A 115,343-nucleotide genomic window follows, 5' to 3' on the forward strand; every position below is an offset into this window, starting at 1 on the left:
CGGCCGCGGTCGAGGACGTGATCATGGGCTGCGTCACCCAGGTGGGGCCGCAGGCACTCGACCTGGCCCGCACCGCATGGCTTTCTGCCGGACTCCCGGAGAGTACGCCGGGGGTCACCATCGACCGCCAGTGCGGTTCCTCCCAGCAGGCCGTGCACTTTGCGGCGCAAGGGGTCATGTCCGGCACCCAAGACCTGGTGATCGCGGCGGGTGTGGAGAACATGGGCATGGTCCCCATGGGCGCCAACGTGCAGTTCGCCGTGGACAACGGGTTGTCCGTCTACGGGCAGGGCTGGGTCGAACGGTACGGCACCCAGGAGATCTCCCAGTTCCGCGGGGCCCAACTGATGTGTGAAAAGTGGGGGTACACCCGCGAGGACTTGGAGAAGTACGCGCTGGAAAGCCACCGTCGGGCTGCCGCGGCGATCGAAGCGGGCTACTTCGACGCGGAGACTGCCCCGCTGGCCGGGGTCACCCACGACGAGGGGGTGCGCCCCGACACGTCGCTGGAGAAGATGGCCGAGCTCGCACCGCTCCGCGAAGGCTGGGCGTTGACCGCGGCCGTCTCCAGCCAGATTTCGGTGGGGGCGAGCGCCCTGCTCATCGCGTCGGAGCGGGCCGTGGCCGAGCACGGGCTCACCCCCTTGGCGCGGATCGTGCAACTGGCTTTGGCCGGGGACGACCCGGTGTACATGCTCACCGCGCCGATCCCCGCCACTCGGATCGCGCTGCGCAAGGCCGGGCTGGACATCGACGACATCGACGTGGTCGAGATCAACGAGGCGTTCGCCCCGGTCCCCATGGCGTGGATCGACGAAATCGGCGCCGACCCGGCGAAGGTCAACCCCAACGGCGGTGCGATCGCCCTGGGCCACCCGCTGGGGGCCACCGGCGCCGTGCTCATGACCAAGCTCGTCCACGAACTGCGCCGCACGGGCGGCCGCTACGGGCTGCAGACCATGTGCGAGGGCGGGGGACAGGCCAACGTCACCATCATCGAACGGGTGTGACCTGCCAGCCGGGCGGCCCTCGTGTGGGCTGCCCGGCTGGTCAGTCCGCGCTGTGGACGACGCCCTCCGGCAAACCGAGCCATTCCGCCATCTGATCCAGTTCCGCGGAGAGCTCCGCCATGGTGTCCGCGGGCGCGTGGTCTTCCAGCGTGGTACGCCGCACCAGCAGCCTGCCGGAGGCCCGGTCGGCTTTCAGGTCCACCCGGGCGACGAGGCGGTCTCCCAGCAGGAACGGCAGGACATAGTAGCCGTGCACCCGTTTGGCGGCGGGCACGTAGATCTCCAAGCGGTAGTGGAAGTCGAAGAGCGCTTTGATGCGTGCCCGCTCCCAGACGAGGGAGTCGAACGGGCTGAGAAGCGCCCGCGCCGCCACCGAATTCGGGAAACGCGCGTCGCGGTGCAGGTAGGCGGGTTGCCGCCACCCTTCGACCCGGACCGGGATGAGCTCCCCGGAGTCCACCAGGTCACGGACGGCTGCCCGGCCGTGGGCGGCGCTGAGCCGGAAGTAGTCGCGCAGGCACCGCTCGGTGGCTACCCCGTGGGCGCGGGCGGCGATCGCCACGAGTTGGCGCCGGGCATCGTCCGGGTCGGGGTCGGGCGCGGTGTGCACTTCTGCGGGGAGCACCCGGCTGGTCAGGTCGTAGCGGCGTTCGAAGTGCTGGTTGCGCCCGTTCGCGGTGATCTCGCCCCGCCAGAACAGGTATTCCAGCGCGGATTTCACGACCGACCAGTTCCACCCCCACCGCTTTGCGCTGTGCGGGAGGTCGTGCCGGAGCGCGTCCGCGACTTGGCGGGCGGTGACCGGACCGGTCCGGGCGACCTCGTCGAGGACCGCCCGGACCAGTTCCGGGTGTTCTTCCCCGGCGCGCTGCACGATACGCCATGCCCCGGTGATGTCCGCCATTCGCCACCGCAGCAGCCGGTGCGTGTGCAGGGGGATGAGACTGGCCTCGTGCGCCCAGTACTCCACAAGGAAGTGGCCGGGCGTGGTCGCCGCCCGGTCGAGGAGCGCCCGATCGTAGGGGCCGAGACGCGCGTACACCGGCAGGTAGTGGCTGCGGCACAGCACGTTCACGCTGTCGATCTGGATGACGCCGATCCGGTCGACCACCTGACGCAGGTGGTGCGCGGTGACCGTGCCGGAAGGGCGCGGGTCGGCGAATCCTTGCGCAGCCAGTGCTACGTGGCGTGCTTGGGTAAGGGACAGAGTCGCGTCGCGCCGAGGCGAGGGAAGCGCCGCTGATTCGTACATGTGTACAACTTAGCGGCGGGGGGTGACGCTGTTAGAAATCTTCCTCACCGCAGCCCTCCCACAGCATGAAGACGGAGTCGCTGCACGTGGCTTCCGGACTGGACGAGGGGGAGTAGCGGTGCGGCGCTTCAGAGCGGGGGGACCAGTGGTCGGGGCCGGACAGTTCAGCGATCTCCCGTCGGTCGTTGCTGCGGTCGTCGGTCTCCGCGGGGGGTGTGGGAGTGGGTTCCGACGGGCGGGGCAGCGTCACGGGCTGCAGGTCTGCGGCACGCGTCAGGGTCTGCGGGGGAGTGGTGCGCACCACCGGCACGGGGGGTGTGGTGTGCTGGGGTGCAAAGTACGAGGCGACAGCGGCGGGCTGGATCTCAGCGTCGGGTGTGGACTGCGCGATCGAATCCTCAGCGTGGGGCGACAGGAGGCCGGCTGCACCGCCGAGGGAGAGCACGGCGAAGGAGGCCACCAGCCAACGCGCCCGGGTGGCGCGCACGATCCACGGCGGACGCGCGTGTCGGGGTCGGCAGCCCGGCCGGCGGCAGAAGGCTAGGCGCATGAAGAAGAGTCTCCTCCCAAGTGTGACGGTGAAAACCACCCAACAACACAGATTATAACTTTATGCAACTAAACAGTTTCTCTATGTAGTGGAATGGGGGATTGCCCACCCATACCCACACAGAGGGGGTGTCCGTTGCGGACGAGTCCAGATCCCGCCGGGGACCTGGAGCGGGGGTCAATGCGCGGCTTTCCGGAGAAGAGGTCGGGATTATTACCCTCAGTAACGGAGATGGGGAGTGAAACCGCCTCTCCGGCGCTCGCCGCCATGGGCAATCCTGGCATAGGATCGCGGCTTACATCAGCGAAATCTCAAGGTTGACCGGCACTTTCAACGACCCGGGCGTGGTAGGTGGTGATACGCGTCAGTCTGTGGAGTGATCCCCCGAAGGAATACACACCGTAACCGTTGTCCCTTCGCCGGGCCGAGTGTCGAGGGTGACGCTGCCGCCGTGGGCGTCCGCGATCGCCTTCACGATGGGCAGCCCCAGGCCACTGCCCCCGCCGGGATCCCGAGCAGCCCGGTAGAAGCGGTCAAACACCCGGGACGCGTCCTCGGGGGACATCCCCGGGCCCGCGTCGGTCACCGAGAGCACGACCTCATCGCCGTCCGAGTGCAGCCGCACCGTCACCGGGGTGTCCGGCGGAGTGTGTTCGCGCACGTTAGACAGGAGGTTCGCGAGGATTTGCCGGAAGCGGGTCTCGTCGATCCGCCAGAAGAGCCGGTCGGGAACGTCCAGGGTGAACTCCCGCTCCGGTTCCAGCGACGCCGCGTCCCCGGTCATGTCCCGGACGATCTCAGCCACGTCGCGGGTGGCGAGTTCCAGCGATCCGGTGCGGTCCAGCCGGGCCAGCTCCAAAAGCTCCCCCACGAGCTTGGACATGCGGGTCGCTTCCGCTTCGACCCGCCGCATCGCCTCGGGGAGCTCCGCGTCGGGGATCGCCCCCTGCCGGTACAGCTCGGCGTAGCCGAGGATGGTGGTGAGCGGGGTGCGGAGCTCGTGGGACGCATCGGCAGCGAAATCACGGACCCGCCGCTCAGACTCCGCCTTGGCGCGGAACGCGTTCTCCAAACGGGCCAGCATGGTGTTGATCGCCATCCCGAGCCGCCCCACCTCGCTGTACGGGTCGGCGTCGGGCATTCGATCGCCCAGGTCGGACCCGGTGCTGATCTGTCCAGCGGTGGTCGCCATCCGGTCCAGCGGAGCCAGCGCCCGCACAATCAGCCGGCCGCCGATCAGCAGCAGCCCGCCCAGCAGCAGCACCGCGGTGATCAGCTGCACGGTGACCAACTGGCGCGGATAGTCTTCCCGCTCGTCGGTAGGCACCCCGCTGACCATGATCGCGTTGGGGCGCATCCGCACCGTGATCAAGTGCGGGGGAACTCTTTCATCGGGGGTGTCCAGTTCGACGATCTCCTGCGACGAGGCGTAAGAGCGCAGCTCCGTCAAGGAGAGGTGGGCGAGCCGGTTCAACACCACGTCTTCGCGGAGCGTGTCACCGTAGATCTGGTTGACCTCCCCGGTCTCCGGGTTGAGCAGCACCACGAAGTAGGGGGACGGACTGGGGGCGTCGACCCCCACCGGTGGAGTGTCGTTGTCCAACCGGATCATGGCCCGCTCCGTGGTGAAGAGCAGTTGGGCTTCGAGCCGCTCGGTGATGAACGACCGCAGGGTCAGCACGCTGACCAGCGAACTGACCAGCAGCCCCACCCCGGTGACGATGAGAAGGCCAGCGAGCAGCCTGGACCGCAGTGTTCCCGGAGGCGCGAACAGCCCGCCGATGATCATTTGTCGTCTTCTTTAACGCGGAGCGCGTAGCCCACACCGCGCTGGGTGTGGATCAGGTTGGGGCCGAAGGGATCCAGTTTGCGCCGCAGGTAGCTGACGTAGGTCTCCACGATCTGGGATTGGCCCGCGTAGTCCCATCCCCACACGTTTTCCAGCAGCTGGGCCCGGGTCAGCACCCGTCCGGCGTTGTGCATCATGTAGGCCAGCAGCCGGAACTCGGTGGGCGACAGGTCGATCGGCACCCCGCCGCGGCGCACCGTCCACGTCTTCTCGTCCAGCTCCAAGTCGGCGACCCGCAGGACGCCGTCGGACGACTGCGCGGAGTTGGGGTCGCGTTTGACCCGGCGCAGCAGGGCGCGCACGCGGGCGATGAGGGCCTCGACGGAGAACGGCTTGGTGACGTAGTCGTCGCCGCCCAGGGAAAGCCCGGTCACCGTGTCCGAAGGGGTGTCCCGAGCAGTCAGGTAGATCACCGGGACGTCGTCGTCCTCGTCCCGCAGTCGGCGGCACACGTCGAAGCCGCTGATGTCCGGCAGTAGGACGTCCAGCAGAATCAGGTCCGGCCGTTCTGAACGCGCAAGGGCGAGTCCTTCCTCCCCGGAACCGGCGGTGCTGACCTCGAAACCGTGGAAACGGAGGGCCGCCTGGACCAAGTCCCGGATGTTCGGTTCGTCGTCGATTACGAGGACATGGGGTCGCGCCGTGGTCTCTGATTCCGTCATCGATCCACCTAGCGGGAGACTTCGGGGGCTCCTGCCATGGTATTCATGCCGGTCTCAAGGCTGAACCGGGGAACTTTCCGGGCTGCGCTCGCCCAGCGGCCGGCGCGGCCCCGCGTCCGACGCGGTCCCGCCCCCGTCCCCGGAGGCGGGACCCGCCGCGCGCCGGTCATGGTGGAGAGTCCATGGGACATCGACCATCCAACCTCCTCTTCCTGGGATATAGGCGGGTACAGGCTGGGAAAACGCTGAGAACTGGAGATGCGGGCTTTCCTCCCTGACTGAGCGGGTTCGGGGGCGCAGAGCATGAGCGCTAGCCTTGCGGTGTGCGATTGGCGACGTGGAATGTGAACAGCGTTCGGGCGCGTAGTGAGCGGATCGCTGCCTGGCTGCGCAGGAGCGACGTGGACGTGGTCGCTCTCCAGGAAACGAAATGCCGGGACGATCAGTTCCCCACCGCGGTCTTCACCGAGCTCGGCTATGAGGTAGCCCACCACGGGCTGTCCCAGTGGAACGGTGTGGCGATCGCCTCCCGGGTGGGGCTCAGCGACGTGCAGATCGGCTTCCCCGGCCAGCCCGGGTGGGGGGAACCGGAGGAGGCGGAGGCCCGCGCGATCAGCGCCGTCTGCGGGGGAGTGCGGGTGTGGAGCCTGTACGTGCCCAACGGCCGGGAAATCGACCACCCGCACTACACCTACAAACTGCAGTGGCTGGCCCGGCTCCGCGAAGCCGGGGAGGCGTGGCTTTCCGAGGACCCGAAAGCGCAGATCGCGCTGTGCGGGGACTGGAACATCGCCCCCTACGATGAGGACGTGTGGGACATGGCGGAGTTCGAAGGCCGCACCCATGTCACTAAGCCGGAGCGGGACGCTTTCCACGCCGTAGTGGACGCCGGTTTCACCGACGTGGTACGGCCGCATGCGCCCGGCCCCGGGGTCTACACCTACTGGGACTACAAAGGACTGGCGTTCCCGAAGCGCAAAGGGATGCGCATCGACTTCATCCTGGCCTCCCCCGCGCTCGCCGAGCGGGCCACGGACGCGAAGATCGACCGCGAGGAACGCAAAGGCAAAGGCGCGTCCGATCACGCCCCTGTCATCGCTGATTTTCAGCTTGACTGAGCCTTTCCTGGATAGCGTGGGAGTGTGAAGCAAGGAGTGGCACCGCGGATCGCAGTCTTCGGCAGCGTCAACATGGACCTGGTGGCCTACGTGGACACCCCGCCCGCCCGGGGGGAGACCGTCCAGGGACGGCAGTTCAGCCAGGTTCCTGGCGGCAAGGGCGCCAACCAGGCGATCGCCGCAGCACGGGCCGGGGCGGACGTGGTCTTCCTGGGCGCGGTGGGCGACGACGTTTTCGGCCCTCAACTGCGCGCCACCCTGGTCGACAACGGCATCGACGTCTCCGGGCTGCGCACAGTCGGGGGCGCTTCCGGAATCGCCCACATCGTCGTGGACCGGGAGGGGAACAACTCGATCATCGTCATCCCGGGTGCTAACGGCACGGTCACCGGGCTGCGGGAGAACGACACCCTGCTGTTGGACGGCGCCCAGGCGCTGCTGCTGCAGTTGGAGACGCCGCTGTCCGGGGTGATTGCGGCGGCTCGGGCGGGTCGTTCACTCGGGGTGACCACGGTACTGACGCCTGCCCCGGCGCAGCCGCTCCCCCAGGAGCTGTTGGAGTGCGTCGACGTCCTCCTGCCCAACCAGTACGAGGCAGCGACGATCACCGGCGAGGACACCCCGGAGCGGGCACTGGCCGCGCTCTTGGAGACCGTGCCCGAGGTGATCATCACGTTGGGCAGCAGGGGTGCGCTCTACGGGGCCCGGGACCGCGAACCCCTGTGGGTCCCGGTGGTCCAGGTGGAGGCCGTCGACACGACCGGGGCAGGGGACACGTTCTGCGGGGCGTATGCGGTGGCTCGGACCGAGGGCCAGGACCCGGAGTCGGCGCTGCGGTTCGCCGCGAAAGCGGCCGCTTTGTCGGTGCGGATTCCTGGGGCGAGCACGTCGATGCCTACCCGGGCCGAGATCGACGCGTTCTGAGCGGCGCCGGGCACATGCTGCTGTGCCCGACAGCAGACAGCCCTGCCCCGGCAGACCGGGGCAGGGCCGGTGTGCGGTCTCCCGACAAGCGGGTCAGGACAGTGAGACGGTGACCCCGCTGCTGAAGAGGGATCCGTGGAGTTTCACCGAGACGGGCTCCACGCCTTCAGGAAGGTCGAAGACCACCTTCGCGTCGACCTTGTTGCCGGGGTTGATATCGGTGAGGAACGCTTCGGAGTCCTCCAGGTAGATCTCCGCCTCGCCATCGTTGGAGTACTCCTTGCCGTCGGCGTCGTAGAGCTTCACGCTGGATCCGTGGAACATCTCGGCCTGGTCGCCGATGTTCTCGACGGTGACGTGCACGATGACGAACTGGCCCTGGGCGTCGTGGTGCAGGAAGTCGTTGCCGATCCGGGATACGCCGGTCTCGATGTCGGTCACCGTGAAGGCGAACGCCCCGTCCTCGACGGTGTCGCCGATGCCGGCGGTCTTCTCTTCGTCGCTGCTTTCCGCGCTGTCGCCCTTGTCGTCCTTCTTGTCGCCGGAGGAGGCGCTCTGCCCCGAGCTGGAGGAGTCGCTTCCCACGCTGGCGATGACCGCGACACAGCCGACGAAGCCGAAGAGTACGACGAGGCCTAGCCCGATCAGCGTCGCCCACAGGCAGCCGCGGCTCTTCTTCGGCTGAGGCTGGGGAACTGGGGGTACGGGGTGGGTCATGGCAGTGTCCCTTCGCTGGTGGGAGTGGTGGCAGGTCGACGTGGACAGGCACGCGACGCCAGACGGCGCCGAGTTGTTTACGCAGTGATTCCTGCTGGAAACTGAGAAACATGTAAACATGGATTGTGTACGTAGTCAACATACAGATTCTTCTTGGGTGGTGGTGGCTTGTGTACTGACTGCGCGGTAGGGTTCCCCCAGCAAGCCCTCACCACGCAGGAGTCGCGATGCCATCCACCCCAGCCGGGACTGCCACCGTGAACTCGGTCGGAATCGCTCGCCTGGCCGGAGTGGGAAGGGCAGCCGTCAGCAACTGGCGGCGGCGGTACCCGGACTTTCCCGCTCCTGTCGGCGGAACCGAGAACAGCCCGCTCTTCGACCTCGCCGAAGTGAAAGAGTGGCTGCGCAAGACGAACAAGCTTGCCGAGAAAGAAACCCCTGAAGCCGCGGTGGAGGCGGTGTGGAGCCTGCTCGACCCCCTCCGGAGGCACCTGGACGGGGCTGACGCCGTCGCCTTCCTCGGAGCCGCCCTGGCACTCCGGGACCAGGGTTTCGAGCTGGCGGAACTCTCCGACGACGCACTGGGCGCCCACCTCCTGGCCCAGCTCGGACCAGACCCTGATCCGCCGGTGCTGCCCGACCCCGCGGTGTGGCGCCGCCCCCTCCTCGAAGCAGTCACCCGCGTCGGCGTCCTCGGCCCCGCACCGGACGCCCTCGAACACCTCCACCAGCGCTACCTGTCCTCAGCCTCCCGCCAGCTTTTCGCCGACACCCCGAAACTCGGCGCCCTGATCGCGGAACTCGCCGCCCAGCAGACCGGCACCGTGTTCGACCCGTCGTGCGGCAGCGGAACCCTGCTGCACGCGATGGCACGGCATGCCCCCGGTGTCACCCTCTACGGACAGGACATCGACCCTGCGGCTGCCCGCCTCGCCAGAGTCCGCCTGCAACTCGCCGGAGCAGACGCCGACATCCGCGTCGGCGACTCGCTGCGCGCGGACGCGTTCCCCGGTCTCGCCGCCGACACGGTGGTCCTCCACCCCCCGTTCAACCAGACCGACTGGGGGTTCGAAGAGCTCAGCTTCGACTCCCGGTGGCGGTACGGCACTCCTGCCCGCAAAGAGCCCGAACTCGCCTGGGTGCAGCACGCCCTCGCCCACGTGCGGCCCGGCGGTACCGCGATCGTTGTGCTGCCCCCCGCCGTGGCGTCCCGCGGCAGCGGCCGGCGGGTCCGGCGCGAACTGCTCCGGCGTGGCGCGCTGCGCGCGGTCATCGCCCTGCCCACCGGACTCGCCACCCCGATGGGCACGCCACTGACCCTGTGGATCCTCCGCAACCCGGAAGACAGCACCGACCTGCCCGGCAAGGTGCTGCTGTTCGACGCCTCCGATGGGCGCGTCGACGACTCCCCGGAAAGCTCCACCCAGCCCTGGTCGGCCGTGGCCCACGCCATCACCGCCACCTACCGGGAATTCCTCACCGATCCGGATGCGGTGGCGAAGACCCCGGGCCGCCACCGGGCCGTGCCCTTGGCCGACCTGCTGGACGAGGCAGTGGACGTCGCCCCCGGGCGCTACGTGCAGCGGCTGAGCGCCGGCACCGACAACCTGGACGAGACCCGCAGCGACCTCATGCGGCTTTCCGAGGACCTCGTCACTTCCCTGCCTGGGCTGCGTCCCGCCACCGGCACCCTCTACCAGGCGATGGTCACCCTGGGCGAACTGAGCCGCATCGGCGGGTTGGACATCGTGTACCGGCGTTCCGGAGAGGATCCGGGGGACGACGAACCGTCCCTGCCCGCACTCACCGCGGAAGACATCGAACGCGACACCGCACCGTCCGGCAGGGTCCGCTCGGACAACAACACGGTCCAGCTCCAAGCCGGGGACGTGGTCTTGCCGCGGATCGCCCGGCGGCCCGTGGCACGGGTGATCACCGACGAGCAGGCTGCGCTGCACAGCAGCATCTACCTGCTGCGCCCCAATCCCGAAGTGGTCGACCCGTGGTTCCTTGCGGGATTCCTCACCGGTTCAGGAGCCTGCGCGGCGGCCGCATCTACCAGCCGTCCCGGGGTCACCCGCATCGCCGAGCTCCGCAAAGTGGAGGTGCCCCGCCTGCCGATCGCTGAGCAGCGCGCCTACGGGGACGCGTTTCGTCGCCTCCACGAGTTCCGCCGCACCCTGCGTCGCACCACCGAGGTCGGCGACCGCTTGTGGTGGCTGCTCACCGAAGGGCTCGCAGTGGGCACTCTGCGCCCCGAACAGGACTGAACTGAAAGGCCGTGAGTGCTATCGGACGTGCGTGACGCGAAGGAGTCCGGGCGTGGGTGCGCCTGAATCCAACGAACCGCTGTGGCTGCCCGCAGCCGGGGCGGTTCATTGGATTCAGAAGGGAGCGCACCATGCTCGTGGCCGCCCCACCGGGTCCGGAAAGGACGCGTCTGCGGTACTCGGCCTGGTCGCTGCGGCTGGCCGTCCCATGGCTGCTGCATGTGAAGACTGGGGAAAGCCCTTGTGCTTTCGAGGAAGCTAGGAGAGGTTGCTGTTTCGAACGCTCCAGTCCGTGTAACGGATCCAGGTGTCCATACGAGCGGCAGGACGGTAAGAGCTGCTTTCCCCTCGCAGAATTCCTGGACAATATCGCTAGGTCAATAGTCCTGAAGACGGCAGGGGGAGAAATTACTCCGGTGTGGCCCCCGAATCCAAAGTCCGGGGGCCAGAAGTCATCCTTGTTACAGGCGTCCTGCTTTGACGTCTGCGAGGAAAGCAGCCCATGCCTCCGGGGTGAAGTCCAGGTGGCCCAGCTCCCGGTGCTGGGTGTCACGGACTAGCACCGATCCGGGAACCTCAGCAATCTCCAGGCAGTTTCCCCCGGTGTCGCTGCTGTAGCTGGACTTACGCCATTCAGTGTGGTGGTTCATAGGAACTCTCCTCTGATCTTCTCGATCAGTTTCCGTGATGCATCGGGTGGAAGAGCGGCTCCTCGTAGCTCCCCGAAGAGACGCGCATAGTGATGCAGTTCGTCTGTGGTGTCGACCAGCATGCCGGAGATCCGTGTTTCCAGATAGAGGACTTGGCCTCGATCAGGCACCGTGATCACCTGGAATCCCGCCATAAGCTCCGGGTGGAACTCGGTCGACATCGGGACTACATAGATCCTGACATTCGGGAGTTGTGAGATCTCTAGGAGGTGGTCGAGCTGTTGTCCCATGACTGCTCGCCCACCGATTGGGCGGATCAGTGCTGATTCGTCGAGGACGACCACCAGCAGCGGGGGACGAGCTGAGGTCAGGTGGACTGACGGTCCAGACGAGCTCTGACTTTCTGGTCGATCTCCTCGACGCTGGCAGTGGGCTGGGAGAGCTGGATCCGCGTGCGCGCATACTCCTTGGTCTGAAGCAGGCCGGGGATCAAAGCAATCTGGAACTCCCAGATCTCGGAAGCGGCACGCTGCAACTGCACGATGTCCCGGAACCAGTGCGGGAAGGCGCTGTTGGTGTGGTTGATCTCCCACAGCCTTCTGACCTTCCCGCCTGTGTTAAGGACGTGGTCGATTTGTGCTGCGAGATCCGGTTTGCAGTTCCGGATTCCTCGCTCCACAGCGCTGAGCATCGCTTGTGAGATGTTGAGCGCTTGACTGAGCTGGGCTTGAGAAAGTCCTTGCGCCTCCCTGAGAAGTCGGATTTGAGAACCTAACTTCAGCCAGTGGGGGTTGACCCTGTCTGCCATTCCTCCACTCCTCAACACATGTCCACAACATCTAACAACACTGAAAGACAAAAAACACCAGTTCTGTTGAATCAGTGGATGTTCTGGATTTGTTGAGGGAGTGTTAGATGCGACGGTCTAAGGCCCCCTCGAGAAGCTGCATGGATCTGTCAAACAAACGGCCCTGGCCGGCGTCGCGACCGCCGAACCAGGGCCTTAGCCTCCAACCTTCCCAAACCAGGTGGTGACTCATGGACTAGGCTAATTCCTCCTCGCTGCGCAGGATGCAGCGAATGTGCAATATCTGCTTTTCTGTCCCATTAATCCTGATCGCTTTTCTCGAACCGTTCGGTCAGGAGGCGGCCCGGTGACGATTTCCCTCACGTCTTTCCCCGGAATTCCGGACAGTGTGGCGGCCGCCCGCAGATTCGTCACCGGGATGCTCCGCCTCTGCCCCCAGACCAGTGCTCCCGACGAAGTCGTGCACCGGGTAGAGCTGATCGTGTCCGAACTCTGCACCAACGCGATCCGCCACACCCGTTCCGGGGATCCCGGACAGAAGTTCCACGTTCACGTGTGCACGGATGAACGCGGTGTCCACGTCGAAGTGCGCACCCTGCCCCCGCGCCGCCCGCGCTCCGTGCCCCGTGTCGTCCCGCCAGAGGATCCGTTCTCCGAGCATGGCCGAGGCATGTTTCTCGTCGACCAGTGGGCAACGCAGTGGGGAACACTCTCCCCACGGGAAAACGGCGTCTACTTTCTCCTGGCTTGGGAGCCATCCGATTGATCCCGGTCTCTGAGGGAACGACGGGCTGACCTTAACCACCACCCTCTTTCCACCGCCGAGCGGCAGGCCGGAAAACACCGGCCTCCACCGCATCACTCGACAGTGCTGTCGCCCCCTGCCTCGCGAGGAAACCCGCATGACCACAACCATTCGTCACCCCCAGCCTCGAATACGCCCCCCTCGTCCCTGGATCCCCAACGATCCGCCCGAAACCGTGCTGCCAGCGTGGATGTACGCTCGCCGGGAACCGCGCTTCCCCTACCGCATCATCCATCCGGACGACTCTCGGACGGCGAGCACCGCCGATCAGGCAGAACACCTGAACAAGCAGCGGTGCACCAGCCCACGTATCCAGTCCTGCCTAGGACTGCGGACGCTTGTGCTCCTCACGAGCACGGCTCTGCTGGCCAGCACGGTGCTCCACGCCTGCACCCAGCTCACAGCCTTCTGCCCGCTATGAACTTTCCAGGTGGCGGCGCGGCTGAAGTGCCTCACCAAGAGCCCTTCCCCGCCGGATCACCCCGGCAGGCAGGACGGTAGAGACCCCAACCGGACGGATGGGCATTGCGCGAAACGGTCCTGCCATGCTCGCTCCGCCAGAAGGCTTTGACTCCTTCGCGAGCGCAGCGTAAGCCTCACAGCGTCGAAAAGCGGGTACGGAAGGCACAGAACAACCCGAGTGCCGCCTCAGTGCCCTGGCGTGTCATGAACCACGGCACTCGAGGCCCGCCCAACCTGGAGGCTGCCGTGACCGGACAGACCCGGCGAGAGCAGGTGAGCTTCGACTCTGCCGGCGTCGCATGCGCCGGAATCCTCTACCACCCGGCGGAACCCGCCCCCGGCAGGCAGCCGTGCGTGGTGATGGCCCACGGTTTCACCGGAACCATGGACCGCCTCAGCCACTACGCGCAGCGGTTCGCAGACGCAGGCCTCACCGTGCTCACCTTCGACTACCGCAACTTCGGGGCCAGCGGAGGACAACCCCGCCAACTCGTCGACATCGCCGGACAGCAAGCCGACTGGCACGCCGCGATCCGGTTCGCCCGCTCCCGCGACGACATCGACCCCGACCGCATCGCCCTGTGGGGGTCGTCCCTAGGCGGCGGCCACGTGCTTACCGTCGCAGCGGATGACCAGCGGATTGCCGCAGCCGTGGCGCAGATCCCCTGGCTCGGCGACTGGCGCACCACCAGGGACAAACTCCGCTCCCTTGCTGATCCGAGCACCCGCAAGCTGGCGGTGGCTGCGGTGCGGGACGCCTGGCGGGCCTGGCGCGGTCGGGCACCGCTGCTGGTGAAAGTCGTGGGACAGCCGGGGCAGGCTGCGATGTTCACTGACCCGTCTGTGCGGCGGGCTCTCAACGTCAACGACAGCGAAGACACGCTGTGGCGCAACGAGTTCGCTCCGCGCGCAGTGTTCTCCTTTGCCCGTTATGCCCCTGGGTCGGTGGTGGACCGGATCACGGTTCCTGTCCTCGTGTGCGCGGCAGAGCAGGACCAGGAGATTCCCTTCGAGTACGTGCGGAAAGTTGCGGCCCGTAATCCGCGGATCGAGCTGCGCGGCTATCCGGGGCGCCACTGGGAGGTCTACCGGGGCGGGGAGTCGTATGAGCGCGTGGTCGCTGATCAGCTCGTGTTTCTCCGCGGCCACCTGGGATGGTGACCGCGGGATCGGGAAAGACGGTCGGAAACCGACCGGAAATTGACCGGAAACTATTCCACGTCGCCGGGGTCGCTGTCCTGCAACCGGATCTCCAGCACGATGTCCACTTCGTCGCCGATCAGGCGACCGCCCCAGGGCAGCTCGCCGCCGTCGCTGATGCCGAAATCCGACAAGCGCAGCACCGTGCTTCCGCTGAAGAAGTGGCCGTAGCCGTGCTCGGCGCCCAGATAGTGCGGCGCTTCACCAACCCACTGGCAGTCCAAGGAGACCGGTGCCGTCACACCGTGCAGCGACAGCTCCCCGTGCAAGATGAACGCGTTGGCTTTGCGGTCGGTGGGCGTTTCGATCCCGGTGCTGACGAACCGCATCTCGGGGTACCGCTCCACGTCCAGGAAGTCGGCGGAGCGCAGGTGCGTGTCGCGGGCTTTGACCCCCGTGTTGAGGCTTGCGGTGTTGACGGTCACTTCCACCTTGGATTCGCGGGGGTCTTCCGCAACCCACACTCTTCCGCGGGCTCGGTTGAGCGTGCCCTGGACGCGGCCGAACTTCAGATAGTGGGCGACGAAGATCAGATTGGAGTGCAGCGGGTCCAGATACCACGTCCCCGGCTGAGGGCCCACCCGCTGCGCCTTCTCCTCCTGTACGGTCATGGCCTGCTCTCTGGTCACGGGGTGAATAGGGAGACTGATGTGAGTATGCCGGGGGCCACAGGAAGCTGAGAATCGGGTTAGAAAATTCACATAACACACGTGGGCCGCCCCAAAAACCGGGACGGCCCACGGGGAAGCGGAAGACGGCTACATCTGCTCGGGAGCCCGCACTCCGAGCAGGTCCAAGCCCTTGACCAGCGTGTGCAGGGTGACCGCGGTCAACGCCAGCCGCGAGTTGCGCACCTCGTCCCGGTCGGCTTTGAGCACCGGGCAGGCCTCGTAGAACGCGGTGAACGTCTGGGCCAGGTCGAACAGGTAGGTGCACAGCCGGTGCGGTTCCAGAGTGTCGCCCACCTGGACCACGGTGGCCCCGAAGTCCAGCAGTTTGAGCGCGAGAGCACGCTCCGCAGGCTCGGTGACCTGGATTGGACCGGTGACCTGCGCCGGGTCGATGCCGCCCTTGCGGAAGATTGAGCGGATGCGCGCGACCGCGTACTGCAGGTAGGGGCCCGTGTTGCCGTTGAGCGCCAGCATGCGGTCGAAGTCGAACACGTACTCGGTGTCGTGCGCGATCGACAGGTCGGCGTACTTGACCGCACCGATACCGACATCGCGGGCGATCGCGGCGCGGGTCTCCTCGTCCAGGTCGGGACGGGTCTGGGCGACTACCGCGGAGGCGCGCTCCACAGCCTCGTCCAGCAGCGCCATCAGCCGAACCGGGGCGCCGCTGCGCGTACGCAGGATCTTGCCGTCGGAACCGAGCACGTTTCCGATCTGCACGTGGATCGGCTCGGCGTTGCCCAGCCATCCGGCCTGGCGCGCAGTCTCGTACACCATGCGCAGGTGCAGGGACTGCGGGGCGCCGACGACGTAGATGATCCGGTCGGCTTTGAGCTGCTCCACCCGGTACTTGATGGTGGCCAAGTCGGTGGTGGCGTAACCGTATCCGCCGTCGCTCTTCCGGATGATCAGCGGCACCGGTTTGCCTTCACGGCCGGTGAAGCCTTCAAGGAACACGCACAGCGCGCCGTCGCTGACGACCGCCAGGCCCTTCTCGGCCAGTTCGTCGCAGACCGGTCCGAGCATGTCGTTGTAGGTGCTCTCCCCGGCAAGGTGGGCGTCGGTGAGCGTGACGTCGAGCTTGCGGTAGATCCGGTTGAAGTAGATCTTGGACAGCTCGATGAGGTCGCGCCAGAGCCGCAGCGTTTCGGCGTCGCCGCTCTGCAACGCGACCACGCGCCGCCGGGCCCGGTCAGCGAAGTCTTCATCGCTGTCGAACTTGGCGCGCGCGGCCTGGTAGAAGGCGTTGGGGTCGCTCTTGAGCTGGGCGGCTTCAGCGGAGTCCTCGCCGACCTCCAGCAGGTGCTCGATGAGCATGCCGAAGGGGGTGCCCCAGTCGCCGATGTGGTTCTGCCGGATGACGTGGTGGCCGAGGAACTCCAGGATGCGGGCGAGCGCGTCGCCGACCACGGTGGTGCGCAAGTGTCCGACGTGCATCTCCTTGGCCACGTTCGGCGCGGAGTAGTCGATCGGGATGTTCTGGGACTCCTGCACCGGCGTGCCCAGCCGCTCGTCTGTGAGCAGATCGTGGACCTGGTGGGCGATCCAGTCGTCGCGCAGCGTCAGGTTGATGAACCCCGGTCCGCTGATCTCGACTTTGCTGCAGACATCAGAGATGTCCAGGTGCTCCGTGATCGCAGTGGCGACGTCGCGTGGGGAACGTCGCAGCCGCTTGGCCAGGGCCAGCGCGACGTTGGCCTGGAAGTCGGCGAACTGCGAGGGACGGATGACGGGGTCAGTGTCGCGGTACTCGGGGCCGAAAGCGGCACCGAGCGCGGACTGCACCCGCCGAGCGAGAACTGTTTGCGGATCGGCCATGTCCTCAGCTTAGTGAGTGGCGAGACCACTTCGCGGAAAGAGCAGGTCATCACGGGTCACTTCGCTCCGGTACGGGACGGGGCGGGCGAAGGGAGCGCCAGCGGACGAGGACGATCCACCACAGGGCTGCGATGGGGAGCAGGGTCAGCGCATACCACGGCACCCGCCACCACGGGGAGACGGTGGTGGTGGGAGCGGCCGGGATCCGGTCCGGCACGGTCGGGACCGTGGTCAGTGCCCACATGAGGAACGCGTCACCGACCGGGAGCACCCCGCCGAGGTAGCGGCGTTTGCCCCGCCATTCCACGGCCATGCCGGTGGCCTCGGCGAACCCGGTGAGGGCGTCGGCCGTGGCGGTGTCCTGCGCGAGGATGCTTCCAGCGAGAGCAACAGTGCTCGCGGAAGCGGACAGGCCGAAGATCAGCGGACCGGAGTCGACGTCCCCGGGGGAGCGGTTGCCCCGCGGATATTCGCGCACCCCCGGCAGCATCGCGTGCTCGGAGGCGAAGAGCTCCCGGAACACGGTGTAGTCGGCGGCCGCCCACTCTGGGTCGATTTCGAACAGGAACCGCAGCAGCAGTGTCTGGGAAGTGCCGCGCGCCCCTTCGACCGGGTGTCCGGTCACGGGGTCGACCCGGTGCGGGATGAGCCCGGTGGCAGGGTCGAGCCGGGCGCGCACCTCGGTCATCCACAGGCGGAACAGTGCGGCGTAGCGGTCCTCGCCTGCCAGGTGGTCGCGGAGTCGCAGGGCCGCCATGGCGACGACGTTGTCCACCGGCCACGCTTGGCCGGGATAGGAGGTGAGGTAGGGGGTGCCGTGGGCGAGGGAGGCTTCGAACGCTTCGGCGATCTCTTCAGCGGCGGCGTCGAGCGCGGCCATCTCCTCGGGAGCCTGCTCTGGTCCGCCCGCGACAGCCACGATCTGTCCGCGCAGCCAGGCGCTCCAGCCCGCGTGGAATACACCGTAGGCGGGGACTGCAACCGAGGAGAACGGTCCCGTGCCTTCGGGGGAGTAGAGCCGTTTGAGGGACCAGCGGGCCTCCCGTAACGCTCGGTCCTGCAGGTCGGGGTCGCGCTGGGCCACGGACAGCCACGTCAGCCCGTACAGCGCGTGCGTGAAGAAGTACCCCTCGGGGAACAGCTCCTGCATCGCCGTGCCCGCTCCCTCGTGCAGTGCTTCCCGGACGAACTCGAGGCGGGGCAGCGCGTCGGCGACCACGTCGGCGTCGGTGCGCTCCAGCGGGGAGGGGGTGTGGGAGCGGACAGTCGCCAAAGTCACTACCCCGGTGACCATGACGGCTGCCACGGTGAGGAGCACTGCCGCTGTCGTGCCGGCAGGGGAACGGTGGGGAGGTTCGTCGGTCACGTCGGTCACTTGACAAGAATGCCGGTTGCGCAACGGGGAGGGGAACCGCGCGTGGTGGGGGTTACTCTTCGGGGGCGCTGAGCCGGTGCAGCCAGGAAGGGGTGCGGCTCACGCCTGCGATGCCGCGGCGGATCTGGTCGGTGATGCGGCCCACCACCAGGTTGTGGGCGAGCAGGCAGGCGTGGGCGATGCCTTCGGCGCGGCTGGCGCCGTGGGCGATGACCACGGTGCCGTTGAGGCCGAGCAGGACTGCGCCGCCGTAGGTTTCGGAGTCGAACCGGGTCCGCAGTTCTCGGAGCGCACGGCGCTGGAACAGGGTGCCGAACCGGGCCAGCGGGCTGGAGGTGAGTGCCGCGCGGATTTCGTCGAACGCGAAACGGACCGCGCCTTCCACCGATTTCAGGGCAACATTGCCTGTGAAGCCGTCGGTGACGACCACGTCCACGAGGCCGGCGAGCAGGTCGTGGCCTTCGATGTTGCCGCGGAAGTCCAGGCGGTCTTCCGTGGCGTTCGCGGAGAGCAGTTCCGCCGCTCGTCGGGCTAGTTTGTTGCCTTTGCCCGGTTCAGAGCCGATAGTGAGGATGCCTACTCGTGGTTCGGCGATGCCGTGTCCGACCCGTGCGTAGGCTGCTCCTAGATGGGCGAATTGCACCAGCATTTCCGGCTTGGCGTCGGCGTTGGCGCCAGCGTCGAGCAGGATCGTCGGTGTGGGGGTGGTGGGGAGGACAAGGGCAAGCGCGGGACGGAGCACGCCAGGGAGCGTACGCAGGCGGACCGTGGCGGTGGAGACCACTCCGCCGGTAGAACCGGCGGAGACGAGGGCAGCGGCGGTGCCCTGCCGGACCAGTTTGCAGCCCACCGCGACACTGGAGCGAGCCCGCCGCCAGGCGGCGAGCGCCCCCTCGTGCATGGCCAAGGCTTCCTCGGCGTGCACGATGGGTAGTTCCCGGGCTGCTTGTTCCGCTGCGACGAGGGGGGCGAGCTCGGAGGAGCGTCCCACCAGGGCGAGGCGCAGTCCGTGCTCGCGCACAGCGCGTACCGCTCCGGCGACGATCTCGCGAGGCGCGTGGTCCCCGCCCATCGCGTCGACCGCGATCAGGGGCGGGGCGGCCGGAGGCCGCTGGGCGGTGACTGGACTGCTCATGGGGCTCCTCGTGCGGGTGGGGACGCGGTAGCGGACCAGACCGATGCGTCCCTGGCGTCAGGGTATTCCTCCTTGTCGGCAAGTGGGCACTATGGGGGGACCCGGGTGTCAGAGCACCGTCATCCAGTCGGGAAGCTGGGAAATTGCTGTGTTTTCTGGATAATGCCGTATCCGGAATTCTCGCCCCACAAGGGGATGAATAGGGTAGAAAGCCTGCCGGAATCGGACTTCGCATGTGAACGGGGGCGACGCAGCCCCTGTCACCCCCGGACCGCGCCAACAAGGTCAACAACGAGTCCGATGTGCGCACACAGTGCGACCGCAATGTCACTTATGGTTGGCCAACCGTTGACCGAGTGACATGTGATACGAGAGGAGAGACGTGAGCTTGACGCACGACATGGCACCCCAGGCGTCCGCTGGCCGCCGGTTTCGTGCCTACACGTCGAAACACCTCGATGAATTGACCGCCCGTGCGGGATTCGGGGAAGAAGAGCGGCTCGCGATCCGCGCGGTGGCCACGGTTCTGCCGTTCCGGGTCAACTCGTATGTCATCGACGAGCTCATCGACTGGGACGCTGCTCCCGACGACCCCATCTACCGGCTGACTTTCCCGCAGGCGGACATGCTTCCCGAAGCGGATGTGGCGCGCATTGCCGACCTGCTGCGCAAGGACGCGCCCCGCCAGGAGATCAACCGGGTCGCCAGTGAGGTGCGAGCCAGACTCAACCCCCACCCGGCTGGGCAGCTGCAGCTCAACCTACCCAAGATGGACGACGAGCCCATGCCGGGCGTGCAGCACAAGTACCCGGAGACTGTGCTGTTCTTCCCCAAGCAGGGACAGACCTGCCACTCCTACTGCACTTACTGCTTCCGCTGGGCGCAGTTCGTGGGAGAGCCCGACCTGAAGATGGCCTCCGACGAGATCGACCGCCTGGTGGCCTACCTGCGGCAGCACCCCGAGGTCACCGGTGTCCTGCTGACCGGCGGTGACCCGATGATCATGGGCGAGGCGGTGCTGCGCCGCTACATCGAGCCGCTGCTCGAGGTGGAGACGCTGGAGTCGATCCGTATCGGCACCAAGGCGCTGGCCTACTGGCCGCAGCGGTTTGTCACCGACCCGGACGCCGATGACACGCTCCGCCTGTTCGAACAGGTCGTGAACTCCGGCAAGAACCTGGCGTTCATGGCGCACTTCTCGCACCCGCGGGAGCTGGAGCCGGACATCGTGCGGGAGGCGGTGCGGCGGATCCGTGACACCGGCGCGGTCATCCGCACCCAGGCGCCGCTGATCCGCACGATCAACGACTCCTCGGAGACCTGGGCGACCATGTGGCGCACCCAGGTGCGGCTCGGCATGATCCCCTACTACATGTTCGTGGAGCGCGACACCGGGCCGCAGGACTACTTCGCGGTGCCGCTCGCCCAGGCCTACGAGATTTTCCGCAAGGCCTACAACAGCGTGTCGGGTCTGGCGCGGACGGTGCGGGGCCCGTCGATGTCGGCGACCCCGGGCAAGGTGTGCGTGGACGGCATCACCGAGATCAACGGTGAGAAGGTGTTCATGCTCCACTTCATCCAGGCCCGGAACCCCGAGCTGGTCAACCGCCCGTTCTTCGCCAAGTACGACGAGAAGGCGGTGTGGCTGTTCGATTTGAAGCCCGCGCTGGGCGCCACCCGCTTCCCTTACGAGGAGGAAGCGCCCAGCGAGCCTGGTGCGCTAGTCGACACCCCGCACCCCTGACCGCCGCGGTCGCGGTCCCGGCGGGCGGAAGAAGAGCCGGGACCGCGCCGCACCTCCCGGCAGCCGGAGCCCGCGGAGGGGAAGGCTGCGGGCCAGGTCAGCGGCGCCGATCAGCCCGGCGTCGTTGCCGAGAGCGGCCCGCACGATCCGGGCTTCGGGCCGATGGCCGCGGCCGGTGAGCGCGCGGTGGAAGTGGGCGCGCGCCGGAGCGAGCAGCAGTTCGTCGGCTTCGCACACCCCGCCGCCGATGATGAACAGTTCCGGGTCGAACGCCGCGGCGAGGTTTGCTAGTCCGGCGCCGAGCCAGGCGCCGAGGTCTTCCAAGAGTTCGATGCAGGCGCGGTCGCCTTCACGGGCGAGGGCGGTGACCAGCGGCCCAGTGATCTGGGCGGGGTCGCCGCCTGCCGCGTCGAGCAGGCGGGAAGCCATGGGCGAATGCGCCGCGGCGAGTTCCCGGGCCTCCCGGGTCAGCGCGTTGCCGCTGGCGTACTGTTCCCAGCAGCCCCGGTTGCCGCATTCGCAGCGGTGCCCGTCGGGCACGACAACCATGTGGCCGAACTCTCCAGCCAGCCCGTAGCGGCCGCGCCGCAGTGCGCCGTCGATGATGATGGCTCCGCCGATGCCGGTGCCGAGGTTCACCACGACGGCATCGCGGACGCCGCGTCCAGCGCCGAAGCGGGTTTCGGCCCATGCTGCGGCGTTGGCGTCGTTCTCCACGATGACGGGAAGCCCGAGCCGGTCCTGGAGCGCTTCCCGCAACGGTTCATCGCGCCAGGACAGGTGAGGGGCGAAGAGGACAGTGGAGCGCCGTGCGTCGACGAATCCGGCGGCGCCGATGCCGACTGCCTGGATGCGATGGTCGCGGCGTAACTGTTCGACGACGTCGACGATGGTGTCTTCGACGATTTTGGGGCTTTTGCTGCGGTCTGGGGTTTCTGTGCGTATCCGGTCCAGTACGTGTCCGGCGGGGGTGACGACACCTCCCGCGACTTTCGTACCTCCGATGTCGATGCCGATGACGAGTCCGCGTGTGCGGCGTCCAGTTGTTCGCGTGAAGACCACGCGGTGACACTAGTCGACGTGGCGGACCGGTGGGGTTGACCGCTCCGAAACAGTCGGGAGCTGCTGGTGGAACGCGGGGGAAGGTTCCAGGATGAGGTCGTGGCGCCCGGCGATGAGTTCCTGGAACCAGATTTTGGCGCGGATGAACGGGCGGCGCAGTCGCTGGTCGCGGCGGATCGCGGCGGCGAGTTTGGCGGATCCTTCCGGGTAGCGCCACCGCGCCCACGGGGAGCCGGGCACGGCGAGGCGGATCGCGGTGATGATGCTGATCACGGGGATGAAGATCCCGATGATGCCGCTCCAGATCTTGCCTTTGAGCAGGCTCACCGCGGCGCCCGCGAAGTTGATGAGGATGAGCGCGACCATCCCGATCTGGGTGATGGTGGTGTCCACGGTGATCCCCCACAGCCCCCAGCCCACGGGGCGCAGCCCGGTCAGGAGCAGGCCGCTGAGGGCGATGGCGACGAACACCGCGTCGACCGAGGTGCGCCCCTGTTCGGTCCAGTACACGTCCCGCAGATGCAGGATCAGCGCGAACTCGTCGAGGACGAGGGCGGCGCCGAAACCGAACAGGGCAGCGGCGGTCGCCATGGCTGCGCCGTCGCGGTCGGTGATGAGCAGCCCGGCGACCCCGCCGATCAGCATGAACGCTACTCCGAAGACCACGTGGTGGATGTGGAGTCCGAACGGGGTGAGGTTTCCGGGCCACCACCGCACTCGGGCACGGATCATCCGCACACTGCAGCGGATCATCAGGAAACCGGCGACGAATGCGACAAAGAAGCTGAAGAGCGGCAAGCGGCCAGTGGCCACGATGTGGACGGCGAACCACTCGCTCACAGATGCCTCCTTCGCCCGGACGGACGCGCTCGCAACCAGGGGAGAGGGGTGCCGGGACGGCACGGAGTACCCGGGGGTCGATCGGACGGGGAGGCATGCCCGGTCCAACGCCCTGGTGGGTGAATAGGAAAGTGTAGGGGCGACACTTCTGTGCGGACATCCATATTGGTGGTGAAAACCTCCACGATGGGGGTCGGTTCCGTCGCGGACTTCCCGGGCTGGGCGAGTGCAGGATGTCGGAAGTAGCACTGTAGGGGGATGGGAAATTCCCCACCACACCGAACGTCGTTCTAGTTTTTTGGTGGGCTGCTTAATAGAGTGCGCCCCATGGAACTGAACGGAGTTGCCGCCCTCGTATCCGGCGGCGCAAGCGGTCTGGGAGAAGCAACGGTCCGGGAGTTGACGGCGGCTGGAGCGACCGTCGTCATCGCGGACGTCAACACGGAACGCGGTGAGGCCCTGGCAAAGGAAGTCGGCGGTGTCTTCGTCCGCACCGACGTCGCCGACGAGGACCAGGTGCAGGCGGCGGTCCAGGCCGCCGTGGACACCGGGAAACCGCTTCGAGCAGCGGTGTCTTGTGCGGGCATCGCGTGGGCGGCCCGCACGGTGGCCCGGGACGGTACACCGCATGACCTCGCCTCCTTCCGCAAGATCATCGACGTCAACCTGATCGGCACCTTCAACGTGGTGCGGCTAGCCGCAGCAGCGATGGCGAAAACCGAGCCGATCAACGACGACGGTGAGCGCGGCGCGATCGTCAACACCGCCTCCGTGGCCGGGATCGAGGGGCAGATCGGCCAGATCGCCTACTCCTCGTCCAAGGGCGGAATCATCGGGATGACGGTTCCCGCCGCCCGCGACCTGGCCGCGGTCGGGGTGCGCGTCAACACGATCGCCCCCGGCATCCTTGATACGCCGATCTACGGCCAGGGGCCGGAAGCCGAGGAGTTCAAGCAGCGGCTTGCTGCTCCGGTGCCTTTCCCCAAGCGCCTGGGTACCCCGGCGGAGTTCGCCCAGCTGGTCCGGGCACTGCTGGAGATCAGCTACATCAACGCTGAAGTGGTGCGGATCGATGGCGGTCTGCGCATGCAGCCGAAGTAGGGGAAGGAAGCATGGCCGACGAAGTTCTCTACGAAGCGGCAGACGGGGTCGCCGTCATCACCATCAACCGGCCCCAGGCGAAGAACGCGGTGAACCGCGCGGTGGCCGAGCAGATCGCTGCGGCTTTGGACGACCTCGACTCCCGCAAGGACCTCACGGTCGGGATCCTCACCGGGGCAGGCGGCACCTTCTGCGCGGGAATGGACCTCAAAGCCTTCCTCGCCGGGGAGGTCCCGATCATCGAGGGGCGCGGGTTCGGCGGTTTCGCCCAGCGTCCGCCGCGTAAACCGCTGATCGCGGCGGTGGAAGGCTATGCGCTGGCCGGAGGGTTTGAAGCGGTGCTCGCCTGCGACCTCGTGGTCGCCGCCGAAGACGCGAAGTTCGGCATCCCCGAGGTCAAACGGGGCCTGGTGGCCGCCGCGGGCGGGCTGCTGCGCCTGCCGCAGCGCATCCCCCGCAATATCGCCATGGAGTTCGCGCTGACCGGCGACTTCGTGGATGCGCCGCGGGCCGCTGAACTGGGGCTGGTCAACCGGATCACCCCCAGTGGGAAGGCGCTGGACGGGGCTCGGGAGCTCGCCGCGCGGATCGCGGAGAACGCGCCGCTGGCCGTCGCGGTCTCCAAGCAGGTCATCGTCGAGTCCGCAGACTGGTCTGCTGCGGAGCGGTGGCAGCGCCAGGATGAGCTCACCGGCCCGGTCTTCACCAGCCGGGACGCGGCAGAAGGGGCGGCGGCGTTCGCGGAGAAGCGCAAGCCCGTCTGGACCGGAGAGTAGGACCTCTTCGGTTGCTGGTGTGGCCGTGCCACGGCTGACGGCGCTCCGTGCCGTGGCACGGCCACAGTCATGCGGTTACTTCAGCCGGTGCCTGGCTGGACGGCGGCGTCGGGTCATCGCGATGAGCACGGCACCGAGGAACGCTGCAGCCGCAGCGATCACAGTGAACGCCGAGGTCTCGCTGCCCGTCACCGGCAGGGTTCCGCCGCCGGGAGTCGAAGGCGCCGTCGGTGCCACCGACGGTGACGGCGAGTGCGAGTGCGTGGGCGAGTGCGTGGGCGAGTGCGTGGGGTGGTGGGTGGGCTTATGCGTCGGCTTGTGCGAATGGGTCGGATGGTGTGTCGGCTTGTGCGAGTGCGTCGGATGGTGAGTTGGGTGGTGTGTCGGCTTGTGCGAGTGCGTCGGATGGTGAGTTGGGTGGTGTGTCGGCTTGTGCGAGTGGGTCGGGTGGTGAGTTGGGTGGTGCGTCGGATGGTGTGAGTGGGTTGGGTGGTGCGTCGGGTGGTGATGCGTAGGCCGGGGCGGCCGATGGGTAGGCGAATGCGTGGGCAGATGAGTCGGGTGGTGGTGCGTGGGCTTGTGGGAGTGGTGGTGCTGCCCAGAGGTTGAGTTCAAGGCTTCCCCTCCCAGCCGGGTCGCCGCGGGAGGCGGCCATTCCGTCGGCCACGAAGCAGCGAGATCCCGCGGATCTGCGGCATTCGGGGGGAGGGTCACACCAGCAGGAAGGTTGTGGTGTTCCCGCTCGGAGCAGCCTGCCGCCCCGGAGCCGGGAGAGAAGCATTCCCAGACGGAGATGTCCGAAGCATCGTGGACCAGCACCGTCGCCGAATCAGCCTCGGGCTCGGTTACGGAACGGTCAGCAGTGTGCCAGGCCAGGAACGATATCGCGGAGAAAGTCAAGGCAGCCGAGAGTCCGGACGCCGCAATTCCCCTCACCAGAAGACTCAACCTTCCCCCCAGGAGTGAGCGCTGCCGATTCCGCACCCAGGGCTTCGGGTGCGCAACCCAAACAACAATCCGTCGGGGGGAATCCTGAAACTCGCCACGCGGTACGCTTGGTCAACAATTGGCCCTGCCAACCCAGTTTTGACCGGCAGATGATCGTGACAACGATGGCTGATGAACTGAGAGTGGTCTCCTGTTTCCTGTACGTCAGGGCTGGTGGGGTGCTTTCTCCGGCGGTGTGCACCGGGACCGTGAAGCAGTAGACAGGCTGCAACAGCAAGGGACCGGAAAGGCTGTCGCACCTTCCGGTCCCGGAAAGACGAGGGTGGGAAAGACCAGGGTCAGATCCGCTGCCAGGCCTCAGTGAGGACCTCGCGCAGGATGCTCTCCATCTCAGCGAAGTGCTCGGGGCCGCAGATCAGGGGCGGGGAGAGCTGGACGACGGGCTCTCCGCGGTCATCGGCGCGGCACACCAGGCCGGCGTCGAACAGTGCGGGGGAGAGGAAGCCCTTGAGGAGGCGGTGCGCTTCCTCGTCGGTGAAGGTCTCCTTGGTCTCCTTGTCCTTGACCAGTTCGATCCCGTAGAAGTAGCCCTCGCCGCGCACGTCGCCCACGATCGGCAGGTCGAGCAGCTTCTCCAGGGTCGCACGGAACGCCGGCGCGTTGGCCTGCACGTGGTCGATGAGGCCTTCGCGTTCGAAGATGTCCAGGTTGGCCAGGGCGGCCGCGGCCGCCACCGGGTGGCCAGCGAAGGTGCTGCCGTGCAGGAAGGTGTTGCCCGCCTCCCGGAACGGTTCCACCAGGTGCTCCCGGGCGATAAGACCGCCCATCGGCACATAACCCGAGGTCACACCCTTGGCGAAGGTGATGATGTCCGGCAGGTAGTCGAACCGCTGGGCGCCGAAGTACGCGCCGACCCGGCCGAACGCGCAGATGACCTCGTCAGAGACGAGAAGGACACCGTAGCGGTCGCAGATCTCACGGAGCCGCTGGAAGTAGCCGGGAGGTGGCGGGAAGCAGCCGCCCGAGTTCTGCACCGGCTCGACGTAGACCGCTGCGATGCTCTCCGGGTCGTTCTGCAGGATGGCTTCTTCCACCTGGTCAGCAGCCCAGCGGCCGAACGCTTCGGGGTCGTCGCCGTGGACCGGGGCCCGGTAGATGTTGGTGTTGGGCACCTGGATCGTGCTCGGCACCAGCGGCTCGAACGGGGTTTTGATCGCTTGGAGGCCGGTGATCGACAGGGCGCCCATGGTCGTGCCGTGGTAGGCGATACGGCGGCTGATCACCTTGTGCCGGGTGGGCTGGCCGATGAGTTTGAAGTACTGGCGGGCCAGCTTCCAGGCCGACTCCACGGCTTCGGAACCGCTGGTGGTGAAAAAGACCCGGTTGAGGTCTCCCGGCGCCAGGTCGGCGAGGCGGTCAGCCAGCTCGATGGCGGTCGGGTGGGCGTAAGTCCAGATCGGGAAGTAGGCCAGTTTCCGGGACTGTTCCGCGATCGCCTCGGCGATCTCGGTGCGGCCGTGGCCGACTTGAGAGACGAACAGGCCGGCGAGACCGTCCAGGTACCGTTTGCCGTTAGTGTCGTAGACGTAGGGCCCTTCACCTCGCGTGATGACCGGGACGTCGGTGTCCTGGTATGCCGCGAGCTCGGTGAAGTGCATCCACAGGTGGTCTTTTGCCGCCTGTTGAAAGTCGTTCGCCGCGAGTCCACTACCTGACCGCACTGTCACTTGGTTCCCCCAGAGCTGCGTTCTAGCGGAGGGGTGGCCGGGCTGTGGCGTCCTCCGTACAGAGAGTGTGGGAACACGCGGTGCTCCCGATGAAAATAGTTGCATCAAAAGCAGACATGTCAAGTATTAGTCGTGAAACGCGATATTTACAACGGAATCCCTTGTTTTGTGTCGTTGGTTCTGTCAGGGTATGCATAACAACCCTGCGTTTGCCGTGACGCAGTTGACCAAGGAGTAGAAAGTGACCAGCCACTCCGACGGCCTGCGCCGCCTGCGTAACTTCATCAATGGTGAGTACGTAGACTCCGTCGACGGCCGAACCGCACCGGTCGTCAACCCAGCCACGGGTGAGGCCTACGCCGAAGCACCGGTGTCCACGGCAGAAGACGTGGACCGGGCCTTCCGTGCCGCCGCCGACGCCTTCGAGAACGGGTGGCGCGACTCCACCCCCGCCGAACGGCAGATCATCCTGAACAAGATCGCCGACGCAGTGGAGGAACGCGCCGACGAGCTTGTCGCCGCCGAAGTCGAGAACTGCGGAAAGCCTGTCAAGGCCACGCGCGAGGAAGAGATCTGGCAGGTCACCGACGCGCTGCGGTTCTTCGCTGGTGCGGCACGGGTGCTGGAGGGCAAGGCGGCCGGCGAGTACATGGCCGACCACACCTCCTGGATCCGCCGCGAACCCATCGGCGTCGTCGGCCAGATCACTCCCTGGAACTATCCGATGGCGATGGCCGCGTGGAAGATCGGACCGGCGCTCGCTGCGGGCAACACCATCGTCCTCAAGCCGTCCGACACCACGCCCGTCTCCACTCTGCTGCTCGCCGAGATCGCCGCAGAATTCCTGCCGCCCGGCGTGTTCAACGTCGTCACTGGTGACCGCGACACCGGGCGCGCCCTCGTCGACCACCCGATCCCGCGGCTCGTCTCGCTCACCGGGTCCACCCGCGCCGGATACGAGGTCGCCCAGTCCGCATCCCGCGACCTCAAGCGGCTCCACCTGGAGCTGGGCGGCAAAGCCCCGGTGATCGTCTTCGACGACGCGGACGTCGAGAAGGCCGCCGAAGGCATCGCCGGAGCCGGGTACTTCAACGCGGGACAGGACTGCACTGCTGCCACCCGCGTGCTGGCCGCCCCCGGCATCCACGACGACCTGGCCGCGGCACTTGCTGAACAGGCGAAGAAGACCAAGACCGCCGGCCCGGACGAGACCGACGCTTACTACGGTCCGCTGAACAACCCCAACCAGTTGGACCGGGTCAGCGGCTTCTTCGAGCGCCTCCCCGACCACGCCGAAGTGCTCACCGGCGGTTCCGCCGTGGACCGTCCCGGCTACTTCTTCTCGCCCACGGTCGTGTCCAACCTGCGCCAAGGCGACGAGATGGTCTCCGAAGAGATCTTCGGGCCGGTCATCACGGTCCAGCGCTTCGACGACGAGGACACGGCGGTCGCGTGGGCCAACTCAGTAAAGTACGGACTGGCATCCAGTGTGTGGACCAAGGACCACGCGCGCGCTCTGCGGGTCTCCCGTCGCCTCGACTTCGGATGCGTGTGGATCAACACGCACATCCCGATCATCGCGGAGATGCCGCACGGAGGCTTCAAGCACTCCGGATACGGTAAGGACCTGTCCCTTTACAGCCTGGAAGAGTACACGCGCATCAAGCACGTGATGAGCTACATCGGCAGGGACTGATCATGAGGCAGGTCCACGCCGTGGACCAGGATTGAGGTCGGCGGGCCTTCGGGCCCGCCGCAGAGTACGACCCCCACCAAAGGACCCCCGACTATGGCGACCACGACGGAAAAAACACCGGCCGCGCCTGGCGTAGTAGCGACAGAGAGCAACCAGGCAGTCCCCGCCATCAGTCTGGAAAAAGTCAGCAAGACCTACCGATCCGGGCAGGTCACCACCACCGCGGTCGAATCCATCGACTTGGAGATCCGTCAAGGGGAGTTCTTCTCCCTGCTCGGGCCTTCCGGTTGCGGCAAGACCACCACCATGCGGATGATCGCCGGCTTCGAGGAGCCCACTTCAGGAGTCGTGCGCCTGTCCGGTAAAGACGTCACCGGGGTTCCCCCGAACCGCCGCGACGTCAACATGGTCTTCCAAAGCTACGCCCTGTTCCCGCACATGACCGTCGCGGAGAACGTGGCCTTCGGACTGAAACGCAAGAAAGTCCCCGCGGCCGAGATCCGCACTCGGGTCGCTGAAATGCTCGAACTCGTCGAGTTGGGGGACCGGGCCAAGTACAAGCCCAGGCAGCTTTCTGGGGGTCAGCAGCAGCGTGTCGCACTGGCCCGCGCCCTCGTCAACCGGCCGAGCGCACTCCTGCTCGACGAACCTCTCGGTGCTCTTGACCTGAAACTGCGCCAGGCCATGCAGTTGGAGCTCAAACGCATCCAACGCGAGGTCGGCATCACCTTCGTCTACGTCACTCACGACCAGAGTGAAGCGTTGACCATGTCCGACCGCATCGCCGTCATGAACAAGGGCCGGATCGAACAGCTCGGCACGCCAGCGCAGATCTACGAGACCCCCGCGACCCGGTTCGTGGCCGGGTTCATCGGCACCTCCAACATCCTCACCGGGACCGCGCAGCGGGTCTCTGACACTCTCGTCCGCATTGACTACGGCGGCGACCAGCACGTCCTCGCGAACACCCCGCAACAAATGTCGGATTTGGGGCTCGTAATTACCGTTCGTCCTGAAAAGATCCGACTTGGGAAAGATGTGCCGGATGCCAATGTAAGCCGCATTCGCGGTACGGTGCGTGAGGTTGTCTATTTGGGAGCAACGACGCACTACACTGTGCGAACGGTTGACGACACCGACATCGTGGTGTTTCAACAGAACTCCTCCGACGCCAGCAACCTCGCAGATCACGGAGACACCGTGTGGCTGTCCTGGCGTCCCGAGCACTCTTACGTGCTTCCAGGCTGAACAGTTCAGCCGTTCCTCTGCACCATCCCCCCTAACTCAGGAACGACGGCACCGTGCGTAGAAAACACACCATCAATCCTGCTGTGCTGCGTGGCTTCACCCAGCGTCGTGTGAGCCGCCGCGACACCTTCAAACTCGCTGGTCTTTCCGCTGCCGCCCTGGCGCTCGCCGGCTGCGGTATCGAGGGACAGGGCCAGCAGTCCACCACCTCGGAGAACTTCTGGAACGGGAAGGAAAGCAACGGCAAAGTCCGCTTCGTCAACTGGCCGCTCTACATGGACCCCGAAAAGCCGGAGCTCAAGCGGTTCACCGAGCAGACCGGCATCGAGGTCGAATACAGCGAGGCCATCCAGGACATGCCGTCGTGGTTCGGAGAGATCCAGCCGCTCCTGGCCAACGGCGACGACATCGGCGCCGACCTCATGGTCATCAGCAACGGGCAGGAGCTCACCAAGCTCATCGCACTGGGCTACCTCGCCCCGCTGAAGCGCGACCAGTTGACGAACTTTGCCGAGTTCGCCGACGAGTTCTACACGATGTCGGCCTACGACTACGGCAACCAGTACACCGTTCCCTACGCCTCGGGGATCACCGGCATCGCCTACGACCCCGAACGGGTCGGACGCGAAATCACCTCCATCAAGGACCTGTGGGACCCCGAGTTCAAGGGACGGGTCGGCATGATGCGCGACCCGCAGGAGATCTCCAACTTCGCGCTGCTCTACAACGGTGTCGCTCCGGAAGACTCCACCCCCGAGGACTGGGAAGCCGCTGCCGAAGTCCTGAAGAAGCAGCGCGACGACGGGATCGTGCGTGCCTACTACGAGCAGGACTACATCCAGCCGCTCACCAACGGCGACATCTGGATCACCATGGCCTGGTCCGGTGACATCTACCAGGTCAACGCCGAAGAAGGCACCAACCTCAAGTTCGTTATCCCCGAAGAGGGCGCCACGCTGTGGACGGACAACCTGACGATCCCGATCACGGCGCAGAACCCGGTCGACGCCCTCATGCTCATCGACTTCTTCTACGACCCGGACATCGCCGCGAGCCTCACCGAGTACATCAACTACATCTGCCCGGTGCCGCACGCGAAGGAAGTACTGCTCGACCGGGCCGCGGAACTCGACGGCGAAGACAGAGAAGCCCTCGAAGAGCTGGCGAACAGCCCCCTCGTCTTCCCCTCCGAGAGCGACTACGCCAGACTCCACAACTACGTGGTGTTGGACGTGGAAGCCGGGGAAGACGAAGAATTCAACTCCATCTTCCAAGCGGTGACCCACGCTTAGGGAACCATGACACGGTTGCTGAACAGGGCCGCCCCCTACCTGCTGGCGCTGCCCGCCTGGATCTGGCTAGGTCTCTTCTTCGTAGTGCCGATCGTCGGCCTGCTGTGGATGTCCCTGATGACCGGAAACATCATCGTGGGGTTCCAGCAGACCTTCAACGTCGGCATCTACCCGGAAGTGATCACCACCTACTGGGAGCACATCCTGCGCTCCCTCGGGTATGGACTGGCCGCCACCCTACTGTGCATCGCCATCGGCTACCCGGTGGCCTACTGGATCGCCTTCCACGGTGGCGCCCACAAGTCCACCTACCTTCTCCTCCTCCTACTTCCGTTCTTCGTGACCCAGGTGCTGCGCACCATCTCCTGGAAGTTCCTGCTTGCCGACGACGGCCTGATCCTGGGGACGCTCAAAGCCATCCACCTGCTGCCGCAGGATGCGCGCGTCCTCAGCACCTCGATCGCGGTCATCTTCGGACTGGCATACACCTTCCTGCCGTTCATGGTCCTGCCGATCTACGCGGTGCTGGAACAGGTGGACCACAGGGTCGTGGAAGCCGCCTACGACCTGTACGCGTCCCGATTCCACGCGTTCGTCCACGTGATCCTGCCGATGTCCCTGCCCGGTGTCTTCGCCGGCGTCCTGCTGGTCTTCGTGCCTAGCAGCGCCGACTACGTCACCGCATGGGTGCTCGGCGGCACGCACAACACCATGATCGGCAACGTCATCCAGTCGCAGTACTTGGTCAACAACGCGTACCCGACCGCCGCGGCCATTACCTTCGTGCTGATGTCGGTCCTGCTCATCGGGATCTTCAGCTACGCCAAGGCGCTGGGGACTGAACGGGTGATGGAGGTGCAGGCGGGATGAGCGCCACAGCCACCAAGGCCGAAGCAACCGTGTCCCGTCGCCAGCGGCGGCCCAGGATCACACTGGGCAAAGTGTTCACCTGGGCCGTCCTGGTCTGGCTGTTCCTGCCCATCGCGGGCATGATCGCCTTCAGCTTCAACGACATCAGCGGACGCCACAACGTCACCTGGCAGGGCTTCACGCTCAAGTGGTACGGCAAGGCGTTCGTCTACCCGGACCTCAACCAGGCGCTGTTCAACACCCTGCTCATCGGGTTCGCCACCATGCTCATCGCCGGAATCACCGGCACCCTGCTCGGCTTGGCGATGGGCCGCTACCGGTTCCGCGGGCAGCAGGCCAGCAACCTGGTGATGTTCGCCGCGATCTCCGCACCCGAAGTCGTCATCGGCGCGTCACTGCTGTCGCTGTTCATCGCCCTCAACCTGACCCTGGGCATGACCACCGTGATCATCGCGCACGTCATGTTCAGCATCTCGTTCGTGGCGATCACCGTGCGGGCCCGGGTCATGACCATGGACCCCAGCATTGAGGAAGCCGCGCGCGACCTCGGCGCGGACAGTTGGACCACGTTCCGGCTGGTGACCTTCCCCATGCTGTTCCCCGCAATCATGGCGGGCGGCCTGCTGGCGTTCGCGCTGTCAGTGGACGACTTCATCATCACCAGCTTCGTCAGCGGCGACCTCACCACCTTCCCGCTGTGGATCTGGGGTTCCACCCGTGTCGGCATCCCCCCGCAGGTCAACGTGATGGGCACGCTGATCTTCGTGGTGGGTGTGCTGCTCGCCATCACCAACATCATCCTCGCCCGGCGGCGCTCCTGACCTGGGCGCCGACCCTCCCGACGAGAAGAGGGATATCCCGTGTCCGCTCTCGCACGTCTGGCCGCTGCCGCACTCGCCGACGCCAAACCCACGGTGTTCTGGCAGGACCCCCAGGTCGCGGGCCACACGGTTCCCGAACCGGAACCGGAGCTGCGGGGACACATCACCACCGATCTGGCTGTGGTCGGCGGCGGCTACAGCGGCCTGTGGACTGCGCTGCTCGCCAAAGAACGCGACCCTGACCGGGACGTCGTGCTGCTGGAAGCACGCACCGTGGGATGGGCGGCGTCCGGCCGCAACGGCGGCTTCTGCGAGTCCAGCCTCACCCACGGCCACGCCAACGGGGTGGAGCGGTGGCCCGACGAAATCGCCGAACTGGAACGGCTGGGCCACGAAAACCTCGACCGGATCGCGGAGGCCGTGGCACGGTACGGCATCGACTGCGAATTCGAACGCACCGGTGCCATCATCGCCGCCACTGAAGAGTGGCAGCTCCCCGGGCTCCGCGAAGACGCGCAGCGGATGCGGGACCTGGGCTACGACGTCGTCGACCTGGATGCCGCCCAGATGCGGGCCGAAGTGAACTCGCCTACCTACCTCGGCGGCATCTACGACCGTGACGGGGTGGCCATGCTGCACCCCGCCAAACTCGCCTGGGGGCTCCGCGAAGCATGCCTGCGCTTAGGCGTGCGGATCTTCGAGCACACCCCGGTGCGGGCGATCCGCTCCGAACCCGGTCGGCTGCGGCTGGAAAGCCGCCACGGGTCCGTGCGGGCCCGGCAGGTAGCGTGGGGGACGGGCGCGTTCCCCGGTCCGCTCCGCCGCATCCGCCACTTCGTCGCCCCCGTGTACGACTATGCGCTGATGACCGAGCCGCTCACCACCGAGCAGCGGGAAGCGATCGGCTGGGCCAGCCGCGCGGGCATGTCGGACGCGAGCAACCAGTTCCACTACTACCGGCTCACCGCGGACAACCGCATCCTGTGGGGCGGCTACGACGTCATCTACCACTACGGCGGCAAAGTGCGCCCCGAGTTCCACCAGCGGCCGGAGACCTTCCAGAGGCTGGCGGAGCACTTCTTCACCACGTTCCCGCAGTTGGAAGACGTGCGGTTCACCCACAAGTGGGGCGGGGTGATCGACACGTGCAGCCGGTTCTGCGCCTTCTTCGGCACCGCGTACGGGGGACGGCTCGCCTACGCCGCCGGTTTCACCGGGCTCGGTGTGGGGGCGACCCGGTTCGGTGCCGAAGTCATGCTGGACCGGCTCGCCGGGGTCGAGACCGAACGCACCCGGACCGCGATGGTCCGCAGCAAACCGATCCCGTTCCCGCCCGAACCGCTCCGCTACCTCGGGATCGAGCTGACCCGCCGCTCGATCGCGGCAGCCGACCGCAACGGCGGCCGCCGCAACCTCTGGTTGCGCGCCCTGGACGCGGTCGGAATGGGATTCGACAGTTGATCAGGCCGCCCCGGCCACGGCCCGCCGCCGCGGGGAGGCGGTCCGGCATCACCGCTGTGGCCGCAGTGCCTGCACCAGCCGGGTGAGCCGCTGGGTCGGGGCGTCCAGTTCCTGGACCATGTCCAGCACCCGCTGGTCGCCGGCGGACCGCTCCCGCACCTCTTCCAACGTGTCGTTGAGTTCGTTGACCAGCGCTGACAGCTCAGCAACCACCATCTCCACGCCGGCGGCGCTGGAGGACAGGTCCCGGCGCAGCAGCTCGGTCTGGCTGTGCAACTGCCGCTTCAGCCGGTCTAACTCCAAGAACACTTCGACCTTGGCACGCAGCAGCCACGGGTCCAGCGGTTTGGTCATGTAGTCGACAAACCTGCTGGCATATCCCCGGAACACCCGGTGGCGGTCGATCCCCTCCGCGGTGAGGAAGATGATGGGGATGTCCTTGGTCTTCTCCCGCTGCTTGATGTGCGTCGCGGTTTCGAACCCGTCCATCCCCGGCATGACCACGTCGAGCAGGATCACCGCAAAGTCCCGTTCGAGCAGTGCCTTCAACGCGGCCTCACCTGAGTTCGCACGGACCAGGTTCTGGTCCAGCGAGCTCAGGATGGCTTCGAGGGCGGTGAGGTTCTCCTCGCGGTCGTCGACGAGGAGGATGTTGGCCTTGTAGGACACGGTCACTGCTCCCGGCTTGTGCTGTTGTCACTCTTACCGCGATCCAACCACCGCCGCATGACATTCAGCAGGTGGTCGAGATCCACGGGCTTGCTCACATAGTCCGAGGCTCCCGCGGCCAGACTGTTCTCCCGGTCGCCCCGCATCGCCTTGGCCGTCAGCGAAATGATCGGCAAGTCCGCGAACTGCGGCATCTCCCGGATCATGCGGGTAGTGGCGTCACCGTCCAACTCGGGCATCATGATGTCCATCAACACCAGGTCGATGTCCTCGTTGGCTTCCAGCTTCGCGATCCCCTCCCGGCCGTTGTCCGCGTAGAGCACTTCGAGGCCGTGCGCTTCCAGCGCGCTCGCGAGCGCGAACACGTTCCGGATGTCGTCGTCGACGATGAGCACCCGCTTGCCCGCCAACACGTCGTCCTGCTGGGGGCCGCCCGCGGCCTGCGGCACGGACTCTGCGGTCAGCACCGGCACGTAGGGCTCGTCCTCGGACGAGGCGAGCGGATCGGTGTCCGCGGCCTTGGGCCCGGGCGTTTCCGTGGGCAGGACGACCGTGTCCGTGGGCCTGTCGAACGAGGTCACCACGTCCGCGTCGCTGAGCGACCGGTACATCCGCTCAGACGTGCCCTCAGGCAGCCGCACCGGCAGCAGGAGGGTGAACGTGCTGCCTTCCCCCACGGTGCTCGACACGCGGATCTCCCCGCCGAGCAGTTCCGCCATGTTGCGGCTGATCGACAGCCCCAGGCCGGTGCCGCCGAACCGGCGGCTCGTGCCGCCGTCGCCCTGGTGGAACGCTTCGAAAATCAACTGGAGCTTGTCCTCGGGGATACCGATCCCGGTGTCGATCACGGAGAACGCGATCACTTCGTCGGGGTCGGTGAACGTGTCCACGTCGATGTCCTCCACGGCCCACGCCGGTTCGATCACCAGCCGTACCTCGCCGCTGCTGGTGAACTTCACGGCGTTGGACAGCAGGTTGCGCAGCACCTGCTGGAGCCGCTGCTCGTCCGTCCACAACTGGTCGGGGACGTCCGGGGACACCTCCACCGCGAACGCCAGTCCCTTTTCGCTGGCCAGTGGACGGAACGACGCCTCCACGTAGTCCACCAGCTGGCTGATGGACACGTGGCTCGGGTTCAGCTCCATCCGCCCGGCCTCAACCTTGGACAGGTCGAGGATCTCATTGATGAGCTGCAGCAGGTCACTGCCGGCCTTGTAGATGGTCTGCGCGAACTCCACCTGCTTGGGGGTCAAGTTCTTCTCGCTATTGTCGGCCAGGAGCCGCGCGAGGATCAGCAGGCTGTTGAGCGGGGTACGGAGCTCATGCGACATGTTCGCCAAGAACTCCGACTTGTACTTGGAGGACACCTGCAACTGGTGCGCCCGGTCCTCCAAGGACCGCCGGGCTCGCTCGATCTGCCGGTTCTGCAGTTCGATCGCGCGGTTCTGGCTGGCCAACTGCCCCGCCTTGCTGTGCAGTTCCGCGTTCTTGCGGCGCAGCTCCTCCTGCTGGCGCTGCAGCTCGTTGGAGCGCTCCTGCAGCGCGGTCGTCAACTGCTGCGACTGGGCCAGCAGGTACTCGGTCTTGGAGTTGGCCAGGATAGTGGTGATCGTGGCGCTGAGCAGGCTGACCAGCTGTCGCAGGAAGTTGAGATGGATCTCCCGGAACGTGCCGTAGGAGCCCAGTTCGATCACGCCGAGCACCCGGTCTTCCGACACGATCGGGAAGATGGCGAGGCTCAACGGAGGCGCCTCGCCCAGTCCTGATTCGATCCGCACATAGTCGCCGGGGACGTTGTGGACGATCAGCTCCTTGCGCTGCGCAATAGCCTCCCCGGCCAGTCCCTGGCCCGCGGTGATCCGGCGGCGCTCCTCACTCGGCTGGTAGCCGTAGCCGGCGTAGAGCCGGAAGGTCTCGGTGTCGTTCTCGTCCTCCGGCAGGTAGCAGGCGCCGTGCTGGGCGTCCACGAGCGGGGTCACCTCGGTCATGATGAGGCGTGCCAGCTCGTTGAGGTCGCGGCGCCCCTGGAGGAGGCCGGACAGCCGCGCCAGGTTGCTCTTCAACCAGTCCTCGTCCCGCTGGGCCGCGGTCGTCTCCCGCAGGTTGGACACCATCAGGTTGACGTTGTCCTTCAACGTGGCCAGCTCCCCGCGGGCGCTCACCTGGATCGACTGGGTCAGGTCGCCGCGGGCCACCGCGCTCGCCACCGACGCGATCGCCCGCACCTGCGTGGTGAGGTTCTTCGCCAGCTCGTTGACGGAGTCGGTGAGGTCCTTCCACACCCCCGACACGCCGGCCACTTTCGCTTGGACGCCGAGCTTGCCTTCAATACCCACTTCGTGGCCGACCCGCGTGACCTCCAACGCGAACGTGGACAGCTGGTCGACCATCGTGTTGATGGTGTCCTTCAACTCCAGCATCTCGCCTTGGGCGTCCACGGTGATCCGCTTGGTGAGGTCGCCGCGGGCCACCGCCGTCGTCACCTGGGAGATGTTGCGCACCTGAGTGGTCAGGTTGTGCGACATGGAGTTGACGTTGTCGGTGAGGTCTTTCCAGATGCCGGAGACGCCTTTGACGTTGGCGCGGCCGCCGAGCTTGCCTTCGGTGCCGACTTCGCGCGTCACCCGGGTGACTTCGTCGGCGAAGGTCGACAGCTGGTCGACCATCGTGTTGATGGTGTCCTTCAACTCCAGGATCTCGCCCTTGGCGTTGACCGTGACCTTTTTGGTGAGGTCGCCGCGGGCCACCGCTGTCGTCACCACGGAGATTTGCCGCACCTGGTGGGTCAGGTTGTTGGCCATGGAGTTGACGTTGTCGGTGAGGTCCTTCCACACCCCCGACACGCCGCTCACATGCGCCTGGCCGCCGAGTTTGCCTTCGGTGCCGACTTCGCGCGCCACCCGGGTGACTTCGTCGGCGAACGCGGACAACTGGTCGACCATCGTGTTGACGGTGTCCTTCAACTCCAGGATCTCGCCCTGGGCGTCCACGGTGATCTTCTTCGTCAGATCTCCTGCCGCCACCGCCGACGTCACCTGGGAGATGTTGCGCACCTGGTGGGTCAGGCTGTCCGCCATGGAGTTGACGTTGTCGGTGAGGTCTTTCCAGATGCCGGAGACGCCTTTGACGTTGGCGCGGCCGCCGAGTTTGCCTTCGGTGCCGACTTCGCGCGCCACCCGGGTGACCTCGTCGGCGAAGGTCGACAGCTGGTCGACCATGGTGTTGACGGTGTCTTTGAGCTGGAGCATTTCGCCTTGGACGTCCACGGTGACCTTTTTGGTGAGGTCGCCGCGGGCCACCGCCGTCGTCACCTGGGAGATGTCCCTCACCTGGTTGGTGAGGTTGTCGGCCATGGAGTTGACGTTGTCGGTGAGGTCTTTCCAGATGCCGGAGACGCCTTTGACGTTGGCGCGGCCGCCGAGTTTGCCTTCGGTGCCGACTTCGCGCGCCACCCGGGTGACCTCGTCGGCGAAGGTCGACAGCTGGTCGACCATGGTGTTGACGGTGTCTTTGAGCTGGAGCATTTCGCCTTGGACGTCCACGGTGACCTTTTTGGTGAGGTCGCCGCGGGCCACCGCCGTCGTCACCTGGGAGATGTCCCTCACCTGGTTGGTGAGGTTGTCGGCCATGGAGTTGACGTTGTCGGTGAGGTCTTTCCAGATGCCGGAGACGCCTTTGACGTTGGCGCGGCCGCCGAGCTTGCCTTCGGTGCCGACTTCGCGCGCCACCCGGGTGACCTCGCCCGCGAACTCCGACATCTGGTCCGCCATCCGGTTCACCGACGTGGCGAGCCGCAGCAGGTCGCCGTGGAGCTCCCCGTGCCGGCTGGCCAGATCCACCCGCTGTGAAAGGTCGCCGTTGGCCACCGAGTCCAGAATCCGCGCCACCGCGGTCACCGGCTCACTGACCTCGTCGAGCATCTGGTTGAGCGCCCGCACGCTCTGGCCCCAGGAGCCACGGGCCGGACTGATCGAGACACGTTCGGACAGCCGCCCGTCCGTGCTGACCGTTTCACTGACCCACTGCACTTCGTTGCTCAACTGCTCGCACTGGTCGAAGACCTCGTTGAGCACGCGGGCGACTTCGCTGAACCTGGTCGCACCACGGGGGGAGAGCCGCACGGTGAAATCCCCGTCGCGCATCCGGTAGAGCGCGTCAAGCAAGGCATCCAATTCGCTTTCGGTCAGGGTCCGGTTCTTCATCCTGGGCATCAACCTGGGCATCAAATCCCCTCCTCCAGCGGCTGAAGCATTGGCTGCGTGCGTCCAGGCGTGCGGCGTCACCCAAGAGAGTCCGGCCTCAGAGTTCCCCCACGACCGCGATGCACTACGTTAATCAGACACCTGATCATTACTATGACGTTTCGGCAGCGTGGGGGAATTTCACCACCCGGAACAAACCGGCCCAAGCATCCGGTTCCGATGCTGTCCAGAACTGGGCAGCGCCGCCTATTCTCGCAATAGGTCGGCATATTCGATAGTCCGCTCCGCCCGCTGAAAGATCCACGGCTGCGCCATGCCACACAGTGTCACGAAAACCGTCCGCCGAGAGTTCTCACCCACCCCGGAAACGGTGGGGGAGGCACGCACGTTCGTCAAAGACACACTGCAGCACTGGGAGGTGCAGCGGAGCGCAGACGAGATCGTCCTGCTGACCAGCGAACTCGTCACCAACGCGGTCGTCCACGCGAAGACGACCCTGGAACTCACCGTAAGCCTGATCGGCAGCGATGTCGAGGTGGTGGTCGCCGACCGGGTGCCGCATCAGGCGCTGCCCAAAGCCGGTCCCCTCCGTGTCGTCCTCTCCTCAGACGAGGACAGCCGTGGCGGCCTGGGCCTCGCTTTAGCGGAGGCGATCGCCGACACGTGGGGAGTCAGCTACAGCAGGGACGACAAAGCAGTCTGGTTCCGGATCTCGACTCAGGAACGCACTAAAGAAACCGCACGCTCCTCCTTGTCGCCGCCGCGGAGCATCCGCAGCCACCCACGCTCCAGCCCGCCGGAACCGTGGGCGCGCCTCGACGCGTTGCTCTCCGCACGGCTGTCCCCCTCGGAACTCCTGGAACGGATCGTGGAGCACGTCCGCGTGGTGCTCGGCGGAGACGCCGCCTATATCGCGCTCGCCACCGCCGACCACACCGAATGGGAGATGGCTGCCGCGGTCGGACTCTCCGCAGGCCCGTGGCGGCCGTTCCGCAGCCGCATCGAAGAGACTTTCCCCGCTGCCACCCCGGAAGCCCGGCCGATGATCAACGACGACTTGATGATCGCCAGCGCCCACCGGGGAGTGCTCGCCGCCGCAGGAATGCGGTCCCTGGTCACCGCACCGCTCAGTGTCGACGGCAGGATCACCGGGCTGATCGGGGTCGCTTCCCGCCGGGTCCGCCACTTCGGGAAGAACGCGGCCCGCCGCCTCCAAGAAGCCGCTGACCGGATCGCCCTCACCGTGGAACGCGCCCGCCTCGCCCAAGTGGAAATCCACCGGCGGGCCGCGCTCAGTTTCCTCGCCGAAGCCAACGACCTGCTGTCCGGGACGCTCGACGAGCAGATGACCGCGGCGCTCGCCGCACAGCTCAGCACGTCGCGGCTGGGCCACTGGTGTGTGGTGCACACGGTCGACGAGCTGGGCACCCACCAGTTGGCGTTCGCCATGCACCGGGACGAGAACGTCACCGACATCCTCCGCGACCTGGTGACCGCGCTCATGCCTGAAGAGCGGCGGGACCCTGGGCCGCTGTGGCCGGTCGAGAAAGTGGTCGCGGCCGGCCTGGGGGACGAGCTCAGCCTGGAGCTTGCCCAAGGGCCGGGGATCAGCCTGCCGCTGACCGCGTACGGCCGCATCCTGGGCCGGATCACGATCGGGCGGGACGTCGGCGAAGACTTCCCGAAAGAGGACGTGGACCTCGCCGCCGACCTGGCCCAGCGGGTCTCCTCGGCCATGGAGAACGCGCGGCTGTATTCAGCGCAGACGTCCATGAGCGAAGCGTTGCAGCGCAGCCTGCTACCCGCCCGGGAGAAGCAGCCCGTGGTTCCCGGCGTGGACTACGCGGTGTTCTACCAGCCCGCTGGGGAGCGCACCGTGGTGGGCGGGGACTTCTACGACCTGTTCGCCACTGATGGGCGCTGGTGTTTTGCGATCGGGGACGTGTGCGGGACCGGCCCGGAGGCCGCCGCCGTCACCGGACTGGCCCGGCACACGCTGCGTGCCCTGGCCCGGGAAGGCTTCTCCCCCGCGCACATCATGCACCGGCTCAACTTCGCGATCCTGGAAGAAAGCCTCACCATCCGGTTTTTGACCATGCTGTACGGGGAGATGACCCCGATCGGGCCGAACGCGGAACGCGGGATGCACATCCGGCTCGTCTCCGCCGGGCATCCACTGCCGCTGCGGTTGAACCGCCACGGCGAGGTCACCACGCTGGCGACCTCTCAACCGCTGCTGGGGGCTTTCGAGGACGTGGAGTTCTTCACCGAAACCGTGGAGGTGGAGCCCGGCGATGTCCTGCTCGCGGTGACCGACGGGGTTACCGAGCGGCGCAACGGCGACGAGATGCTCGGCGATGAAGGACTGGTGGAGATCTTCTCCCGGTGCTCTGGGTTGACCGCGCAGGCGGTCATCTCCCGTATCGGCCGGGAACTGGAGGCGTTCGCGCCGGGCGGGCACACCGACGACACGGCGATGCTTGTGCTGCGGTTCCTCGAACCTCGCCCTGCGGAGCAGCAGGAGCGGATGCTGCTCGGCGGGTGAGGAGTCCCGCGCAGGTCCGCCGCCTAGCGCGGAGGTATCGGCTGGAAGGCCAGCGGCAGGGTCACAGCCAGCCCATCGCATTGGCTTTGCGGATCGCCGCGATGCGGTTGGCCTCCCCCAGTTTGGAGATCGCGCTCGACAGGTAGTTGCGCACCGTGCCTTCGCTCAAGTGCAGGGTGCGGGCGATAGCGGCGACCGACGCCCCGGTCGAGGCGGCGCGGAGGACGTCGATCTCCCGGGCAGTGAGCGGATTCTCCCCGGCCATCATCGCGTCGGCTGCAAGCTCAGAGTCGATGAAACGCCCCCCGCGGTACACGGTGCGGATCGCCCCGGCCAACTGGTCGACGGGCGCGTCCTTGGCGAGGAACCCCCGCGCCCCCGCGGCCAGCGCACGGCGCAGGTAGCCGGGGCGGCCGAAACTCGTGAGGATGAGAATGCCGCAGGAGGGGACCTCCTGGTGCAGTGCGGCTGCGGCCTCCAACCCGGTCATGCCGGGCATTTCCACGTCGAGCACCGCAATGTCCGCGCGGTGCTTCACCACTGTGGCCACCACTTCGTCGCCCCGGCCCACTTCCGCGACGACTTCCACGTCGTCTTCCAAGTTGAGCAGCGTGGCGATCGCGCCCCGCACGAGGCGCTCGTCGTCAGCGAGGACCACTCGGATCATGCGACAGCTTTCTTCTCCTGGGTTTCCCTGACCGGCTCCTCGACGGAGGCGGGGACGGGCAGGACCGCGCGCAGCAGGAAGCCGCCGTTGCAGGTGTGGCTCGCGGTGAGAGTGCCGCCGGCGGAGGCCACCCGCTCCGACAGGCCGGTCAGCCCGTTGCCGAACCTGGTGGCTTTCCCGGCGCGCACCCCGTCGTTGTACACCTCCACCACCCAGGTGCGGTCTTGGCGGGAGAGCGTGATGTCGCAGCGCTGTGCGCTGCTGTGCCGCAGCACGTTCGTCGCCCCCTCCCGGACAAGCCACGCGATCAAGGACTGGGACTGCGCTGGGATGTCCGCGGGGTTGCCCGTGACCGTGGCGGAGACCCCCGCAGCCAGCAGCACGGAGCGCACGCTCGCCAGTTCGTCGGCCAGGTTCACGGCGCGGTATCCGCTGACGGCGGCCCGCACCTCGCGCAGTGCTTCCCGGGCGATCCGCTGCACTTCGGCCATTTCTGCCGCGGCGCGCTCCGGGTCGCTCCGGGCAAGCCGGGCGGCGAGCTCGCTTTTCACTGCAATACCGGACAGGCTGTGGCCGAGAAGGTCGTGCATGTCCCGGGCGAACCGCAGCCGTTCCTCACTGACCGCGAGCCGGGCCCGCGCCTCCCGCGCCAGGGTGGCTTCGCGGGCGACTTCCCACAGCCACACCACCGAGAAGCTCCCTGCCGCGTTGAGCAGCGCCATCGGAAGGTTGAGGATGATGAACGCCAGCGCGACCACGGACGGCTGCGAGGACAGGACCAGGGTGTAGCTGATGAGGAAGCCGACGACGGCCGTGGACAAGAGGACTGCGGTGCGGCGCGGGATGACGAGGATCGCTGCCGACCACCACGTGGCCACGATCGCAACGGAGAACACGGTCACGTCCATGACCGAGACCAGGGCGAGGAGCACTCCGAGCGACCAGTAGAGCAGCGCAGGGGGACAGGAGCGCCGCCCGTTGATCCGGCAGCGGACAAGAAGAACGGTGAGCACGGCCACGGCCCCGGCCAGCACGAGGAGGAGCGCCGCATACCAGGGCAGCGTCATCCCGGACCAGGAGAGCGGCCCCCACTGCACCTCCTCCGGGGAAGTGAACGCCAGCTCCACCTGGACCAGCGCCATCACCAGGATGAAGACGGCGTACAAGGCTACGCAGATGAGCACGAACCAGCGGGTGATCCGCAGCCGTCGCATGCTGCGTTCGTCGGCTTGAGGTATGTCGGACCAGTGGGAGGGCGATCGTGGCATGGGGAGCTCCTCTCATGGAGAGGGTAACGGCGGTCTGCTCCGAAGAGCAGAGCAGACCGCCGCAGTGGTCTCTCACTTGTTGACGCGCGGATCCCACTGGAAGATCCGCAGCAGCAGGGTGAGGAGCACCATCCAGGCGACCAGGATGAGCAGGGAGGGGCCGGCAGCCAGCCACAGGTCCACGCCCGTGGCCGCTTCCGCGTTCGAAATCCCGTCGAACAGGTCGTAGCCGAGGTAGGCGGACTGGGCGAGTCGGACCGCAGGCAGCATGGGGAGCAGGCCGATCGTCATCGCGATGCCGTCCGGCAAAAGATCCACGGGGACGAACAGGCCGCTCAGCATTATCAGGAGGAAGAACGGCACCATCGAGATGATCTGCGCGCTTTCGCCGTTGCGGGCGAAGTTGGCGATCAGCACCCCCAGCAGCACCATGACGACGGTGGTCAGCGCGAGGGACACCAGGAAGAGGACCGGGGCTGTCGGGAAGACTTCCTTGAGCGCGGCGAGGAGAGCCGCGACCAGCACGGTCTGCACGACGACGACACTGAACACGGACAGGACCGTGGAGGTGAAGATCGCGGCCGGGGTGACCCCGGAGACGCGGAGCCGTTTGAGGATCAGCCGTTCCCGGCGGATCGCGTAGACGTTGGGGACGTGGGAGAGCCCGACGGTGAGGGCGGCGATCGGGAAGAACCAGGTCAGCGACAGGACGGTGGTGTCCACGCCGGGCAGCACGTCGTAGGGTTCGAAGACGGACAGGGGAAGCAGGAAGATCAGCGGCAGGGCAGCCGAGTACAACGCCATCTGGTACCGGTAGAAGAGGGTGAACTCGGTGCGGGTGAGGCGCAGGGCCTGCCGCAGGACACTGACGGGTTTCCGCGGCGTCTGCGAGTCGGACGCCGGGGGAGTGGCGGCGGTGGCCGTGGTCATGAGGGCTCCTCTCCAAGCATGGGACGGTCGGGTCAGAGGTCCACCAGGTCGGTGACGTCTCCTTGCGCGACGGCGAGGAACACGTCTTCGAGGGAGGCGGGACGGGACTCCAGCCGTTCAAGGTCCAAAGAGCGCTCTTCTGCCCACTTCAGGAGGGGGAGGAGTGCGTGGTGGGTGCGGGTCGCGGGGTCAGTGCCGGTGGTGACCGTGTACACCGCCCACTGGTGGTCGCCGCGGACGTCGATGGTGAGTTCAGCCCCGGGGAGCTCCGGCAGTTCCCGGGAGCGGATGTGGGAGGGCAGACGGAAGCTGATCCGGTCGCCCCACTGGGAGACCACTTCGCTGACCGTGCCCGAGACCCGGATTTCCCCGCGGTGCATGATGGCGAGCCGGTCGGCGAGCCGTTCTGCTTCCTCCAGGTAGTGCGTGGTGAGTACGACAGCTGCGCCGCGCGCCACCTGGCTGCTGATGATCTTCCAGGTTTCCCGGCGCATTTCCGGGTCCATGCCGGTGGTGGGCTCGTCGAGGAAGAGCACGTCGGGGCGGGTGAGAATCGCTAGCCCCAGGTCGAGGCGGCGCCGTTCTCCACCGGACAGCGAGCGGACCGTGTTCCGGGCTTTGTCGGCCAGCACCACGGCCTCCAGCACTTCGGCGGTGTCCATGGGGTCGTCCGCCAGGTCCCGGGCCAGTTCGATGCTCTCCGTGACGGTGAGCTCTTCGAACAGTCCACTGTGCTGGAGGACCGCGTTGACCCGGGGACGCAGCTCCGGAGGCTGGCCGAACGGGTCGATCCCGAAGATCCGCACCGACCCGCGAGTGGGGCGGCGGAAGCCTTCGAGGGTTTCGATCGTGGTGGTTTTCCCTGCTCCGTTGGTGCCCAAGAGGGCGAACAGTTCGCCGGGGGCGACCGTGAACGAGACGCCCCGGACAGCTTCGAAACTGCCGTAGGACTGGTGGAGGTCGCTCACGTGGATGGCGACGCTGCGGTTCTGAGACGTCGTGTTCATGGTTCAAGCGTCGCGCGATCCGCCAGTCCGGGGTAGGCGCCTCTGTCACGGCTCCCCGGTGAAAAACCCACGGCAGTGGGGTTGACAAATGTCAAATCCCGAGGTCAGGAAGGGTTTTTGTCGGCAAGCCCTCGGGGTTAGGCCTTGGCGAGGGCCATCCCGATGTGCTCGCCGATCTCTTCGAGCAGCCCTTGGTCGGCTAACCGGAAAGAGGAACGGTTGCTGCACCGGATCAACGTGAGGGCTCCGTACACCACGTCGTCGTGGTCGCGCAGGGGAACGCAGAGCAGGGAGCGGGCCCGCAACGCGCTCAGCACCGGAAGGCCGTCCAGCGTGGCGCCGAATTCTGTCTCGTCGTCGATGAGCTGCCGGAGCACGGTTTTACTGGTGGTGAGGACCTCGCGCGGCAGCGGTGCAGCGTCCGGCTCCAGCGAGCGCACCAGCCCGTTCAGCTCGGATCCGGAGGGGCCTGCGACAGCGGTGCGGCGGAGCCGGTCCGGTTTTCCGGGGGCCTCGCACAGGTCGATGACCACCCAGTCGGCGTAGGAGTCGGCGAGCAGCGCGGCTGCTTCGTCGAGGACGAGCGGGGTCCCTGTCCGGCTCGACCCTACGCTGCGCAGCAGGAGTCGGGTCATCCGGGTGAGCACGTCCAGCCGCCGGGCGGCGAGCACCACGACCTGGTCTTCAACTTCGGTCTCCAAGGGGGCGGGGCCGGTGTCGCTGCTGGGATGCAGGGAGGGGGACATGGCGACCAGCAGCAGCGGGTTGGGTTCGCTGGGGACGTCGAGGCGGCTGATGGTCAACCGGACGTCTTCGACGTAGCCGCGCCGGGCCAGCCGCGAGTCGAACGATGCGGTCTCCCCGCCCTGGGAGACCGCGGCCTGCCAGCTGCGGAGCGCGGCCCGGGATCGCAGGTCCACGAAGATGGAGAACGGTTTGCCTGCCAGGTAGCCGGGCGTGCTGTCCAGCAGTTTCGCGCCCATGGCGTTGATCCGGCGGATGTAGCCCTCGTGGTCGAGCAGGACCACCGGGATGCTGAGTTCGTGGAAGATGGCGCGGAGCAGGGTCCGCTCGTTGTCGTTGCGGCGCACGGTCGCCGGACTGACGAGGGTGGCCAGGCGTTCTCCACATTCCCGCAGGAGCCGTTCGGCGAATCCGAGTTCGGCCAGCGCGGCTTCCGCGGTGGTGGCCCCGTCGTCCGGGTACATCGCGTGCGTGGCCCGCAGTGCGGCGATCCGGTCGCGCAGTTCCGCGATCGCGTCTTCTAGTTTCGCGAGGTGCTCCGGCACGCTGCGGCTCCCGATTCCGTTCCCCGGCTGTCCGGCAGGATGGCGTTGATGCGTGGAACCGTACCCTGAAACACGGCCGCCGTTAGGTGAATCTTTACGAGGAATTGGGCGAAAAAACGGGTGGCAGTCCCAACGTCAGGAGCGCTATGCAGGTCTTCGGAGTGGCTACTGTGACAAAGTGAGGCGGCGATGCTGCCTCCTCAGAGGGGGAGGGAGGCAGAGGAGCGATGTGGGTCGAACGCTTGGCGCGGGGCATTGGCGAGCTGGCCCAGATCGTGGACGGTGCCCGGGACCGGGTACTGGATCAGGTCAGCCAGCTCATGGTGCGGCACGTGCCCGAGTGCTCCGCGGCGCTCGTGGTGGTGTGGCGCGACACGCACCCTGAGGAGCGCGACCCCAGCGTGGACTTCAAGGGGCGCCACGTGGTCGTGGACTATGCCGCCTCCCACTCCGACCTCGCCACTGCTTTCGAGTACCAGTACGAAACAGGTCAGGGGCCGACCGTGCAAGCGGTTCGGGAACGTCACACTGTCGTGGTGGCGGACATTCTGAGGGATGAGCGGTGGCCGGAGTATCCCAGTATGGCCGTCCAGTGCGGGGACCACTCTTCGATCACTTATCCGTGCGATCTCGACGGTGAGATTTTGACGCTCGGTGTCCACACCTGCCGGGGGAACCGCCTCTCCCCGGACACCATGGTGCTGCCGCTCGCCATGCTCGCCGAGCATGTGGTCACCACCCTGCGCAGCCTCGGCCGGGATGCCGACGCGCTGCGGGAGGCCGTGCACATGCGCCGGGCGATGTCTGCACGCACGGTGATCGACCAGGCCAAGGGGATCCTCATGCACGCGCGCGGGCTCACCTCGCAGCAGGCGTTCGAGGAACTGCGCAAAGTGGCTCAGCGCAACGGGATGAAAGTCACGGACGTCGCCCAGCAGCTCATGGCGGAACAAGCCCTCAGTAATGGCCGCCGGTGAATAAAAAGCGGACAGATTGGGCACGAAGGTGACCCAGTCCGGTTTCCCGGGCGTGCAAAAGTGACAATCCTCAACGATGGGATGTACCGGTGGCGACACAAAGCGACGGAGCGTAGCTTCCGCTCTGTTTGATCCCGCTGCGAGCGCTAGGGTTGCCGCTGGAATCCCAGATCGGCCAATTCCACAGCCCGCGGCTTTCCCGCAAACGGCTGCGAAAAGGCCAGAGGTGTCGCAGCAGCGGCGGTCAGGGTGGGCGAGAGACGTGAGCGCGGAATTCGATATTGCGACCAGGACTGAGGGGGACGTGGTCGTTGTCGCCCCCAAGGGAGACCTGGATGCCGGCACTTCCCAGGTGTTGGCTGAGACCCTGGAGACCGTGATCGGGGCAGAGGAGTCCTGCCGGGGGATCGTCCTGGACTTCTCCGAGGTGGCGTCCTGCGATTCCCGGTGCATCGGCGTGCTGCTCGCCAGCTACCGGCATGCCCGAGACCGCGGAATCGGCCTGGTGGTGGCCTCTTCCCAGGGAATGGTGCGGCGACTGCTCATGATCGCGGGCATTGACCAGGTGATCGCCTTGGAAGAAGATGTGGCGCGCGCGGTCGCGGGGATGCGTGCCGCGGAAGCACCGCGGTGACCGGCCCCGGTCCGCCTGCCGCTGCAGTGCAGCCGTGGCAGGCGTGAGACCGCGCAGCCCGCGGGCCGGTCGGCGGCAGCGGAACGGATGCGGGACAGGGAACCTGGACGGCAGCCGTGCAGAGCACGGTGCCGCACGCGGCCGGGTGCATCCGGCGCGGAATGCTGCAGGCCGGCAGCGCGTGGCCGACGCATCCGCTAGGCGCCGTTTCCGGAGGCCAGCGGCAGTTCAGGAGTGGTAGGCAGCAGTTTCTGGTAGATCCGTTCGGTCTCCGCGGCAACTCGGGCCCAGGTGAAGCGGGACGCAGCGCGGTCAGCACCGGCAATCCCGTAGGCGGTGCGCTGGGTGGTGTCGGCAGCCAATTGCCGCAGGACGTGGGCGAGGGTGCTGGGGTGGGCGGAACGGAGGAGCACCCCGGTGGTGCCGTCGAGCATGGCCCCGGTGATGCCGCCCACGGCGCGGGCCACGACCGGGAGGCCGCAGGCCATGGCTTCGAGGACGGCACTGCCGTAGGGGTCGTAGAAGGCGGTGGAGACGAACACGTCGGCCGACCGCAGCATCCGGGCCAGGTCCCGGCGGGTGACCGCTCCGGTGAGCGTGACCTGGTCGTTGACGCCCGCCTCCTTGGCATGCCGTTCCAGGCGTTGGGCGTTCGGGTCGATCGCGAGGTGCTCGGGTGCAGGGTCGCCGACGATGAGCAGTTCCCCGTCCGGGAGGCGCGCCATCGTCCTGATCAGCGTGTCCACGCCGCCGAGTGGGTCCAGGCGGGTGACCGCGATGATCCGCAGCGGCCGCCCAGCTGCGGAGCGGCGCCGCTGCCACGGCCCGTGCGCGGCACCTTCGACGGTGAACTGGTCGGTGTCCACGCCGAAGGGGACGATGCACACGCGGCTGCGCGGCACGCCCATCCGGGCGAGTTCGAAGCGCTGGTCAGCGGAGTTGACGAGAACCGCTTTGGCGTGGTGTGCGAGCGCGGCCTCCAATCGGACCCGCTGCGGGTTGGCGGGCAGGCCCACCCGCTGCTCGCTGACGTTCAAGGAGTGGAAGGTTTGGACGACCGGGATGTCGCGTTCCAGGTCGCGGACCGCGGCGAGCGCGGCTAATCCGCTGCTCCACCCGAACGCGTGGATGATATCGGGAGGGTCGGCGCGCAACTGCTCGGTCAGTCTGCGGGCGAAGGTCCCGGTGTGTTCGATGTACTCCTGTTCACGCAGGGGGCGCCGCGGTCCGGCGACAATGGGCGCCACGACGACGCTGCGTCCCATGCGGGTGCGTTCGCTGGTCTGCGGGTCAGTGCATCGGGTGTGGATGGTCACCCGGTGGCCTAGGGCGGCCAGGTTCCGGGCCAGATGGCATAGGTACAGGCTTTCGCTGTCGGTGGGGTCACCCTTGTGTGCGGGAATCGGGGTGGCATGGGTGGCAATCAGAGCGATCTTCACGTGCGACTCCTCAGTGCAGCAGTCGGGTATGCCTGCTCTCCGCAGAGCGATGGGATGATGGTGTGGGAATCCGCGTCGGACTGTGCGCGGATGAGAGCACGCCAAGACGAGCCCGGCTGGGCGACTGCGTGGATTGCGGAACGAGAGAAAGCAGACAAGGGCAGACGCACAGCGATCACACCTTTAAACCGAGGTAAAAACACAAAAAGCGCTCGGCAAATACCGCTGGCAAAAGCCAGGTGCGAGCGCACAAAGGCAAAGGTGTGTCTGCGTCTTAGACACCCAACGTCCGCCATTCTGCCAGATCAGACAGGGGGCGACAAGCCCTGGCAGCCGTCTGTGGTATCCACTTCGCGGAAACAGCGTGCGGAATTCTCTGCTCTACCTGACCGGCGTTGTCTGCGCTGCGGCCGTCGTTGAGCTGGGCGGACCCCTCTGACCGAGACAGGAGGGCGCGGCAGGGGGAGGGGCAGAACGCGGGCTGCCCGCGTGGGCGGCGCGGAGGCAGAACCCTGGGGCATTCCGGTGGTTACCGGACCGTATTCTGAAGGGTGGACGGCATTGGCCTGCTGGTGACGTGCAGCAGTGCGCCTCTGGCACGGTCGGACCGGTGAGCGCGGCAGCTGGCCCCCGAGGGGAAGTTCCGCAACTTCCCCGCCCCGGCGATGACGCGTCGGCCCCTGTGCTCGGAGGGACAATGCCGGGAGGAGCGGCGAGAGGGACGGCGCCATGGAACGCGGAACTCCTCAGTTCCGCCGAGAACCTCAGCTACCGGTGGGAGCGGAACCGGGGATCGGGCCCCGGCAGAGACTCCACGGGTACGGACGCGGAACCCGCGGTCCGCTCCAGGGGATGCAGCGGCGCGGCTCCCGACTTCCCTGTCCTGCGGCGGTTCACCACGTAAGATTCCACCGCTTGGTGTCTTGCGCCACGGTAGCGGGGCAGGAAGGAAAAGCTGTCCAAAAAGGGGCGAACCTCCGTGCGTCGACGGGCATCACACACGCCGTAGGGAAACGAGCGGACAACAGAGTCCGCTGCGGTTCCCCTCCATGCGGACGGAGACGCACCGTCAGCGGGGAGACAGCGGTGGAAGAGGCGACGGTCGCTTCGTGTAGCGGTAACCCGCTGTCGGGAGCGACTACGGAGGTGACAGGCACGTGGGAACTGCGTACCAGCACGATTTCCGCCATGATGGACATGGATTTTGACCACGGCCGACCGTCCATCGGTACGGTTACATGATCATGCGCCTTGGCTACCGTCCAGCCGGGGCGCTGCTTGGCACTGTTCGGCTGTAATGCCGATGAAACAGGAGGTAGGGCGCATGGGTGTCGCTCGTGGGGCAGTCGAGGTTACAGTCCTCACGCACAGAGGCGCTGTCCGCCAGGCTAATGAGGATGCCGTGGTCATGGGTGCGCTCACGGTCGCGGGCGCCGAAATGAACGCTCCGGTGCACTGCTGGCTGCCCCTCGCTGATCCCGTCGTCGTCGCGGTCGCCGACGGTCTGGGAGGCCACGCCGCCGGTGAGATCGCCGCGGAGCACGCGGTCCACCGGATGGCGGAGAGTAGCGCCCAGTTGACCGGCCCGGAAGCGGTGGGTCTGCTGCTCAAACACATCGACGATGAGATCAAGGAGCATGCCGGGCAGCACGTGGAGTTCTCGGGGATGGGAACCACGGTCGCGGGGGTCCTGCTCACGCCCGACGCGAACTACTGGTTCAACGTTGGGGACTCCCGGACCTATCGCTTGAAGGGCTCCCAACTGATCCAGTTGTCCGAGGACGACTCCCCGGTGCTACCGCCGGGAGAGGACGGCCGTCCGGTCACGACGAACTACATCACCCAGTCGCTGGGCGGCAGCGGCAACTCGACCATCGTGCCGCACGTGGGCCAGGACACCGAGCCGGGGCCCGGTGCCTGGCTGATGTGCAGCGACGGGCTGTCCGACCTGGTTCCGCTGGAGGAGATGGAGCGCATCATCGCTGAAGCGGGCGATGACAACATCGCCGTCTACAACTTGTGGCAGGCTGCGATGAACGCGTCCGGTCGGGACAACATCAGCATCCTGCTGGTACGTCGCCACTCCTGACGTCTCGGATACGGGCACCGGTGACACCCCCTCCCGAAGGGGACAGGAGGGGGCGTGAGCGGTGTCAGTCTCCGGAGCCAGGACGGCGGCGCAGGCGGATGATGGTGATTGCGATCACCGCGATGACGCCGATTCCCAGGACGATTCCCAGGATCGCTCCGAGCGGACCGGAAAGACCCACGCCGGTTGTCGAGGTGCTGTCCTCGGACTCCGTCCCTTCAGTTTCCGCAGGGGCAGGCGTGGGCTCCTCTTCTTCAGGTTGTTCAGCAGCCGGGCTCTCGGTGGGCTCGGGGATAGCGGACTCGTCCACGGTGAACGTGAAGGTGTCCGAAAGCGGGTGGCCGTCGGCGGAGATGATCCGGTATTCGACGGTGTATTCGCCGGGCTGGGTGAGCGGTTCCAGGTCGATGGAGGCTTCCACCCCGTCGATGACGACATCACCAGAGGCGTAGTTGGTGCCGTCCGGGCCGGTGACGACGATCCCGTTGCCTCCCTCCAGCACTTCCGCGTTGAAGGTCAGCACTACCTTCTCGGGGAGAGAGTCGAGGGTGGCCCCGTCCTCGGGGGACGAGGAGACGAGGGTGTTGTGCGCGTGTGCCGTGGGGGCGACCCCCAGGGACAGAGCCAGGGCGGTGAGTAGACCTGTCACCAGCGCGATGATGCGACCGCCGGGGGATGAGGCGGAGAAGGCTGACATCGACTGAGGACCTTTCTGACGTCTCCACATAGCGGGCGGAAGAGGACGCGGCCGCAGTGGGCCGCAGTCGCGTCGGGAGGTGCCCGTTTTCTTTGACGTTACCCCGAATGCGGGACAACCGCGCCGCACCGCGGTTGTTGCAGCACAATGCGCGAGCCGCCAGGCCTGACCACCTGGCGGCTCGCGGAATCGTCGTTGTGTGGCAGAGTCAGTTCACCGTCAGCGACAGTTCCCTGCGGAGATAGCGGCGCTCCTCGGGGGTGGTCGCCCCCCACACCCCGTGTGCTTCACCGGCTCGCAGAGCCCACCGCAGGCAATCTCGGCGAACAGTACAACTGCGGCAGATGGCTTTGGCGAGTTCCACGGTTTCGCGTCCGGGGCCGGTGGTGCTCACCGGAAAGAAAAGCTCGGGGTCGTAGTTGCGGCAGGCTCCTTGCCGGACCCAGTCTTCGCTCTCGTGGTAAAGGCGGTTCACCGGGCGCCTCCGATCCTGGCTCGTGGCTCTAACTCCCCGGCAAAGGCGCGGGGATCGGGGCCCTGTCGCGGCTGGCTCTGACTCCAGTGGCCGTTATGTGGCTGTTGTCGTCACGCACGGTCGAGCGATCCGGCCGCGATGACAGGCGATGGGGCGCCGTAGCGCCTCTCGTCTCGACCGATTGTAGTACTACGGTAGGTCGTACTACGCAAAGTCCTAGAAAAGGTCCCCCAAACGCCCCCTCAGAGAGCGTGGGCGCGCTCTCCTTGGTCCAGGCCAGAAAGCCCTGCGGGGCAGGGAAATCGGCGGTGCGGCGGCGCCGTGATTGATCAGTCCTTTGCACCGAATTGGTGTGAGCTAATTCACCCTTAAAGTTCCCTTGGATTTTTCTCAGGGAAGGGTGCTAGCCGTATTTCCTGCTCTGCGGCGTCCTCTCTCGCCGGGGTCGTAAAGATCTGACCAAACCCTGGGGTATCGCCTGGTGAGGCTCCCGAACGCCCCCGGGGGCAGTGGTCGCGGAAGCGGAGAAGCGTGGTGGCGCAGAGTAGCCATGAAGGCAAAGGGAGCTGTCCTACCCGGCAGTAAGAGGACCGAAACATCACCCCGAATTTTCGCGAAAAACCTGCTCAGAAACGTTCGCTAGGGTCCATCGACGTGTTTGGACAGCAAGCCCCTTCCGAGGACCGACATAGCTCAGATACGGAAAGTAACCATTCGCTCAAGGCGGGCGAGGCCGCTGACGTGGCCCTCGAACCGCCCACACTCGACGACGGCCGACAGCTGTGGGCCCTCGCCAGGATCTCCGACCTGGACGTGAACTCCCCCTACGCCTACGTGCTGTGGTGCCGCGACTTCGCCGCCACATCGCTCGTCGCCCGCGACAGCACCGGCACGATCCGAGGTTTCGTCACCGGATACGTGCGTCCCGACGCGCCCGACACCTACTTCCTCTGGCAGGTCGCGGTCGACCCCGCGTTCCGCGGGCGCCGCCTGGCCCGCCGGATGCTCGACCGCATCAGCTCCTGCATCACCGAGCGCGGCATCCGCTACCTCGAAGCCACCGTCACCCCTGGCAACACGGCATCCCGAGCACTGTTCGCCTCTTTTGCCCGTGCCCGGTCCGCTGCCCTCTCCTGGACTCCGCTGTTCGACCGCGGACATTTCCCGGCAGAACTCCCCGAGCAGCACGAACCCGAAGACCTCGTCCGGATCGGTCCGCTGCGCTGACCCCTCGACACCGCTCGGGCCGTGCCCCGAGCCCTCGACGCCTGCCCTGAAACGGAGACAAAGGAGATCCGCGATGGAAACCTTCTCCCGACTCGAGTCCGAAGTCCGCAGCTACTGCCGGGGATGGCCCACCCTCTTCACCCGGGCACGCGGCAGCCGCGTCTACGACCACACCGGCCGCGGCTACCTCGACTTCTTCGCCGGAGCCGGAGCGCTCAACTACGGCCACAACAATCCGACACTCAAAACCGCGCTGCTGGACTACCTCGGCAGCGACTCGATCGTCCACAGCCTGGACGCCGCCACCACCGCTAAACGCGACTTCCTCGACACCTTCGAGGAGGTGATCCTCAAACCCCGCGGCCTGGACTACAAAGTGCAGTTCCCCGGACCGACGGGCACCAACGCGGTCGAGGCCGCCCTCAAACTCGCCCGCAAAGTCACCGGCCGGGAGACGGTGATCAGCTTCACCAACAGCTTCCACGGCATGACGCTGGGCGCGCTCGCGGTGACTGGCAACTCCATGAAGCGCGGAGGGGCGGGAGTGCCCCTCAACCACACCGTCACCATGCCCTTCGACAACTACATGGACGGGCAGGTCCCCGACTTCCTGTGGCTCCGCAGCCTGCTGGAAGACAGCGGCAGCGGCCTGGACCGGCCCGCCGCCGTCATCGTGGAGACGGTGCAGGGCGAAGGCGGGATCAACGTGGCCAGAGCGGACTGGCTGCGCGGCCTGGCGGAGCTGTGCCGGGAGCACGAACTGCTGCTCATCGTCGACGACATCCAGATGGGCTGCGGCCGGACCGGTCCCTTCTTCAGCTTCGAGGAAGCCGGGATCGTGCCGGACATCGTCACCTTGTCGAAGTCGATCAGCGGCTACGGCCTGCCCATGGCGCTGACCCTGTTCAAACGGGAACTGGACGTGTGGGAGCCCGGAGAGCACAACGGTACGTTCCGCGGGTTCAACCCGGCTTTCCTCACCGCCACCGTGGCGCTCAACACCTACTGGCGCGACGACTCCCTCGAGCGGGAGACCCTGGCCAAGGGGCAGCTCATCACCGAGCGGCTCGAGGCGATCGCTGCCGAGCATGCGGAGGCCGGGGCGAGCGTCCGCGGCCGCGGCATGGCCTGCGGCCTGGTGCTGCCGGGTGAAGGCGACGCGCGGCGGGTGTGCGCCGAAGCGTTCGAACGCGGTCTGCTCATGGAGACGTCCGGGCCCGAGGACGAGGTGGCCAAACTGCTGCCTCCGCTCACTACTTCCGTCGCCGAAATGGAGGAAGGGCTGGACATCCTCGCCGAGTCGGTGCGTGCTGCGGTTCGCACCCCCCAGCCCGCCTGATCTCCCCTAGCCCTCGCGGACGGGTGTGCTTCGCGCCCTTCCCCGTCCACCTGCGGCACGTCTGCGGCGACGACGCTCCACTGCTTCATGCACATGCATATGCACGCGCATAAAGCAGTGGGGATGCCGCACCTCTACCAGCCGAAAGGAAGACACCCATGATCGTGCGCAGCCTGGACGACATCAACGGCACCGACGCCGACGTCGTCACCGAGAACTGGCGCAGCCGCCGCATCGTCCTGGCCCGGGACGGCGTCGGCTTCTCCTTCCACGAAACCGTCCTCTACGCGGGCACCGAAACCTCGATGTGGTACGCCAACCACATCGAACTGGTGCACTGCATCGAAGGCGAAGCAGAAGTCACCAACGACGAGACCGGCGAAACCTTCCTCATCACACCGGGCACGCTCTACCTGCTCAACGGGCATGAGCGGCACACCGTCCGCCCCAAGACCGACTTCCGCGTCCTCTGCGTGTTCACCCCGCCGGTCACCGGCCGCGAAGTCCACGACGAGAACGGCTCGTACCCGCTGCTCACCGAGGACGCCACGGACACCGACTGATACCGGACACCGGCCACACCAGCCGGAGCAACCGCTGCTGGGGAGCTGTGCTGCACCCCGCGGTCCAGTGCAGCTCCCCGACAGCCCGGCGGTGTCCCCTGGCCGGAACACCGCCGGCCCCGCACATCACGACATCCCCGCATTTCCGCGATAACGGACAGGAACCACACCATGACAGACCACGGAACTGTGAGCCGCCGCGGCCTCTTCCGCGCCGGAGGAATCGGCCTGGCCGCCATCGCGTTCGGTCCCGCACTCGCCGCCTGCTCCCGCACCGAAGACACTGTGACCCTCGACAGCCTGCGGAAACAGGGCTACATCCAGGTCGCGATCAACAACGAAGCCCCCTTCGGCTACATCGACGAGAACGGCGAAGTCACCGGCTCCTCCCCCGAACTGCTCCGCGCGATCTTCGCGGAACTCGGCGTTCCCGAAGTCCGTGCCGAATCCGTGGCCTGGGACGGGCTCATCCCCGGGCTGAAAGCCAAGCGGTTCGACGCGGTCGCCGCCGGAATGTACATCACCCCTGAACGGTGCGCCGAAGTCGCTTTCGCGGAACCGACCTACCGCGTCCTCCAGGCGTTCCTCGTCCCCGCCGGCAACCCGCACGGCCTGACCACCTTCGACGACATCGCCGCCAACCCTGACGTGACCGTGGCCGTGCTCAACGCCTCCGTGGAACAGGGCTACGCCAAAGGCGCGGGAGTTCCCGAAGCACAGATCGAAACCGTGGACAACCAGACCAGCGCCTACGAACTCCTCAGCAACGGCCGGGTCGACGCGGTCGCGCTGAGCACCCTCTCCCTCAACCGGCTCCTCAACCAGCGCGGCGGCGACTTCGAAGTCACCGAAGGCTTCATCCCCGTCGTGGACGGGGAAGAAGTCACCCCTGCCGGCGGTCTCGCCTTCCGGCAGAGCGACACCGAGCTCCTCGCCGAAGTCAACCGGGTCCTCGCCGACTTCAAAGCGAGCGGCCGTCTCCTCGAAATCCTCGAACCGTTCGGCTTCACCGAACAAGAACTCCCCGGAGACCTGACTACGGAGCAGCTCTGCCAGGCCTAAGGACGGATACCGCCGTGGAGTTCCTCATCGACCGGCTCCCGCTCTACCTGAGCGGGGCCGGAACCACCCTCCTCATCACCCTGCTCGGGGCCGTGCTCGCCTTCGCCCTCGCCATGGTCGTGGGGGTCATGGGCACCCTGCGCAACCCCGTAGCGCGCGCCATCGCCACCGGCTACACCGAAACGTTCCGCGGCGTAGCCGCGCTCGTCCTCATGTACTGGATGGCGTTCGCGATCCCCCAGCTCGTCCCCTACAAGATCGACGCGCTCTTCGCCGCCGTGCTCGCGCTCGGCCTCAACGTCGGCGCCTACGGGGCGGAAGTCGTGCGGGCCGCCATCAACGCGGTGCCCAAAGCCCAAGTGGAAGCCACGATCGCGCTCAGCATGTCGTGGTGGCGGCGCATGCGAGCGGTCGTGCTGCCCCAAGCGTGGGCGCAGATGCTGCCCACCTTCGGCAACCTCGTCATCGAACTGATGAAAGCCACCGCCATCGTGTCGCTCATCGGCGTCAGCGACCTGACCCGGGTCGCCCAAGAGCAGCGGGCCTCCACCGGGGAGACGGTCGCGGCCTTCACCGGCGCCCTCATCGCCTACTTCCTCATCGCCCAGCTGCTGATCGTGGGAATGCGGCTCCTGGAACGCCGCGCCAACCGGCGGCTGGGACGGCCCGTCGCCACCGGCTTCCTCGCCCTGCTGCGGCCCCCGCCCGCGACCGCGACAGGAGGTGGCCGGCGATGACCTGGGACTGGGAGTTCACCGGGCGGATCATCCCCGACCTGCTCAACGGCCTCGCTGTCACCGTGCAAGCCACGGTGCTGGGCTACACCCTGGCGCTCGTCCTCGGCCTCGCGGTGGCCCTGGTACGCCGCATCCCCGTGATCGGGACCGCGGTGTTCGCGGTCATGGAGTTCATCCGCTGCACCCCGCTGCTCGTGCAACTGGTCTTCGTGTTCTCCCTGGCCCCGAACACGCTGTCGGCGTTCACCATCGGCGTGGCAGTGCTGGGCGTGCACTATGCCGCCTACACCGCGGAGGTGTACCGGTCGGGCATCGAAGCCGTGCCCGCAGGCCAGTGGGAAGCCTGCCGGGCGTTGAGCCTGCCCCTGCACCGCACGTGGGGCGCGGTCATCCTCCCGCAGGCGATCCGCCGCGTCATCCCTCCGCTCGGCAACTACCTGATCGCCATGTTCAAAGACACGCCGCTGCTGTTCGCGATCACCGTCGGCGAACTGATGTACCAGGCGTCGCAGATCGGCGGCGTGTACTTCCGCTACCTGGAGGCCATGACCCTCGTGGGTCTGTTCTTCCTCCTGGTGAGCGTGCCTTCAGCCATCCTCATCCGACAACTGGAGCGACGCTATGCCGCAGTCTGACCCCCGCACCAGCACCGGCACGCACGAACCGCTCATCCGCTTCGACCAAGTCGTCAAACGGTTCGGCTCGCTCACCGTGCTCGACCGTTTGGACTTTACGGTTGCCCCCGGCGAGCGGGTCACCCTGATCGGTCCCAGTGGTTCCGGTAAAACCACCATCCTGCGTCTGCTGATGACCTTGGAGCAGGTTACTTCCGGGGTCATCTGGGTCGGTGGGGAACCGCTCAGCCACCGCTACCAGGGCGACCGCCTGGTACGCGCCAACGAGAAACACCAACGCCGGGTCCGCAAACAGATCGGCATGGTCTTCCAGCAGTTCAACCTGTTTCCGAACATGACTGTGCGGCAGAACATCACCGAAGGTCCCATCCACAGCCTGGGGATTTCGCGCGAGGAAGCCGACCAGCGGGCTAGGGAACTGCTGGAGATGGTGGACCTCTCCGACAAGATTGACGCCCACCCTGCCCACCTGTCCGGCGGGCAGCAGCAGCGGGTCGCTATCGCTCGCGCCCTAGCAATGCGGCCGAAGATCCTGCTGCTTGACGAGGTCACCTCCGCCCTTGACCCCGAACTCGTCACCGGGGTCCTCGACGTGCTGCGCACAGTCGCCGAGACGACAGACATCACCATGCTGCTGGTCACCCATGAGATGCAGTTCGCCCGGGACGTCTCGCACCGGGTACTCATGTTCGACCACGGCCGTATCGTCGAGGAAGGCCCGCCGGAACAGATCTTCGGCGACCCGAAAGAAGAACGCACCAAAGCCTTTCTCCACGCCGTCCTCGACTGACCGGTCAGGCGGGTCCCGGAGTGAGATAGCCAGCCCAGTGCAGAAAGCACGCGGACTCCCGATAGCCCCGGGACCCTCTACTGTTGGGGGAAACCGTCGTCACCACCGTCCTGCGCCGGGACCGGTCCCGGCGCAGGACCAAAGTGGCGCCACGCAAAACACGGTGATAACTCCAGGGGGTCCCGGCTGCGCTAGCCACGGCACGGAAATCAACCGCGCCTAGTGGATCCAAACACTCACCGCATGCGCCGCCCCCGCACCTGCGAGGCACCCGGTCCTGCGCCCGCCCGGGAGCGAAGTGCCCAGCCAGATCGCGCTGCGGGGCCGGCCATGTTGACCGCTATCGTTGGGAATATGCCCGCTGCTGATGTGGTGATTCTTGGTATCCCGCCGATATTAGTTACCTGCTCGGCGCCCTCAAGCATTTTTTGATGTGATGCACTACCCCCTGCTTGGGAGACTTCGGTGGCTACCTTATGCGCTTTATACGCATGGCCATAACGACACCACTGGGCGGGATTGGCACCAGAAACTCTTGCTAAGGACATGTCCTGACGTCGGTATCTGTCACCAGCTGCCGTGGCAGGGGAATCCCACAAGCGGACCGGTCAGTATTGCGCAATACGCGTCTGGGTACACTCCCCCCGACTAAAAGCAAAAAGAGCGTCGGGTGCAGGCAATCCGGTCAAAGTCCGGAGCGGTCGCGCCACTGTAGACGGGCTCAAGCCCGTGAGCCAGAAAACTCACCCGGCGTAGTGGTCTCTGTAGGACGCGTCATCCTGTAAGGAGGACCATGTCGGCCGTCCATGCCCCTTATGTTGAGGCAGAGCTGGGGCCCATCCCGCTCGCACTCACCGCTACAGCGGTAACCCTTCTTGCTCTTCTCGTTCTCTACCTGGTCGGTTTCGACCAAGGAGCTGTCTCGCGTACAGGAATGTTCCTGCACGAGCTGATGCACGACGGCCGACACCTCATGGGGGTGCCGTGTCACTGACCTCCGCTACCCCCTCTGCTTCGGTCCGTCCGCTGCGGGGAACCTATCTGCGATTGCTTGTCCGCGGGCTGTTGGCCGGGCTACTGGCCGGCCTGGCCGCGGGCGTGGTCGCTTTCTTCCTCGGTGAACCCCACATCGAGGCGGCTATCGCTTTGGAAGAGCACGCTTCCCACGACCATGGCGCGCACGGGGGACACTCCCACGGAGACGATGCCCTAGTCAGCCGTACCGGGCAGCAGGTGGGGTTGTTCCTCGCCACCGGGTTTGCCGGCATGTCCCTAGGGGTGCTCTACGCCTCGGTGCTCTACGCGGTCCGGCGCCACAGCCGGCTTAGCGGACCGGCACTGGCGTTGGTCGCCGCTGGCCTGGGATGGGCAGCCATCGCTGCGGTGCCCTTCGTCAAGTACCCGGCCAACCCGCCTGCCGTAGGTGTCCCCGAGACAATCGACCAGCGCACCCTACTTTGGGTAGCCGCGGTGCTCCTCGGGCTCGTCGCGGTTACGGCGGCCGTTGCCCTCGCACGCGCACTGCCAGCAGAGACATCGCTGACCTCACGGATTGTGGCCTCCCTCGCCGTGTTCCTCGCGGTGGTCTGCGTCGGCTACCTCGCTCTTCCCCACATCAACGACGTCGGCGAAGACTTTCCAGCAACCCTGCTGTGGGAGTTCCGCATGGCCTCACTCGCCACCCAAGCCAGTCTTTGGCTGGTGCTAGGACTGGCCTTCGCCTGGTTGACCGAACGGTTTGACCGCCGCTTCGCGGCGCAAACAGTGGGAGTCCGATGAGCAAGGCGCAGGGGCTGCTGGTGGCCGGGACCTCCTCGGATGCAGGAAAATCCCTGGTCACCAGCGCCCTGTGCCGGGCCTTGGCCCGGCACGGGATCAAAGTAGCGCCGTTTAAGGCGCAGAACATGTCGAACAATTCCATGGTGGTCCCCGGGCCCGATGGCACAGGAGCCGAGATCAGCCGCGCCCAGTGGGTGCAGGCGCTCGCCGCGCGCGCCGAACCCGAGACCGCCATGAACCCGGTACTCCTCAAACCCAGCAGCGATCGCGGGAGCCACGTCGTGCTGCGGGGCCGTCCGTTCGGCCGCTTAGCCGCAGGCGAGTTTGCGGGCACGCGTGCAGTGCTCGCCGAGGCTGCGTACGCCGCTCTCGCAGAGCTGCGTTCCCGCTACGACGTGGTGGTCTGCGAGGGCGCGGGCGGCGTCGCAGAGATCAACCTGCGTGCCCACGACTACATCAACATGGGACTTGCCCGCGCCGCCGACCTGCCTGTCATCGTGATCGGCGACATCAACCGGGGCGGGGTCTTCGCGTCGCTGTACGGGTCGCTCGCCTTACTCGATCCCGCTGACCAGGCACTCGTTGCCGGGTTTGTGATCAACAAGTTTCGGGGGGATCCTTCGCTGCTGGATCCGGCGCTGAAAACCCTGGAAGACCTCACCGGTCGACCCGTTCTCGGCGTCCTGCCGTGGCAGCAGAACCTGTGGCTGGAATCCGAGGATTCGCTGGCGCTTACCGCACGCGAGGACGGTAGTGCGGGCACACCCGTGTTGCGGGTCGCTGTCGTACGGCTGCCCCGGATCGGCAACACCACCGACGTTGACGCCCTGGGCGTGGAACCAGGACTGCGCGTCGACTTCGTTACCAGCCCTCGCCTGCTAGCCTCCGCCGACATCGTCGTGCTCCCCGATACGCGGGCCGTGCTCACCGACCTGGAGTGGCTGCGGTCCCGCGGTTTGGCCGACGCGATCGCCAACCACGCCCGCCACGGCGGCACGGTACTGGGCATCGGTGGCGGCTTCCAGATGCTGGGCCGCACGATTGTCGACGCCGAGGGGGTGGAAGGACCGGCCGGGCGCACCGTTGCTGGGTTGAGCCTGCTGGACCTGGAGACGGTTTTCACCCGAAACCAGACGCTGAACTACTCTTCCGGCACCTGGCAGGGCATACCGGTCGGCGGATACCAGAGCCACTACAGCCGCATCCAGACCGGTGATGGCGAGGCGTTTCCCGGCGGGCTCCGCAACGGCTCCGTATTCGGCACGATGTGGCACGGCAGCCTAGAACACGACGCGTTCCGCGGTGCGTGGCTGGCTGCCGCGGCCGAGAATGCGGGATACGACGGCAGCGAATACGGACAGGTGTGCTTCGCTGAGGTCCGTGACGCCTACCTTGACCGGCTCGGCGACCTCGCGGAAGAACACCTCGACATGGATGCTGTGCTGCGGTTGATCACTGAAGGCGCGCCAAAGCTGCCGACCGTGCGGGGAGAACTGCGGTGAAAGTGCTCATCCTCGGCGGAACAGCCGAGGCGAGAGCCCTTGCTGAGGCGTTCGTCGCCGCGGGGATACCGGTACTGTCTTCCCTCGCCGGGCGGGTCAGCCACCCCAGGCTGCCCGCCGGTGAGGTACGCATCGGTGGTTTCGGGGGAGCCGCAGGACTCGCCGGATTCCTTCGCAGTAACGGGATCACGCGGGTCGTGGACGCTACCCATCCCTTCGCTATACGGGTGTCCACTAACGCGGCCGAGGCGTGCACCCAGGCCGGTGTGCCGCTGCTGCGTCTCGTGCGCCCCGGGTGGGAAAACGAACCTGCGGCGTCCCGCTGGATATGGGTGGACGACCACGACGAGGCAGCCTGGCAGGCCGCGAGACTAGGGCGCCGTGTCTTGCTCACCACGGGACGGCAGACCCTGCACCACTTCATTGGGCCGCTGGCCGAGCACACGGTGTTAGCCCGAGTGGTGGAAGACGTAGAGCTCGCATTGCCGCCTACGTGGATCCTCATACGCAGCCGTGGCCCTTACACCTGTGCAGGGGAACGGAAGCTCATGGCCGAGCATGCGGTGGAAGTTTTGGTCACCAAGGACTCTGGCGGAGTTCACACCCGGGCCAAGCTGGACGCCGCAGACGAGCTGGGGGTTTCCGTGGTGGTGGTGCGCAGACCTCTCTACCGGGGGGACGTTCCCACTGTTGCGGACGTTCCCGCTGCCCTGGAATGGCTTGGACTGTCTCAGACTCGCTGACCCCGCTGACACGACTGCTAAACGTGTTCCTTCTGTGGCGGTCGACGGCCATGCCCCTGGACATGGGTAGGACCGTTGCCGCGGGTTCGTGCTGTTGCTCTCGAGCAGCCAAGCCCTGCACTGTGAGGCTCAGTGCAGGGCTTGGCTGTGACGAGCGATCGTGTGCAAGCTGCCTGGGCATGTGCGCGCCGGTCCCGGCACTCTCAGCCGGGGCACGGTGCGGGATCAACAAGGCCGCTGGGTGGAGACTGCAGCCGCGAACCGGGCCGCGGCCTGCGGGCAGCCTGCCCAGTGGGTGTGCAGGTAGGAGGCGTGGAGTGTGGGACGGCCGATGCCTGCCGGATCGGAGGAGAAACCGTCGGGCTGCCCGTCCAACAGCCAGGCCGGACCCGCCTGCTCTCCAGTGGAGGTGACTGTGGTGCGGTGGAACGTGTGCCCGGGCACCCGGTCTCCCTCCGCCGCCACGAGTGTTTCTGCGGGGGCCAGCGCCGAGTAGTAGCCGAGAGCCAGGCGGGACGTCATGCGTCCCACCGCGTCCAAGGCCCCCACCATGGGGGCGCCATCCACGTCACGGCACAGATACAGCAGGCCCGCGCATTCGGCAACCGTCGGCACGCCTGAGCGCACCGCATCCCGCAGCGCGGTGCGCAGCGCCGTGTTCCCCGCCAGTTCTGCGGCGTACACCTCGGGGAATCCGCCGCCCAGGTAGATTCCCGCGGTGCCGTCGGGCAGCGCAGGGTCGGACATTGGATCGAACACCACCGGGCGGCAGCCCGCGGCGCGAAGCAGCTCCTCGACTTCGGCGTAGCGGAAGGTGAAGGCTTGCCCTCCAGCTACCGCGACCACGGGGTGGTCTCGCTGCGCGGAGACAGGGTGAAACCCTGCGGCACGGAGCGCCTCCTGCGCGGACCACGCTTGGGCGTGCAGCGGTGGCGCGGATCGTGCCACCTCTACCACGGCAGTCAAATCCACCTGTGCGGCGATGCGTTCCGCCAGCAGCTCCACGGCCGCTACTGCCTCGGCCCGTTCCTCGGCAGGAACCAAACCCAAGTGCCGGGAAGGAACAGCAAGTCCGCTGTCATGGCGCAGTGCCCCCAGCACGGGGACACCGACGTCCTCCACCGCGGAAGCGACCTCGGCGGCGTGCCGTCTGGAGCCCACCCGGTTCAAGATGACTCCGGCGATCCGAATCCGCTGGTCGAACACTGCCATGCCCGCCACGATCGCCGCGGCCGACCGCGACACGTGAGACACGTCTACGACCAGCACCACCGGAGCGTCCAGCAGGGCGGCGACATGCGCGGTGGACGCAAACCCGCGCCCCCCGAGCTTCCCGTCATACAGGCCCATCATGCCTTCGATCACGGCCAGGTCGGCCGGCCGCGGATGGGAGGCGCCGTGTAGCAGCAAGGGGCCCAGCAGGTTCTCACCGTGCAAGTGCACATCGAGGTTGCGGCCGGGCCGCCCGGTTGCCAGGGAATGGTAGCCGGGGTCGATATAGTCCGGTCCGGCCTTATGCCCGGACACGTCGTATCCGGCAGCGCGCAGCGCCGCCATGAGCCCGGTAGCCACGGTGGTCTTACCCGCCCCGGACGTGGGAGCGGAGATCACTAGCCGTGGCAGGACCGCGGCGGGAACGTCACCACTCAATACCGCGCTGCCCCTTCTGCCCGGAGTCCATGGGATGTCGCACTTTCACCATTTCCGTGACCAGATCGGCTGCGTCCAGCAGCGCGGGATGCGCGCGGCGGCCGGTGATCACCACGTGCTGGCGTCCCGGACGCTCACGCAGCGTCGACACCACGTCGTTGACGTCGACCCAGCCCCAGGTGATCGGATACGTGAACTCGTCGAGTATGTAAAGGTCGTGCCGTTGCTCGGCGAGGCGGCGCTTGATCTCGGCCCACCCCTCTGCGGCAGCGGCCGCGTGGTCGGCTTCCGTGCCCGGCTTGCGCGACCACGACCACCCTGACCCCATTTTGTGCCACTCGATGGGGCCTCCCACCCCTTGCGCACGGTGTACTGCGGCAAGCGTGTCGAATGCGGTCTGCTCCCCAACCCGCCACTTCGCGGACTTCACGAACTGGAACACCGCGATCCGCCACCCCTGGTTCCACCCGCGCAAGGCCAGGCCGAACGCTGCAGTGGACTTTCCCTTGCCGTCACCGGTGTGCACGATGAGCAGCGGACGGTAGCGGCGCTGGCGGGTGGTGAGTCCGTCGTCGGGGATGAACGATGGTTGTCCTTGAGGCATCAAGCCGCCCTCGTGGTTGCTCCGGCTACTGCTGACGTGATGGCTTCGGCGCTGACCTCGCCAACGTGGACGTACTCGGCACCCATGCGGCGGGCGAGCGCAGCGGCCAACCCCATCCGGAACCGTCCCGTCTCCGAGTCGATGACCAGCGCGGAGACCCCTTCGCGGGCCAGGTGGTCGGCGGCGTGCAACGAGCGCTCCACTGCCTTAGGGCCGGCAGTGGCCCGGCCGTCGGTGACGACCACGAGCAGGGCGCGGCGATCCGGGTCGCGTAACCGTTCGCGGCGCAGTGTCTCCGCGGCCTTCAATAGGCCCTCAGCTAGTGGGGTACGGCCTCCGGCAGGCAACTCCCGCAAGCGGGCTGCTGCTACGTCCACTGATCCGGTGGGTGGAAGTGTGAGCGTAGCCTCATGGTTTCGGAACGTGATCAACCCCACTCGGTCCCGTCTGCGGTAGGCGTCCAGCAGCAGTGCGAGAACAGCTGTCTTCACCTGGGACATGCGCCGCCGGGCAGCCATAGAACCGGAAGCGTCCACGCAGAGCAGCACCAGGTTGGATTCCTTGCCTTCACAGAGGGACCTGCGTAGATCACTGAGGGCAATAGAAAGCCGTGTGGTGTCCGGGGAAGAACGAGATGTCGCGTGCCGCAGCGCGGCTGTCCGAACCGTGGCGGCCAAGTGGATCGGCCCAGTTCCCCGGCCCGCGGGAACGTCGCCGACGGTGCGCCCCGATGTTGTGATAGCTCGTGAACGGCGGCCTAGCGTGCCTTTCCCCGTGCCAGCGACCGTGAAAAGCCGAGGGCGGTACGGTTCCTCGGGTGCTGTGACCGACACCGGGGCCGGAGCATCCGGCCGGGGATCGTCGTTGGACGAGGTGGGGGATCCGAGGCCGCTGGCGGGAGGGTCAGGAGTGGAGCCGGCGGTGGGCGGCGGAGTATCAGAACCGCTGTCCGATGGTGGACCGCCTGGCCCTCCGGAACCGTCCGGCCCAGGGTCCGGATCGTGATCTTCGCCGAGGATCTCGTCCAGCAGGCCCTCATCCATGCCGGGACTGTCGAAGGGGGTCCGCCTCCGTCGGTGCGGTAAGGCAAGGCGGGCGGCAGCGCGCACATCGGCTCGGGTGACGTCGGTGCGGCCACACCACGCGGCGTGGGCCACCGCGGCCCGGGCACACACTAGGTCGGCACGCATACCGTCCACATCGAACGCGGCGCACACCTCGGCGATAGCCAACAGTGCCTCCTGGCCGAGCACCACCTTGGGCAGCCGGAGACGTGCGTCCGCGATACGTTCCGCCAGTTGCTGCTCGGCAGTGGCGTAGGCGGAGGTGAAACCGGCGGGGTCGGCGTCGAAGGCGAGACGTCGACGGATGATCTCCGCCCGCACGGCCGGATCGCGGGGTGCTGCAACCTCCACGGACAAGCCAAACCGGTCCAACAGCTGGGGCCGTAGCTCCCCTTCCTCCGGGTTCATCGTTCCCACAAGGGTGAACCGGGCGGCGTGGCTGAGCGAGACACCGTCACGTTCCACGGTGGCCCGCCCCATCGCTGCCGCATCGAGGAGCAGGTCCACCAGGTGGTCGTGGAGTAGGTTGACTTCGTCGACGTAGAGGATGCCGCGGTTGGCACGGGCCAACAGTCCGGGCTCGTATTCGACACCGCTGCCCGACAGGGCTTTTTCCAGGTGTAGGGAGCCCACGACCCGGTCCTCGCCCGCGCCTACAGGAAGCTCCACGAGACGCACTGGGCGGGTCGCGGAAGCAACTGAAGGGGGATGCGGTCCGTCTGGACAGTCAGGGTCGGGGGCGGCAGGGTCGCAGGAAAACCGGCAGTCGGTGACTACGGTGATCGGGGGCAGCAGAGCTGCCTGCGCGCGTACCGCGGTTGATTTTGCGGTTCCCTTCTCGCCGCGGATAAGGACGCCCCCGATGTCAGGGCTGATACCGGTCAGAATGAGGGCCAGCACCAGGTCGTCCGAACCGACGATGGCGCTGAACGGATAGACGTGCACACGCTCCTCCACAGGCTCCCGCTGGGGGATCGGCAAAAACGGCAGCCATGCCGAGGCCGGTCTTCGGACTTCCTGATCAACACCGTCCGATCGCCTTCCCAGACTGCCGTCCAGTGGCTGCGCGATGCGCGTGATCGGCGGCTCCCAGGTCACCGCAGCGGGCCTGTGCCGGATTCGCACCGGCTTCCCGATTATCCCCGTGGATTGGGGCACCTCGGCGGTTCCGCCGTCGCCGAGTCTAGCCAGCGGCGGTCCGGGTGCCCAGAGCGCTGGGAGACTTCCCCGATCCGTTAAGGTGGCCCGCCATGAAGACACCGGTCACTGTCGTCGGCATAGGCGCTGATGGCTGGGAAGGGTTGCCGCCGGCGTCCCGCGACGCTATCCGCGAAGCCCAGGTACTCCTCGGCGGTACTCGACATTTGGCTTTGGTGCCCGACACGGGAGCGGTACGCGAACCGTGGCCGTCCCCGTTGCTGAGCGGTCTTCCAATGCTCCTGGACCGGTACCGTGACCGCCGTGTCGTCGTGCTGGCTTCCGGGGACCCCCTCCTGTCGGGGATCGGCACCACCCTGGTGCGACTGCTCGGCGCAGACCGGGTGCGGGTGCTGCCCGCGGTGAGCTCGGTCGCCCTGGCCCGGGCACGGATGGGGTGGAGCGCGGAGTCTGTGGATGTGGTGACGCTCGTGGGACGCGACGTCGACGCGGTGCGCCGCTACCTCACCCCCGGGCGGCGGCTGGTGGTGCTCTCCTCGGATGGGACGACGCCTGCCGCGGTCGCAGCCCGGCTGGTCGAACACGGCCTTGGCGATAGCCGCATGACGGTCCTGTCCGACCTGGGGAGCAGCAGAGAGGAACGGATCGAAGCCACCGCGGCCGAGTGGCGGGGCCGGGACGCGCCGCCGTTGAACGTGGTGTGCGTGGCGGTCACCGGAAACGGTGGGTACCCGCTTACCCCCGGGCTGCCGGATGAGGCGTTCGACCACGACGGGCAGCTCACCAAACGAGAGATACGGATTGCCGCGGTCTGTGCGCTCCGCCCCCAACCCCAGGCCCTGCTGTGGGATGTGGGAGCGGGAGCAGGGTCGGTGGCCGTGGAATGGCTGCGCGCCGACCCGCGGTGCCGGGCTGTTGCGATTGAGCGGCACCCCGAACGGGTGCACCGGATCACGCGTAACGCTGCCCGGCTTGGTGTGCCCTCCCTGCGCGTGGTCCACGGTAGTGCGCCTGACGCGCTGAGCGGACTGGAGCCACCCGATGCGGTGTTCGTCGGTGGTGGGGCTACCGACCCGTCCGTGCTGGACCGGTGCTGGGCGGCCCTGCGGCCCGGGGGCCGCATCGTAGTGCACGCCGTGACTTTGGAGACGGAAGCAGTCTTGGTGGAACGGTGGCGGCGCCACGGCGGAGAGTTGACACGCCTCTCGGTGGAACGGGCTGCCCCCCTGGGGTCGTTCACGGGATGGCGTCCGGCCCGTCCGGTTGTCCAGTGGGCCGCGACCAAAACAGATCAGGGAAGAGAGACATGACGGTTCATTTCGTGGGTGCTGGCCCCGGCGCAGCTGACCTGCTGACGCTACGCGCGGTCGAACTGCTGCGCACCACTCCTGTCTGCTTGTATGCGGGTACCTATATCGACGCTGAGATCCTGGCCCACTGCCCTGACGACGCGGAACTAGTGGACACCCAGCACCTCGACCTGGACCAGATCATCGCCCACCTGGTCGACGCGGACCGGCGCGGTTTGGACGCGGTCCGGCTCTGCTCTGGAGACCCGTCGCTTTATAGCGCGCTAACCGAGCAGACACGAAGGCTTGACGAGGCAGGGGTGGCGTGGGACGTCACCCCTGGGGTGCCCGCCTATGCGGCGGCCGCGGCCCTGCTCGGCACCGAGTTGACGGTTCCGGAGGTGGCGCAGACGGTGGTGCTTACCCGCACCCGGGCACGCTCCACGAAAATGCCGGAATCGGAGGCGTTGGAGAACGTCGCGAAGATCCACGGGACTCTCGTCTTGCACTTGGCGATCCGACACATCCGGGTTCTTGCCGAGCAGCTGGTCCCCGAATACGGGGCTGATTGTCCTGTGGCGGTCGTCGCTCACGCGACCCGACCCAACGAACTCGTGCTCCGCGGCACCCTCACCGATATCGCCGACCACGTGGAGGCGGCAGGGCTGCGCCATACCGCGGTCATCCTGGTGGGGCGGGCGCTGGCCAGCCGCGAGTGGGATGTGTCGGAGATCGTCTGCTCGCACTTGTACGACCCGGCCCGTGAGCGGAACCGCGAGGCGAGCTAAATCCCCTGGCAGCGGATGTGGGGAAACCGGGACGTCCGTGAGCGAACCGCAGTTGGGGCGGGAAACGGGTAGAGCAGGCCGTGGGCGGCTAGGACCTGCCGAGAGGGTGTGGGCGGGTGTACCCGGCCGCGCAGTGCCGCCCTGTGCGGCGCGCGCACCGCACCCCGCCAGCCGCGGCACGGCCACGAGAGTTCCCCGCTGCAGCGCAGGGGTGTTTCCCGCCGCGTGCTTGCCCGGAAGCGGGATTTGCGTGAGCTATTCCGCCACAAACCGCGGTGTCCACACCGCTCCCGCAGCCGTCACGGAGGTGCTGGAGGAGCCCACGATGAGCAGGCACCGCATGTCGATGCCTTCCGGGTCGAGCTTTCCCAGCGTGGTGACCTCCACCGACTCGCCCTCGCGGCCCACGTCACGGCCGACCACCACCGGGGTGTTGTCCCGCCGGTGTCGCAACAGGACGTCGCGGGCTCGCGCCACCTGGGTGCGCCGGGAACGGGACGCAGGGTTGTAGATCGCCAGCACTAAGTCGGCGCGGGCTGCCGCCTCCAACCGGGCTTCGATCACCTCCCACGGTTTGAGCCGGTCGGACAGGCTCAGCACCGCAAAATCCCCGCCAATGGGCGCGCCCGCTCGTGCCGCCACTGCTTGCACCGCGGTCAGCCCTGGCAGTACCCGCACAGGAACGTCCGCGTAGCGGGGATCCTGGGCCGCTTCGAAGACCGCCGAGGCCATCCCGAACACGCCAGCGTCCCCGCCTGAGACCACGGCCACCCGCTCCCCGGCTAAGGCCAGGTCAAGAGCGAACCGGGCCCGATCCAATTCGACCGTGTTGCCGCTGGAGTGCCGCTGCTGACCGGGACGCACCGGAACGCGGTCCACGTACGGGCCGTAGCCGACCACGTGGTCGACGTTGGCGAGCGCCTGCGCTGCTTCCGGGGTCAGCCACTGCTCGCCAGCGGGGCCGAGACCCACCACGAGTAGTTCGGCGGGCGAGTCCGGATGATGGGGGGCTGGGGTGCGCTGCGGTGCACGGACTCTGCCTCGCGGTCTCCGGTTGCGTGGCGTGCTGTCCCCGGAGCTGAGAATCAGCGAGAAATAGGGGACATCGTCGGAAGCTACGTCCCCTACTGGAAGTATCCGCTGTTCAGCCATGGAGGCGCGTTCCACGTAGACAGCGTCCTCCAGTCGCCCTGCCTGGGCTAGCGCCTCGCGCACACCGGCGAAGGTGCGGCGGCCGAGCTTCAGTACTGCGGCAGCGTCAGTGTCGGCCAGTCGCCGGGCCAGCTCGGGTGGGGGCAGGGTCCCTGGGAGGATCGTCAACACGTCGGTGCGGCGCACGAGCGGGCACGCCGCCGCAGCAGAAGCCGCGGATATCGACGTCACACCGGGGACGATCTCGGTGGGAAACCGGGAGGCCAGCCGGTCGTGCAGGTACATGTACGAGCCGTAGAACAGCGGGTCGCCCTCACACAGCACCACGACGTCCCGCCCTTGTGACAGGTGGGCGGCGAGCCGTTGGGCGGACGCGTCGTAGAACTCGGTGATGGCGCCCTCGTAGCCGCCCGGATGGTCCGTGGTTCCGGTCGTCACCGGGTAGACGAGTTTCTCCTCGATCACTCCCTCCGGGATCACATCTGCGGCAATAGATCGGGCGATAGAGCGGCCGTGTGTCCCTGAGTAGTAGGCGATGACGTCGGCTTCGGCAATCAGTCGGGCTGCTTTGCGGGTGATGAATTCCGGGTCTCCAGGACCTAGGCCGACGCCGTACAGGCGGCCGGGGGTGCTGCTCATTCCTCCTCCTGCGCGAGAGCGTTGACCGCGGACGCGGCTAGCGCCGAGCCTCCGCGGCGGCCACGTACCACCAGGTAGGGGATGCCTGCGGGGTGGGACATGAGGGCTTCTTTGGATTCGGCCGCGCCGATGAACCCGACGGGCACGCCGATGATCGCGGCTGGTCGGGGCGCGCCGGAGTCGATCAGCTCTAGCAGGTGGAATAGGGCGGTGGGGGCGTTGCCGATCGCGATGACTGCGCCTGCCAAGCGGTCCGTCCACAGCGACACCGCGGCCGCGGAGCGCGTCGTCCCCCACGCCGTGGCGAGTTGGGGAACACGAGGGTCGTTGAGCAGACACAGCACCTCGTTGTCGGCGGGGAGCCGGGAACGGGTCACCCCGGACGCCACCATGCGTGCGTCGGTGAGGATGGGGGCCCCGCCGCGCAGCGCGTCTCGGGCCGCGGGCACCAGGTTGGGGTGGATGACCAGGTCACGGGCGAGGTCGGTTTGGCCGCAGGCGTGGATCATGCGGACCGCAATCTTTTCGGCGTCCGTGGGGAGCCCGGACAGGTCGGCTTCGGCCCGGATGGTGGCGAAGGAGTGCGCGTAGATGGTTGCGCTGTCGGTCTCGTAGGTGTAGCGCCGAGGCGGCGGGGAGAGCGGGGTGGGCCTGTCGGAATGCGGTGTCACGTGCTGCTCCCGAGAAGGACGAGGGTGTGCGGGGTGTGCGGGGCACCGCAGGCGCGTTCGCACCCGGCGATGTGGTAGGGGGATCCGTCGTCGGATGTGTCGGGGGAGGATAGGCGGCGGACGAGCTTGACGGCTTGAGACCGGGTGTCGCCACGGCTGCGAGCACAGCCGGGGGAGCCGATGCAGGCGCTGATCCGGCTCCACGGCGATGCCGGGTCGAGGACCAGCCCGGCTTCCTGGAGCAAAGCTGCGACGTTGCTGGCCTGGTCGGTGGGGACAGGGGTGACGATCACTCCCCGCCACGGGGTGAGGATGATCGTGCTGTCGCTGTGCTCCGCTGCATCCAAGAGAGCCCGCTGCATGGGCGGGGTGAGAACGCCTAGCGGCACTGAACCCGCCACAGCGGATTCAGCGGTGGAAATGGTGATAATTCCGTGAAGGATGTTTCTTCGAAACCGTTCAACGCTCCAGCGATCGCCGCTTTTTGTATGGCGTAAAAAATTGGAAAACTCGACGTTGTTGAGTAGTTCTCGTCCTTTTTTTGGTAGCTGAACGACATTCCATTTTCCCTCGCTTATATCGAGAAAACGGTGAGCGAGATCAAGGATTATATCAACGATTTCTGTAGATGAAATCACAGGCCCTGAAAAGGTGCCGACACGTATTTGTGCCGACCGTTCGTCGATCGCGTAAATTCCTAAGTCGATAGGCATTCCAGCGAGATCGCCGCGGCCGTCATCAAGACCGAAAAGGAACCGTCCGGGCAGCTCTGCCAGTCGTGGATCAGTGCACAGTGCCCGGTCTAGAGCGGAGACGAGGGGGCGAACATCCATTCTGCCACCGATTATTCCGGAAAGGGGAGAAGCGACAATATTGCGTACCCGATCATGGGTAGATGAAGGCAGGAATCCGGATGCTGCCACAATATGAGGTAATTCGTTGGGAATCTGTTGATCATCTGTGACGGGAATCCCTCTGATTTGCACGTTTCCACGTGAAGTTAAATGGAGATTACCGTCGCCGAATTTTGCGGTGATCTGGCTAAGCGTGGCTATCCCGCGACGGCTAATATGCCCCCCGGGAATACGAATACGCAGCAGAGCGCCGTCGGCTGCGAAATGGGGACGCAGCACGCCGGGGCAGCGGTCAGGTGGCTGTAGACAGAACACCGGAACATGGTTGCATACGCTTTCTTGCCCTGCGCTATGGTGGTCGCGTCGTGGTGAACGGGAAGACCGGTGCAAGACCGGCGCGGCCCTCGCCACTGTGATCGAGGAGTCGTCGAGCTTTGCTTGGGGAAACCACCCCGCGGCCACCGGGCACCAGCCTGGGAAGGTCAGCTCGGCGGCGGTGACTCGTCAGCCAGGAGACCGGCCACGACGCGTCATGTCCACGAGGGTTTGGAGACCATGACCATGGCTGATGCTGTGCCGCGTCCTGTACCGCCCGCCGCGGGTCCACCGACTCCCTCGATTGTTGGGGCTGGGACAGGTCGCCGATGCCTCGCATAGCACTGCTTTCCACCTCGGACACCGACCTGCTGTCGGCACGTGCCAGCGGCGCAAACTACGTCTGGGGCAACCCGTCGCGTCTCGACGTCACCGGAACAGATCCCGGTTCGCTCCACGCCCTGCTTCACGGCGCTGACCTGGTAATTGTGCGCATTCTGGGGTCTGCGCGCTCGTGGCAGGAGGGCCTCGACCAGGTTTTAACCCATGGCGTCCCCGTTGTGGTGCTGGGCGGAGAGCAGACCCCGGACGCGGAGCTGATGAGCCATTCCACCGTACCCGTCGGGATCGCTGCTGAAGCCCACCGCTATCTGGCCCACGGGGGGCCCGACAACCTCGCTGCGCTGCATGCCTTCCTCAGCAGCACCGTGCTGCTGACCGGTGGGAGTTTTGATCCGCCGACAGAACTGCCCGAATGGGGCCTGCTTGAGCGGTCCACGCCACCACAGGCGGACCGGGACGGGCTGCCGAGGATTGGCATCCTCTACTACCGCGCCCACCAGGCCAGCGGGAATACTCGTTTCGTCCACGACCTGGCTGACGCGGTCGACGCTACCGGCGAAGCGGTCGCCGTCCCCATCTACTGCACGTCGCTGCGCAGCGCATCCCCGGAACTCCTCGCGGAGCTCGGCACCCTGGATGCGCTGGTCGTCACCGTGCTCGCCGCGGGAGGAACCCGCCCGGCCACAGCCAGTGCTGGAGGCGACGACGAGGCGTGGGACGTTGGTGAACTAGCGCGACTCGACATTCCGATCCTGCAGGCGCTCTGCCTGACGTGGGGGCGTGATCAGTGGAAGGCTTCCGACGAGGGGACGTCCCCCCTCGACTCTGCATCCCAGATCGCCGTCCCCGAATTCGACGGGCGCATCATCACCGTGCCGTTCTCCTTCAAGGAGTTCGACGACGAAGGACTGCCCCACTACGTCACCGATGCGGAACGGTGCCGCCGAGTAGCCGACATCGCCGTCGCTCATGCCCGGCTGCGGCACATCCCACCCGCCCAGCGCCGGGTCGCGATCGTGCTGTCGGCCTACCCCACCAAGCATTCCCGAGTCGGCAACGCCGTGGGCCTGGACACCCCCGTCTCCGCGGTGCGGTTGCTGCGGGCCATGCGGGACGCCGGATACGACCTGGGAGACGGGTTTCCCGGTGTGGACCTGGCGGACGAGACCGAAGCGGGTAACACCCTCATCCACGCCCTCATCGAAGCCGGTGGACAGGACGAGGAGTGGCTGACCGCCGAACAGTTAGCGGGAAATCCGGTGCGCATCCCGGCCGAACGCTACCGGGAGTGGATCGCCGACCTGCCCGGTGAACTGATTGACGCGGTGAACGAGCACTGGGGAGAGCCGCCCGGCACGCTTTTCGTCGACAACGGCGACATCGTGCTCGCTACCCTCCAGGCAGGCAACGTGGTGCTCATGATCCAGCCGCCGCGTGGTTTCGGAGAGAACCCGGTGGCGATCTACCACGACCCCGACCTGCCGCCGTCCCACCACTACCTCGCCGCATACCGGTGGCTGGAATGCGGCTTCGGCGCCCACGCCATCGTCCACCTCGGCAAACACGGCTCCCTGGAGTGGCTGCCCGGCAAGAACGCCGCACTGTCCGCGGCGTGCGCCACCGATGCCGCACTCGGCGCGGTGCCGCTCATCTACCCCTTCCTCGTCAACGACCCGGGTGAAGGGGCGCAGGCTAAGCGGCGGGCCCACGCGACGATCATCGACCATCTTGTGCCCCCGATGGCACGCGCCGAGTCTTACGGCGACATCGCCCGGCTGGAGCAGCTCCTCGACGAGCACGCCAACATCGCCGCGATGGATCCGGCGAAGCTTCCCGCGATCCGGGCGCAGATCTGGACTCTCATCCAGGCCGCCAAACTCGACCGTGACCTGGGGCTGTCCGAGCGGCCGCATGACGCGGAATTCGACGACTTCCTGCTGCACGTCGACGGCTGGCTGTGCGAAGTCAAAGACTCTCAAATCCGCGACGGACTGCACGTGCTAGGTGGGGCGCCTGTCGGCGAGGCCCGCGTCAACCTGGTGCTGGCCATCCTGCGTGCTGTCCAAGTGTGGGGTGGGCAGGCCGGTGCTGTGCCTGGACTGCGCCGTGCTCTCGGCCTGGCGGGAGACACCGGAAACCGGGCGGAGGTTGACGCCGTCGAAGCCCGGGCCCGCGCCCTGGTCGAGGCCATGGAGGAAGCCGGCTGGGATCCGGAACAGGCACAGGTCGTGGCGGACCGGCTCGGCGAGACCGCTCCGGACGTGGTCCGGGTGCTCCGGTTTGCGGCCGAGCACGTCATTCCACGGCTCGCAGACACCCGTCAAGAAATCACCGCGGTACTCCATGCCCTCAACGGCGGCTTCGTTCCCGCCGGACCGTCGGGATCGCCGCTGCGTGGCCTGGTTAACGTACTGCCCACCGGCCGCAACTTTTACACCGTCGACCCCCGGGCCATCCCGAGCCAGCTCGCCTACGAGACCGGGAAAGCATTGGCTGACGCGCTTATTGAACGCTACCGCGCCGAAACCGGCGAGTATCCGCGTTCGGTGGGGCTATCAGTATGGGGAACCTCAGCTATGCGTACCTCTGGAGACGACATCGCTGAGGTGCTCGCTCTCCTCGGGGTGCGCCCCGAATGGGACGAGGTGTCCCGCCGGGTGCGGGAGCTGAGCGTCATCCCGCTGCCCGAGTTGGGACGCCCACGCATCGACGTCACCGTCCGCATCTCCGGGTTCTTCCGAGACGCCTTCCCTCACGCGGTCGCCATGCTCGACGACGCCGTCCGCATGGTGGCGGAACTCGACGAACCGGACGACGCTAACTACGTGCGGGCTCACGTCCGCAGCGACCTCGCGGAACACGGTGACCGTGAACGCGCGCTGCGGCGCATCTTCGGTTCCGCCCCCGGTGCCTACGGGGCAGGCCTGCTCCAGCTGATCGACTCTGGTGACTGGCGTAGCGACGCTGATCTCGCCGAGGTCTACACCGCGTGGGGCGGTTTCGCCTACGGGCGCAACCTGCACGGTGAGCCTTCTGCGGAAGACATGCGTGCCAACTATCGGAGGATCGCGGTAGCCGCGAAGAATACGGACACCCGCGAGCACGACATCGCCGACTCGGACGACTACTTCCAATACCACGGCGGCATGGTCGCCACCGTGCGCGCCCTCACCGGCGTCGAGCCGAAGGCCTACATCGGCGATTCCACCACACCGGACCAGGTGCGCACCCGGTCGCTGCGGGAAGAGACCGCCCGGGTTTTCCGTGCCCGAGTGGTTAACCCCCGGTGGCTGGCGGCGATGCGGAACCACGGTTATAAGGGCGCATTTGAACTGGCCGCCACTGTCGACTACCTGTTCGGCTACGACGCGACCGCGGGGGTGGTCGACGACTGGATGTATGAGACCCTCGCCCAGACCTATGTCCTGGACACCGAGAATCAGGAGTTCCTCCGGCAAGCGAACCCCTGGGCGCTCCAGGGCATTGTGGAGCGGCTCACCGAGGCTGCTGATCGTGGCCTGTGGCGGGAGCCCCACCCACAGACAATGGAGGCGCTGCGCCGCGTCTACCTGGAAGTCGAGGGAGAACTGGAGGACCGGGGGACGAATCGGACGTGACCCGGAAAGCCCTGCTCATCGGTATCGGGCCGGGCGGACCCGACCAGCTCACGGTCGAGGCTGTCCGGGCGCTCAACGAGGTCGACGTCTTTCTTGTCGCGGACAAAGAGGCAGCGGCAGGCCGGGAAGGCACCGGTGACTTGGTGGCGCTGCGGGAAGAAATCTGCCGCCGCCACATCACTGGAAACAACTACCGGATCGTGACGGTGCCTGACCCGCCGCGAGACCGTGCCCCCGTGGCGGACCACGGCTACGGCCGGCAGGTCCGGGACTGGCATGCTGCCCGAGCACGCGCCTATACGGACGCCATCGTGAAACACACCCGCCCCGATGAGGTGCTTGGTTTTCTCGTCTGGGGTGATCCAAGCCTCTACGACAGCACGATCCGGGTGGTGGAACGCATCCGATCTTGCGGAGTGGACCTGGACTACCAGGTGATTCCGGGAGTGAGTAGCGTCCAGCTGCTCGCAGCCCGACACCGGATCGTGCTCAACCGCATCGGCGGCCCGATCACGGTGACGACCGGACGGCGGCTCGGCACCGATGTGGCCCGCGGGGCCGACACTCTGGTGGTGTTTCTCGACGGCTGCCTGTCCTGTGCTGAGCTGCCCGGTGCGGGCTGGGATATCTGGTGGGGCGCCAACCTTGGCACCGCAAGCGAGGAGCTGGTCGCAGGACGGCTTGGTGAGGTGATGGACGCGATCCGCGCCGCCCGAAAACGCGCCAAGGCGGCGCAAGGCTGGGTGATGGACGTCTATCTGCTGCGCCGGGCCGCTGTGAGCTGAGCAGTGGACGGACGGAGCCGTGGGAAGAGGCACGGCGGCGTGGCGTACGGGCCTGATCGGCTTGGCCACGGTGGTGCGGGGATACTGGGGACATGGCCCGACTGTTGATCGTGCACCACACCACGTCTCCTAGCACCCAGGCGATGCTGGAAGCGGTCCTGGAAGGAGCACGAACCGACGAGATCGACGGCGTCGAAGTGGTGACCCGCGCGGCACTGGCCGCTACCGCCGTGGATGTGCTCGCCGCCGATGCGGTGATCCTCGGCACCCCCGCCAACATCGGCTACATGTCCGGCGCCCTCAAACACTTCTTCGACCAGGTGTACTACCCGTGCCTCTCAGAGACCGCGGGCCTGCCCTACACGCTCTACGTGCACGGCAACAACGACACCACCGGCGCGGTCCGCTCCGTGGAGACCATCGCCAAAGGCATGTCCTGGCACCGGCACCGGCCGCCCGTCACCGTGGTCGGCGAACTGTCCCGCGCGGACCGGGAAGCGTGCTGGGAGTTGGGCGCGGTCACTGCACTGGCCGCGGCTGAGCGTGCCGCTTCCCGCACCGCCTGAGCCTGGCCGCCGCGGACGGGCGGCGCCGATTCCGACCGGGCCGCCCCGCGGCACGGACACGGCGGTGTCAGCGGTCGATCCACCCCAGGAAATGCCACCGGTACACAATGTCCCCGGGCACCGGCTCGTAGACCGCCCGCTGAGTGTGCCCCGGAATGGTCAGGTAGGCGCCGACCGTGACGTCCTCGTCTGGCCCGAGCTCCACGATCTTGCCGTCGAGCGGGCCGCCAATGTACTCCACACGTTCGCGTCGCATACGTCCCAGGATGGCGGGAACAACCCGCTGCTGTCCGTGAAATAGCGAAAACACCCCGCTACCAAGGGGTAGAAATCCGCGTTCCGCGGCGGGGCCGTGGCCCGCAGCACCCGACCGGGCATCCCGTGCCTCTCCGGCGTTCCGCCGCTTCCCCGCCGGTCTATTCATCACAGAACGTTACGTGGCATATGCCTAAAGTCCCCCGGTGGGCGTTTTGGGGTTCACTGTTCCGGGGCATGTTGCCTGAATATCACAGGGGTCAGCGGGGCGTCGGTGCCCGGATGCACGGGAAGTGGGGGCAGCTTCGCATGGTGCAGAAGAAGACAGCGGCCGTAGCGGTGAACGCAGCGCAGATGCTCACCCGAGACAGAGACCTCCTGCCCCCCGACCGCTTCATGAACCGGGAGATCGGCTGGCTCCGCTTCAACCAGCGGGTCCTGGAACTCGCGGAAGACACCACGCTGCCGCTGCTGGAACGGGCCCTGTTCCTGTCCATCTTCTCCAGCAACCTCGACGAGTTCTTCATGGTGCGGGTCGCCGGACTCAAACGCCGCCTCGCCACCGGGGTCCCCGTCTCCTCCCGGCAGGACCCCCGCGAACAACTACGGGAGATCAGCAAAGTCACCCACGAGCTCATGGAACGGCACGCGGCATGCTTCCACACCTCGGTAGCGCCGGCGCTCGCCGAAGCCGGGATCCGCATCGTGCGCTGGAACGACCTCACCACCGAAGAGAAGCAGCAGATGCACCGCTTCTTCCGCCGCACGATCTACCCGGTGCTCACCCCGCTCGCCGTCGACCCGGCCCACCCGTTCCCCTACATTTCCGGGCGCTCCCTCAACCTCGCGGTCCGAGTGTGCGACCCGCACACGGGACGGCAGACGTTCGCGCGCATCAAAGTCCCCCCGGCGCTGCCGCGCTTCACCGAACTCGGCGGCCAGCGTTTCGTCCCCGTCGAAGACGTCATCTCCGCGCACCTGCCGCAACTGTTCGAAGGCATGGAGATCCTGGAACACCACGCGTTCCGGGTCACCCGCAACGCCGACCTAGAAGTGGACGAAGACGAAACCGACGACCTCGTCAAATCCCTGGAACGGGAACTGCTGCGCCGCCGCTTCGGACCCCTCGTGCGCCTGGAGGTCGAAGAGACCATCTCCGACGAGATCCTCACCCTCCTCCGCGAAGAACTCGGCGCGGACGAAGAAGAGACCTACCGCGTGCCCGGCCCGCTGGACCTCTCCGGCCTCGCCCAACTCCACGAACTCGACCGGCCGGAACTCAAATACCCGCCGATGGTCCCGGTCGAGCCGCGCGTCCTCGCCCACAACGACTTCTTCGAAGTGCTGCGCCGCAGCGAACTCCTCGTCCACCACCCCTACGAGTCGTTCGCCACCACCACCCAGCGGTTCATCGAACTCGCGGCCTCCGACCCGAAAGTGCGGGCGATCAAACAGACCCTGTACCGCACCAGCGGCGACTCCCCGATCATGGAGGCCCTCATCGAAGCCGCCCGCTCCGGCAAAGAAGTCATCGTCCTCGTGGAGATCAAGGCCCGCTTCGACGAGCAGAACAACATTCGCTGGGCCCGCAAACTGGAGATGGCGGGCTGCCACGTGGTCTACGGGGTGGTCGGGTTGAAGACCCACTGCAAGCTCGCCCTCGTCGTCCGGGAAGAAGACGACGGCAGCCTGCGCCGCTACTGCCACATCGGTACCGGCAACTACAATCCGCGCACCGCCCGCATCTACGAGGACTTCGGACTGTTCAGCGCCGACCCGGAAGTAGGCGAAGACCTCAGCGACCTGTTCAACCACCTCACCGGCTTCTCCCGTAAAAAGCACTACCGGCGGCTGCTCGTGGCCCCGCACGCGCTGCGGGAAGCCCTGCTGCGCCAGATCCAGCACGAGATCGCCAACCATGAGCAAGGGCTGCCAGCCCGCATCCGCATCAAAACCAACTCGCTGGTCGACGAGGAGATCGTCGACGCCCTCTACCTCGCGTCCCGGGCCGGGGTCCCCATCGACCTGTGGGTGCGGGGCAGCTGCGTCCTCCGCCCCGGGGTGCCAGGGCTCTCCGAGACGATCCGGGTGCGCAGCATCCTCGGCCGGTTCCTGGAGCACTCCCGCATCTTCGTCTTCGCCAACGGCGGAGAGCCACAGGTGTGGATCGGAAGCGCCGACCTCATGCCGCGCAACCTGGACCGCAGGGTGGAAGTGCTGGTCCGCATCGTTGATCCGGGGCAGCGTTCCCGGCTCATGACCCTCATGGACCTGGCCATGGCGGACAGCACGTCGTCGTGGCACCTCAACCCGGACGGCAGTTGGACCCGGTTCACCCACGATGAGGAAGGAAACCCGCTCGTGGACGTACAGAGCACCCTGCGCGGCGACCGCTACCTGAGGGTGGTCGATGACTGAGCCGCCGCCCACTCCTGACCGGCATCCGGACGCCGTGGAATCCGCCGCGCCCGGCGGCTACCTGGAACCTGTCCGGGCCGCGGGGACCGTCCTGTGGCGGGACACCGGCCGCGGCCGCGAAATAGCCCTGGTCCACCGGCCCCGCTACAACGACTGGACCCTGCCGAAAGGGAAACTGGACGAAGGGGAGCACGTCCTCGTCGCCGCGGTGCGGGAAACCGTGGAAGAGACCGGGGTCACCCCGAGGCTGGGCCGTCGCCTGGCCACGCAGCGCTACTGGAAGTCCGGTTGGCCCAAACAGGTCGACTGGTGGGCCGCCACCCCCGCACCGGGCACGACCGCCCAGTTCACCCCCACCGCGGAGGTGGACGCGGTCGAATGGCTGCCCGCGGCAGAAGCCCGCGCCCGGCTCACCTATCCCAGCGACGTCCGCGTCCTTGACGACTTCCTGCACGGACCCGCACAGACCGTGCCGCTGGTGCTGCTGCGGCACGCCTCGGCCGGGAACAAAAACGAATGGCACGATTACGACCTGCTTCGGCCGTTGGACGAGGCAGGGCGGGCCCACGCGCGCGCAGTAGCCGACATCCTCGCCGTATTCGGGCCTTTGCGCGTGGTCTCCTCGACGGCCGCGCGCTGTCTCGAGACCGTGGTGCCGTACGCGGCCGCCCACGGGGTAGAGATCCGCACGGAGCACACGTTCACCGTGGGGGTGCTCCGCTCCGGGGCCCAGGCTTACGACCCGCAGGCCGCCCGCCAGACGATGCGGGCCCTGGTCGAGGAGCGGCAGCCCACTCTGGTGTGCACGCACGGCGAACTCGTGGCGGATCTCATGGCGGAAGCCGCCGCCCAGACCGGTGCCCCCGCCCGGTCGCGGTGGGCGCTGCGGAAAGGCGCGTTCTGGGTGGTGCACCGGGACGCCAAAGACGGTTCTCTTGTTGCGGTAGAGCACCACGGCCTGCCCGGCTAGCCGGGGCCACTCGGTTAAGTTGGGCCCATGGCCACACAGAAGGTGTCCCGCAGCATCACCGTGAACGCCCCTGCCGAACGGATCTTCGCGATCCTCACGAATCCGCGCCGCCACGCCGAGATCGACGGGTCCGCTATGGTCAGCGGCTGCCTGCACGGACCGGAAACCCTCACCGCGGGCTCCGAGTTCCGCATGGACATGTCGATGCTCGGCGTGCCCTACCGGATGACCAACCGGGTAGTGGAATACGAGAAGAACCGGCGCATCGCCTGGCGACACATCGGCCCGCACCGCTGGCGCTGGCAACTGGAACCGGTGGACGACCACACGACCCGGGTCACGGAGACCTTCGACTATTCGCCGGCGGGCCCGTTCGCGATCCTCTACCAGCTGGCGGGCTATCCCGCGCGCAACGCCCGCGCTATCGAGCAGACGCTGCTGCGGCTGAAAGCCCTGGCGGAAGCAGAGTAGGAGCCGGGCGCTCACCTCGCGGAGTAGGCCACGGCAGTCCGGCCCCGCAGCCCGCCGCTCACACCGGATAGCACTCCACTTCGGTGGCTTTCACCGCGGCCCACACCCGGTCCCCCGGACGGAGGGAGAGGTCGGCGAGCGCGGCCGCGGTGATGTCGGCGTTCACCTCCACCGCCCCGGACAGGCGGACCCGCACGTGGGGGCCGAACCGTTCCACCCCGTCCACGGTCAGCAGCCACGTGTTGCGGGGACTGCCGTGGGGACGCTCCCGGTACAGGGCTACGGCATGCGGCGGGAACGCGGCAAACACCTCCCCGTCGTGGGGAGACGCCACCGTCAACGCCACGGCTGAGCCGTGGGGTCCCGCAAGCTGCACCCGCGTGCCCGCGGCCCGGCCCCGGTACAGGTTCACCCCCACCAGGCGGGCCACGTAGTCGGTGCGGGGCCGTCGCGCCACGTCCCCAGGCGTCCCCTCCTGCACGGACACCCCGTCCTCTAGGACCAGCACCCGGTCGGCGAGCACCATCGCGTCCAGCGGGTCGTGGGTGACCAGTACGGTCGCCCCGGAGAAAGCGGTGAGCCGGCAGCGGAGCATAGCGCGGACCGACATCCGCGTGTCCGCGTCCAACGCGGCCATCGGCTCGTCCAGCAGCAAAAGCCGGGGCCGGGTCGCCAACGCCCGGGCGAGCGCCACCCGCTGCTGCTGGCCCCCGGAGAGCGTGCGCGGCCGCGCACGCGCGTACTCGGCCACCCCCATGTCGGTGAGCAGGTCGAGCGCGAGCCGGCGGGCCTGCCGCGCGGGCATGCCCTGGCAGCGCGGGCCGAATGCCACGTTCTCCACCACGGTCAAGTGGGGGAACAGGAGAAAGTCCTGGAACACGAAACCGACCGGGCGCCGCTCCGCGGGCACGGACAACAGGTCGACCCCGTCCACCCGCAGGTGTCCCTGCGCGGGGAGCAGCCCGGCCAGGGCGCGCAGCACCGTGGACTTTCCCGCACCGTTCGGGCCGAGCAGCGCCAGCACGTGGCCGGACGCCACCTGGAAGCGGGTTTCCACGGTGAAACCGGGATGGTGGACGACCAGGTGGGCGTCCACGACGGGGACGGGCGCGGTCACCGTGCCCCCAGCCAGTGGTCCCGCAGCACGACGAGGATGAGAACGGAGACGGCGAGCAGCACCAGGCTGAGCACGACCGCCGCCTCCGGACTGCGCTGCATCTCCAAGTACACCGCAAGCGGCATCGTCTGGGTGCGGCCGGGGTAGTTTCCCGCGAACATGATGGTCGCCCCGAATTCGCCGAGCGCCCGCGACCAGCACAGGACCGCGCCGGCGAGAATCCCCGGCGCCACCATGGGCAGCGTCACCCGGCGGAACACGGTCCACCGGTTCGCCCCTAGCGTGGCCGCAGCCTCCTCGTAGCGCCGGTCCATGCCGCGCAGCGCGCCTTCCACGCTCATCACCAGGAACGGCATGGCCACGAACACTTGCGCGGCCACTACCCCGGCGGGGGTGAACGGCAGCCCGTAGCCGGTCCACTCGGCCACGTAGCGGCCGAGCAGCCCGTTGCGCCCCCACACCATGAGCAGCGCCACCCCGCCCACGACCGGAGGCAGCACCAGCGGCACGGTGACCAGGGCCCGGACGAGGCTGCGTCCCGGAAACTCGGTGCGGGCCAACAGCCAGGCCAACGGCACCCCCAGCACGAGGGAGACCACGGTGGCTGCGCTCGCTGTGGCCAGGGAGAGCAGGAGCGCGTCGCGCACCCCCGTGGAGAACAGTTGGGCGCCCAGCGTGGACCACGGGGTGCGGGCAAGCAGGCCGAACAGCGGCAGCACCAGGAAGCCGAAGCCGAGCAGCGCGGGCACCAGCAGCAGTCGGGGAACCCGGCCTGTCAGCGGGGCACCGGCAGGCTTAGGGGAGGAGGAAGCCGGCATCGTCCAGCACTTTCGCGTTGTCCGGGGAGGTCACGAAAGCCGTCCACGCTTGGGCGAGTTCCGGTTCGGCCGCGTCGGCGAGGACCGCGATCGGATAGTCGTTGACTGCGGCCGCCGCTTCCGGAATGTCGATGCCGTGCACGTCGCCTCCGGCGGCGACCACGTCGGAGCGGTACACGAGGGCGGCGTCCACTTCGCCCAACCGGACCCGGGTGAGCGCGGCCCGCACATCCTCCTCCCACGTCACCGGGTCCACTGCCACTCCGGCGGCGTCCAGGACCGCGCGGGATGCCGCACCGCACGGCACGTGCTCGGCGCAGAGCGCCACCGTTGTCCCGTCCGCGGCGAGGTCGTCCAGCGAGCCGATACCGGCAGGGTTCTCCGGTGGGACCGCGATCTGCAGCGTGTTGCGCGCGAACACCACCGGTTCGTCGGCGACGCCGACGTCAGCGACGACCCGGTCCATGGTGGCCTGGTCGGCGGAGGCGAACACGTCGGCGGGCGCGCCCTGCGCGAGCTGCTCGGCGAGCGCGGAGCTGCCCGCAAAAGCGAACTCCACGGTGGTGCCGGGATGCTGCTCCGCAAACTGGGCGCCCCACGTCCGGAAGACGTCGGTGAGGGAGGCCGCGGCGAACACGGTAAGCGTCCGTTCGGGGGGGCCCGAGGCGGAGCCGTCGGCGACGGGGGTGCACGCGCTTCCGACCAGCACAGCGCACACCGCAACGACACATCGGGCGAACCTCACGCAGCAGACCCTACCGAGGACGGTAGCCTGTCTCCCCATCCCCACCAGCGGAAACCGACGCACCACCCTGTCCGCTGTGCCCCTGGCGCTGCGGGACGCAGCACGGCACACCCGGTGCAGCAGCGCGGCGAGAACAGGAAAGTCGCTGCTTGGTAGTGCTGACACCACCGTGATCTGACGTGCTGCCGTTCCTGTGCCGGATCCCGTTGTTTTCTACCGTGAAAGCGTTCGATGAACCAGCGGGCGAAACGGAGCGGCAGATGGCAGACAGCCGAGTGGGGGTGTGGCGGGAACGCCTGGTCGCCGTGCTTTCCCTGTTGACCTCGTTCGCGCTGGCTCCCGTCTCCCTTGTGCCGGCCGCGCTGCTGGCGGTCATGGTGGGCGCCTTGTCGTCCACGACCGTCGAGGTGGTGCGCGGCACGACTCCTGCGGACTGGCGTCTGCTGCTCCTCTCCGCCGCCACCCTGGGGTCGGTCCCCGTGGCCACGCTCCTGGCCCGGCTGGGAGTGCACATCCACAAACGGCGGGCGGGGGCCCTGTTCGGCATCGTGGAGACCACGGTTCCCGCGGGAGACGGGACGCTCCGACTGCTCCGCGGCATCGGGTTCGTGGTCGGCCGGGACGCCTGGGCCGCGGTGGGGCACACCACGGTGATCGGACTCGCCGGGCTGCTGTTCGGCGGGCTTGCCGTGCTGTTGATCGCCTATGGGGCGGGCGGGGTGATCGGTGGGATCGGCGCGCTCGCCGCCACTCTCCTCACGAGCGGATCGGTGCAGGTCACCGGTATGGCCTTGGTGGTGGCGGTGCTCGTGGCGGGGCCTCCCCTGGTGGTGGCCGGACTGTGGGTTGCGCCCTGGCTGGTGCGGCTCGACCTCGCCGTGATGCGACGGACCCTGTTCGACTCTCCCCAGGTGCGTGTCCGCCGTCGGTTGTGGGAGCTGAGCGACACCCGTTCCCGCATGGTGGACGCGGCCGAAGCGGAACGCCGCCGGATCGAACGGGACTTGCACGACGGTGCGCAGCAGCGGCTGCTGTCCCTCACGCTGACCTTGGCACGGGCGCGCGCCAAATTCGACCGCGACCCGGAGCAGGCTCGGGAACTGGTGGAGGAAGCCCAGCGCGAAGCCCGGGCAGTGATGGCGGAACTGCGGGAGGTGGCCCGCGGGCTACACCCGAAGGTCCTCACCGACCATGGGCTTGACGCCGCGCTCCCTGTGGCTGCCGGACGGTGCCCGGTGCCGGTCCGTCTCGAAGTGCACCTCGACGAACGACCGTCGCCACGGGCTGAAGGCGTCGCCTACTACGTGGTCTGCGAGGCGCTCACCAACGTGGCCAAGCATGCGCAGGCGTCCGCGGTCACGGTCCGGGCCGAACGGATTCGGCGCCGCCGGGACGACCTGCTCCGCATCACCGTCATCGACAACGGCCGCGGAGGCGCCGACCCGCAGTCCGGCACCGGGCTGCACGGACTGTCCGACCGGGTCGAGGCGGTCGACGGTGAACTGTTCATCCACAGTCCGCCCGGTGAGGGCACGGTCCTCACCGCTGACATTCCGTGGAGGGCGTAACCGTGCGCGTGATCATCGCTGAGGACTCGGTACTGCTGCGGGGCGGCATGGCCCGGCTTCTGGAAGACGCGGGTATCGAGATCGTCGCCCAGGTCGGTGACGCCGACGCGCTCCTCGCCGCAGTGGCCCGCCACGACGACGTGGACTTGTGCCTGGTGGACGTCCGCATGCCGCCAACCTACTCGGAAGAAGGCATGCACGCCGCGATCCGGATCCGCAAGGAGCATCCCGATGTCGCGGTGCTGCTGCTCTCCCAGCACGTGGTCGGCACCTACGCCTCGCAACTGCTGGGCGGTAGCGCGTCCAAGGTCGGCTACCTGCTCAAAGACCGCGTGGCCGACATCGACGAGTTCCTGCAGACCCTGCGCCGTATCGCCGACGGCGGGACCGCCATCGACCCGGAGGTGGTGGCGCAGTTGCTGAGCCGCAACACCGACAACGTGCTGGACCGGTTGAGTCCACGCGAAACCGAGGTGCTCGCCGCTATGGCCGAGGGCCTCAACAACGCCGGGATCGCGGCGCGGCTGTTCATCACGGAACGCGCGGTAGAGAAGCACATCCGGTCCATTTTCACCAAGCTCAACCTGCTTCCCGACACCCACGAGCACCGCAGGGTGCTGGCCGTCCTGCAATACCTGCGGGCCAGCTCCCGCCAGCCGTGACCCTCCCCACACCCACGAAGGAACGGACACTGCCATGACGTTTACGGCCAGAGGACTGTACGCGTCCTCCAGCAAGGAACCCCGGGGCCGCCGCGGCCGGTGGTGGCTGGTCATCGGCGCAATCGTCGGCCTGGCCGCCCTCGGCACGGGCGTGCTGGGCATCCTCACTACGGCGGTCTCGGAGACCACCACCGACACAACGGAGTTTCCTGCGCCGTCCCGGCTCGAGATCGACAACAACACGGAAGGCAGCGTGACCCTCGTCGCCGAGGACACCGACACGGTCACCGTGCGCGTGGACGTGTGGTCCTCCATGATGTCCCAGCCCTCCTGGGACACGGAGACGGAAGGCGACACCCTGCGGCTCGCCGCGAACTGCAGTCTCATCTTCACCGTGTTCGGTCGTTGCTCCGTCGACTACGAGGTGGCGGTCCCGGAAGGAACCGAAGTCTCCGTGCACACCGTGACCGGGGACGTGGACGTCACCGGGGTCTCCGCCCGCGTGGACGCGTCCACCGACACGGGCGAGATCCGGCTGGCCGACGTCACCGGGGAGATCACCGCGGAGAGCGCTACCGGGAGGATCACCGCCGCAGGCTCCGGGCCCAGCGCCGTGGTGACCAGCGACACCGGCGAGATCAACCTGGAGGACTTCCAAGCCGCCGACGTCCAGGCGACCAGCGCGATCGGTGCGATCCGCATCGGTTCGGGCTTCGACACTGCCCGGGTGCGCAGCGACACCGGCGCGATCACGGTCACCACGGACACCGAGTTCCAGACCTTGCATGCCACCACGGCGATCGGGAACATCGAACTGCAGGTGCCCGACCGGGTCTACCGGGTGACCGCGGACACCACTGTCGGATCCCCCAAGGTCGCCGTGGACCAGTCCAGGGACGCCACCTCCGTCATCGAAGCACGCAGCGACACCGGGGACATCACGATCACCCCCCGCTGAGCCTGCGGCCCCGCCCGTGCACCGCCCGGGCAGGGCTTCCGCGTGCGCACCCGTCCCGTTTTGCCGGGACAGCTCCGGAACCGTCACGGCCGCACCAGAATGGCTAGAGTTGCGTAGCAGCCGAGACGGAAGAGGGCACATGGCAGCCAACTCGTTCTCCCAGGTGTGGCAGGACGTCTTTTCCGTGCAGCCCGACCCCCCGCTGTGGGTCGTCATCGCCACCGGGGCGGTTGCGCTGCTCGTCGTGGTGTCGGGAGGCCGGGTGTGGCGGGTGGCCCGCAACGTGGTGACCATCGCCCATGAGGGCGGTCACGCGCTTGCCGCCCTGCTCAGCGGCCGGCAGTTGAGCGGTATCCGGCTGCACTCCGACACCTCAGGGGTGACCGTCTCCCGGGGCCGCCCCGACGGTATCGGCATGATCGTCACCATCTTGGCGGGCTATACCGCCCCCGCCGTAGTGGGCTTGGCCGGGATCATCCTGCTCACCGCCGGGCGGATCACCGGTCTGCTGTGGATCAGCATCCTGCTGTTGGCAGCGATGCTGCTGCTCATCCGCAACGTCTACGGTGTGGTGGCGGTGGTGGGCACCGGAGCCGTGGTTTTCGCGGTCTCCTGGTGGACCCCCAGCGCAGTCCAGAGTTTCTTCGCCTACCTGTTCACCTGGTTCATGCTGTTCGCCAGCGTGCGTCCCGTGTTCGAACTGCAGTCCCAGCGCCGCCGCCATCCGTCCCCGCACTCGGACGCCGACCAGTTGGCCCGGCTGACCGGGGTTCCCGGCACGATGTGGGTGATGGTTTTCGCGGTGTTCAACCTGGCCATGGTGGGGTTGGGCGTCTGGCTGCTGCTGTTCACCTGACGGGAGGCCGCGGTCGCGGGAAGCGGCGCGGCCTGCTCGTGGGTCACGCGGCAGGCGCTGCCAGAGCCGCTTCGACGGTCGGGTGGACGGGGATCCGCGTGTCGATCGCCGTCACCCGCAGGATTTTCGCGACCCGCTCAGGCGGAGCCGCGATCCGCAATTGGCATCTGTGCTCCTGTGCGGCCTTGTAGCTCTGCACCAGTACGCGAAGGCCGCTGGAGTCGATGAGACCGGCACAGTCCAGCACGACACAACCGCCGGGGCGCTGTTCCAGGGCGCTGGTGACCGCGTCCCGGAAGTCGTTCTCGGTGGCGATGTCGATCTCTCCGTCGAGCACGATGACAGTGGCGTCGTTGCGCTCGTCAACGGTGATCTGCAACGCGGACATGGTGACTCCGGAAAGATACGCCGATGCTGGCATCCGGTCGGGGACGGGCGCAGGCGTGGAGACCTTCCACTGACCGGAACACTGGGACGAGGCGCGAAAAGGCCTACGGACAGGCATACGGACCGGCCGGGAGATCTGTGTCATATCGTGTGCCACTCCTCGTTTCGACGATACGAGTCGCCGAACGCCTGCGAGTCTTTCGCGGACCGTGGTGGATCAGTACGTCTGGGGCGGTTCGCTCCCGGCGCGATGGTGGACGTTCGAAGTGGTCCTACACGGCACTGCTGCGCCTGATCGCTGTTTGTGCGGAACGCCAGCGGGGACGTCCGTCCCGGACGATATCACACGGCAGTCGGCGAATTTTGGCTTTTCTCTCCGGTTTTGATCACACAGTTGCGGTTCGACCACATACCGAAACCGTGGGGGGTTGGGAAAGCGGCACGGTCTGTTGCAGTACCCACACGCAGGACGCCAGGGTGAGGGGGACCGCAACGGTCAGCGCGAGCGCCGGAATAGCGATTCCTGAGTCGTTGAATGCAAACCCTGCAAGCCCGGTGACCAGCGATCCGGTGAGTCCGGCCCGCAATGTCGGCGCGTATTCGTAGACCCGCGAGAGCACCCCTACCCGCCAGTTCAGCGGATTGTTCAATACGACAAAGAGGAACAGCAAAGCCCCCGCGGCCAGGAGGGTGAGCTGCCAGTTGCCCAAAGAACCCAGCATTGCATCGATTTTGCGGGATACGACCGGCCATGCGGTGCCGTCAAGGACCTGTCCCGCGAACAAACCGAAATGGCTGCGTTCGTTCGGTGGCCGGAGATAATCCAGGAACGACAGGAGGCCGATCGTGGCTACCGCGGCAACGCCGATCACCGCGATCCGGCCCACGGTGACCCGCAGCCCGGCGATCATGAGCATGGTCACCGCGAGCCCGGGGACGAGTGCCAGCACCCCGCCGAAGTCGGTGCCCAGCCCCGGCCAGCCGATGGCGAACAGCGCTGCCGTCCCCAAGACGAGGGACACGGCGACGGCCCAGGTGCGACGGCCGTGGCCGAGGAGGTGGTGGGCGATCCCCGCGGCGGTCATCAGCACGCCGGTGGCGAAAGTGGCGAACGCGATATTGCCGAGCCCGTAGAACCGGCCCGCCACGATCGGGGTGTACCCGGTGGGGGAGTTCATCTGCAGGTGGGATCCGGTGCACAGGTCGGCGAAGAGGACCACGGTGGTGATCGCCGCGACGATCGTGGTAGGGGCCAGGATGTCCCGCCGCCACGGCCCGGCCAGCGCCACCGCCACGACTGCGGCGTCGGCGAGCAGCACCCCGCCGAGCAGGGCCGCCTGGGGGAAGGGCGCCGACCACCACGGCACCAGGTTGACCAGGTAGCTGGAGACCGGGAAAGCAGCGCCGGCGAGTGCCACCACTCGGGTCGCGGACAGGACGAGGCGCCGTTTCGCGAGGTCGCGCCCGCCGTAGCGTTTCAGGGCGTACGCGGCGCACACGTAGAGGAGGAGCTGGGTGGCCACCAGCCCGCTGAAGAAGCCGGGAACCAGCGATTCCACGACTTCGGCCGCGGTAGCGAATTTCCGGAGCTGGTCGACTGCCGTGTCGAACTCGGCGGGCCGGGGCGTCTGCCGCCACGCCCGCCCCACCATGCCCTGCTGCGGCGGGAAGTCCAGGGTGTACAGCAGGGTGGTGGTGATGTCGGTCAACGCCACCAGTCCGGGGCGCCGCGTGGACTCGGAGACGAGGTAGCCGCCGGTGAAGACGGTGCCGTCAGGGCCGGGCCCGTGCAGCAGGGCGGTGTTGAGGCGGGACGCGCCAGCTTCCACGGAGATCCCGGCGACGAGCAGGGTCGAGTCGGGGGGCAGCGTGGCCTGGATGGTGGCCAGGTCCCGGTCGATCGCGGCGAGCCGTTCGTGCCGCTCCTGGAGTTCGCTGGTTTCGGTGAGGTCCGGTTCCGGTTCGACCTCTTCCTCGTCGTCGAACGGGTCGGTGTCTCCGGGGAGCCGCAGGGGGACTTGGAGGTCGCGGGGGACCCCGTCCACGGTGCCGGTGCCGTCGACAAGCTCGTCGCCGACCGGTTCCGGGGCGGGCGGGTCGAGGTACAGGTCGGCGAGGTCTTTCAGGTCGATCACGCCGAGGGTGACCCCGTCCCACGATTCGCGGGTCAGCCCGGAGGTGCCGCCCAGGTAGCGGTCGACCCGTCCGTCGCTGCCTGCGGCGGCCAGGGCAGCGCCCGGCCCGACGGCGAGAGTGGTCCCGCCGTAGGAGCGCACCGTGTCGCCGAGCAGTCCTACCCGCGCGCCGAAGCGGGAAGCGGCGTTGTAGGTGACGTGGTCGGAGTAGTCCGGGATGACCGCGCCTTCCCCGTCGATCTCGGGGAGGCGCGGCAGTTCGCAGATGGAGTAGGTCTGCCGTTCGCTTGCGGCGCGCTGTCCCGCGGCCACGGTCAGCCAGCCGTCGACGGGGCAGGTGCGTGAGGTGACGGTGCGGATGGACAGGTTGCCGATCGCGCTGCGGCGCGCCAGCTCCCACAGGTGGGGAGTGGTCTGCGGGGTGATCTCGTCCCAGCGGAGGCCGGGAACCCCGACGAGGACGACCGGCCCGCGGCGGGGTGCGGTGTGCGGCGCAGCGGCGGTCCCCGGAGGCGGGGGCGCCGCCGAGACCAAGATGATCAGGACAGCCAGCGTGGTCAGCACATGGGCGAGCCACCTGCCTACAGCCACACCGGATCCCCCTCCCACGATTAGGCCGTGAAAACTACTCTACGTCACCTAATCGACACGGAGAGGGAGGCGCAACTGGGGAAGGGTCAGCTCTTCCCGAGCGGTGTGCGCGCAGGCGTCCTGCCGCGGAGTTCCGCGTGGGCCACCGCGCCCACGCCGCTGAGCAGCGACAGGATGGTGCCGCCCGCGGCCAGGTTAATCAGCGAGGTGGCGACGGTGACGACGACGGGGCCGTCTTGGGCGAATGGGGCGACCGTGGCCCCTGCTACGGCCAGGCCGACAATCCAGGAGAAGAAGTGCAGCGGTCGAGGTGTGTTCGGGAGCAGCAGGTGCAGCAGGCCGGTGGCGGCGAGCGCACCGAAGGCGGCGAGTGCCGCGTAGGCGGTCATGCCGAGAGCGCTGAAGCGCCAGGACCCTTCCGGAGAGAGCACTGACGCGCCGAGCAGGCCGTTGACGAGCAGGGTTCCTACGAAGATGACGAGTGCCGCGACCACGGCGGTGGCTAGTCCCCCGGTCCAGAGGCGTACCGCCGTGACGCGCCGCAGGCGTCCGGCATCGGAGCCATATTCGGTCATGCCGTTACCCCCCGATACGGCACTTATATGGTCGTTTCGGTACATACCCTCTGTAGGAAATCGGTAACCCCGCGGTAAGCCCCGCCGGGGGGAGGGGTGTGCCCTTCCGGCGCAGGTCACGCAGCCTTCCGCCCGGCCCGCTTCCGCCGGTCGCTCGGCACCACCATGGGGGTTCCGGTCTCCGGGTCGGGGATGATCTGGCACGGCAGCCCGAAGACCTCCGCCACCAGCTCCGCGGTGACGATCTCCTGCGGGTCCCCTTGGGCGACCACTGCGCCGTCCTTCATCGCGATCAGATGGGTGGCGTACCGGCAGGCCTGGTTCAGGTCGTGCAGCACCGCCACCAGCGTGTGCCCGCGCTCCTGGTGTAGCTCAGCGCAGAGGTCCAGCATGTCCAGCTGGTGGGCGATGTCCAAGAAGGTGGTCGGCTCATCCAACAGCAGCAGCGGGGTCTGTTGCGCCAGCACCATCGCCAACCACACGCGCTGCCGCTGGCCCCCGGACAGCTCGTCTACGAGCCGGTCGGCGAGGTCGGAGACCCGGGTCGCCGCCATCGCCTCGGCGACCACCCGTTCGTCCTCCCGCGACCACTGCCGCAAAAACCGCTGGTGCGGGTAGCGGCCCCGGGAGACCAGGTCGACCACGGTGATCCCGTCCGGCGCGATCGACGTCTGCGGCAGCAGTCCCAGCCGCCGTGCCACCTCTTTCGACGAATACGAGTGGATGAGCTTGCCGTCCAAGTACACCGCGCCCGTCGTCGGACGGATCATCCGCGACAGGGCGCGCAGCAGAGTGGACTTGCCGCACGCGTTAGGGCCGACGATCACGGTGAACGAGTGGTCGGGGATCGCCACTTCGAGGTTCCGGGAGATGACGCGCTGGTCGTAGGCCAGGGTCAGGTTCTCTCCCCGCAACCGGGAGGAAGTGGGCTGGGACATGTTCTCACCTCGTGTGTCAGGCACGGCCGCTCCGCCACTCCGCGTACAGCAGCCACACCAGGTAGGTTCCGCCAACAACCGTGGTGACCACGCCCACAGGAAGCTGGACCGGTGCCAGCAGCCGCAGCGCCACCAGGTCCGAGCAGAGCAGGAGTGCTGCTCCCATGAGCGCAGAGGCCACGAGAGTCGTCCCGTCGGCGCGGGTCAGCCGGCGGGCGAGCTGAGGGGCAGCCAAAGCGACGAAAGCGATCGGGCCGGAGACCGCGATAGCGATCCCGGTGAGCGCGCTCGCCGCGAGCAGCGCCAGTGTCTGGGTGCGCTGCGTGGCCACGCCCAAGGCCCGCGCGGTGTCTTCCCCCATTTCCATGAGCCGCAACTGGGCGCCTAGCCGCAGCAGGAACGGGATCAGCACGGCGCAGCCGATCCCCACCGCGGCTACGTGCGGCCACTCGCGCGAGTTGAGGGTACCGACCAGCCACACCTGGGCGGACAGCGCATCGGTGAGTTCCGCGCGGGTGATGAGGTAGTGGGTCACCGCACCGAGCATGGCGCTGATCCCGATGCCCACCAGGATGAGGCGGTAGCCCTGCACGCCGCGGCGGAGGGCGAGCAGGTAGACGAGCACGGCCGTACCCACTCCGCCGAGCATCGCCCCCAGCGCAGTGGACAGCATGCCGCCGCCGACCACCAGGATGGTGAGCACCGCCCCGGTGGAGGCTCCCGCGGTGAACCCGATGATGTCCGGACTGCCCAGCGGGTTGCGCGACAGGCTTTGGAACACGGCGCCTGCCGTGCCTAGGGCCGCGCCCACCAGGGCCGCGGTGAGCGCGCGCGGCAGCCGCACGTCGCGCACGAAGAACACGTCGAGCCGCTCCCCGGAGCCGAACAGCGCGGCGGGGATGCGGCGCAGCGGAATCGAGTAGTCGCCGACGATGAGGCAGGCCGTCAACGCTGCGAGGACGAGGACAGCCAGAGCCAGGCAGGAGACGAGTACGCGCGGGCGGAGGCGGAGCGCTACCGGCCCCACACGGAGCGAGCGGAGGGGGATCGCGGTCACGGTTGGACCAACCTCGCACGACGGACGAGGACGATGAAGACCGGGGCGCCCACCAGTGCGGTGATGATGCCGACTTCCAGCTCCCCGTTGGGCAGCACCACCCGGCCCAGCGTGTCGGAGAGCACGAGCAGGATCGCCCCGAACACGGCCGAGAACGGCAGGAGCCAGCGCTGGTCCGGTCCGGTGAGCAGCCGTGCCGCATGCGGCACGGCGAGGCCGACGAAGGCGATCGGCCCGGTCGCGGCGGTCGCCGCCCCGCACAGCAGGACGATGGCGATCGCGGTCCACAACCGGATGCGGCCGATCCGCGCGCCCAGCGCGGCGGCGAGGTCCTCACCGAGCGCGAGCGCGTTCAGCGACCAGCCCAACGCGAGGGCGATCAGCGCGCCGACGGCGAGGAACGGGGCGACCGTGCCGAAGATCGCCAGGTCCCGTCCGGCCAGGGAGCCGACCTGCCAGAACCGGATCTCTTGGAAGACGAAGTCGTGGAAGAGGATGACGCCGTTGGTGAGGCCGAGCAGGACGGCGCTGACCGCGGTGCCCGCGAGAGCGAGCCGGACCGGGGTGGCGCTGGTGCGGCCCCGCGTGCCGAGGAAGTAGACGAGGAGGGCGGTCAGCGCAGCCCCCGCGAAGGAGAACCACACGTAGGCGTCGATACCGGTCAGGCCGAACAGGTAGATGGCTGCCACCACGGCGGTGGTGGCCCCCATGTTGACGCCGAGCAGCCCGGGGTCGGCGATCGGGTTGCGGACCAGCACCTGCATGAGGGCTCCGGCGAGGCCGAGGGCCGCGCCGACCGTGACCCCCAGGACGGTCCGGGGACCGCGCAGCCCCAGGATGACGGTGTGGTCGTAGGAGCCGTCGAAGTGCCAGAGCGCGTCCCACACCACGGACAGCGGGATGGGTTTGGCTCCCACGGCCAGGCTGAGGAGTGCCGCCAGCACGAGGACGCCGAGGGCCGCAGCAAGTCCGCCTGCGCGCAGCGCATGGGTCGTGGCCCGCGCGGACATGTGCCGGACCAGTGCGGCACGGGCAGTGGAAGCGTCGTCGAGGTCAACGTGGTCGCGGACGACTGTAGCCAACTGCTCTCGACTCACCGGATGCCAACCCGGACAGGGGAGTGCTGTAGCCGCAAAGGCACCGTAGTCCTCCGTGGACACACCGCCAAAAACTTAGACAAGGCTAACCTATTGTTCTGGCGTTGGGTAGCGGAGGAGAGCCGGAAACCCCGATCCGTGCGGCGATCCGGTGGTCAGTGCTGAGGCGGCGGCGGATACGGCCACGGGCCGTCTTCACGGCGGTCGGGTCCGGTCTCCCGACGCTCGTGGTCCGCGAAAAGGTCGCCCCGGTAGCCCGGGTAGTGGCTCACTCCCTGGGCGGGGTAGCGGGGGACGGTTCCGCTGTTCGGAGGGGTGGGCGGCCCGCCAAGCGGGTCTGCCGGGGGCGCTCCCTGGCCCGGAGCGGGACCGCCGCCGAGGATGTCGCTCGCGGAGTTGACACCGCCGGTCGGGTTCGAAGCCCACGGGGTGCGCTCCTCACGAGGCGCAGCCTCCCCTGCGGGACGCCACGGCCCGGAGGCGGGGGCGGGGCCACTGAGCGGGTCGTCGGCGAAAGAGCTCGGCGGTGTGCTGCTGGGACCGCCGGAGTACGGCGTGCTGTACGGCGGTGCGGGAATGGTGGGGAAACCACCGGTGTCCCCCGCTTCCGGGGCGGGCGGATCCGCCAGCGGGGGAGTGGGCGCTGGGCCGGAGGACGGTGCGGGACCGGGGGGAGGCGGCGGAGTGCTGTCGGGTTCGGACGGGGTGGCGTCCCAGCGAGCCCCGACGATAGTGTGCTCGGCGTCCTGGACGGGAGGAGCCGCAGCGTCCGCAGGAGGCGGGAAGCCGCCAGTGTCCCCCAAGGCAGGGCCGCCAGTGTCCCCTGGGCTGAAGACAGCGGTCGACCCCGCTGCACCACCGCTGGGCGGCGGATTCCACACCGCAGTGGTCTCCCCGGAGCCGCCGGGGCCGTCGTAAGCGCCGTCAGCAGGAGCGTCGTACGCGGCCTCGTCCGCGTGCGCGGGGCCCTCAGGGGCAGCCCGGTCCGCGTCGTCGTAACCGTCGCCGTAACCGTAGGCGCTCTCAGCGTCGAAACCTTCCCCCACGCCAGGGTACGGAGGCTCAGCGGCGCGCTTCTTCTTCTCCGCGGCAGAGGCCGCGACATAGGTCCACCATGCGAAAGCGCACGCCAGCGCGCTCACCCCGGTCAGCGCCCACGCGGTCACCCCTTGCGTCGTGGTGAAACCGCCCGCCATGACGTTGATGAGAAGCGACCCCAAGGTGAGCGCGGTGGCGAGCACCGGCAGGGCGAGCCGCAGCAGCGGGCCGAGGGAACGGCGGCCCGGGCCGGAGCGCTGGCGCTGCGACGAAGGCCGGGCAGATCGGGCAGGCCGCGAAGAGGATCGACGTTTCATGGTGGTTTGCACTCCAGGGGATTGAGGGACCCCAGGGGGAAGTCCTCCCGGTCAATGGGTGTGTCCGACGATACGCGGGGGGACGAACGCGCGTACCGGGGGCGGCGCACCGTCGAACCGTTCGACCTCGACTAGTGTCACCTGGCCGGTGCAGCCTTGGCTCAGCCGCGATGCGCCCACGTCGATAGTGACCGCATTCGGGTTGCCGTGCACGCAGGTCGCCGTGTCCGGCGAGGACGGGTCGAACCAGGCACCCGTGGACAACTGCACCACACCCGGCCGCACCCCGTCGTCCAGTACGGCGCCCGCCAGGCAGGAGCCCCGGTCGTTGAACAGGCGTACCACATCGCCGTCGGTGATGCCGCGCGCAGCCGCGTCGTCCGGGTGCAGCCGCACCGGGGCACGATCGGCGATCTTACCTGCCCGGCTGTGGGCGCCCATGTCCTGCTGGCTGTGCAGTCGGTCCTTGGGCTGGTTGGCGACCAAGACGAGCGGCCACTGCTGGGCGCGCGGCGTCCCCGGCCGCTCGGGCGGGTCCAGCCACGTCGGATGCCCCGGGCAATCGGGGTAGCCGAACCCGGCGATCGTCTCCGAGTACAGTTCGATGCGTCCGCTCGGCGTGCCCAGCGGATGCGCCTGCGGGTCGGCACGGAAAGCACCGAAAAATGTGGTATCCATCACGCGGTGCGGGATGTCGACGCCCCCATCCGCCCAGAAGCGGTCGAAGTCCGGCAGCTCCACCTCCGGCCCTTGCCGTTCACGCCACTCCTCGTACAAGTGGCGGAGCCACTGCCGGACGTCGCGCCCTTCCGTGAACTCCTCCACTGTGCCCAGCCGCTCCGCCAGACCGGTGAAGATGGCGTACTCGTCACGGGCCGCACCGTGCGGCGGCACCGCCCGCCGCATCACCCGCAGCCGCAGATCCCCGCGGCTCGCCGCGAAATCCTCGCGTTCCAGCGACGTGGTCACCGGAAGCACCACGTCGGCGTGGCGGGCCGTCGCCGTCCAGTGCGTCTCGTGAACCACCACCGTGTCCGGGCGGGCGAACGCCCGCCGCAGCCGGGCCAAGTCCTGGTGGTGGTGGAAGGGGTTGCCGCCCGCCCAGTACACGAGGTGGATCTCGGGGTAGCGCAGCCGCTGCCCGTTGAAGTCAAACGGCTCTCCCGGGCACAGCAGCATGTCAGCGATCCGCGCCACGGGGATCAGCGTGTCCACCGGGTTGCGGCCCTGCGGCAGGCGGGGCAGCGCGCGCGGAGTGAACCCGCCCCCGTAGCTGCCCATCGACCCGTACCCGGTGGCGAACCCGCCCCCGGGGAGACCAATCTGCCCCAGGCAGGCGGCCAGGGCCAGCCCTGCCCACAGCGGCTGCTCCCCGTACCGGGCGCGCTGCACCGACCAGCCGACATTGATCAACGTGCGCCCCTGGGCCATCCGCAGCGCCAACTCCCGCAGCTCAGCCGCGGGGATTCCGCTGAGCGCCGCCGCCCACTCCGGGGTCTTCGCCACCCCGTCGCGCTTCCCCAGCACGTAGTCGCGCAGGTGCGGCCAGCCCACCGTGTACCGTTCCAGGAACGCGGTGTCGACCCGGTCTTCAGCGATCAGCGTGAAGATGAGGGACAGCAGGATCGCCGTGTCCGTGCCCGGGACGGCCGAAAGCCAGCGGGCGTTGAGCTCGGCAGCGGCGTCGTCCCGCAGCGGACTGATGGACACGAACTCGGTGCCCCGACGCGCCGCCTCCCGCATCCCCCCTTCCGCGGTGTGCGCGGCCCGCCCGCCGGAGGCCACCCACGTGTTGGACACGCGCAGCCCGCCGAAGCTCACCAGCAGGTCGGTGTGCTCCGCGATCGTCTCCCACGTCGGGGCGCGGTACAGCAGTGCGTGGGCGCCCTCAGCACCCACCACGTGCGGCAGGAACACTTCGGCGGCCCCGTGGCTGTACGTGGCCACCGACCGGGTGTAGCCGCCGATCGTGTTGAGGAAACGGTGCAACTGGCTTTGCGCGTGGTGGAAGCGTCCCGCGCTCGCCCACCCGTAGGAGCCGCCGAAGATCGCCTCGTTGCCGTAGGTGCGCCGCACCCGGTCGAGTTCGGCGGCGAGCAGGTCGAGCGCGGTATCCCAGTCCACTGCCACGTACTCGTCGTCGCGCTCCCCGCGCTGCGCATCCGGACCGGGGCCGTGCTCCAGCCAGCGCCGGCGCACCGCGGGCCGATCGATCCGCGTGGGATGGTGCTGGGCGTCCGGCACGTTGTCGATGAGCGGGGAAGGCGCCGGATCCGCCGGGTCGGGGCGAACCCCCACCACGCGGCCGTCGCGGACCAGGACTTCGAACGTGCCCCAGTGCGCGCTGGTCGGATACGCCTCCACCGGACCGGTGTTCGTCATGGCCCTCCCGTCTCCCGCATCGACTGCTCCGCGCGCCAGCTTAGGGGCCCCGCGCCGGCTCCCCAACCCCTGTTTTGTCAGGATGGGGGCGGTAATACCGGTGTTTTCTCAGTTCAGGGAGTCAGCCATGAATGCGGTCGCGTCGCGTTCGCGACGGTCGGTGCTCGCGGTCCCGGCATCCAACCCCCGGTTCATTGAGAAGGCCCGCGGGCTTGCGGTAGACGCCTTCTTCCTCGACCTGGAGGACGCGGTCGCGCCATCGGAGAAAGAGAGAGCCCGGGAGGCCGCGGTCGCCGCGCTCAACGAGGGCGGCTGGGACGGCAAAGTGCGCACCGTCCGCATCAACGACGCCACCACGGCCTGGGCCTACCGCGACGTCATCACCGTGGTGGAAGGCGCCGGAGCCGCACTGGACTGCCTGGTGCTGCCTAAAGTCACCGGTCCCGCCCCCATCCTGTGGCTGGACACGCTGCTCACTCAGATCGAACGCGCAGTCGGCCTGGAAGTGGGGCGGATCGGGATCGAAGCGCAGATCGAAGACGCGCGCGGACTGACCCGGATCAACGAGATCGCTGCCGCCTCACCCCGCGTGGAAACCCTCGTCTACGGCCCCGCCGACTTCATGGCCAGCATCAACATGAAGACGTTGACGGTGGGGGAGCAGCCCCCCGGCTACGACGTCGGCGACGCCTACCACTATGTGCTTATGCGCATCCTCACTGCCGCCCGCGCCCACGACCTGCAGGCGATCGACGGCCCCTACCTGAAGATCCGCGACGTGGACGGCTTCACCCGCGCCGCGCGGCGCACCGCGGCCCTCGGCTTCGACGGCAAATGGGTGCTGCACCCCGGCCAGGTGGACGCGGCCAACGAGGTCTACGCCCCCACCCAGGAGGACTACGACCACGCGGAACTCGTCCTGGACGCCTACGACTACGCCACCAGGGTGCAGCGGCGCGGCGCGGTCATGCTCGGCGACGAGATGCTCGACGAAGCGTCCCGCAAGATGGCGCTGGTCATCGCGGCCAAGGGACGCGCGGCCGGTATGAAACGGACCAAGACGTTCGTGCCCGACACCGAGTAGACCCGCATCCTTGCGGGGACGCAGGCCCGTTCCCGCTCACCGCACGGGGCAGGGCGGGCGCATCCCGTCGATGAGCAGGGTCAGCCCCATGCCGACCAGCCACACGTCTTTGGCGAGGGCGAGGCCTTGGGGAGTGGGACGGATCCCGTCCTCCATGCGCGCGCCCGGCTCCGTGAAATAGTGGCCGAGCAGCCCTGCCCCGAACACGGTGAGCGCCGCGCCCACCAGGGCACTGGGCAGCAGCGGCAGCAGCAGGGCGGCGCCCAGCCCGATCTCGCTGTTGCTCAGCATCCGGGTGAACTTCTCCGGCGGCATGTCCCGCAGCGTGGGCAGCACTCGGGAAGCAGCGGAGTGCAGGTAGGCTGCGGTGTCCGCGTCCGCTTCCCGTTTGTTCAGCCCGGAGTTGAGGATGTACGCGCCCGCGGCGAGCCGGATCGGCAGGTGGGCGATACGGAAAGCCATATGCTCCTCCACAGAGGTGGTGGACCGGAAAACGGCCTTCCACTACCCGTTTTCCGCGGGCCAACCGCACGCCCGGCTTTTCTCACCACACTTGGCGCTTCCTCTTACCGACCACTAACCCCCATAGGTGACGATGAGGATATGAGCCCTGCCCGCACCGTGCTGATCGCTGACGACGACCGCGCTATCCGCGAGTCCCTCGAACGGGCGCTGCAACTGGAGGGATACCAGACCCGCACCGCCGCCGACGGTGTGGAGACGCTCGCCGCAGTGCACTCCGACCCCGTGGACCTGCTCATCCTCGACGTGATGATGCCGGGGGTCGACGGGCTCGGCGTGTGCCGGGTGCTGCGTGCTGAAGGGGACCGCACCCCGATCCTCATGCTGACCGCGCGGGTGGAAACCTCTGACCGGGTCGCTGGACTGGACGCCGGAGCCGACGACTACCTGCCGAAGCCTTTCGAACTCGACGAGCTCCTGGCCCGTATCCGGGCGCTGCTGCGCCGTGCCGCGCCCACCACGGGGGAGGGGGCCGCGGAGCCGCTGATCCAAGTCGGCGACCTCCGCATCGACCCGGGGGCGCGGCGCGTCTGGCGGGCCGGACGCGAAGTGGAACTGTCCAAAACCGAGTTCGACCTGCTGGAGCTGCTGGCCCGCAATGCGGGGATCGTGCTGGACCACTCCACGATCTACGACCGGATCTGGGGGTATGACTTCGGTCCCGAATCGAAGAATCTGGCGGTCTACATCAGCTATCTGCGCCGCAAACTGGAGCCGGAAGGCACCACACCGCTGATCCAGACGGTCCGCGGCGTCGGCTACACCCTCAGGCCGAAGTAATGGGCGCTGCCGCTGCCCTAGGGGAGAAGGTCCGCGGCTGGGTCCGCGGGCTCGGGGGTGCCAGTCTCGGCACCCGGTTCGCGGTGACGTTTGCCGCGGTCGCTGCCGCGGTGATCGTGCTGATGGGGTCGCTCGCCTACAGTGCTGCCGCCACCCTGATCCGCAACAGTGCGGAACAGGAGTTCAACGCCACCGTCTCCAACGTCGCCCAGACGCTGCGGAACTCGTCGACCGGCAACAGCCGGTTCCACGAGTTCACCCTCGTCCACTCGGAGAGGTTCTCGTTCCAGCTCATCAACGGGGCGGGCGAGATCATGGTGCCGCTGGGCGGCGGCCGCGCTTCGGCTCCGCTGCCGGTCACCGAAGCCGACCGCGCTGTGGCCGGGCACTACGCTGGCGGGCTGGTCCACTTGCGGGACGACAATGCGCTCGGGGAGCCGCTGCGCGTGGCCACCGTCTCCTTCGGCCAAGGGCTGGGCGCGGTGCAGATCGTGCAGCGCCTGCAACCGACCGAGCGGCTGCTGGACACTCTGGCCGCGCAGTTGGTGGTGGTCGGCGTGGTGGCGCTTGTCGGTGCCGGACTCGCCGGCTGGCTGGTGGCGCGTCGCATCACCAGCCGCCTGGTGCGGTTGACTGAAGCCGCCGAATACGTCACGTCCACGGGGCGGCTGGACCGGGCCGTCTCGGACGGCGGGACCAGTACGGGAGGCCGGGACGAGGTGGGACGGCTCGGCGCCGCGTTCAACGAGATGCTGGGCAGGCTGGCCGCCGCGAAAGAAGAGCAGCGGCGGCTGGTGCAGAACGCTTCCCACGAGCTCCGCACCCCCCTGACCAGCCTGCGGACCAACGTCAGTGTGATGAAGCAGTTCGACCGGCTCTCCCCGGAAGCGCAGCAGCGGCTCGTCGACGACCTGCAAGGGGAGACCCGGGAGCTGACCGACCTGGTCAACGAGCTGGTCAGCCTGGCGACCGAGACCTACCAGGACGAGCCGGTCCAAGAAGTCGTGCTGCGGGAGGTCGCGGAGCGGGTAGCGGCGCGCAGCCGCCGCCGCACCGGCCGGGAGATCATTGTGGACGCGGACGACAGCGCGGTGCTGGGGCGGCCTGGTGCGTTGGAGCGCGCGATCTCCAACCCGGTGGAGAACAGCGCCAAGTTCGACCCGGAGGGCACGGCCCCGATCGAGATCCACATCCGCGACGGGGTGGTGGAGGTCCGGGACCGGGGGCCCGGGATCGCGGAATCCGAGCTCGCTCACATCTTCGAACGCTTCTACCGTTCCCCGGCCGCGCGCGGCCTGCCCGGCTCCGGGCTCGGCCTGTCCATGGTCCACGACATTGCGGCTGCCCACGGCGGCACCGTGTTCGCCTACAACCGGGAGGGCGGCGGCGCGGTGATCGGCATGCGGCTGCCGACGATCCCCGACGAACCGCCGCAGTGACCGCACCCTGGGCCCGCTCGAGACACCACAAGGCCGCAGACGGGGTGGACCCGTCCGCGGCCTTGGTACTAGCTGCTCACGCAGCGCACGCAGGGGTCAGCGCGGTTCAAGCTGCTCTTCCAGCTCGTCCACCCCGATGAGGTCCCGGCGGACCCGTCCGGTCCGATACGCCACCCGGGCCGCAATGTGCGAGGCGACCGGGACGGTGAGGATCTGGAACAGCACCACTAGGAACAGGAAGCCGACTCGCGGGTCGGGGAACAGGCGCAGCCCCAACCCGACCGAGATGAGCACCAGGCCCATCACCTGCGGCTTCGCCGCGGTGTGCATGCGGGACAGCAGGTCGGGGAACCGCACCAGGCCGACTCCTGCCGCGAACGACAGCGCCGCCCCCAGCAGCAGGAGGATCACGGAGATCCAGTCGAGTATTTCCGTCCCTGTCACTGGTCGACCCCCTCCGACTCGTCAATCCCCCGCTGCCGCCGTGCCACGAACCGGGAGACACTGACCGAACTCACGAATCCCAGCACCGCCAGCACCAGCATGGTGGGCAGCACGGTGGGGTCGCGGTGGAATGCTGCGTACGCTCCGATCCCGGTGATCGCCGAGGCCAGGAGCACGTCGACCGCGAGCGCCCGGTCGAGGATGGTCGGCCCCAGCAGCAGCCGCGCCATGCCGAGCAGGGACGCGGCACCGAGCAGCACCCCGATCACGGTCCACAGGTAGATCATGTGTCGCCTCCCGCCTCGACGCGTTCGATCTCCTCCCGGGTGCCGAACGCCCGCGCCACCCGCTCTTCCAGGGCGAAGACCTTGCGCCGCGCGTCTTCCGCGGCGTCCACGTCGGTGCCGAGCATGTGCACGAACAGGGTGAAAGTCCCGGAGCGGACCTCCACGATCACACTGCCGGGGATCACCGAGACGCAGATGGCGGTGATGGTGAGCAGCAGGTCGGAGCGGGTGCGCAGCGGGATGGCGAGGATCGAGCTGCGCGGGGGGCGCCGGGCGAACGACTGCGCGACCACGCGGGCGCTCGACACCACCAGGTCCACGATGAAGTGGCCGAGGAACACTGCGAGCCCCACCGGGTGCAGGCGCAGGCCCAGCGACACGGTCGGCAGCGGAAACACCAGCATGATGAGCGTGCCGACCAGGACGCCGCCCAGTGCCATGGTCAGCGACAGCTCCCCGAACAGCAGCATCCACACCACGGTCAGGGTGAGCAGGGTCGGCAGGTTGATGATCCGCCGCCCGATCCGCAGATCCAGCGGCGACCGCTTCGGTATCACCGACGGCGGGGTCACTGGGCAGCACCTCCCGGGATCACGGCGTTCAGGTAGGACGTCCGGGCCGTGAGTTCGACCGCGGCCTCATAGCTGTAGTTGATGAGCGGTCCCGCGAACACGGTGAACGCCACGCCCAGCAAGACGAGGGCCACCGTCGCTCCCAGCATCAGCGGCGGGAACACGTCGGAGGTCACCACGGCTTTCCCGCCGATCCCGGTCGGGGCTCGGCCTGCCGGAATCGGCACGGCGTTCCCGTTGGGCAGGTCGGAGGATTCGTCCTCGGAGCTTTCCAGCAGGGTGCCGAGCGCGACAGGCCGGCCTTCCTCCGGGGCGCGCCAGAACGCGTAGTTCCACAGCCGCACGATCGAGTACAGGGTGAGCAGGCTGGTGGCCACGGCCCCGCCCACCAGCAGGTAGGCCAGCGGCGACCCGTCCTGGACGCCGGCCTGGATGAGCCCCAGTTTCCCGAGGAACCCGGAGAGCGGGGGAATCCCGGCCAGGTTCATCGCAGGGATGAAGAACAGCACGCCCAGCACGGGGGAGATCTTCGCCAACCCGCTCACGTTGTTCAGGGACGAGCTGCCGCAGCGCCGCTCCACCAGCCCGGCGACCAGGAACAGGGTGGTCTGCACCGTGATGTGGTGGGCGACGTAGAACACCGCGCCCGACATGCCGTGGACACTGGCCAGCCCGATCCCGAACACCATGTAGCCGATGTGGCTGACCAGGATGAACGACAGCATGCGTTTGATGTCGGTCTGCGCCATCGCGCCGAAGATCCCGATCACCATGGTGGCGAGCGCCGCCCACAGCAGGAGCGTGTCCACCACGCTGTCCTCGGGGAACAGCAGGGTCTGCGTGCGGATTATCGCGTAGACGCCGACCTTGGTGAGCAGCCCCGCGAAGACCGCGGTCACCGGGGCGGGCGCGGTCGGATAGGAGTCAGGCAGCCACGCCGAGAGCGGGAACACCGCGGCTTTGATGGCGAACGCCATCAGCAGGATCGCCTGGAGAGTCAGTTGCAGTTCGGTCGGCAGTTCCGCGAGCCGCAGCGCCAGGTGCGCCATGTTCACGGTGCCGGTGGCCGCGTAGATCAGGGCGATAGCGATCAGGAACACCACGGACGAGAGCAGCGACACCACCACGTAGGTGGATCCCGCCCGGATCCGGGCGAGGGTGCCGCCCTGCGTCATCAGCACATAGCTGGAGGTCAGCAGGATCTCGAACCCGACGTACAGGTTGAACAGGTCCCCGGTGAGGAAAGCGTTGGACACCCCCGCCACCAGGATGAGGAACGTGGGGTAGAAGATCGCGAGCGGAGTGGCTTCCTCCTGGTCGGCGATCCCCTGCCCGATGGAGTACACGAGGACGCCCAGGGTGATCGCTGAGGAGACGGTCACCATCAGCGCGGAGAGCCGGTCCGCGACCAGGGTGATCCCGATCGGGAACTCCCAGCCGCCCACCTGCACGACCTGGGGTCCGTAAGCGTGCACCCCGAACAGCAGTGCCCCGCCCGTGGCCAGTACCACGACCAGGGCGACCACGCTGATCATCTGGTTGAGGAGGGGGGAGCGGACACCGATCGCGAACTTCAGGCCGGCCGCGAGGAGCGGCACCACCACCGGCAGCGGCACCAGGTAGGGAAGAAGGGCCTCCATCAGTAGTCCACCCCCTGCATGTCGCTGTCTTCGGCTCGGGCCAGGCGTTCGCGTTCTGCGCGGATGCTCGCACGCAGCTGCCGTTTCTGGGCGCGGATGCGCTGGCGCAGCTCCCGCCGCAGGCGGCGTTCGTACTCCCGGTCGGCACGCCGGTGCTCAGCGAGCTCCTTGCGGGCTTCCCGCACCCGCCGTTTGGCCTCATCCAGCGCGGCCGCTTGCGCGTGGTCGGCTTGGAAGATGATCCGCTCCCGGTCTTTGTCGTCCGCGGCTTCCAAGCGTTCGTCCAGGTCGCGGCGGGCCTGGGCGATCTGTTCGCGGAGGATCGCCCGCTCGGCTTCTTCCAGTTCGTCCTGCGCTTCGATCTGCGCTTCCAGTTCCATCCGCTGGGCGCGGATCGCCTGGCGCAGCGCCCGTTTCTGCGCGCGGATGTACTGGCGCAGGCGCCGCCGCTCCCCGCCGGTGGCGATACGCCGGTCTTCCGCGTCGTCCTGGACTTCGTCGTTGCCCTGCAGCTGCCAGCTCCGGTAGGCCATGGCCAGCAGGAACGCGGTCACGCCCAGGGTGATGACGATCGCAGTGAGGATCATCGCCTGGGGGAGCGGGTCAGCCATCTCCCCTTCCGGGGTGAGGCTGAGGAGCGGTGGTCCCCCCGCGGCGCCCCCTGCGGACAGGATGAGCAGGTTGACGCCGTTGCCGAGGAGGACCACGCCCAGCAGGATGCGGGTGAGGCTCCGTTCCAGCAGCAGCGTCACCCCGGCAGTCACGAGGACACCGATCACGATGACGAGCAGGAGGGTAGGGGTGTCGTTCACGCGGTCACCTCCTCGCTTTCGTATTCGGGTGCCTTACCGGTACGGCTGTCCTTCTCAGCCTGTTCGTCGATGCCCGCGCCGAGGCTGTACAGGATGTCCTGGATGAGGCCGATGACCAGCACGTAGACACCGAAGTCGAAAGCGAGTGCCGAGGTGAGGTGGATCGGCTCCAAGAAGGGCAGGTGCAGGTCGAACGCCCCTCCGGCGAAGATCTCGGTCCCGAAGATGGCTCCGGCCAGTGCCGTGCCCGTGGTGATGGAGAGCCCGAGGCCGATGAGCAGGCCCGGGGGGAGCCGCAGCGAGAGGTACAGCTCGTGGCGGCCGCCCGCCAGGTAGCGCACCATGAGGCCGAGGCCCGCGACGATGCCGCCCGCGAATCCTCCTCCGACGTGGCTGTGCCCGGTGAGCAGGAGGAAGACGGAGATGAGGATGATCACGGGGAACATGAGGCGCGCCACGACCTCGAAGATGATCGACCGGCGCTCTTGCGCGAGGGTCAGCACCCCGGGCAGCCACAGCGGCTTGTGCGCCACGCGGGGGGTGATGATGTCGCCGACATAGGTCAGCGGCAGCGGCGACCATTCGCTTTCCCCGTTGGAGGGCGGCTGGGGGAGCCGCGCCACGATTCGCCCGGTTTCGATGTGGGTGTGGGGCAGGCGGGTGCGGCGCCGGACGAACAGCAGGCTCGCCACGCCGGCGGCGACCGCGGCCAGCACCGAGATCTCCCCCATGGTGTCCCAACTGCGGACGTCCACCAGCAGCACGCTGACGATATTGCTTCCCCCGGCTTCTTCCGCCGCGGCGGGGAATCCTTCGGAGATGGATTCGGCCTGCCGTCCCGCGAGAGTGAGGTAGGCCATGACAGCCACCAGGATTCCGCTGCCGATGCCGATCGCCAGGTTCACGAGGCGGCGGCTGCGGAGCACCGGCGTGGAGAACTGGGGTGGGAGGCGCCGCAGCACGAGCACGAACACGACGAGGCTGACGGTCTCCACTAGGAACTGGGTGAGCGCCAGGTCGGGGGCGCCGTGCAGGGCGAACAGGGTGGCGGTGCCGTAGCCGGTCATGCCGACGAGCACTACCGCGAACAGCCGCCCGCGCACGATCAGCGTCCACAGCGCCGCAATGATGATGATCGCGGCCGGGATGAGCTGGGGCGGCGTGTCGATCCAGCGCACCGGCGGCACGTCCAGCGTCCACAGCCGTCCCCACACGATCGGCGCCGTGCTGACGACGAGCAGGGACACGAGGATCGTGCCCAGGTAGAGCGGGAGGGACCCGCGCTGGGTGAGGCCGGTGACCTGGGTGGCGAAGCTGGAGAGGTAGTAGACGATCCGCCGGTAGACGTTCCCGGCTTCGGGAAGCGCGAACCGGGCGCCCAGCCACGCGACCATGACCCGCCAGCGGAACAGCAGGAGACCGCCGGCCAGGCAGAGCGCGGTCAGCAGCAGCGGGAGGGAGAAGCCGTGCCAGAGCGCTAGGTGGGCGGGGTCGTGCCCAGCGCCGGGAACGGTGTCGGCGTAGCTGGCGAACACCGGGTCGGCGAGGGACGCGCCGAACCCGCCGAGGAGGCTGAGGGCCGCGAGGACGATGGCGGGAGCGACGAACAGCGGTCCCGGGGGATGGAGGAGCGGAGTGGGGGAGGTGTTCTCTTTGTCGAAGAACGCGCCCCAGAGGAACCGCAGGCTGTAGCCGACGGTGAAGAGCGTGCCGACCACCACTCCGGCCAGGGCGAGGGTGGCGAGGAGGGTGTCGGCGTGCTCGAACGCGCCGAACGCGGCCTCTTTGGCGGCGAACCCGGCCATGGGCGGCAGGCCGGCCATGGACATCAGTGCGACTACCGACGTCCAGAACACGACGGGCATCTTCTTGCGCAGCCCGGACAGCTCCCGCAGGTCCCGCGTTCCGGTGCTGTGGTCGATGATGCCGACGACGAGGAACAGCGGGGCTTTGAACAGTGCGTGCGCGCACAGCATGGCCAGTCCGGCGAGTGCGGCATCCCGCGTCCCTATGCCGAAGATCGCGGTGAGGAAGCCGAGCTGGCTCACGGTTCCGTGGGCCAGCAGCAGTTTCAGGTCGTGCTGGCGCAGGGCCCGCCACCCGGACCCGATCATCGTCGCTGTGCCGAGGATGACCGCGGTGTACTGCCAGGCCGGGATGTCACCGAAGGCGGGGGTGAGCCGTGCGATCAGGTACACCCCGGCTTTGACCATGGCAGCGGCGTGCAGGTAGGCGCTGACCGGGGTGGGGGCCTGCATGGCTGCGGGAAGCCACAGGCTGAACGGGAAGATCGCCGACTTCGACAGGGCACCGACCAGGATCAGGACGAGCGCCACGGTGACGGCGGTCCCGCTCGGCGGCTCGGCAAGGATGCCGGAGATGAGGTAGGTGCCCGCGCTTTCCCCCAGGATGACCAGGCCGACCAGCATGGTGAGGCCGCCCATGGTGGTCACGTTGATCGCCATGGCTGCGGCACGCCGGTTGTCGCGCCGCTCGGGGTAGTGGCCGATCAACAGGTAGGAGAAGACGGTGGTCAGCTCCCAGTACAGGTAGAGCTGGATGAGGTCGTTGGCGAGGACCAGGCCGATCATGGCACCGGCGAAACCGGTGAGGACTCCGGCGAAGCGGCCGAGGCCCGGTTCGTCGTCGCTGAAGTAGCGGGCGCAGTAGAGGAGGATGAGGGCGCCGATCCCCGCTGCCAGCAGCAGCATGACGAGGCTGAGCGCATCCATGCGGAAGGCCAGGGCCAGCTGGTAGTTGGGCGCCCATGGGAGGAAGAACAGTTCCGGTTCACCGGCGATCACGCCTGGCGCCCGGGGGAGTGCCCAGATTGCGGCGCTCGCGGGGACAAGTGCGAGCGCGAAGAAGGCCTGCCGCCCCCACTTACGGACTAGCGCCGGAGCTAGTGCCGCAGCCGTGAAGTGCGCAACCAGTAGCCATATCAATATGCGCCCCCCTCACAATGGTCGATCCGGTTGCCGGATTTTCCGCCTTCTTATGTGACTTGACTAATTATTGTCTATGCTAACTAAAAGCGCGGAGTAACCGTCGAGCGAGGTACAGAGGTGGAGCGCAGCGACGCTGAGTTCGCGGAGTTCTCACACGCATGGGGAGAACTGGTGCGAGCAGTCGCTCGTGCCCGGGGCCGTGTGCCGAGCGGAGCGGAGCCCCGCCTGACTCTCGCCCAGGCCCTGCTGCTGGAAAGTGCCCTCGCGGTCACCCACCCTACGGTCGGCGAGATTGCTCACGCTGCTGGGATCTCCTCTCCTTCTGCCACCCGGATGCTCCAGCAGTTGGAGCGGAAAGGGATGGTGCGGCGCCGCCGCTCCGAGGAGGATGAGCGGGCCACAGTCGTCAGTGTCACTGACGAGGGTATGCGGGCGCTCCACGCGCATCAGACGCTCGTCCGCGACCGGTTGCACGACCTGTTCCACCAGGTCGACCCGAGGCTGCGCCCGGTGCTGGTGGACCTCCTGCACACTATGCGTGACCTCGCTGATCGGCTGTGATCTGTGGTGTTCCGGTATTTTTTTCTGAGCCGGGGCCGGCCTGTCCGGGGTGACGCCGGTCCGGTGTGCTGTCCAGGTCAGCCGAGCCAGTAGTCTCCACTTTGTCCCCCTTTCAGGGTCCCGACGTTTCGCCCGCGACGGGGGGCGATTGCTGGAACCGTCGCGCACCGCGGACACCGGAACGCTTTTCGGAGGTGTCGCGTGCCGTGCGCCGCTGTCAGGCAAGGGGCTGGTCTATGACGGGGGCCATCATCGCTGCCGCGCTAGGGGCGGTTGCTTTCGCGACCGGTGCGGCACTCCAGGAACGAGCGATTCTGGGGGGTGTCCCGGCCGAGGTGTCGGGACAGTGGGAACTGCTGCGCTGTCTGCTCCGCAGCCCGCTCTGGCTGATAGGCACCGGACTCAGTGGAATCGGCACGGGCGCCCATGTCTGGGCGCTGACCGGAGCGCCGCTCATGATTGTCCAACCCATCGGGGTCGGTGGCCTGTTATGCGCTGTGGTGGTGTCGGCGGTGCTGCACCGGCGCGCACTCACCGGAACAGAGATTGTGGGATGTCTCACAGTCACGTTCGGTCTGGTCGCGCTGGTCGGGACCCTGTACGGGCATTCCGGTCCCCCTGTCGACCCTCCTCCGTCCACCGCGTGGATTCTGCCCACGGCAACGGGGGTGGTCATGCTCGGCGGCCTGCTCGTCTCCCGGTTTGTCTCCGGGGCGCTGCGGGCGTGGGTGCTGGCCCTCTGCGGGGGTGTCGGGTTTGCGACCCTGTCCGCCCTGGTCAGGGTCATCGGGGTGGCCGCGCTCGACGACCCGCTCTCGGTGCTCCGCCCGTTGACGCTGGTGACCGCGGTGATCGGGGTGTGCGGCTACCTGCTCGTCCAAGGCTCCTACCGCACCGACCACTTCGCTCTCGCCTATGCCACGCTACTGATCAGCGACCCGCTCACCGCGGTGCTCATCGGGGTCTCGCTGCTCGGCGAGTCCCTGCCCACGGGGGCGCTTCCGCTCACCGTGATCGTGGTCAGTGCGCTCGCCACGGTGGGCGGCACCATCACCTTGGCCCGTTCGTCGGTGGCCCGCCAGCGCAGGACTCGGCTGCGGGCCGCGCCCTCGGTGGTGAGCGACGGCCCGCAGCCCTCTCCCCGGCCTGAGGATGCGGGCCGTAGGAAGGAACGGCCGGGGAAGTCTGGCGACGTTCCGACGCGGACGACAACCGTCAGTTGTCCAGCGACTGGGCGGCCAGCGTGACCGTGGTCTGCGCGGTCTGGCCGCCGCGCTGGTAGGTGATGGTGACGGTGTCCCCGGGACGGTGGGAGCGGATCTCGGCGATGAGCACGTTGGGGTCGGTCACCATGCGGTCTTCGATCCGGATGATGACGTCGCCCTTGCGCAGCCCGGCCTGGTCTGCTGCGCCGCCCCGGTTCACTTCCACGAGTTCCGCCCCGGGACCGTCCTCAGCCACGGTGACGGAGGCTTCGATCGCGGCGTAGGTGGCCTTGCCCGTGTTGATCAGCTCTTCGATGATGGGTTTGGCCTGGTTGATCGGGATGGCGAAGCCGAGTCCGATGGACCCGGACTGCGACATGAAGTTGCCGCTCGTCGTCGCGATCGCCGTGTTGATCCCGATGACTTCGCCGTTCATGTTCACGAGCGGTCCCCCCGAGTTCCCGGGGTTGATCGGGGCGTCGGTCTGGATCGCGTCGATCACCGTCGACGTGGTGGCCTGCGGCTCCTCCTCGTCGGGGGAGGGCAGGAGCGGGCTGTCCTGCTGTCCGCTGACACCCGTGTTGACGGGGCGTTCCACCGCGCTGACCACGCCCGAGGTGACCGTGCCGGACAGGCCGAGCGGCGCGCCGATGGCGACTACTTCAGCTCCGACTTCCACCTGGTCGGAGTCGCCGAGGGACGCCGGGGTGAGCCCGGAGACGCCTTGAGCCCGGATGACGGCGAGGTCGGAGACCGGGTCGGTGCCCACGATCGTGGCGGACGCCTGCGAACCGTCGTGGAACAGCACGGTCAGCTCTTGCGCGTCAGAGACCACGTGGTTGTTGGTGACGATGAGCCCGTCGTCCCTGATGATGAACCCGCTGCCGCCGCCTTCGGCGGTGGCGATGGACACCACGCTCGGCAGGGCTTTCGCGGCGACTTTGGTGACGTCCCCCGAGGCCGCCGAGGTGGCAGCCGGGTTGGCTGCCACCTGCTCGCTGAGGAAGTAGGCGGTGGCGACGGATGCTGCCGGGCCGACGATCAGACTGGTGATGAGGGCGGTCACGGCAGCGATCAGCACTACCCGGCCGCTGCGCTGCGGCTTGCCGGGCGGTGGGGCGCCTTCGAACGGGGAGGAGCCGTGCAGTGTCGGGAATCCCCCGGTCGGCGGGAAGAACCCTCCGGGGGACGGCGGCACGGCCCAGGCGCCTGTGGGGGAGTTCGGCTGGTCGTGCTGAGCGGGCCGTTCTTGCCAGGCGCCTTGGGCAGCACCGGCCGGGACGCCGCCCGCAGGCGGAGGCCCGGGACGGCCGGGGGCCGGCTGGGGCGCCTCCGGCCCGGGGTAGGCCTGCGCCCCGTGCCGGGCCGTGGCCTGGTCGGGTGCGGGCGGGCCCCATGCGGGGTGGGGAGCGTGGGACTGCGGCGCGAACGGTGCGGGACGGGGCGCCGGGTGCGGCGGAGTCTCCCTACTGCCCGGTGCGGGAGCCTCGTGGGAAGCGTCACGCTGCTCGGCCGCGGAGGCGGCAGGCTCCGAAGCGGGTGCGGCTGCTGCGGAGGGTGCGGAAGCCGCCTGGGCAGTGTCGGGTGCGGCTCCGGTCTCAGAGCGGGCAGCGGAGCCGGTCGTGGCGTCTTCCGGAGTGTCCGCAGCGGTGGTGTCTTGGTGGTCCGTGACGCTCTCCCGGCCGTCCGCGTCGGCCAGCGGTCCCTCAGGGCGTTCTGGTTCTTCCATGGAAGAACCGCTACCGCGGTCGATCGCGCTCATGCGAGTTTCCTCCCGGACATCTGGTGCTTGCCTTCAGCATCGGCATTCAGGGTTAGAACACGGTGAGACAGCGGAAAGGTCCGGTTTCGAAGAGTTCGCGGGAGGCACGGACCTGGCAGTCCGCTCTGGTCCGGCGTGTCGCCACCGGTTCGTGCGCCGAGCAGTCAACCATGGGGAACCGGTCCCCGGCGCCGGTGGACTCACCGCGTGGCCGTGCACTGTGCCCCTATCCCAGGCCACGCGGTGCCTGACCCGGAGGCGATCCCTGTCTGCCTCCGGGAGGGGGCAGGGCGGGTCATTCGCCGGTCTGC

The 115,343-nt window shown here is 67.6% G+C and carries 101 protein-coding genes and 3 riboswitches (2 of these 104 cut by a window edge); of the genes, 48 read left to right on the forward strand and 53 right to left on the reverse strand.

Features of this window, described 5'->3' with window-relative positions:
• Nucleotides 1-1,010 carry the 3' portion of an acetyl-CoA C-acetyltransferase gene (locus TFU_RS01260; RefSeq protein WP_011290700.1) on the forward strand. 133 nt of this gene lie to the left of the window's left edge, so the window shows 1,010 of its 1,143 coding nt (coding positions 134-1,143); its start codon lies off the left edge, out of view; its stop codon occupies nt 1,008-1,010.
• 40 nt (nt 1,011-1,050) lie between these two features.
• Here TFU_RS01260 and TFU_RS01265 read toward each other — a convergent pair whose 3' ends face one another.
• The 4 genes from TFU_RS01265 to TFU_RS01280 form a co-directional block, all read right to left on the reverse strand.
• Nucleotides 1,051-2,262, reverse strand: a complete 1,212-nt coding sequence (locus TFU_RS01265) for a winged helix-turn-helix domain-containing protein (protein WP_011290701.1) — start codon at nt 2,260-2,262, stop codon at nt 1,051-1,053.
• A gap of 31 nt (nt 2,263-2,293) precedes the next feature.
• The gene (locus tag TFU_RS01270) at nt 2,294-2,812 is read right to left on the reverse strand and encodes a hypothetical protein (RefSeq protein ID WP_011290702.1); all 519 of its coding nucleotides are present in this window, start codon (nt 2,810-2,812) and stop codon (nt 2,294-2,296) included.
• Between the two features lie 364 nt (nt 2,813-3,176).
• Nucleotides 3,177-4,601 carry a sensor histidine kinase gene (locus tag TFU_RS01275; protein WP_011290703.1) on the reverse strand — a complete coding sequence of 475 codons (1,425 nt, stop codon included), beginning with the start codon at nt 4,599-4,601 and terminating at the stop codon, nt 3,177-3,179.
• Nucleotides 4,598-5,323, reverse strand: coding sequence for a response regulator transcription factor (locus TFU_RS01280; protein WP_011290704.1), 726 nt, complete (start codon nt 5,321-5,323; stop codon nt 4,598-4,600). Before TFU_RS01280 ends, TFU_RS01275 begins: the two co-directional genes overlap by 4 nt.
• A 323-nt stretch (nt 5,324-5,646) precedes the next feature.
• Here TFU_RS01280 and TFU_RS01285 point away from each other — a divergent pair, with 323 nt between their 5' ends.
• Together TFU_RS01285 and TFU_RS01290 are read left to right on the forward strand one after the other, a co-directional pair.
• Nucleotides 5,647-6,441, forward strand: coding sequence for an exodeoxyribonuclease III (locus tag TFU_RS01285; protein ID WP_011290705.1), 795 nt, complete (start codon nt 5,647-5,649; stop codon nt 6,439-6,441).
• Between the two features lie 36 nt (nt 6,442-6,477).
• Entirely contained in the window at nt 6,478-7,365 is an 888-nt protein-coding gene (locus TFU_RS01290; RefSeq protein WP_011290706.1) for a ribokinase, read from the forward strand.
• 93 nt (nt 7,366-7,458) lie between these two features.
• On the opposite strand, the gene TFU_RS01295 is transcribed toward TFU_RS01290, so the two are convergent.
• Complete coding sequence (locus TFU_RS01295) at nt 7,459-8,082, reverse strand: DUF4352 domain-containing protein (protein ID WP_011290707.1); 624 nt, start codon at nt 8,080-8,082, stop codon at nt 7,459-7,461.
• A gap of 227 nt (nt 8,083-8,309) precedes the next feature.
• Here TFU_RS01295 and TFU_RS01300 point away from each other — a divergent pair, with 227 nt between their 5' ends.
• Nucleotides 8,310-10,352: an N-6 DNA methylase gene (locus TFU_RS01300; RefSeq protein ID WP_011290708.1), complete on the forward strand. Its 2,043-nt coding sequence runs from the start codon at nt 8,310-8,312 to the stop codon at nt 10,350-10,352.
• 461 nt (nt 10,353-10,813) lie between these two features.
• Here the strand turns inward: TFU_RS01300 and TFU_RS01305 are convergent, their stop codons facing one another.
• The 3 genes from TFU_RS01305 to TFU_RS01315 are packed head-to-tail and all read right to left on the reverse strand — an operon-like array spanning nt 10,814 to nt 11,810.
• Complete coding sequence (locus TFU_RS01305) at nt 10,814-11,002, reverse strand: DUF397 domain-containing protein (protein ID WP_011290709.1); 189 nt, start codon at nt 11,000-11,002, stop codon at nt 10,814-10,816.
• Nucleotides 10,999-11,346, reverse strand: coding sequence for a DUF5753 domain-containing protein (locus tag TFU_RS01310; RefSeq protein ID WP_011290710.1), 348 nt, complete (start codon nt 11,344-11,346; stop codon nt 10,999-11,001). The genes TFU_RS01305 and TFU_RS01310 overlap by 4 nt, the downstream gene beginning before the upstream one ends.
• 23 nt (nt 11,347-11,369) lie before the next feature.
• A complete protein-coding gene (locus TFU_RS01315; protein ID WP_011290711.1) occupies nt 11,370-11,810 on the reverse strand; it encodes a helix-turn-helix domain-containing protein in 441 nt (146 codons plus the stop codon).
• 346 nt (nt 11,811-12,156) lie between these two features.
• Between TFU_RS01315 and TFU_RS01320 the strand changes: the two genes are divergently transcribed.
• From TFU_RS01320 to TFU_RS01330, 3 genes are all read left to right on the forward strand, one after another.
• Entirely contained in the window at nt 12,157-12,576 is a 420-nt protein-coding gene (locus TFU_RS01320) for an ATP-binding protein (protein WP_041427585.1), read from the forward strand.
• 136 nt (nt 12,577-12,712) lie between these two features.
• Nucleotides 12,713-13,036 (forward strand): hypothetical protein, encoded by a 324-nt coding sequence (locus TFU_RS01325; protein ID WP_011290713.1) that lies wholly within the window; start codon nt 12,713-12,715, stop codon nt 13,034-13,036.
• A 287-nt stretch (nt 13,037-13,323) separates the two neighbouring features.
• Nucleotides 13,324-14,238: an alpha/beta hydrolase gene (locus TFU_RS01330; protein ID WP_155983526.1), complete on the forward strand. Its 915-nt coding sequence runs from the start codon at nt 13,324-13,326 to the stop codon at nt 14,236-14,238.
• A 50-nt stretch (nt 14,239-14,288) separates the two neighbouring features.
• Here the strand turns inward: TFU_RS01330 and TFU_RS01335 are convergent, their stop codons facing one another.
• From TFU_RS01335 to plsX, 4 genes are all read right to left on the reverse strand, one after another.
• The gene (locus TFU_RS01335) at nt 14,289-14,888 is read right to left on the reverse strand and encodes a YceI family protein (protein ID WP_016188092.1); all 600 of its coding nucleotides are present in this window, start codon (nt 14,886-14,888) and stop codon (nt 14,289-14,291) included.
• A 147-nt stretch (nt 14,889-15,035) separates the two neighbouring features.
• Nucleotides 15,036-16,766, reverse strand: a complete 1,731-nt coding sequence (gene argS, locus TFU_RS01340) for an arginine--tRNA ligase (RefSeq protein ID WP_011290716.1) — start codon at nt 16,764-16,766, stop codon at nt 15,036-15,038.
• 49 nt (nt 16,767-16,815) lie between these two features.
• On the reverse strand, nt 16,816-18,132 hold the full coding sequence (locus tag TFU_RS01345; RefSeq protein WP_011290717.1) for a hypothetical protein: 1,317 nt from the start codon (nt 18,130-18,132) through the stop codon (nt 16,816-16,818).
• 61 nt (nt 18,133-18,193) lie between these two features.
• On the reverse strand, nt 18,194-19,276 hold the full coding sequence (gene plsX, locus TFU_RS01350; protein WP_011290718.1) for a phosphate acyltransferase PlsX: 1,083 nt from the start codon (nt 19,274-19,276) through the stop codon (nt 18,194-18,196).
• A gap of 400 nt (nt 19,277-19,676) precedes the next feature.
• Between plsX and TFU_RS01355 the strand changes: the two genes are divergently transcribed.
• Nucleotides 19,677-21,020 carry a KamA family radical SAM protein gene (locus tag TFU_RS01355; protein WP_016188095.1) on the forward strand — a complete coding sequence of 448 codons (1,344 nt, stop codon included), beginning with the start codon at nt 19,677-19,679 and terminating at the stop codon, nt 21,018-21,020.
• Here TFU_RS01355 and TFU_RS01360 read toward each other — a convergent pair.
• Together TFU_RS01360 and TFU_RS01365 are read right to left on the reverse strand one after the other, a co-directional pair.
• A complete protein-coding gene (locus TFU_RS01360; RefSeq protein ID WP_011290720.1) occupies nt 20,997-22,082 on the reverse strand; it encodes an ROK family glucokinase in 1,086 nt (361 codons plus the stop codon). The two genes, TFU_RS01355 and TFU_RS01360, sit on opposite strands and share 24 nt — an antisense overlap.
• Nucleotides 22,083-22,091: 9 nt before the next feature.
• The gene (locus TFU_RS01365) at nt 22,092-22,922 is read right to left on the reverse strand and encodes a hypothetical protein (protein ID WP_011290721.1); all 831 of its coding nucleotides are present in this window, start codon (nt 22,920-22,922) and stop codon (nt 22,092-22,094) included.
• 327 nt (nt 22,923-23,249) lie between these two features.
• Here TFU_RS01365 and TFU_RS01370 point away from each other — a divergent pair, with 327 nt between their 5' ends.
• On the forward strand, nt 23,250-24,023 hold the full coding sequence (locus tag TFU_RS01370; RefSeq protein ID WP_011290722.1) for an SDR family oxidoreductase: 774 nt from the start codon (nt 23,250-23,252) through the stop codon (nt 24,021-24,023).
• Between the two features lie 11 nt (nt 24,024-24,034).
• Nucleotides 24,035-24,799 carry a crotonase/enoyl-CoA hydratase family protein gene (locus TFU_RS01375; RefSeq protein ID WP_011290723.1) on the forward strand — a complete coding sequence of 255 codons (765 nt, stop codon included), beginning with the start codon at nt 24,035-24,037 and terminating at the stop codon, nt 24,797-24,799.
• A 75-nt stretch (nt 24,800-24,874) separates the two neighbouring features.
• On the opposite strand, the gene TFU_RS16260 is transcribed toward TFU_RS01375, so the two are convergent.
• Complete coding sequence (locus TFU_RS16260) at nt 24,875-25,783, reverse strand: LPXTG cell wall anchor domain-containing protein (protein WP_011290724.1); 909 nt, start codon at nt 25,781-25,783, stop codon at nt 24,875-24,877.
• 302 nt (nt 25,784-26,085) lie between these two features.
• On the reverse strand, nt 26,086-27,474 hold the full coding sequence (locus TFU_RS01380) for an aspartate aminotransferase family protein (protein WP_011290725.1): 1,389 nt from the start codon (nt 27,472-27,474) through the stop codon (nt 26,086-26,088).
• Nucleotides 27,475-27,715: 241 nt separating this feature from the next.
• On the opposite strand from TFU_RS01380, the gene TFU_RS01385 reads away from it, so the two are divergent.
• From TFU_RS01385 to TFU_RS01410, 6 genes are all read left to right on the forward strand, one after another.
• Nucleotides 27,716-29,170 (forward strand): gamma-aminobutyraldehyde dehydrogenase, encoded by a 1,455-nt coding sequence (locus tag TFU_RS01385; protein WP_011290726.1) that lies wholly within the window; start codon nt 27,716-27,718, stop codon nt 29,168-29,170.
• Nucleotides 29,171-29,263: 93 nt separating this feature from the next.
• Complete coding sequence (locus TFU_RS01390; RefSeq protein WP_011290727.1) at nt 29,264-30,418, forward strand: ABC transporter ATP-binding protein; 1,155 nt, start codon at nt 29,264-29,266, stop codon at nt 30,416-30,418.
• 53 nt (nt 30,419-30,471) lie between these two features.
• On the forward strand, nt 30,472-31,710 hold the full coding sequence (locus TFU_RS01395; RefSeq protein WP_011290728.1) for a polyamine ABC transporter substrate-binding protein: 1,239 nt from the start codon (nt 30,472-30,474) through the stop codon (nt 31,708-31,710).
• A 6-nt stretch (nt 31,711-31,716) separates the two neighbouring features.
• Entirely contained in the window at nt 31,717-32,580 is an 864-nt protein-coding gene (locus TFU_RS01400; protein ID WP_011290729.1) for an ABC transporter permease, read from the forward strand.
• A complete protein-coding gene (locus TFU_RS01405; protein WP_011290730.1) occupies nt 32,577-33,401 on the forward strand; it encodes an ABC transporter permease in 825 nt (274 codons plus the stop codon). The genes TFU_RS01400 and TFU_RS01405 overlap by 4 nt, the downstream gene beginning before the upstream one ends.
• A gap of 39 nt (nt 33,402-33,440) precedes the next feature.
• Complete coding sequence (locus TFU_RS01410) at nt 33,441-34,862, forward strand: NAD(P)/FAD-dependent oxidoreductase (RefSeq protein WP_011290731.1); 1,422 nt, start codon at nt 33,441-33,443, stop codon at nt 34,860-34,862.
• A gap of 48 nt (nt 34,863-34,910) precedes the next feature.
• Here the strand turns inward: TFU_RS01410 and TFU_RS01415 are convergent, their stop codons facing one another.
• Both TFU_RS01415 and TFU_RS01420 read right to left on the reverse strand, forming a co-directional pair.
• On the reverse strand, nt 34,911-35,531 hold the full coding sequence (locus TFU_RS01415; protein ID WP_011290732.1) for a response regulator: 621 nt from the start codon (nt 35,529-35,531) through the stop codon (nt 34,911-34,913).
• Between the two features lie 2 nt (nt 35,532-35,533).
• Nucleotides 35,534-39,754, reverse strand: a complete 4,221-nt coding sequence (locus tag TFU_RS01420; RefSeq protein ID WP_011290733.1) for a HAMP domain-containing protein — start codon at nt 39,752-39,754, stop codon at nt 35,534-35,536.
• Between the two features lie 292 nt (nt 39,755-40,046).
• Between TFU_RS01420 and TFU_RS01425 the strand changes: the two genes are divergently transcribed.
• Complete coding sequence (locus TFU_RS01425) at nt 40,047-42,278, forward strand: SpoIIE family protein phosphatase (protein ID WP_011290734.1); 2,232 nt, start codon at nt 40,047-40,049, stop codon at nt 42,276-42,278.
• 61 nt (nt 42,279-42,339) lie between these two features.
• Here the strand turns inward: TFU_RS01425 and TFU_RS01430 are convergent, their stop codons facing one another.
• The 5 genes from TFU_RS01430 to TFU_RS01450 all read right to left on the reverse strand — a co-directional run bounded on the left by TFU_RS01430 (nt 42,340) and on the right by TFU_RS01450 (nt 47,439).
• Entirely contained in the window at nt 42,340-42,945 is a 606-nt protein-coding gene (locus tag TFU_RS01430) for a response regulator transcription factor (protein ID WP_011290735.1), read from the reverse strand.
• Nucleotides 42,942-44,213 carry a sensor histidine kinase gene (locus TFU_RS01435; RefSeq protein WP_011290736.1) on the reverse strand — a complete coding sequence of 424 codons (1,272 nt, stop codon included), beginning with the start codon at nt 44,211-44,213 and terminating at the stop codon, nt 42,942-42,944. The genes TFU_RS01430 and TFU_RS01435 overlap by 4 nt, the downstream gene beginning before the upstream one ends.
• A 72-nt stretch (nt 44,214-44,285) precedes the next feature.
• Nucleotides 44,286-45,143: an ABC transporter permease gene (locus TFU_RS01440; RefSeq protein WP_011290737.1), complete on the reverse strand. Its 858-nt coding sequence runs from the start codon at nt 45,141-45,143 to the stop codon at nt 44,286-44,288.
• Nucleotides 45,144-45,175: 32 nt separating this feature from the next.
• On the reverse strand, nt 45,176-46,150 hold the full coding sequence (locus TFU_RS01445; protein WP_011290738.1) for an ABC transporter ATP-binding protein: 975 nt from the start codon (nt 46,148-46,150) through the stop codon (nt 45,176-45,178).
• Between the two features lie 137 nt (nt 46,151-46,287).
• Nucleotides 46,288-47,439, reverse strand: a complete 1,152-nt coding sequence (locus TFU_RS01450) for a GAF domain-containing protein (protein ID WP_011290739.1) — start codon at nt 47,437-47,439, stop codon at nt 46,288-46,290.
• A gap of 227 nt (nt 47,440-47,666) precedes the next feature.
• On the opposite strand from TFU_RS01450, the gene TFU_RS01455 reads away from it, so the two are divergent.
• Together TFU_RS01455 and TFU_RS01460 are read left to right on the forward strand one after the other, a co-directional pair.
• Nucleotides 47,667-48,416 (forward strand): GAF and ANTAR domain-containing protein, encoded by a 750-nt coding sequence (locus TFU_RS01455; protein ID WP_011290740.1) that lies wholly within the window; start codon nt 47,667-47,669, stop codon nt 48,414-48,416.
• A gap of 262 nt (nt 48,417-48,678) precedes the next feature.
• Entirely contained in the window at nt 48,679-49,050 is a 372-nt protein-coding gene (locus TFU_RS01460) for an STAS domain-containing protein (RefSeq protein ID WP_011290741.1), read from the forward strand.
• A gap of 197 nt (nt 49,051-49,247) precedes the next feature.
• Here the strand turns inward: TFU_RS01460 and TFU_RS01465 are convergent, their stop codons facing one another.
• Nucleotides 49,248-50,489, reverse strand: a complete 1,242-nt coding sequence (locus TFU_RS01465; RefSeq protein ID WP_011290742.1) for a glycosyltransferase — start codon at nt 50,487-50,489, stop codon at nt 49,248-49,250.
• A 1,324-nt stretch (nt 50,490-51,813) separates the two neighbouring features.
• Here TFU_RS01465 and TFU_RS01470 point away from each other — a divergent pair.
• Nucleotides 51,814-52,578, forward strand: a complete 765-nt coding sequence (locus tag TFU_RS01470; RefSeq protein WP_011290744.1) for a PP2C family protein-serine/threonine phosphatase — start codon at nt 51,814-51,816, stop codon at nt 52,576-52,578.
• A gap of 64 nt (nt 52,579-52,642) precedes the next feature.
• Here the strand turns inward: TFU_RS01470 and TFU_RS01475 are convergent, their stop codons facing one another.
• On the reverse strand, nt 52,643-53,275 hold the full coding sequence (locus TFU_RS01475) for a copper resistance CopC family protein (protein WP_011290745.1): 633 nt from the start codon (nt 53,273-53,275) through the stop codon (nt 52,643-52,645).
• 208 nt (nt 53,276-53,483) lie between these two features.
• On the reverse strand, nt 53,484-53,750 hold the full coding sequence (locus TFU_RS01480; protein ID WP_011290746.1) for a WhiB family transcriptional regulator: 267 nt from the start codon (nt 53,748-53,750) through the stop codon (nt 53,484-53,486).
• Nucleotides 53,751-54,491: 741 nt separating this feature from the next.
• Between TFU_RS01480 and ectA the strand changes: the two genes are divergently transcribed.
• From ectA to TFU_RS01535, 11 genes are all read left to right on the forward strand, one after another.
• Nucleotides 54,492-54,977, forward strand: a complete 486-nt coding sequence (gene ectA / locus TFU_RS01485; RefSeq protein WP_016188112.1) for a diaminobutyrate acetyltransferase — start codon at nt 54,492-54,494, stop codon at nt 54,975-54,977.
• A gap of 73 nt (nt 54,978-55,050) precedes the next feature.
• The gene (ectB, locus tag TFU_RS01490; RefSeq protein ID WP_011290748.1) at nt 55,051-56,316 is read left to right on the forward strand and encodes a diaminobutyrate--2-oxoglutarate transaminase; all 1,266 of its coding nucleotides are present in this window, start codon (nt 55,051-55,053) and stop codon (nt 56,314-56,316) included.
• Nucleotides 56,317-56,474: 158 nt separating this feature from the next.
• Nucleotides 56,475-56,879 carry an ectoine synthase gene (locus TFU_RS01495; protein ID WP_011290749.1) on the forward strand — a complete coding sequence of 135 codons (405 nt, stop codon included), beginning with the start codon at nt 56,475-56,477 and terminating at the stop codon, nt 56,877-56,879.
• A gap of 171 nt (nt 56,880-57,050) precedes the next feature.
• Nucleotides 57,051-57,941, forward strand: a complete 891-nt coding sequence (ehuB, locus tag TFU_RS01500) for an ectoine/hydroxyectoine ABC transporter substrate-binding protein EhuB (RefSeq protein WP_011290750.1) — start codon at nt 57,051-57,053, stop codon at nt 57,939-57,941.
• A gap of 14 nt (nt 57,942-57,955) precedes the next feature.
• Complete coding sequence (gene ehuC, locus TFU_RS01505) at nt 57,956-58,678, forward strand: ectoine/hydroxyectoine ABC transporter permease subunit EhuC (protein WP_011290751.1); 723 nt, start codon at nt 57,956-57,958, stop codon at nt 58,676-58,678.
• Nucleotides 58,675-59,313 (forward strand): ectoine/hydroxyectoine ABC transporter permease subunit EhuD, encoded by a 639-nt coding sequence (gene ehuD, locus TFU_RS01510; protein ID WP_011290752.1) that lies wholly within the window; start codon nt 58,675-58,677, stop codon nt 59,311-59,313. The genes ehuC and ehuD overlap by 4 nt, the downstream gene beginning before the upstream one ends.
• Nucleotides 59,300-60,103: an ectoine/hydroxyectoine ABC transporter ATP-binding protein EhuA gene (gene ehuA, locus TFU_RS01515; protein ID WP_011290753.1), complete on the forward strand. Its 804-nt coding sequence runs from the start codon at nt 59,300-59,302 to the stop codon at nt 60,101-60,103. Before ehuD ends, ehuA begins: the two co-directional genes overlap by 14 nt.
• Before the next feature lie 614 nt (nt 60,104-60,717).
• Nucleotides 60,718-60,869: riboswitch (cobalamin riboswitch) on the forward strand.
• A gap of 27 nt (nt 60,870-60,896) precedes the next feature.
• Complete coding sequence (locus tag TFU_RS01520) at nt 60,897-61,097, forward strand: CbtB domain-containing protein (protein WP_011290754.1); 201 nt, start codon at nt 60,897-60,899, stop codon at nt 61,095-61,097.
• Complete coding sequence (locus TFU_RS01525) at nt 61,088-61,882, forward strand: CbtA family protein (protein WP_011290755.1); 795 nt, start codon at nt 61,088-61,090, stop codon at nt 61,880-61,882. Before TFU_RS01520 ends, TFU_RS01525 begins: the two co-directional genes overlap by 10 nt.
• The gene (locus TFU_RS01530) at nt 61,879-63,384 is read left to right on the forward strand and encodes a cobyric acid synthase (RefSeq protein ID WP_011290756.1); all 1,506 of its coding nucleotides are present in this window, start codon (nt 61,879-61,881) and stop codon (nt 63,382-63,384) included. The genes TFU_RS01525 and TFU_RS01530 overlap by 4 nt, the downstream gene beginning before the upstream one ends.
• Nucleotides 63,381-64,127: a cobalt-precorrin-6A reductase gene (locus tag TFU_RS01535; protein ID WP_011290757.1), complete on the forward strand. Its 747-nt coding sequence runs from the start codon at nt 63,381-63,383 to the stop codon at nt 64,125-64,127. The genes TFU_RS01530 and TFU_RS01535 overlap by 4 nt, the downstream gene beginning before the upstream one ends.
• A 225-nt stretch (nt 64,128-64,352) precedes the next feature.
• Here the strand turns inward: TFU_RS01535 and TFU_RS01540 are convergent, their stop codons facing one another.
• The 3 genes from TFU_RS01540 to TFU_RS01550 are packed head-to-tail and all read right to left on the reverse strand — an operon-like array spanning nt 64,353 to nt 68,390.
• Nucleotides 64,353-65,777, reverse strand: a complete 1,425-nt coding sequence (locus tag TFU_RS01540) for a cobyrinate a,c-diamide synthase (protein WP_011290758.1) — start codon at nt 65,775-65,777, stop codon at nt 64,353-64,355.
• On the reverse strand, nt 65,767-66,381 hold the full coding sequence (gene cobO, locus TFU_RS01545; protein ID WP_011290759.1) for a cob(I)yrinic acid a,c-diamide adenosyltransferase: 615 nt from the start codon (nt 66,379-66,381) through the stop codon (nt 65,767-65,769). Before cobO ends, TFU_RS01540 begins: the two co-directional genes overlap by 11 nt.
• Complete coding sequence (locus TFU_RS01550; RefSeq protein WP_016188116.1) at nt 66,381-68,390, reverse strand: VWA domain-containing protein; 2,010 nt, start codon at nt 68,388-68,390, stop codon at nt 66,381-66,383. Before TFU_RS01550 ends, cobO begins: the two co-directional genes overlap by 1 nt.
• A gap of 36 nt (nt 68,391-68,426) precedes the next feature.
• Nucleotides 68,427-68,622, reverse strand: a riboswitch (cobalamin riboswitch).
• Between the two features lie 73 nt (nt 68,623-68,695).
• Here TFU_RS01550 and TFU_RS01555 point away from each other — a divergent pair.
• Both TFU_RS01555 and TFU_RS01560 read left to right on the forward strand, forming a co-directional pair.
• A complete protein-coding gene (locus TFU_RS01555; protein WP_011290761.1) occupies nt 68,696-69,913 on the forward strand; it encodes a bifunctional cobalt-precorrin-7 (C(5))-methyltransferase/cobalt-precorrin-6B (C(15))-methyltransferase in 1,218 nt (405 codons plus the stop codon).
• Nucleotides 69,910-70,680 (forward strand): cobalt-precorrin-4/precorrin-4 C(11)-methyltransferase, encoded by a 771-nt coding sequence (locus TFU_RS01560; RefSeq protein WP_011290762.1) that lies wholly within the window; start codon nt 69,910-69,912, stop codon nt 70,678-70,680. Before TFU_RS01555 ends, TFU_RS01560 begins: the two co-directional genes overlap by 4 nt.
• A gap of 255 nt (nt 70,681-70,935) precedes the next feature.
• Here TFU_RS01560 and TFU_RS01565 read toward each other — a convergent pair whose 3' ends face one another.
• From TFU_RS01565 to cobG, 3 genes are read right to left on the reverse strand one after another with little or no spacing between them, the layout of a single operon-like run.
• Nucleotides 70,936-72,471, reverse strand: a complete 1,536-nt coding sequence (locus TFU_RS01565) for a precorrin-2 C(20)-methyltransferase (RefSeq protein WP_011290763.1) — start codon at nt 72,469-72,471, stop codon at nt 70,936-70,938.
• Nucleotides 72,468-73,142 carry a precorrin-8X methylmutase gene (locus TFU_RS01570; protein WP_011290764.1) on the reverse strand — a complete coding sequence of 225 codons (675 nt, stop codon included), beginning with the start codon at nt 73,140-73,142 and terminating at the stop codon, nt 72,468-72,470. The genes TFU_RS01565 and TFU_RS01570 overlap by 4 nt, the downstream gene beginning before the upstream one ends.
• The gene (gene cobG / locus TFU_RS15665) at nt 73,139-74,311 is read right to left on the reverse strand and encodes a precorrin-3B synthase (protein ID WP_104612630.1); all 1,173 of its coding nucleotides are present in this window, start codon (nt 74,309-74,311) and stop codon (nt 73,139-73,141) included. Before cobG ends, TFU_RS01570 begins: the two co-directional genes overlap by 4 nt.
• 23 nt (nt 74,312-74,334) lie before the next feature.
• A riboswitch (cobalamin riboswitch) is annotated at nt 74,335-74,536 on the forward strand.
• A 104-nt stretch (nt 74,537-74,640) separates the two neighbouring features.
• Between cobG and cobN the strand changes: the two genes are divergently transcribed.
• The 3 genes from cobN to TFU_RS01590 all read left to right on the forward strand — a co-directional run bounded on the left by cobN (nt 74,641) and on the right by TFU_RS01590 (nt 79,621).
• Nucleotides 74,641-78,270, forward strand: a complete 3,630-nt coding sequence (gene cobN, locus TFU_RS01580) for a cobaltochelatase subunit CobN (RefSeq protein WP_011290766.1) — start codon at nt 74,641-74,643, stop codon at nt 78,268-78,270.
• A complete protein-coding gene (gene cobF / locus TFU_RS01585) occupies nt 78,267-79,055 on the forward strand; it encodes a precorrin-6A synthase (deacetylating) (protein ID WP_011290767.1) in 789 nt (262 codons plus the stop codon). Before cobN ends, cobF begins: the two co-directional genes overlap by 4 nt.
• A gap of 92 nt (nt 79,056-79,147) precedes the next feature.
• Nucleotides 79,148-79,621 (forward strand): flavodoxin family protein, encoded by a 474-nt coding sequence (locus TFU_RS01590; protein ID WP_011290768.1) that lies wholly within the window; start codon nt 79,148-79,150, stop codon nt 79,619-79,621.
• A gap of 67 nt (nt 79,622-79,688) precedes the next feature.
• On the opposite strand, the gene TFU_RS01595 is transcribed toward TFU_RS01590, so the two are convergent.
• Nucleotides 79,689-79,877 carry a hypothetical protein gene (locus tag TFU_RS01595; RefSeq protein ID WP_016188119.1) on the reverse strand — a complete coding sequence of 63 codons (189 nt, stop codon included), beginning with the start codon at nt 79,875-79,877 and terminating at the stop codon, nt 79,689-79,691.
• Between the two features lie 308 nt (nt 79,878-80,185).
• Between TFU_RS01595 and TFU_RS01600 the strand changes: the two genes are divergently transcribed.
• Genes TFU_RS01600 through TFU_RS01610 form a run of 3 tightly spaced genes read left to right on the forward strand, consistent with a single transcriptional unit; the run spans nt 80,186 to nt 83,735 of the window.
• The gene (locus TFU_RS01600) at nt 80,186-82,294 is read left to right on the forward strand and encodes an RNA degradosome polyphosphate kinase (protein ID WP_011290770.1); all 2,109 of its coding nucleotides are present in this window, start codon (nt 80,186-80,188) and stop codon (nt 82,292-82,294) included.
• Entirely contained in the window at nt 82,287-83,264 is a 978-nt protein-coding gene (locus TFU_RS01605; RefSeq protein WP_011290771.1) for an NUDIX hydrolase, read from the forward strand. The genes TFU_RS01600 and TFU_RS01605 overlap by 8 nt, the downstream gene beginning before the upstream one ends.
• 27 nt (nt 83,265-83,291) lie before the next feature.
• Nucleotides 83,292-83,735, forward strand: a complete 444-nt coding sequence (locus tag TFU_RS01610; RefSeq protein WP_011290772.1) for an SRPBCC family protein — start codon at nt 83,292-83,294, stop codon at nt 83,733-83,735.
• 58 nt (nt 83,736-83,793) lie between these two features.
• On the opposite strand, the gene TFU_RS01615 is transcribed toward TFU_RS01610, so the two are convergent.
• Genes TFU_RS01615 through modA form a run of 3 tightly spaced genes read right to left on the reverse strand, consistent with a single transcriptional unit; the run spans nt 83,794 to nt 86,379 of the window.
• A complete protein-coding gene (locus tag TFU_RS01615; protein ID WP_011290773.1) occupies nt 83,794-84,852 on the reverse strand; it encodes an ABC transporter ATP-binding protein in 1,059 nt (352 codons plus the stop codon).
• Nucleotides 84,849-85,670, reverse strand: coding sequence for an ABC transporter permease (locus TFU_RS01620; RefSeq protein WP_011290774.1), 822 nt, complete (start codon nt 85,668-85,670; stop codon nt 84,849-84,851). Before TFU_RS01620 ends, TFU_RS01615 begins: the two co-directional genes overlap by 4 nt.
• Nucleotides 85,648-86,379: a molybdate ABC transporter substrate-binding protein gene (modA, locus tag TFU_RS01625; protein ID WP_016188120.1), complete on the reverse strand. Its 732-nt coding sequence runs from the start codon at nt 86,377-86,379 to the stop codon at nt 85,648-85,650. Before modA ends, TFU_RS01620 begins: the two co-directional genes overlap by 23 nt.
• Nucleotides 86,380-86,675: 296 nt before the next feature.
• Here modA and TFU_RS01630 point away from each other — a divergent pair, with 296 nt between their 5' ends.
• The 4 genes from TFU_RS01630 (at nt 86,676) to TFU_RS01645 (ending at nt 90,459) form a co-directional block, all read left to right on the forward strand.
• Nucleotides 86,676-87,983, forward strand: coding sequence for a sensor histidine kinase (locus TFU_RS01630; protein WP_011290776.1), 1,308 nt, complete (start codon nt 86,676-86,678; stop codon nt 87,981-87,983).
• Between the two features lie 2 nt (nt 87,984-87,985).
• Nucleotides 87,986-88,645, forward strand: coding sequence for a response regulator transcription factor (locus TFU_RS01635; RefSeq protein ID WP_011290777.1), 660 nt, complete (start codon nt 87,986-87,988; stop codon nt 88,643-88,645).
• Nucleotides 88,646-88,679: 34 nt separating this feature from the next.
• Nucleotides 88,680-89,603 carry a DUF4097 family beta strand repeat-containing protein gene (locus TFU_RS01640; RefSeq protein WP_011290778.1) on the forward strand — a complete coding sequence of 308 codons (924 nt, stop codon included), beginning with the start codon at nt 88,680-88,682 and terminating at the stop codon, nt 89,601-89,603.
• 139 nt (nt 89,604-89,742) lie between these two features.
• A complete protein-coding gene (locus tag TFU_RS01645) occupies nt 89,743-90,459 on the forward strand; it encodes a M50 family metallopeptidase (protein WP_011290779.1) in 717 nt (238 codons plus the stop codon).
• A 43-nt stretch (nt 90,460-90,502) separates the two neighbouring features.
• On the opposite strand, the gene TFU_RS01650 is transcribed toward TFU_RS01645, so the two are convergent.
• From TFU_RS01650 to TFU_RS01685, 8 genes are all read right to left on the reverse strand, one after another.
• Entirely contained in the window at nt 90,503-90,847 is a 345-nt protein-coding gene (locus tag TFU_RS01650; RefSeq protein WP_016188123.1) for an STAS domain-containing protein, read from the reverse strand.
• Between the two features lie 385 nt (nt 90,848-91,232).
• A complete protein-coding gene (locus TFU_RS01655; RefSeq protein WP_011290781.1) occupies nt 91,233-93,572 on the reverse strand; it encodes a membrane protein in 2,340 nt (779 codons plus the stop codon).
• 86 nt (nt 93,573-93,658) lie between these two features.
• Nucleotides 93,659-94,147: a DUF6069 family protein gene (locus TFU_RS01660; protein ID WP_016188124.1), complete on the reverse strand. Its 489-nt coding sequence runs from the start codon at nt 94,145-94,147 to the stop codon at nt 93,659-93,661.
• A gap of 116 nt (nt 94,148-94,263) precedes the next feature.
• Nucleotides 94,264-95,085, reverse strand: a complete 822-nt coding sequence (locus TFU_RS01665; RefSeq protein ID WP_011290783.1) for an ABC transporter ATP-binding protein — start codon at nt 95,083-95,085, stop codon at nt 94,264-94,266.
• Nucleotides 95,086-95,101: 16 nt separating this feature from the next.
• Entirely contained in the window at nt 95,102-96,142 is a 1,041-nt protein-coding gene (locus TFU_RS01670) for a FecCD family ABC transporter permease (RefSeq protein WP_011290784.1), read from the reverse strand.
• The gene (locus tag TFU_RS01675; protein ID WP_041428183.1) at nt 96,139-97,152 is read right to left on the reverse strand and encodes a FecCD family ABC transporter permease; all 1,014 of its coding nucleotides are present in this window, start codon (nt 97,150-97,152) and stop codon (nt 96,139-96,141) included. Before TFU_RS01675 ends, TFU_RS01670 begins: the two co-directional genes overlap by 4 nt.
• Before the next feature lie 242 nt (nt 97,153-97,394).
• Complete coding sequence (locus tag TFU_RS01680; RefSeq protein ID WP_011290786.1) at nt 97,395-98,594, reverse strand: hypothetical protein; 1,200 nt, start codon at nt 98,592-98,594, stop codon at nt 97,395-97,397.
• A gap of 51 nt (nt 98,595-98,645) precedes the next feature.
• Nucleotides 98,646-100,976, reverse strand: coding sequence for a molybdopterin guanine dinucleotide-containing S/N-oxide reductase (locus TFU_RS01685; protein WP_011290787.1), 2,331 nt, complete (start codon nt 100,974-100,976; stop codon nt 98,646-98,648).
• Nucleotides 100,977-101,103: 127 nt separating this feature from the next.
• Between TFU_RS01685 and TFU_RS01690 the strand changes: the two genes are divergently transcribed.
• Entirely contained in the window at nt 101,104-102,060 is a 957-nt protein-coding gene (locus TFU_RS01690) for an HpcH/HpaI aldolase/citrate lyase family protein (protein WP_011290788.1), read from the forward strand.
• A 36-nt stretch (nt 102,061-102,096) separates the two neighbouring features.
• Here TFU_RS01690 and TFU_RS01695 read toward each other — a convergent pair whose 3' ends face one another.
• Complete coding sequence (locus tag TFU_RS01695; RefSeq protein WP_011290789.1) at nt 102,097-102,522, reverse strand: hypothetical protein; 426 nt, start codon at nt 102,520-102,522, stop codon at nt 102,097-102,099.
• Between the two features lie 141 nt (nt 102,523-102,663).
• Between TFU_RS01695 and TFU_RS01700 the strand changes: the two genes are divergently transcribed.
• Nucleotides 102,664-103,362, forward strand: a complete 699-nt coding sequence (locus tag TFU_RS01700) for a response regulator transcription factor (RefSeq protein WP_011290790.1) — start codon at nt 102,664-102,666, stop codon at nt 103,360-103,362.
• Nucleotides 103,362-104,801, forward strand: a complete 1,440-nt coding sequence (locus tag TFU_RS01705) for a HAMP domain-containing sensor histidine kinase (RefSeq protein WP_011290791.1) — start codon at nt 103,362-103,364, stop codon at nt 104,799-104,801. Before TFU_RS01700 ends, TFU_RS01705 begins: the two co-directional genes overlap by 1 nt.
• Before the next feature lie 96 nt (nt 104,802-104,897).
• Here the strand turns inward: TFU_RS01705 and mnhG are convergent, their stop codons facing one another.
• The 6 genes from mnhG to TFU_RS01735 are packed head-to-tail and all read right to left on the reverse strand — an operon-like array spanning nt 104,898 to nt 111,501.
• Nucleotides 104,898-105,245: a monovalent cation/H(+) antiporter subunit G gene (mnhG, locus tag TFU_RS01710; protein WP_011290792.1), complete on the reverse strand. Its 348-nt coding sequence runs from the start codon at nt 105,243-105,245 to the stop codon at nt 104,898-104,900.
• The gene (locus tag TFU_RS01715; RefSeq protein ID WP_011290793.1) at nt 105,242-105,532 is read right to left on the reverse strand and encodes a monovalent cation/H+ antiporter complex subunit F; all 291 of its coding nucleotides are present in this window, start codon (nt 105,530-105,532) and stop codon (nt 105,242-105,244) included. Before TFU_RS01715 ends, mnhG begins: the two co-directional genes overlap by 4 nt.
• Entirely contained in the window at nt 105,529-106,104 is a 576-nt protein-coding gene (locus TFU_RS01720; RefSeq protein ID WP_011290794.1) for a Na+/H+ antiporter subunit E, read from the reverse strand. Before TFU_RS01720 ends, TFU_RS01715 begins: the two co-directional genes overlap by 4 nt.
• Nucleotides 106,101-107,744 (reverse strand): Na+/H+ antiporter subunit D, encoded by a 1,644-nt coding sequence (locus TFU_RS01725; RefSeq protein WP_011290795.1) that lies wholly within the window; start codon nt 107,742-107,744, stop codon nt 106,101-106,103. Before TFU_RS01725 ends, TFU_RS01720 begins: the two co-directional genes overlap by 4 nt.
• Nucleotides 107,744-108,556, reverse strand: coding sequence for a Na(+)/H(+) antiporter subunit C (locus TFU_RS01730; protein WP_011290796.1), 813 nt, complete (start codon nt 108,554-108,556; stop codon nt 107,744-107,746). Before TFU_RS01730 ends, TFU_RS01725 begins: the two co-directional genes overlap by 1 nt.
• The gene (locus TFU_RS01735) at nt 108,553-111,501 is read right to left on the reverse strand and encodes a Na+/H+ antiporter subunit A (RefSeq protein WP_011290797.1); all 2,949 of its coding nucleotides are present in this window, start codon (nt 111,499-111,501) and stop codon (nt 108,553-108,555) included. Before TFU_RS01735 ends, TFU_RS01730 begins: the two co-directional genes overlap by 4 nt.
• A gap of 174 nt (nt 111,502-111,675) precedes the next feature.
• Here TFU_RS01735 and TFU_RS01740 point away from each other — a divergent pair, with 174 nt between their 5' ends.
• The gene (locus tag TFU_RS01740) at nt 111,676-112,065 is read left to right on the forward strand and encodes a MarR family winged helix-turn-helix transcriptional regulator (protein ID WP_011290798.1); all 390 of its coding nucleotides are present in this window, start codon (nt 111,676-111,678) and stop codon (nt 112,063-112,065) included.
• Between the two features lie 236 nt (nt 112,066-112,301).
• Nucleotides 112,302-113,312 carry a DMT family transporter gene (locus tag TFU_RS01745; RefSeq protein WP_011290799.1) on the forward strand — a complete coding sequence of 337 codons (1,011 nt, stop codon included), beginning with the start codon at nt 112,302-112,304 and terminating at the stop codon, nt 113,310-113,312.
• Here TFU_RS01745 and TFU_RS01750 read toward each other — a convergent pair.
• Both TFU_RS01750 and TFU_RS01755 read right to left on the reverse strand, forming a co-directional pair.
• Nucleotides 113,281-115,032 carry a S1C family serine protease gene (locus TFU_RS01750; RefSeq protein ID WP_011290800.1) on the reverse strand — a complete coding sequence of 584 codons (1,752 nt, stop codon included), beginning with the start codon at nt 115,030-115,032 and terminating at the stop codon, nt 113,281-113,283. The genes TFU_RS01745 and TFU_RS01750 overlap by 32 nt on opposite strands.
• Before the next feature lie 295 nt (nt 115,033-115,327).
• Nucleotides 115,328-115,343, reverse strand: partial view of a sulfurtransferase gene (locus tag TFU_RS01755; RefSeq protein ID WP_011290801.1) — the 3' portion only. The gene runs 842 nt beyond the window's last position; 16 of the gene's 858 nt are visible here — the last part of the coding sequence; its start codon lies off the right edge, out of view — the gene reads right to left on this strand; its stop codon occupies nt 115,328-115,330.

It is taken from the genome of Thermobifida fusca YX (genome assembly GCF_000012405.1).
Taxonomy (GTDB): domain Bacteria; phylum Actinomycetota; class Actinomycetes; order Streptosporangiales; family Streptosporangiaceae; genus Thermobifida; species Thermobifida fusca.

Excerpts from the sequence above, each read along its gene's own strand:
- TFU_RS01265 (WP_011290701.1), bottom strand. The coding sequence starts at position 2,262 with ATGTACGAATCAGCGGCGCTTCCCTCGCCTCGGCGCGACGCGACTCTG.
- TFU_RS01270 (WP_011290702.1), bottom strand. The coding sequence starts at position 2,812 with ATGCGCCTAGCCTTCTGCCGCCGGCCGGGCTGCCGACCCCGACACGCG.
- TFU_RS01275 (WP_011290703.1), bottom strand. The coding sequence starts at position 4,601 with ATGATCATCGGCGGGCTGTTCGCGCCTCCGGGAACACTGCGGTCCAGG.
- TFU_RS01280 (WP_011290704.1), bottom strand. The coding sequence starts at position 5,323 with ATGACGGAATCAGAGACCACGGCGCGACCCCATGTCCTCGTAATCGAC.
- TFU_RS01295 (WP_011290707.1), bottom strand. The coding sequence starts at position 8,082 with ATGACCCACCCCGTACCCCCAGTTCCCCAGCCTCAGCCGAAGAAGAGC.
- TFU_RS01300 (WP_011290708.1), top strand. The coding sequence starts at position 8,310 with ATGCCATCCACCCCAGCCGGGACTGCCACCGTGAACTCGGTCGGAATC.
- TFU_RS01305 (WP_011290709.1), bottom strand. The coding sequence starts at position 11,002 with ATGAACCACCACACTGAATGGCGTAAGTCCAGCTACAGCAGCGACACC.
- TFU_RS01315 (WP_011290711.1), bottom strand. The coding sequence starts at position 11,810 with ATGGCAGACAGGGTCAACCCCCACTGGCTGAAGTTAGGTTCTCAAATC.
- TFU_RS01325 (WP_011290713.1), top strand. The coding sequence starts at position 12,713 with ATGACCACAACCATTCGTCACCCCCAGCCTCGAATACGCCCCCCTCGT.
- TFU_RS01335 (WP_016188092.1), bottom strand. The coding sequence starts at position 14,888 with ATGACCGTACAGGAGGAGAAGGCGCAGCGGGTGGGCCCTCAGCCGGGG.
- argS (WP_011290716.1), bottom strand. The coding sequence starts at position 16,766 with ATGGCCGATCCGCAAACAGTTCTCGCTCGGCGGGTGCAGTCCGCGCTC.
- plsX (WP_011290718.1), bottom strand. The coding sequence starts at position 19,276 with ATGAGCAGTCCAGTCACCGCCCAGCGGCCTCCGGCCGCCCCGCCCCTG.
- TFU_RS01355 (WP_016188095.1), top strand. The coding sequence starts at position 19,677 with ATGGCACCCCAGGCGTCCGCTGGCCGCCGGTTTCGTGCCTACACGTCG.
- TFU_RS01370 (WP_011290722.1), top strand. The coding sequence starts at position 23,250 with ATGGAACTGAACGGAGTTGCCGCCCTCGTATCCGGCGGCGCAAGCGGT.
- TFU_RS01375 (WP_011290723.1), top strand. The coding sequence starts at position 24,035 with ATGGCCGACGAAGTTCTCTACGAAGCGGCAGACGGGGTCGCCGTCATC.
- TFU_RS01390 (WP_011290727.1), top strand. The coding sequence starts at position 29,264 with ATGGCGACCACGACGGAAAAAACACCGGCCGCGCCTGGCGTAGTAGCG.
- TFU_RS01400 (WP_011290729.1), top strand. The coding sequence starts at position 31,717 with ATGACACGGTTGCTGAACAGGGCCGCCCCCTACCTGCTGGCGCTGCCC.
- TFU_RS01405 (WP_011290730.1), top strand. The coding sequence starts at position 32,577 with ATGAGCGCCACAGCCACCAAGGCCGAAGCAACCGTGTCCCGTCGCCAG.
- TFU_RS01420 (WP_011290733.1), bottom strand. The coding sequence starts at position 39,754 with ATGCCCAGGTTGATGCCCAGGATGAAGAACCGGACCCTGACCGAAAGC.
- TFU_RS01425 (WP_011290734.1), top strand. The coding sequence starts at position 40,047 with ATGCCACACAGTGTCACGAAAACCGTCCGCCGAGAGTTCTCACCCACC.
- TFU_RS01430 (WP_011290735.1), bottom strand. The coding sequence starts at position 42,945 with ATGATCCGAGTGGTCCTCGCTGACGACGAGCGCCTCGTGCGGGGCGCG.
- TFU_RS01435 (WP_011290736.1), bottom strand. The coding sequence starts at position 44,213 with ATGCCACGATCGCCCTCCCACTGGTCCGACATACCTCAAGCCGACGAA.
- TFU_RS01440 (WP_011290737.1), bottom strand. The coding sequence starts at position 45,143 with ATGACCACGGCCACCGCCGCCACTCCCCCGGCGTCCGACTCGCAGACG.
- TFU_RS01445 (WP_011290738.1), bottom strand. The coding sequence starts at position 46,150 with ATGAACACGACGTCTCAGAACCGCAGCGTCGCCATCCACGTGAGCGAC.
- TFU_RS01455 (WP_011290740.1), top strand. The coding sequence starts at position 47,667 with ATGTGGGTCGAACGCTTGGCGCGGGGCATTGGCGAGCTGGCCCAGATC.
- TFU_RS01470 (WP_011290744.1), top strand. The coding sequence starts at position 51,814 with ATGGGTGTCGCTCGTGGGGCAGTCGAGGTTACAGTCCTCACGCACAGA.
- TFU_RS01475 (WP_011290745.1), bottom strand. The coding sequence starts at position 53,275 with ATGTCAGCCTTCTCCGCCTCATCCCCCGGCGGTCGCATCATCGCGCTG.
- ectB (WP_011290748.1), top strand. The coding sequence starts at position 55,051 with ATGGAAACCTTCTCCCGACTCGAGTCCGAAGTCCGCAGCTACTGCCGG.
- TFU_RS01495 (WP_011290749.1), top strand. The coding sequence starts at position 56,475 with ATGATCGTGCGCAGCCTGGACGACATCAACGGCACCGACGCCGACGTC.
- ehuB (WP_011290750.1), top strand. The coding sequence starts at position 57,051 with ATGACAGACCACGGAACTGTGAGCCGCCGCGGCCTCTTCCGCGCCGGA.
- ehuD (WP_011290752.1), top strand. The coding sequence starts at position 58,675 with ATGACCTGGGACTGGGAGTTCACCGGGCGGATCATCCCCGACCTGCTC.
- ehuA (WP_011290753.1), top strand. The coding sequence starts at position 59,300 with ATGCCGCAGTCTGACCCCCGCACCAGCACCGGCACGCACGAACCGCTC.
- TFU_RS01520 (WP_011290754.1), top strand. The coding sequence starts at position 60,897 with ATGTCGGCCGTCCATGCCCCTTATGTTGAGGCAGAGCTGGGGCCCATC.
- TFU_RS01530 (WP_011290756.1), top strand. The coding sequence starts at position 61,879 with ATGAGCAAGGCGCAGGGGCTGCTGGTGGCCGGGACCTCCTCGGATGCA.
- cobO (WP_011290759.1), bottom strand. The coding sequence starts at position 66,381 with ATGCCTCAAGGACAACCATCGTTCATCCCCGACGACGGACTCACCACC.
- TFU_RS01555 (WP_011290761.1), top strand. The coding sequence starts at position 68,696 with ATGAAGACACCGGTCACTGTCGTCGGCATAGGCGCTGATGGCTGGGAA.
- TFU_RS01560 (WP_011290762.1), top strand. The coding sequence starts at position 69,910 with ATGACGGTTCATTTCGTGGGTGCTGGCCCCGGCGCAGCTGACCTGCTG.
- TFU_RS01565 (WP_011290763.1), bottom strand. The coding sequence starts at position 72,471 with ATGAGCAGCACCCCCGGCCGCCTGTACGGCGTCGGCCTAGGTCCTGGA.
- cobN (WP_011290766.1), top strand. The coding sequence starts at position 74,641 with ATGCCTCGCATAGCACTGCTTTCCACCTCGGACACCGACCTGCTGTCG.
- TFU_RS01590 (WP_011290768.1), top strand. The coding sequence starts at position 79,148 with ATGGCCCGACTGTTGATCGTGCACCACACCACGTCTCCTAGCACCCAG.
- TFU_RS01595 (WP_016188119.1), bottom strand. The coding sequence starts at position 79,877 with ATGCGACGCGAACGTGTGGAGTACATTGGCGGCCCGCTCGACGGCAAG.
- TFU_RS01600 (WP_011290770.1), top strand. The coding sequence starts at position 80,186 with ATGGTGCAGAAGAAGACAGCGGCCGTAGCGGTGAACGCAGCGCAGATG.
- TFU_RS01605 (WP_011290771.1), top strand. The coding sequence starts at position 82,287 with ATGACTGAGCCGCCGCCCACTCCTGACCGGCATCCGGACGCCGTGGAA.
- TFU_RS01610 (WP_011290772.1), top strand. The coding sequence starts at position 83,292 with ATGGCCACACAGAAGGTGTCCCGCAGCATCACCGTGAACGCCCCTGCC.
- TFU_RS01620 (WP_011290774.1), bottom strand. The coding sequence starts at position 85,670 with ATGCCGGCTTCCTCCTCCCCTAAGCCTGCCGGTGCCCCGCTGACAGGC.
- TFU_RS01630 (WP_011290776.1), top strand. The coding sequence starts at position 86,676 with ATGGCAGACAGCCGAGTGGGGGTGTGGCGGGAACGCCTGGTCGCCGTG.
- TFU_RS01640 (WP_011290778.1), top strand. The coding sequence starts at position 88,680 with ATGACGTTTACGGCCAGAGGACTGTACGCGTCCTCCAGCAAGGAACCC.
- TFU_RS01645 (WP_011290779.1), top strand. The coding sequence starts at position 89,743 with ATGGCAGCCAACTCGTTCTCCCAGGTGTGGCAGGACGTCTTTTCCGTG.
- TFU_RS01650 (WP_016188123.1), bottom strand. The coding sequence starts at position 90,847 with ATGTCCGCGTTGCAGATCACCGTTGACGAGCGCAACGACGCCACTGTC.
- TFU_RS01660 (WP_016188124.1), bottom strand. The coding sequence starts at position 94,147 with ATGACCGAATATGGCTCCGATGCCGGACGCCTGCGGCGCGTCACGGCG.
- TFU_RS01665 (WP_011290783.1), bottom strand. The coding sequence starts at position 95,085 with ATGTCCCAGCCCACTTCCTCCCGGTTGCGGGGAGAGAACCTGACCCTG.
- TFU_RS01675 (WP_041428183.1), bottom strand. The coding sequence starts at position 97,152 with ATGTCCGCGCGGGCCACGACCCATGCGCTGCGCGCAGGCGGACTTGCT.
- TFU_RS01680 (WP_011290786.1), bottom strand. The coding sequence starts at position 98,594 with ATGAAACGTCGATCCTCTTCGCGGCCTGCCCGATCTGCCCGGCCTTCG.
- TFU_RS01685 (WP_011290787.1), bottom strand. The coding sequence starts at position 100,976 with ATGACGAACACCGGTCCGGTGGAGGCGTATCCGACCAGCGCGCACTGG.
- TFU_RS01690 (WP_011290788.1), top strand. The coding sequence starts at position 101,104 with ATGAATGCGGTCGCGTCGCGTTCGCGACGGTCGGTGCTCGCGGTCCCG.
- TFU_RS01695 (WP_011290789.1), bottom strand. The coding sequence starts at position 102,522 with ATGGCTTTCCGTATCGCCCACCTGCCGATCCGGCTCGCCGCGGGCGCG.
- TFU_RS01700 (WP_011290790.1), top strand. The coding sequence starts at position 102,664 with ATGAGCCCTGCCCGCACCGTGCTGATCGCTGACGACGACCGCGCTATC.
- TFU_RS01705 (WP_011290791.1), top strand. The coding sequence starts at position 103,362 with ATGGGCGCTGCCGCTGCCCTAGGGGAGAAGGTCCGCGGCTGGGTCCGC.
- TFU_RS01715 (WP_011290793.1), bottom strand. The coding sequence starts at position 105,532 with ATGATCTACCTGTGGACCGTGATCGGGGTGCTGCTCGGTGCCGCGTCC.
- TFU_RS01725 (WP_011290795.1), bottom strand. The coding sequence starts at position 107,744 with ATGGAGGCCCTTCTTCCCTACCTGGTGCCGCTGCCGGTGGTGGTGCCG.
- TFU_RS01745 (WP_011290799.1), top strand. The coding sequence starts at position 112,302 with ATGACGGGGGCCATCATCGCTGCCGCGCTAGGGGCGGTTGCTTTCGCG.
- TFU_RS01750 (WP_011290800.1), bottom strand. The coding sequence starts at position 115,032 with ATGAGCGCGATCGACCGCGGTAGCGGTTCTTCCATGGAAGAACCAGAA.